Annotated in this window: 93 protein-coding genes and 22 pseudogenes (1 of these 115 running past the window's edge); 64 read left to right on the top strand and 51 right to left on the bottom strand. The window is 60.4% G+C overall.

All coding sequences use genetic code 11. The features are described 5' to 3' along the window. The 5 genes and pseudogenes from JQ573_RS37565 to JQ573_RS37585 all read right to left on the bottom strand — a co-directional run. Positions 1 to 419: pseudogene (locus JQ573_RS37565) on the bottom strand (hypothetical protein); the annotation flags it as partial. Between the two features lie 1,311 nt (positions 420 to 1,730). Continuing rightward, positions 1,731 to 1,991: a hypothetical protein gene (locus JQ573_RS37570; protein ID WP_212320524.1), complete on the bottom strand. Its 261-nt coding sequence runs from the start codon at positions 1,989 to 1,991 to the stop codon at positions 1,731 to 1,733. Between the two features lie 1,010 nt (positions 1,992 to 3,001). Then, complete coding sequence (locus tag JQ573_RS37575) at positions 3,002 to 3,235, bottom strand: hypothetical protein (protein WP_212408790.1); 234 nt, start codon at positions 3,233 to 3,235, stop codon at positions 3,002 to 3,004. Positions 3,236 to 3,305: 70 nt separating this feature from the next. Beyond that, positions 3,306 to 3,761, bottom strand: a complete 456-nt coding sequence (locus tag JQ573_RS37580) for a hypothetical protein (protein WP_212408792.1) — start codon at positions 3,759 to 3,761, stop codon at positions 3,306 to 3,308. A gap of 388 nt (positions 3,762 to 4,149) precedes the next feature. Beyond that, entirely contained in the window at positions 4,150 to 4,368 is a 219-nt protein-coding gene (locus tag JQ573_RS37585) for a hypothetical protein (RefSeq protein WP_249132720.1), read from the bottom strand. 1,008 nt (positions 4,369 to 5,376) lie between these two features. On the opposite strand from JQ573_RS37585, the gene JQ573_RS37590 reads away from it, so the two are divergent. From JQ573_RS37590 to JQ573_RS37645, 12 genes are all read left to right on the top strand, one after another. Next, complete coding sequence (locus JQ573_RS37590; RefSeq protein WP_212320251.1) at positions 5,377 to 5,937, top strand: hypothetical protein; 561 nt, start codon at positions 5,377 to 5,379, stop codon at positions 5,935 to 5,937. A gap of 79 nt (positions 5,938 to 6,016) precedes the next feature. Continuing rightward, positions 6,017 to 8,782: a tetratricopeptide repeat protein gene (locus JQ573_RS37595; RefSeq protein ID WP_212320248.1), complete on the top strand. Its 2,766-nt coding sequence runs from the start codon at positions 6,017 to 6,019 to the stop codon at positions 8,780 to 8,782. Between the two features lie 94 nt (positions 8,783 to 8,876). Beyond that, positions 8,877 to 9,551: a hypothetical protein gene (locus tag JQ573_RS37600; protein ID WP_212320246.1), complete on the top strand. Its 675-nt coding sequence runs from the start codon at positions 8,877 to 8,879 to the stop codon at positions 9,549 to 9,551. Further along, on the top strand, positions 9,551 to 10,198 hold the full coding sequence (locus JQ573_RS37605) for an RNA polymerase sigma factor (protein ID WP_249132730.1): 648 nt from the start codon (positions 9,551 to 9,553) through the stop codon (positions 10,196 to 10,198). The genes JQ573_RS37600 and JQ573_RS37605 overlap by 1 nt, the downstream gene beginning before the upstream one ends. A gap of 62 nt (positions 10,199 to 10,260) precedes the next feature. After that, the gene (locus JQ573_RS37610; RefSeq protein ID WP_212320242.1) at positions 10,261 to 11,019 is read left to right on the top strand and encodes a hypothetical protein; all 759 of its coding nucleotides are present in this window, start codon (positions 10,261 to 10,263) and stop codon (positions 11,017 to 11,019) included. A gap of 248 nt (positions 11,020 to 11,267) precedes the next feature. Further along, a complete protein-coding gene (locus tag JQ573_RS37615) occupies positions 11,268 to 12,221 on the top strand; it encodes an OmpA family protein (RefSeq protein ID WP_212320240.1) in 954 nt (317 codons plus the stop codon). Positions 12,222 to 12,230: 9 nt separating this feature from the next. Next, positions 12,231 to 13,838, top strand: a complete 1,608-nt coding sequence (locus JQ573_RS37620; RefSeq protein ID WP_212320238.1) for a caspase family protein — start codon at positions 12,231 to 12,233, stop codon at positions 13,836 to 13,838. Between the two features lie 20 nt (positions 13,839 to 13,858). Next, positions 13,859 to 15,403 (top strand): trypsin-like serine protease, encoded by a 1,545-nt coding sequence (locus JQ573_RS37625; protein ID WP_212320236.1) that lies wholly within the window; start codon positions 13,859 to 13,861, stop codon positions 15,401 to 15,403. 24 nt (positions 15,404 to 15,427) lie between these two features. Next, positions 15,428 to 15,805: a serpin family protein gene (locus JQ573_RS37630; protein WP_212320234.1), complete on the top strand. Its 378-nt coding sequence runs from the start codon at positions 15,428 to 15,430 to the stop codon at positions 15,803 to 15,805. Then, positions 15,802 to 16,047, top strand: coding sequence for a serpin family protein (locus tag JQ573_RS37635; RefSeq protein ID WP_212320232.1), 246 nt, complete (start codon positions 15,802 to 15,804; stop codon positions 16,045 to 16,047). Before JQ573_RS37630 ends, JQ573_RS37635 begins: the two co-directional genes overlap by 4 nt. 137 nt (positions 16,048 to 16,184) lie before the next feature. After that, positions 16,185 to 19,511, top strand: a complete 3,327-nt coding sequence (locus JQ573_RS37640) for a CHAT domain-containing tetratricopeptide repeat protein (protein WP_212320230.1) — start codon at positions 16,185 to 16,187, stop codon at positions 19,509 to 19,511. A 36-nt stretch (positions 19,512 to 19,547) separates the two neighbouring features. Then, positions 19,548 to 20,054: a fumarylacetoacetate hydrolase family protein gene (locus tag JQ573_RS37645; RefSeq protein WP_212320305.1), complete on the top strand. Its 507-nt coding sequence runs from the start codon at positions 19,548 to 19,550 to the stop codon at positions 20,052 to 20,054. A gap of 503 nt (positions 20,055 to 20,557) precedes the next feature. Here JQ573_RS37645 and JQ573_RS37650 read toward each other — a convergent pair. From JQ573_RS37650 to JQ573_RS40830, 3 genes and pseudogenes are all read right to left on the bottom strand, one after another. After that, a pseudogene (locus JQ573_RS37650) lies at positions 20,558 to 20,787 on the bottom strand (MFS transporter); the annotation flags it as partial. A 144-nt stretch (positions 20,788 to 20,931) separates the two neighbouring features. Beyond that, a pseudogene (locus JQ573_RS40445) lies at positions 20,932 to 21,163 on the bottom strand (3-hydroxyacyl-CoA dehydrogenase); the annotation flags it as partial. After that, the gene (locus JQ573_RS40830; protein ID WP_212320228.1) at positions 21,164 to 21,883 is read right to left on the bottom strand and encodes a Crp/Fnr family transcriptional regulator; all 720 of its coding nucleotides are present in this window, start codon (positions 21,881 to 21,883) and stop codon (positions 21,164 to 21,166) included. Between the two features lie 175 nt (positions 21,884 to 22,058). Between JQ573_RS40830 and JQ573_RS40965 the strand changes: the two genes are divergently transcribed. Then, positions 22,059 to 22,229 carry a DUF6894 family protein gene (locus JQ573_RS40965; RefSeq protein ID WP_409364740.1) on the top strand — a complete coding sequence of 57 codons (171 nt, stop codon included), beginning with the start codon at positions 22,059 to 22,061 and terminating at the stop codon, positions 22,227 to 22,229. A 39-nt stretch (positions 22,230 to 22,268) separates the two neighbouring features. Here JQ573_RS40965 and JQ573_RS37660 read toward each other — a convergent pair whose 3' ends face one another. Continuing rightward, positions 22,269 to 23,210 carry a LysR family transcriptional regulator gene (locus tag JQ573_RS37660; RefSeq protein ID WP_212320226.1) on the bottom strand — a complete coding sequence of 314 codons (942 nt, stop codon included), beginning with the start codon at positions 23,208 to 23,210 and terminating at the stop codon, positions 22,269 to 22,271. A 129-nt stretch (positions 23,211 to 23,339) separates the two neighbouring features. Between JQ573_RS37660 and JQ573_RS37665 the strand changes: the two genes are divergently transcribed. Together JQ573_RS37665 and JQ573_RS37670 are read left to right on the top strand one after the other, a co-directional pair. Then, positions 23,340 to 24,305 (top strand): tripartite tricarboxylate transporter substrate-binding protein, encoded by a 966-nt coding sequence (locus tag JQ573_RS37665; RefSeq protein ID WP_212320224.1) that lies wholly within the window; start codon positions 23,340 to 23,342, stop codon positions 24,303 to 24,305. A gap of 8 nt (positions 24,306 to 24,313) precedes the next feature. Next, positions 24,314 to 25,327 (top strand): methyltransferase, encoded by a 1,014-nt coding sequence (locus tag JQ573_RS37670; RefSeq protein WP_212320222.1) that lies wholly within the window; start codon positions 24,314 to 24,316, stop codon positions 25,325 to 25,327. A 48-nt stretch (positions 25,328 to 25,375) separates the two neighbouring features. On the opposite strand, the gene JQ573_RS37675 is transcribed toward JQ573_RS37670, so the two are convergent. The 3 genes and pseudogenes from JQ573_RS37675 to JQ573_RS37685 all read right to left on the bottom strand — a co-directional run bounded on the left by JQ573_RS37675 (position 25,376) and on the right by JQ573_RS37685 (position 28,616). Then, complete coding sequence (locus JQ573_RS37675) at positions 25,376 to 25,864, bottom strand: lipocalin-like domain-containing protein (RefSeq protein ID WP_212320219.1); 489 nt, start codon at positions 25,862 to 25,864, stop codon at positions 25,376 to 25,378. A gap of 140 nt (positions 25,865 to 26,004) precedes the next feature. Continuing rightward, positions 26,005 to 27,241, bottom strand: a pseudogene (locus tag JQ573_RS37680) (ABC transporter substrate-binding protein). A gap of 31 nt (positions 27,242 to 27,272) precedes the next feature. Then, positions 27,273 to 28,616: a squalene monooxygenase gene (locus JQ573_RS37685; RefSeq protein ID WP_212320217.1), complete on the bottom strand. Its 1,344-nt coding sequence runs from the start codon at positions 28,614 to 28,616 to the stop codon at positions 27,273 to 27,275. A gap of 159 nt (positions 28,617 to 28,775) precedes the next feature. Between JQ573_RS37685 and JQ573_RS37690 the strand changes: the two genes are divergently transcribed. From JQ573_RS37690 to JQ573_RS37750, 14 genes and pseudogenes are all read left to right on the top strand, one after another. Beyond that, positions 28,776 to 29,753: a helix-turn-helix domain-containing protein gene (locus JQ573_RS37690; protein WP_212408794.1), complete on the top strand. Its 978-nt coding sequence runs from the start codon at positions 28,776 to 28,778 to the stop codon at positions 29,751 to 29,753. A 229-nt stretch (positions 29,754 to 29,982) separates the two neighbouring features. Then, positions 29,983 to 30,745 (top strand): IS5 family transposase gene (locus JQ573_RS37695; RefSeq protein ID WP_212320213.1). Its coding sequence is split into 2 segments (ribosomal slippage): positions 29,983 to 30,194 and positions 30,193 to 30,745, totalling 765 coding nucleotides; the frame shifts between segments, so codons are not numbered across the junction. Positions 30,746 to 31,074: 329 nt separating this feature from the next. Beyond that, positions 31,075 to 31,356, top strand: a pseudogene (locus JQ573_RS37700) (SDR family oxidoreductase); the annotation flags it as partial. Positions 31,357 to 32,334: 978 nt separating this feature from the next. Next, positions 32,335 to 33,525 carry an HWE histidine kinase domain-containing protein gene (locus tag JQ573_RS37705; protein ID WP_212320304.1) on the top strand — a complete coding sequence of 397 codons (1,191 nt, stop codon included), beginning with the start codon at positions 32,335 to 32,337 and terminating at the stop codon, positions 33,523 to 33,525. Between the two features lie 94 nt (positions 33,526 to 33,619). Beyond that, positions 33,620 to 34,351: a PRC-barrel domain-containing protein gene (locus JQ573_RS37710; RefSeq protein WP_212320211.1), complete on the top strand. Its 732-nt coding sequence runs from the start codon at positions 33,620 to 33,622 to the stop codon at positions 34,349 to 34,351. Positions 34,352 to 34,498: 147 nt separating this feature from the next. Beyond that, positions 34,499 to 34,738, top strand: a pseudogene (locus JQ573_RS40970) (response regulator); the annotation flags it as partial. A gap of 236 nt (positions 34,739 to 34,974) precedes the next feature. Then, positions 34,975 to 35,190: pseudogene (locus JQ573_RS40460) on the top strand (Na+/H+ antiporter NhaA); the annotation flags it as partial. A gap of 124 nt (positions 35,191 to 35,314) precedes the next feature. Then, complete coding sequence (locus JQ573_RS40465) at positions 35,315 to 35,464, top strand: hypothetical protein (protein ID WP_249132722.1); 150 nt, start codon at positions 35,315 to 35,317, stop codon at positions 35,462 to 35,464. Positions 35,465 to 35,868: 404 nt separating this feature from the next. Next, positions 35,869 to 36,135 carry a hypothetical protein gene (locus tag JQ573_RS37725; RefSeq protein ID WP_212320209.1) on the top strand — a complete coding sequence of 89 codons (267 nt, stop codon included), beginning with the start codon at positions 35,869 to 35,871 and terminating at the stop codon, positions 36,133 to 36,135. A gap of 267 nt (positions 36,136 to 36,402) precedes the next feature. Beyond that, positions 36,403 to 37,892: pseudogene (gene istA / locus JQ573_RS37730) on the top strand (IS21 family transposase); the annotation flags it as partial. A gap of 8 nt (positions 37,893 to 37,900) precedes the next feature. After that, positions 37,901 to 38,764 (top strand): IS21-like element helper ATPase IstB, encoded by an 864-nt coding sequence (istB, locus tag JQ573_RS37735; RefSeq protein WP_212408796.1) that lies wholly within the window; start codon positions 37,901 to 37,903, stop codon positions 38,762 to 38,764. A 368-nt stretch (positions 38,765 to 39,132) separates the two neighbouring features. Continuing rightward, complete coding sequence (locus tag JQ573_RS37740; protein WP_212320082.1) at positions 39,133 to 39,453, top strand: PAS domain-containing protein; 321 nt, start codon at positions 39,133 to 39,135, stop codon at positions 39,451 to 39,453. Beyond that, positions 39,387 to 40,880: an ATPase domain-containing protein gene (locus JQ573_RS37745; RefSeq protein ID WP_212320080.1), complete on the top strand. Its 1,494-nt coding sequence runs from the start codon at positions 39,387 to 39,389 to the stop codon at positions 40,878 to 40,880. The genes JQ573_RS37740 and JQ573_RS37745 overlap by 67 nt, the downstream gene beginning before the upstream one ends. Continuing rightward, on the top strand, positions 40,870 to 42,582 hold the full coding sequence (locus JQ573_RS37750; protein WP_212320078.1) for an ATP-binding protein: 1,713 nt from the start codon (positions 40,870 to 40,872) through the stop codon (positions 42,580 to 42,582). Before JQ573_RS37745 ends, JQ573_RS37750 begins: the two co-directional genes overlap by 11 nt. Before the next feature lie 416 nt (positions 42,583 to 42,998). Here JQ573_RS37750 and glgX read toward each other — a convergent pair. The 4 genes and pseudogenes from glgX to glgA all read right to left on the bottom strand — a co-directional run bounded on the left by glgX (position 42,999) and on the right by glgA (position 48,176). Beyond that, positions 42,999 to 45,237 (bottom strand): annotated as a pseudogene (glgX, locus tag JQ573_RS37755) (glycogen debranching protein GlgX). A 23-nt stretch (positions 45,238 to 45,260) separates the two neighbouring features. Beyond that, positions 45,261 to 45,542 carry a DUF3606 domain-containing protein gene (locus tag JQ573_RS37760; RefSeq protein ID WP_212320076.1) on the bottom strand — a complete coding sequence of 94 codons (282 nt, stop codon included), beginning with the start codon at positions 45,540 to 45,542 and terminating at the stop codon, positions 45,261 to 45,263. Positions 45,543 to 45,547: 5 nt separating this feature from the next. Then, positions 45,548 to 46,748 (bottom strand): annotated as a pseudogene (locus tag JQ573_RS37765) (glycosyltransferase family 4 protein). Between the two features lie 19 nt (positions 46,749 to 46,767). After that, positions 46,768 to 48,176, bottom strand: a pseudogene (glgA, locus tag JQ573_RS37770) (glycogen synthase GlgA). 352 nt (positions 48,177 to 48,528) lie between these two features. Here glgA and JQ573_RS40470 point away from each other — a divergent pair. Further along, on the top strand, positions 48,529 to 49,020 hold the full coding sequence (locus JQ573_RS40470) for a hypothetical protein (protein ID WP_249132723.1): 492 nt from the start codon (positions 48,529 to 48,531) through the stop codon (positions 49,018 to 49,020). Continuing rightward, a complete protein-coding gene (locus tag JQ573_RS37775) occupies positions 48,963 to 50,336 on the top strand; it encodes an alpha-amylase family glycosyl hydrolase (protein ID WP_249132724.1) in 1,374 nt (457 codons plus the stop codon). The genes JQ573_RS40470 and JQ573_RS37775 overlap by 58 nt, the downstream gene beginning before the upstream one ends. A gap of 369 nt (positions 50,337 to 50,705) precedes the next feature. On the opposite strand, the gene JQ573_RS37780 is transcribed toward JQ573_RS37775, so the two are convergent. From JQ573_RS37780 to ligD, 3 genes are all read right to left on the bottom strand, one after another. Next, positions 50,706 to 50,873 carry a hypothetical protein gene (locus JQ573_RS37780; RefSeq protein ID WP_212320074.1) on the bottom strand — a complete coding sequence of 56 codons (168 nt, stop codon included), beginning with the start codon at positions 50,871 to 50,873 and terminating at the stop codon, positions 50,706 to 50,708. A 331-nt stretch (positions 50,874 to 51,204) separates the two neighbouring features. Further along, on the bottom strand, positions 51,205 to 51,708 hold the full coding sequence (locus JQ573_RS37785; RefSeq protein WP_249132725.1) for an inorganic diphosphatase: 504 nt from the start codon (positions 51,706 to 51,708) through the stop codon (positions 51,205 to 51,207). Between the two features lie 74 nt (positions 51,709 to 51,782). Then, positions 51,783 to 52,808, bottom strand: coding sequence for a non-homologous end-joining DNA ligase (gene ligD / locus JQ573_RS37790; RefSeq protein ID WP_249132733.1), 1,026 nt, complete (start codon positions 52,806 to 52,808; stop codon positions 51,783 to 51,785). Positions 52,809 to 53,364: 556 nt separating this feature from the next. On the opposite strand from ligD, the gene JQ573_RS40475 reads away from it, so the two are divergent. From JQ573_RS40475 to JQ573_RS37805, 3 genes are all read left to right on the top strand, one after another. Continuing rightward, positions 53,365 to 53,814: a hypothetical protein gene (locus JQ573_RS40475; RefSeq protein WP_249132726.1), complete on the top strand. Its 450-nt coding sequence runs from the start codon at positions 53,365 to 53,367 to the stop codon at positions 53,812 to 53,814. 657 nt (positions 53,815 to 54,471) lie between these two features. After that, positions 54,472 to 54,684 carry a hypothetical protein gene (locus JQ573_RS37800; protein ID WP_212320070.1) on the top strand — a complete coding sequence of 71 codons (213 nt, stop codon included), beginning with the start codon at positions 54,472 to 54,474 and terminating at the stop codon, positions 54,682 to 54,684. A gap of 213 nt (positions 54,685 to 54,897) precedes the next feature. Then, a complete protein-coding gene (locus JQ573_RS37805) occupies positions 54,898 to 55,332 on the top strand; it encodes a pyridoxamine 5'-phosphate oxidase family protein (RefSeq protein WP_312011741.1) in 435 nt (144 codons plus the stop codon). Positions 55,333 to 55,896: 564 nt separating this feature from the next. Here the strand turns inward: JQ573_RS37805 and JQ573_RS37810 are convergent. Beyond that, on the bottom strand, positions 55,897 to 56,514 hold the full coding sequence (locus tag JQ573_RS37810; protein ID WP_212320068.1) for a flavodoxin family protein: 618 nt from the start codon (positions 56,512 to 56,514) through the stop codon (positions 55,897 to 55,899). A 791-nt stretch (positions 56,515 to 57,305) separates the two neighbouring features. Here JQ573_RS37810 and JQ573_RS40975 point away from each other — a divergent pair. The 4 genes and pseudogenes from JQ573_RS40975 (at position 57,306) to JQ573_RS37825 (ending at position 59,010) form a co-directional block, all read left to right on the top strand. After that, on the top strand, positions 57,306 to 57,608 hold the full coding sequence (locus JQ573_RS40975; RefSeq protein WP_409334727.1) for a phosphatase PAP2 family protein: 303 nt from the start codon (positions 57,306 to 57,308) through the stop codon (positions 57,606 to 57,608). Next, complete coding sequence (locus JQ573_RS37815; protein WP_212320066.1) at positions 57,587 to 58,192, top strand: cupin domain-containing protein; 606 nt, start codon at positions 57,587 to 57,589, stop codon at positions 58,190 to 58,192. The genes JQ573_RS40975 and JQ573_RS37815 overlap by 22 nt, the downstream gene beginning before the upstream one ends. Beyond that, the gene (locus JQ573_RS37820; protein WP_212320064.1) at positions 58,189 to 58,536 is read left to right on the top strand and encodes a DUF3147 family protein; all 348 of its coding nucleotides are present in this window, start codon (positions 58,189 to 58,191) and stop codon (positions 58,534 to 58,536) included. The genes JQ573_RS37815 and JQ573_RS37820 overlap by 4 nt, the downstream gene beginning before the upstream one ends. Further along, positions 58,533 to 59,010: pseudogene (locus tag JQ573_RS37825) on the top strand (DUF3147 family protein). The gene JQ573_RS37820 and the pseudogene JQ573_RS37825 overlap by 4 nt, the downstream one beginning before the upstream one ends. A 64-nt stretch (positions 59,011 to 59,074) precedes the next feature. On the opposite strand, the gene JQ573_RS37830 reads toward JQ573_RS37825, so the two are convergent. Then, a complete protein-coding gene (locus JQ573_RS37830; RefSeq protein ID WP_312011742.1) occupies positions 59,075 to 59,887 on the bottom strand; it encodes a zinc-binding dehydrogenase in 813 nt (270 codons plus the stop codon). A gap of 36 nt (positions 59,888 to 59,923) precedes the next feature. Here JQ573_RS37830 and JQ573_RS37835 point away from each other — a divergent pair, with 36 nt between their 5' ends. The 6 genes and pseudogenes from JQ573_RS37835 (at position 59,924) to JQ573_RS37860 (ending at position 64,345) form a co-directional block, all read left to right on the top strand. After that, entirely contained in the window at positions 59,924 to 60,598 is a 675-nt protein-coding gene (locus JQ573_RS37835) for a hypothetical protein (RefSeq protein WP_212320062.1), read from the top strand. Positions 60,599 to 60,609: 11 nt separating this feature from the next. Beyond that, the gene (locus JQ573_RS37840; protein WP_212320060.1) at positions 60,610 to 61,194 is read left to right on the top strand and encodes a hypothetical protein; all 585 of its coding nucleotides are present in this window, start codon (positions 60,610 to 60,612) and stop codon (positions 61,192 to 61,194) included. A 53-nt stretch (positions 61,195 to 61,247) separates the two neighbouring features. Continuing rightward, positions 61,248 to 61,664 (top strand): phage holin family protein, encoded by a 417-nt coding sequence (locus JQ573_RS37845; RefSeq protein ID WP_212320058.1) that lies wholly within the window; start codon positions 61,248 to 61,250, stop codon positions 61,662 to 61,664. 434 nt (positions 61,665 to 62,098) lie between these two features. Next, positions 62,099 to 62,293 (top strand): annotated as a pseudogene (locus tag JQ573_RS37850) (cold-shock protein); the annotation flags it as partial. A 1,384-nt stretch (positions 62,294 to 63,677) separates the two neighbouring features. Then, positions 63,678 to 64,046, top strand: a complete 369-nt coding sequence (locus JQ573_RS37855; RefSeq protein WP_212320056.1) for a hypothetical protein — start codon at positions 63,678 to 63,680, stop codon at positions 64,044 to 64,046. Next, positions 64,046 to 64,345, top strand: coding sequence for a hypothetical protein (locus tag JQ573_RS37860; RefSeq protein ID WP_212320054.1), 300 nt, complete (start codon positions 64,046 to 64,048; stop codon positions 64,343 to 64,345). Before JQ573_RS37855 ends, JQ573_RS37860 begins: the two co-directional genes overlap by 1 nt. A gap of 1,311 nt (positions 64,346 to 65,656) precedes the next feature. Here the strand turns inward: JQ573_RS37860 and JQ573_RS37865 are convergent. Continuing rightward, the gene (locus JQ573_RS37865; protein WP_212320052.1) at positions 65,657 to 65,842 is read right to left on the bottom strand and encodes a DUF3072 domain-containing protein; all 186 of its coding nucleotides are present in this window, start codon (positions 65,840 to 65,842) and stop codon (positions 65,657 to 65,659) included. Positions 65,843 to 65,930: 88 nt separating this feature from the next. On the opposite strand from JQ573_RS37865, the gene JQ573_RS37870 reads away from it, so the two are divergent. Next, positions 65,931 to 66,158, top strand: a complete 228-nt coding sequence (locus tag JQ573_RS37870; RefSeq protein ID WP_212320051.1) for a hypothetical protein — start codon at positions 65,931 to 65,933, stop codon at positions 66,156 to 66,158. A gap of 812 nt (positions 66,159 to 66,970) precedes the next feature. Continuing rightward, positions 66,971 to 68,380 carry a DUF2130 domain-containing protein gene (locus tag JQ573_RS37875; protein WP_212320089.1) on the top strand — a complete coding sequence of 470 codons (1,410 nt, stop codon included), beginning with the start codon at positions 66,971 to 66,973 and terminating at the stop codon, positions 68,378 to 68,380. A 247-nt stretch (positions 68,381 to 68,627) separates the two neighbouring features. On the opposite strand, the gene JQ573_RS37880 is transcribed toward JQ573_RS37875, so the two are convergent. From JQ573_RS37880 to JQ573_RS37905, 6 genes and pseudogenes are all read right to left on the bottom strand, one after another. Further along, a complete protein-coding gene (locus tag JQ573_RS37880; RefSeq protein ID WP_212320097.1) occupies positions 68,628 to 68,822 on the bottom strand; it encodes a hypothetical protein in 195 nt (64 codons plus the stop codon). Between the two features lie 222 nt (positions 68,823 to 69,044). Continuing rightward, positions 69,045 to 69,326 carry a hypothetical protein gene (locus JQ573_RS37885; RefSeq protein ID WP_212320049.1) on the bottom strand — a complete coding sequence of 94 codons (282 nt, stop codon included), beginning with the start codon at positions 69,324 to 69,326 and terminating at the stop codon, positions 69,045 to 69,047. Between the two features lie 604 nt (positions 69,327 to 69,930). Next, the gene (locus tag JQ573_RS37890) at positions 69,931 to 71,403 is read right to left on the bottom strand and encodes a tannase/feruloyl esterase family alpha/beta hydrolase (RefSeq protein ID WP_249132727.1); all 1,473 of its coding nucleotides are present in this window, start codon (positions 71,401 to 71,403) and stop codon (positions 69,931 to 69,933) included. Positions 71,404 to 71,677: 274 nt separating this feature from the next. Beyond that, a complete protein-coding gene (locus JQ573_RS37895) occupies positions 71,678 to 72,001 on the bottom strand; it encodes a 2Fe-2S iron-sulfur cluster-binding protein (protein ID WP_212320045.1) in 324 nt (107 codons plus the stop codon). Positions 72,002 to 72,178: 177 nt separating this feature from the next. Next, positions 72,179 to 73,357, bottom strand: a complete 1,179-nt coding sequence (locus JQ573_RS37900; protein ID WP_212320043.1) for a cytochrome P450 — start codon at positions 73,355 to 73,357, stop codon at positions 72,179 to 72,181. A 19-nt stretch (positions 73,358 to 73,376) separates the two neighbouring features. Continuing rightward, a pseudogene (locus JQ573_RS37905) lies at positions 73,377 to 74,536 on the bottom strand (ABC transporter substrate-binding protein). Positions 74,537 to 74,713: 177 nt separating this feature from the next. Here JQ573_RS37905 and JQ573_RS37910 point away from each other — a divergent pair. From JQ573_RS37910 to JQ573_RS37920, 3 genes and pseudogenes are all read left to right on the top strand, one after another. Beyond that, positions 74,714 to 75,169 carry a MarR family transcriptional regulator gene (locus JQ573_RS37910; protein WP_312011743.1) on the top strand — a complete coding sequence of 152 codons (456 nt, stop codon included), beginning with the start codon at positions 74,714 to 74,716 and terminating at the stop codon, positions 75,167 to 75,169. Between the two features lie 608 nt (positions 75,170 to 75,777). Then, a pseudogene (locus JQ573_RS37915) lies at positions 75,778 to 76,588 on the top strand (ABC transporter substrate-binding protein); the annotation flags it as partial. A gap of 2 nt (positions 76,589 to 76,590) precedes the next feature. Then, positions 76,591 to 76,845, top strand: a pseudogene (locus JQ573_RS37920) (branched-chain amino acid ABC transporter permease); the annotation flags it as partial. A gap of 2 nt (positions 76,846 to 76,847) precedes the next feature. Here the strand turns inward: JQ573_RS37920 and sfnG are convergent. Further along, positions 76,848 to 77,825 (bottom strand): annotated as a pseudogene (sfnG, locus tag JQ573_RS37925) (dimethylsulfone monooxygenase SfnG); the annotation flags it as partial. Positions 77,826 to 78,206: 381 nt separating this feature from the next. After that, positions 78,207 to 78,302: pseudogene (locus JQ573_RS37930) on the bottom strand (branched-chain amino acid ABC transporter permease); the annotation flags it as partial. 1 nt (position 78,303) lies between these two features. Here JQ573_RS37930 and JQ573_RS37935 point away from each other — a divergent pair. The 3 pseudogenes from JQ573_RS37935 to JQ573_RS40980 all read left to right on the top strand — a co-directional run. Next, a pseudogene (locus JQ573_RS37935) lies at positions 78,304 to 78,576 on the top strand (branched-chain amino acid ABC transporter permease); the annotation flags it as partial. Positions 78,577 to 78,593: 17 nt separating this feature from the next. Beyond that, positions 78,594 to 78,935, top strand: a pseudogene (locus JQ573_RS37940) (ABC transporter substrate-binding protein); the annotation flags it as partial. Continuing rightward, a pseudogene (locus tag JQ573_RS40980) lies at positions 78,930 to 79,076 on the top strand (branched-chain amino acid ABC transporter permease); the annotation flags it as partial. The pseudogenes JQ573_RS37940 and JQ573_RS40980, both read left to right, overlap by 6 nt. Before the next feature lie 52 nt (positions 79,077 to 79,128). On the opposite strand, the pseudogene JQ573_RS40835 reads toward JQ573_RS40980, so the two are convergent. Beyond that, positions 79,129 to 79,437, bottom strand: a pseudogene (locus tag JQ573_RS40835) (ATP-binding cassette domain-containing protein); the annotation flags it as partial. Positions 79,438 to 80,309: 872 nt separating this feature from the next. Here JQ573_RS40835 and JQ573_RS37955 point away from each other — a divergent pair. Then, positions 80,310 to 81,212, top strand: a complete 903-nt coding sequence (locus JQ573_RS37955; protein ID WP_212320041.1) for a hypothetical protein — start codon at positions 80,310 to 80,312, stop codon at positions 81,210 to 81,212. 47 nt (positions 81,213 to 81,259) lie between these two features. Here JQ573_RS37955 and JQ573_RS37960 read toward each other — a convergent pair whose 3' ends face one another. Together JQ573_RS37960 and JQ573_RS37965 are read right to left on the bottom strand one after the other, a co-directional pair. Beyond that, positions 81,260 to 82,678 (bottom strand): nucleotidyl transferase AbiEii/AbiGii toxin family protein, encoded by a 1,419-nt coding sequence (locus JQ573_RS37960; RefSeq protein WP_212320039.1) that lies wholly within the window; start codon positions 82,676 to 82,678, stop codon positions 81,260 to 81,262. Beyond that, positions 82,675 to 83,484 carry a type IV toxin-antitoxin system AbiEi family antitoxin gene (locus JQ573_RS37965; protein WP_212320037.1) on the bottom strand — a complete coding sequence of 270 codons (810 nt, stop codon included), beginning with the start codon at positions 83,482 to 83,484 and terminating at the stop codon, positions 82,675 to 82,677. Before JQ573_RS37965 ends, JQ573_RS37960 begins: the two co-directional genes overlap by 4 nt. 895 nt (positions 83,485 to 84,379) lie before the next feature. On the opposite strand from JQ573_RS37965, the gene JQ573_RS37970 reads away from it, so the two are divergent. Together JQ573_RS37970 and JQ573_RS37975 are read left to right on the top strand one after the other, a co-directional pair. Then, on the top strand, positions 84,380 to 84,847 hold the full coding sequence (locus tag JQ573_RS37970; RefSeq protein ID WP_212320035.1) for an EamA family transporter: 468 nt from the start codon (positions 84,380 to 84,382) through the stop codon (positions 84,845 to 84,847). A gap of 152 nt (positions 84,848 to 84,999) precedes the next feature. Further along, a complete protein-coding gene (locus JQ573_RS37975; RefSeq protein ID WP_249132729.1) occupies positions 85,000 to 85,359 on the top strand; it encodes a hypothetical protein in 360 nt (119 codons plus the stop codon). 121 nt (positions 85,360 to 85,480) lie between these two features. On the opposite strand, the gene JQ573_RS37980 is transcribed toward JQ573_RS37975, so the two are convergent. Genes JQ573_RS37980 through JQ573_RS37990 form a run of 3 tightly spaced genes read right to left on the bottom strand, consistent with a single transcriptional unit; the run spans position 85,481 to position 90,694 of the window. After that, positions 85,481 to 86,704: a response regulator gene (locus JQ573_RS37980; protein WP_212320033.1), complete on the bottom strand. Its 1,224-nt coding sequence runs from the start codon at positions 86,702 to 86,704 to the stop codon at positions 85,481 to 85,483. Beyond that, on the bottom strand, positions 86,701 to 87,165 hold the full coding sequence (locus tag JQ573_RS37985; protein WP_212320031.1) for a response regulator: 465 nt from the start codon (positions 87,163 to 87,165) through the stop codon (positions 86,701 to 86,703). The genes JQ573_RS37980 and JQ573_RS37985 overlap by 4 nt, the downstream gene beginning before the upstream one ends. Further along, entirely contained in the window at positions 87,152 to 90,694 is a 3,543-nt protein-coding gene (locus JQ573_RS37990; RefSeq protein ID WP_212408798.1) for a hypothetical protein, read from the bottom strand. Before JQ573_RS37990 ends, JQ573_RS37985 begins: the two co-directional genes overlap by 14 nt. Before the next feature lie 341 nt (positions 90,695 to 91,035). On the opposite strand from JQ573_RS37990, the gene JQ573_RS37995 reads away from it, so the two are divergent. From JQ573_RS37995 to JQ573_RS38010, 4 genes are all read left to right on the top strand, one after another. Then, positions 91,036 to 91,440, top strand: a complete 405-nt coding sequence (locus JQ573_RS37995) for a hypothetical protein (protein WP_212320027.1) — start codon at positions 91,036 to 91,038, stop codon at positions 91,438 to 91,440. Between the two features lie 20 nt (positions 91,441 to 91,460). Next, the gene (locus JQ573_RS38000) at positions 91,461 to 92,018 is read left to right on the top strand and encodes a DUF5677 domain-containing protein (RefSeq protein WP_212320024.1); all 558 of its coding nucleotides are present in this window, start codon (positions 91,461 to 91,463) and stop codon (positions 92,016 to 92,018) included. 225 nt (positions 92,019 to 92,243) lie between these two features. Next, entirely contained in the window at positions 92,244 to 92,522 is a 279-nt protein-coding gene (locus JQ573_RS38005) for a hypothetical protein (protein WP_312011744.1), read from the top strand. Between the two features lie 82 nt (positions 92,523 to 92,604). After that, positions 92,605 to 93,516: a tyrosine-type recombinase/integrase gene (locus tag JQ573_RS38010; RefSeq protein ID WP_312011745.1), complete on the top strand. Its 912-nt coding sequence runs from the start codon at positions 92,605 to 92,607 to the stop codon at positions 93,514 to 93,516. A gap of 345 nt (positions 93,517 to 93,861) precedes the next feature. On the opposite strand, the gene JQ573_RS38015 is transcribed toward JQ573_RS38010, so the two are convergent. From JQ573_RS38015 to JQ573_RS38080, 14 genes are all read right to left on the bottom strand, one after another. Next, complete coding sequence (locus tag JQ573_RS38015) at positions 93,862 to 95,022, bottom strand: LPD7 domain-containing protein (protein WP_212320020.1); 1,161 nt, start codon at positions 95,020 to 95,022, stop codon at positions 93,862 to 93,864. After that, the gene (locus JQ573_RS38020; RefSeq protein WP_212320018.1) at positions 95,006 to 96,952 is read right to left on the bottom strand and encodes a type IV secretory system conjugative DNA transfer family protein; all 1,947 of its coding nucleotides are present in this window, start codon (positions 96,950 to 96,952) and stop codon (positions 95,006 to 95,008) included. The genes JQ573_RS38015 and JQ573_RS38020 overlap by 17 nt, the downstream gene beginning before the upstream one ends. Then, positions 96,918 to 97,949 (bottom strand): P-type DNA transfer ATPase VirB11, encoded by a 1,032-nt coding sequence (gene virB11, locus JQ573_RS38025; RefSeq protein ID WP_212320015.1) that lies wholly within the window; start codon positions 97,947 to 97,949, stop codon positions 96,918 to 96,920. Before virB11 ends, JQ573_RS38020 begins: the two co-directional genes overlap by 35 nt. Beyond that, positions 97,946 to 99,091, bottom strand: coding sequence for a type IV secretion system protein VirB10 (gene virB10 / locus JQ573_RS38030; protein ID WP_212320013.1), 1,146 nt, complete (start codon positions 99,089 to 99,091; stop codon positions 97,946 to 97,948). Before virB10 ends, virB11 begins: the two co-directional genes overlap by 4 nt. Before the next feature lie 11 nt (positions 99,092 to 99,102). Continuing rightward, positions 99,103 to 99,954, bottom strand: coding sequence for a P-type conjugative transfer protein VirB9 (gene virB9 / locus JQ573_RS38035; protein ID WP_212320011.1), 852 nt, complete (start codon positions 99,952 to 99,954; stop codon positions 99,103 to 99,105). Then, complete coding sequence (locus JQ573_RS38040; RefSeq protein ID WP_212320009.1) at positions 99,951 to 100,622, bottom strand: virB8 family protein; 672 nt, start codon at positions 100,620 to 100,622, stop codon at positions 99,951 to 99,953. The genes virB9 and JQ573_RS38040 overlap by 4 nt, the downstream gene beginning before the upstream one ends. 350 nt (positions 100,623 to 100,972) lie before the next feature. Then, positions 100,973 to 101,959, bottom strand: coding sequence for a type IV secretion system protein (locus JQ573_RS38045; RefSeq protein ID WP_212320008.1), 987 nt, complete (start codon positions 101,957 to 101,959; stop codon positions 100,973 to 100,975). An 11-nt stretch (positions 101,960 to 101,970) separates the two neighbouring features. Next, positions 101,971 to 102,219, bottom strand: coding sequence for an EexN family lipoprotein (locus JQ573_RS38050; RefSeq protein WP_212320006.1), 249 nt, complete (start codon positions 102,217 to 102,219; stop codon positions 101,971 to 101,973). After that, entirely contained in the window at positions 102,216 to 102,938 is a 723-nt protein-coding gene (gene virB5 / locus JQ573_RS38055) for a P-type DNA transfer protein VirB5 (protein WP_212320004.1), read from the bottom strand. Before virB5 ends, JQ573_RS38050 begins: the two co-directional genes overlap by 4 nt. Further along, positions 102,935 to 105,301 carry a VirB4 family type IV secretion/conjugal transfer ATPase gene (locus tag JQ573_RS38060; RefSeq protein ID WP_212320002.1) on the bottom strand — a complete coding sequence of 789 codons (2,367 nt, stop codon included), beginning with the start codon at positions 105,299 to 105,301 and terminating at the stop codon, positions 102,935 to 102,937. The genes virB5 and JQ573_RS38060 overlap by 4 nt, the downstream gene beginning before the upstream one ends. Beyond that, a complete protein-coding gene (locus tag JQ573_RS38065; RefSeq protein WP_212320000.1) occupies positions 105,294 to 105,632 on the bottom strand; it encodes a type IV secretion system protein VirB3 in 339 nt (112 codons plus the stop codon). The genes JQ573_RS38060 and JQ573_RS38065 overlap by 8 nt, the downstream gene beginning before the upstream one ends. After that, a complete protein-coding gene (locus JQ573_RS38070) occupies positions 105,632 to 105,928 on the bottom strand; it encodes a TrbC/VirB2 family protein (RefSeq protein ID WP_212319998.1) in 297 nt (98 codons plus the stop codon). Before JQ573_RS38070 ends, JQ573_RS38065 begins: the two co-directional genes overlap by 1 nt. 76 nt (positions 105,929 to 106,004) lie before the next feature. Beyond that, entirely contained in the window at positions 106,005 to 106,580 is a 576-nt protein-coding gene (locus JQ573_RS38075; protein WP_212319997.1) for a type IV secretion protein, read from the bottom strand. A gap of 40 nt (positions 106,581 to 106,620) precedes the next feature. Beyond that, on the bottom strand, positions 106,621 to 107,256 hold the full coding sequence (locus tag JQ573_RS38080; protein ID WP_212319995.1) for an acyl-homoserine-lactone synthase: 636 nt from the start codon (positions 107,254 to 107,256) through the stop codon (positions 106,621 to 106,623). A gap of 459 nt (positions 107,257 to 107,715) precedes the next feature. Between JQ573_RS38080 and JQ573_RS38085 the strand changes: the two genes are divergently transcribed. Continuing rightward, positions 107,716 to 108,444, top strand: coding sequence for a LuxR family transcriptional regulator (locus JQ573_RS38085; RefSeq protein WP_212319993.1), 729 nt, complete (start codon positions 107,716 to 107,718; stop codon positions 108,442 to 108,444). A 78-nt stretch (positions 108,445 to 108,522) separates the two neighbouring features. On the opposite strand, the gene JQ573_RS38090 is transcribed toward JQ573_RS38085, so the two are convergent. After that, a complete protein-coding gene (locus JQ573_RS38090) occupies positions 108,523 to 108,780 on the bottom strand; it encodes a WGR domain-containing protein (RefSeq protein WP_212319991.1) in 258 nt (85 codons plus the stop codon). Between the two features lie 645 nt (positions 108,781 to 109,425). Here JQ573_RS38090 and JQ573_RS38095 point away from each other — a divergent pair. From JQ573_RS38095 to JQ573_RS38110, 4 genes are all read left to right on the top strand, one after another. Further along, complete coding sequence (locus tag JQ573_RS38095) at positions 109,426 to 109,602, top strand: hypothetical protein (RefSeq protein WP_211377422.1); 177 nt, start codon at positions 109,426 to 109,428, stop codon at positions 109,600 to 109,602. Positions 109,603 to 109,807: 205 nt separating this feature from the next. After that, entirely contained in the window at positions 109,808 to 110,692 is an 885-nt protein-coding gene (locus tag JQ573_RS38100; protein WP_212319989.1) for a DUF3991 and toprim domain-containing protein, read from the top strand. A gap of 333 nt (positions 110,693 to 111,025) precedes the next feature. Next, positions 111,026 to 111,631, top strand: a complete 606-nt coding sequence (locus tag JQ573_RS38105; protein ID WP_212319987.1) for a DUF1419 domain-containing protein — start codon at positions 111,026 to 111,028, stop codon at positions 111,629 to 111,631. A gap of 161 nt (positions 111,632 to 111,792) precedes the next feature. Next, positions 111,793 to 115,343, top strand: partial view of an N-6 DNA methylase gene (locus JQ573_RS38110; RefSeq protein WP_212319985.1) — the 5' portion only. 1,540 nt of this gene lie beyond the right edge of the window; only the first 3,551 of its 5,091 coding nucleotides appear in the window; it begins with the start codon at positions 111,793 to 111,795; its stop codon lies off the right edge, out of view.

A 115,343-nucleotide genomic window follows, 5' to 3' on the forward strand; every position in this document is an offset into this window, starting at 1 on the left:
AACCGGGCTGCGCTGCCACAACTGCAGCAGCTCGGCGGCCGGCCGCTTGCCGGCCTTGCGGCACTTCTGGCACCGCAGCCGGCCGGCGAGATCGTGAACGTGGGTCGTGGCGACGTGGGGCAGGTAGCGAGGTCAACACCGCGCGGTGTCTTGCACCGCGAGCACTTGATCTCGATCCACGGATAGCCGGCGTTGATGGCCTGGTCGATCGACGGCGACGGGTCCGATCGGTCCGCCATCGGCCCACATCTTTTCGTTCCAGCTCTGGCAAAGCAGGTCATCGGCCTCGCGGATCAGGCCTCGCCAGCGGCGCGCTTTTCGGCTGCGCGGGCGGCGAGGATCGTGGTCACCGCCCGGGCGCGCGCCAGCTCTTTCGTCAGCGCCTTGGGCGTCGGTGATGTTTCGGGGCCATACCTCATGAGAGCGCTTCTATTGTTGAGATGCAAACGTTCCGCACAGCGAAATTGCTCCGGGGATTTCTCCGGGGATTCGGTGCCACCAACGTTGGCAAATTCCAGCATTGCCCCGCAAATGTTCTCGCATGAGAACACTTAATTCCCGCTTGCGAAAGCTGCAAATCCCTTTGATGTATAGGGTTTTTTGTTGGCGATGCCACCCAGCCTATAACGTCGGACGGCACGTCGTTAAAACGAATCCGGATTGCTGCACTGCCAATCGCTGCCGAGCGCTCCACTCGAGACGGAATGGGGAGCAGCCATCGCGAACAATATCATCGCGCAGGTCAATGAAGCCGCGGTCACCGCGAAACGAGCTTTACGCATCCACACTGAATTCATCATGGCCGTCGCTCCCCTTCTGGTGCTGGAGGGAGCGTGCGCGCGGTTCGTTTCGCGCTCGCTTCGAGGCGGTCGAAATGGTGTTTCGTTCACGCGGAGGTTATCGTGTAACCACGACCTTGCCCTTTGGTGTGATTCCGAGTCTGTGTCCATTTGGGCAAGTGAGGTCAGATATCGCGCGTGACGCAAACGCAGCACTCGCGGCGGAAAGGGTCAGCACGACCTCACCGCAAATCGGGCACAGAAACTTTTTGTCATTAGATATTGGAGACGCCATTGGGCAAACCCCGAAAAGTACGCCGCCGGGCTCGAAATATAGCGTCCCGGCGGCGTTCATTAAACCCGGGCCCTGAAAAATCCCAGCGGACGCAAACGTCAGTGCAATGCACAAGTTGCTATATTTAACGTGCGCCAAAACCTGAGAGTGGGCGGACGCCATCGTCAGGAACAAGTGGCAACGGGGAGAGTCATCCACACACGCTCCCGCAATCGGGTGCCCCCTCGACCGGGAGTCAAAAGTGGCGACCTTGGCGCTCCCCGCGCCAGGGTCGCTTTTCATTTGCTGGGCCGCCGGTTCGCGCGCCGCGCCGGTTTTGTACGCGACGGGGGCCTAGGAACCTTTTGGTGTTTTTCTGCTTAAGAGATTTTGGGCCAACTTTCGCTTAGCAAGATGATAAAGCCCGTCCGTCGCTGGACCGCCGAAGAAATCGAAAAGCTAAAAGCTTTGGCGGGCAAATTACCCACCGGCAAAATCGCTGAGCAATTGGGCCGCGGTCCGATGTCGGTTGCAGTGAAGGCCCAGTTCAAAGTCTCACTGCGAACCCGCGGCGACAATTCTTCGACCAGGTCCTAAAATACATGCCCATCGGGCGTTTTCGTCCCTGAGCTGGGGACACTGAAATCCCAGAGCTGCCCGGACCGCGCGGCAGTGCCTCACGCGGCAATTAGAAGTACGGCTGCCAAGATGACGATCGCCGCCATCGCAAGCGCGAGCAGGGTCCCGTGGCGATCGAGGCGGGAATTGGTCCTTGAGGGCGTTCGGACACGTCCCAAAACCGGGTACTCGAACGCCACTCCCTCGGAATCGTTCACCTTGAGCCAGGCTTCGGCGGCTTCGATTGTATCAAACACCTTGAGATGATTTTCGTCTCCCACTATCCGGTGTGTGTCGATGTAAATCCAGACCGTTTTCATTCGAACCTCCGCGAAATCGCCGGATGCCTTCGGCTTTTGACCTTGATCCAGTGAGGGCACCGGCGGCCGTGGTCGGTCGCAACCAGAAATGGCCCCAGCAACTTTGGGGGCCTGGGGAGGCGGTTGCTGGGGCCATGGCCAGTCCCGCGTCAGATTGGTCAGCTTAATCGCACACCGGATGGGGGAGCGAGGCAAGCTGGAATTAGAGGTCTCCATTTCAATGCTGGGACAAAGTGGCAATACTACCACTTGCCACCGCGCCCGGTGAGCAACCGGCTTGCGGTCATTAGAAAGCGGGAGCCCAAAGCTGTGCGTCCTAAAGGCGCATCGCCGTAGCGTAGCCGTCTAGTCGATTGCCAAAAATGAAGCGGCCCCAACCAGGGGGCCCCAACCCGACGGGGCGGGTTTCTTCCAGCCGTCGGGGGGCGCCAGAATGGCCGGAAGCGACGATTCGACGCTCGGCCCTCTCGACAGTTCCTGCTGCTGACATCCGGGGAAAAATGATAATTACCTCGGACATTGAAGCAGCTCTGTCGGGTACGTCTGGCCTCAGCCCGGCTCCTGTTCCGGGAACAAGTGGTAGTTTACGTCGTTAGGATGGCGCTTGTGTTGAGGAGTGGGACCTGCGGCCCAGCTCTCTACGGGGGCTGGGCCGCCATTAAGATGAACCATGACGGACGAACGCCGAGATTGGGCCCTCATCATTGGATTTTTGAGTGTCGCGGCCGCGGTGCTGGTCTTTGGCGTGATCTTGTATCCTTAGATCGATTACTCGAACACCATCCTGTATCGGCTCGAACGCTCGAGCGCTCCATGATCCTGCGGGCGGCCTTTTAGGGATCGGCGTAGGGGCGGTCGCCCTTCATCATCATCGGCGAATTTTTCTGCGCGGCATAGATATGCTGGCGATGGACGTGGCTCTCGTCTGGCCGGTGGCTATCAAACGTCGCGCCGCAAGGACAGCGCATCAGCGACGATGGCTGCTGAGAAGGCAGTTTCTCGCCGCGCGGCTACATCGCCTGCTTGCGCTCGGCCCAGTCGCGCTGGTCTCGGCAGGCCTGGAAGTCGGCCTCTGTCAGGGTCGGCAGTAACAGCTGCCATTCGGCCTCGAACGCCGCGCGCGCCTGCTCAAAGGTCCCGGCCGGGCCGCCCGTCGACCTGTCGCAACCAGGATGGAAGCCGCACCTCCAGTCCCATTGATCGGCATGGTTCGGGACGCCGGCGCGCAGCCCAATCGGGCCCACGCAGACGTCGCCGTAGAGGATGTTCCATTTCTCTCGAGCCGGCTCTTTGTCGCTCGGAGTGTCAGCCCGGTCACGTCTCGCCTCCAACCGGGCTAACCGGGCTGCGCTGCCACAACTGCAGCAGCTCGGCGGCCGGCCGCTTGCCGGCCTTGCGGCACTTCTGGCACCGCAGCCGGCCGGCGAGATCGTGAACGTGGGTCGTGCCGACGTGGGGCAGGGCGGCGAGGTCGACAGCGCGGGGCGTCTTGCACCCTGAGCACTTGATCTCGAGCCAAGGATAGCCGGCGTTGACGGCCTGGTCGATCGACGGCGAGGGGTCGATCGGTCCGCCATCGGGCCACATCTTTTCGTTCCAGCTCTGGCACAGAAGCTCGTCGGCCTCACGGATCAGGGCTTCCCCGTCGGCGCGCTTCTCTTGCGAGCGTGCGGCGAGCATCGATGTCATCGCACGTGCGCGCGCGAGTTCTTTCTTCAGCGCTTTGCCATCGCTGCCTGAGAGCGGGGTGAGGTGGTGTTTCGGGGCCATGGCGCTCTACGATCGCGCCAAATCGGCAGGGAGTGAAGCCGCTAAGCAATTGCTGATTATCCGGCAGGCATAGCTATGGCTTGGTCAATGTTCTATGTCAGGCGTGGTTAACCCACCCGCCAATTCCAGAGACGCCCTATGCAGCGTGGCCCCGACGTTCTTGACGAACTCAAGCGCGTGACGCCGGCTGGTTCGGGTACTGACTGGCGTTTTGACAGATCACCCGGCTCAGCGTGAGGCGGGCTTCCGATTCCGTTGGTCGAAGGCTGCGGTACGCTTGAAGGCGCCAGCGATCTCATAGTCCACAAGCACTCCTCCTCGGTGACCACGAGGTCATCAGGCTTTGCCCCACCTAGGGGCACGCCAACCCGAGCGATACGGGTAAGCGCTAGGGATGTAGAAGCGAAAGTAGGCATCGGCGGCTCTGATCCCGCTCGAGCTGAATTTTGCGCCTCAAGTCAACCCCGGCTTGAACTCCGGTCGTGTCTTCATTCAGCCGCTTCAATTCAATTAGGAGCGCCTCGAGGTCCGCGAGCTGCTTTTCGCCTTGGACCACATCGAGCTCAATCTGCCTTAGCTCGTCCATGATCGCGTCCTTGTGCATCATCATGGCTTCCACAGTGCCAGTCGATATACGCGCTGCCCGTGTTCTCCAACCAATTGTAGAAGACGTCGGTTCCTAGCGATCCACTCCCGTAAAAAAAGTACGCCGCCGGTCTCAGAAATACATGCCCGGCGGCGTTCACTCCAAAAACCTGGGCCCTGAAAAATTCCCAAGCGCGAGCAAACGTCAGTGCCTAGGCCCAGGTTGCTATTTTTTTGATTGTCAGGGATTGCTCACGCGCAAAACAACGGCCCCAGCACGCCGGAAAGAGCGCTGAGGCCGTGGAACTGTCCCACTCCATAACGATTGGCGAATAGCTTCTGGAGTTGCAACTTGTTCCCGAAATTAGTGTCCTAATTCCACGCTCCGCGCCGGAGATTGAAAGCGGGGCGGGGCACCTGTTGTTACGCCTTGTCACCCGTTGTGGGACCGGGAACAAGTGGCAGTGCCGGGAGTCATGCATATGGCTCCCGCAATCTGGCGCCCCCCCGACCGGGAGTTGAAAGTGGCGACCTTGGCGTTCCCCGCGCCAGGGTCGCTTTTCAATTGCTGGCCCGCTGGTTCACGCCCCGCGCCGGTTAGGCGCGGGCCGCGGCAGTCGCTGTCTGGTCGCTGGCCTGCTCGACAAGCCATCCAGAAACGACCCCAGCACCGCTGGAGGCCCTGGGGAAAGGGGCCGGTGCTGGGGCCGTTACCTGATCCGCCGATTTATCTCTTGGAGGTCGGCAGCTTCGATACTGCGCCCCTCTCTGATCCTCCCGCAATGGCCTGCGTGCAACAGTAGTTTCCCTCCTAGGTCATCCCATCAATAGCCACGCAATGCTGCCAAGAAGCGCGATGAACGACCCGCCACCATGCTTGCGAAGGCAATTTCTCCACTGTCGATCCGATCAGAATACAGCCGCACGGAACTGGCCTCCCGGCGACATTTGTCAAAATGCGGGTGGCTCCCCGTCGAGTGGGTACGCATCGGCTGCATGGTGTAGCCGAACCATTCGAGGAGTATCTTCCATGTCTAGCAAGTCTCGCACCGCCTTGATCGCCCTCAGCCTCGCGGCGGCACTCGCAGGTTCATTCGCTCCGGCCAAGGCCGCGCCAGGTGAAACCTGCTACTTCGGTGAATGCCGTAACTCCACGACGTCAGCAGCGCGGCCGTCCCGTCCCGACGAGCCGCCCGTGGTCGCCCGCCAAGGCAGCTGGACGGCGGTCGCCATCGGAAAGGGCGCCCTGATTGTCGATGAGTTCACCAATGGCGCCAAGTTCGGGGTCTTGATCTACCCGAGCGGCAAGCTCGGCCTGATGCTGTCGCGGCCGAATTGGGAGTTCAAGTCCGGCCAGGAGGTCCAGATGACCTTCGAGGTCGACGGCGAGGGCTTCCGCGGCACGGCAACCGTGAACGAGAAGGGCATGCTGGAAGTCGCAGATGTCAACCAGCGCGTGCTGGAAGTGCTGTACCGGGGCCGGACGGCCGTGATCAATGCCGGCGGATACCGCTTCGAGATTTCGAAGCTCGCCGATGCGGCGGCAGTGATCGATGCGATGGTGAAGTACCAGCAGACCGCGTCCCGGTAACGCGGTAGACTGCACCGCAAGGGACCGAGCCGGAGAGGGCGCGCCACCTAAGGCGCGCCCTCGATCCATGGGGTGGTCGATGGAAGCCGAGATCGAGCGGGCGGCAAACCTGGTGGCCGAGGGTGGCATGGCGTTCGGCGCCGGCGACTATGTCACCGCAAAGGAGCGCTTCGAGGCAGCGCTGGCGATCCGCCGGCAAGCTTTGGGGGAAACGCATCCCGACGTTGGAGCCAGCCTCAACAATCTCGGCAACTTGTCGGGTCATTTGGGCGACTACGTCGCGGCGCGCGACTATTACCTGCAGGCGCTGGCGATCCGCCGGCGAGCTTTGGGCGAAGCGCATGCAGACGTGGCGACTAGCCTCAACAATCTCGGCGTCGTGTTCGACAGTTTGAGCAACTACTCCGCGGCGCGGGACTCCTATCTCCAGGCGCTGGCGATTCGCCGGCAGAGCCTGGCCGAGATGCATCCCGACGTGGCGACAACCCTCAACAATCTGGGGAGCGTGTCGCGTCACATGGGCGACTACCCAGCCGCGCGCGACTATCACCTGCAGGCCTTGGCGCTTCGCCGGCAAGCGTTGGGTGAAACGCATCCCGACGTTGCTGCCAGCCTCATTGGTCTCGGCAACGTATCGGGTCATTTGGGGGACCACACCGCGGCGCGCGACTACCAGCTTCAGGCGTTTGTGATCTTGCGACAGGCTCTCGGCGAGACCCATCCCTCCGTGGCCATGAGCCTCAACAACCTTGGCACGGAATCGATCAATCTGGGGGACTATGCCGCAGCGCGCGACTATCACCTGCAGGCCTTGTCGATCTTGCGGCAGACTCTCGGGGAAACTCATCCCCACGTGGCCATGAGTCTCAACAATCTCGGCGCCGTATCGACCGAGCTGGGGGACCACACCGCCGCGCGCGACTATTACTTGCAGGCGCTGGCGATCAACCGGCAGAGCCTCGGCGAGACGCACGCGGATGTGGCCGGCAGCCTCAACAATCTCGGGCTGGTGTCTGCCAAGCTGGGCGACCACGCCGCGGCGCGGGATTATTTCGAGAAGGCTTTGGCGATGTGGCGCGGGACGCTGCCCGAGCTGCATCCGTTGCTCTGTGAACCGTTATGCGAATTGGCTGCGCTAGATCGTCGCGAGGGGGCGTTCGACCGGGCCGGGCAATTCTTGGAAGAAGCACTCAGAATTGCGCTGCTACCCAATAATACCGTCTATCTGGCGACCGCGTATCGCGCGCTTAGTCTGCTGAAGGCGGCGAAAGGCGAGGGCGATGTCGCCATCTTCTTCGGCAAGCAGGCCGTGAACGCTGTTCAGCGCCAGCGGGCGAAGCTGACCGATCTGGACCCCGAGCTGCAGCGATCGTTCCTGAACACCAAGCAAGACATCTACCGTGACCTGTCGGATCGCCTGATCGAGGCGGGGCGTCTCGGCGAAGCGCAGCAGGTGCTCGCGATGCTGAAGGAAGAGGAGCTATTCGACCTGCTGCGACGCGATACCGGAAATGATCCGCGTCTCACACTTGCACAGCTCACGGCGCTAGAGACCGAATGGAAGCGCCACGGCGATGGGCTGGAGCAGGACCTCGCGCGGCTCGCCGAACAGGTCGCTGCTTTGCGCAAGATTGCGGACCGCAGCGCTGGGCAGGAACAGGAGCTTAGGGCCGCGCGCGCCGCGCTCGATGCGGCGGGCCGCGAGTTTCGTGCCTGGCTCGACGGCCTGCGTGGCGAGCTGGTTGCGGCAGGGGCTTCGGGCAGCGCTGAGAATCGCCACAGCGCCGTGCTCAACTTCGATCTGCTGGAGCGGATGCAAGGGGAGCTGCGTGCGCTCGGGCCGGGCGTCGCGCTTCTGAGCTACGTGCTCGGCGAGAACAAGGTATCGATCATCCTTACCACCGCCACTTTCCAGCTCAGCCGCGAGGCCGAGATCTCCGAGCGTGCCATCAACCGGCTGGTGCACGAGTTACGCCTCGCCATCGACCAGCGCCTCGACGATGACGTCAGCCGTACCTCGCAATCGCTCTGGCGGCATCTGATCGCCCCGGTCTTCGAGCGGCTCAAAGAGATCAGCATTACCACCCTGATGGTCGTCCCTTACGGGACACTGCGCTACCTACCGTTCGCGGTGCTGCACGACGGCGCGAGGTACCTTGCCGAGTACTTCGCGGTCTCGATCCTGACGCTCGCGGCCCATGGCGGCTTCCGCCAGCGCGGCGCCTCCGAATGGCAGGTCGCAGGTTTCGGGGTCAGCCGAGAGGTGCCGGGCTATCGCCGCCTCATGGCAGTGCGCGAGGAGCTCGCCGGGATTGTCCGCACGGCCCCCGGCGAGGCCGGCATCTATCCGGGTACGATCCGCCTCGACGAGGCGTTCAACGAGCAGAACTTCGCCAGTGCGCTCGACACGCACGAGGCGGTGCATGTGGCGAGCCATTTCGTGCTGAACCCGGCGCAAGGGCTGAACTCGCACCTGTTGCTTGGCGACGGCACGACCCTGACCCTGCAAAGGTTGCGCGATGTTAGCTTCGACTTCCATCGGCTGGAGATGATGACGCTGTCGGCCTGCGAGACTGCGATGGGCGGCGGGTCCGAGAACGGCCGCGAGTTCGAGGGCTTTGCGGCGCTGGTGCAGCAGCGCGGCGTCAAGGCGGTGATCGCGAGCCTGTGGCCGGTGGCCGACGAGAGCACCGCGCCCTTGATGCAGGCGTTCTACCGTGCCCGCCGCGAGGGCCGCAGCAAGGCCGCCGCCCTGCAGGCTGCGCAGCTCTCGCTCCTGAGCGGCGGCGCCTATACCCATCCCTACCACTGGGCACCCTTCGTCCTGCTGGGAAATTGGCTGTAGAAAAAAATGGCCGTTCATGTCAAAACGCCTTGCTGGCTCGTCAAGGTGCAGGTTCCCCGGCCCGGCCTGACGATCCCGCGGAGATTGGTGCAGAATGGCCAAGCTTCCTGACCTCACCGCGCTGATCAACACCGTTCTCCAGGAGCGGGCCGAAGCCATTTCCTTCTCGAATCAAGAAATCGACGCGGCGGCGGAAAGGCTGCGCGCCGGTCTCACGCGCATCCAGGAGAAAGCTGCGGCACGCAATCGGGTCGTGGCGGCGCTCGAAAACTTGCCCAATCTGCGGCGTGCGGGCTGGCTTTCCAACGTTCAATCGGCGCTCCAGGTCGTGCTGGGCGAGGCGCGGCGGACCTCGCAGGTCCTCACCGAGGCGGCTAGCGGGCTGCTGCCGGCCGCGCCAGACGCCTGGAACTTCGCTCCAACTATAGCCGGCGCGACCCGCAGTCTGGCGGGGGACGCGATGCGAGCGGACAGCACCGATCCAGTATCGGGCATCACGGCGTCGGTCATTGTTGACGACGCGGGACCTGAGCGGCGGGTGCTGGCGCGGCTCGAGAATTACCCGGCCGATCGTGCACCGGTCGTGATGCTTGTCATTGCCGCCGATGACCAAAGGGCGGTCGCCTCGGTGCGTGAGATCGACCCTGAAGTTGGCACGGATCGCGCCGATGAGGCTGGTAGATTGCGCCGACAGCTGCGCTACGAGGCGGTGCTGCCGGCCGGATCCTACTTCATATTTTTCGGCAATCCACGAGAGCCGCAGCCGTGATGCTAGAAAGCCGCAATCGCAACGCGGCGCGCGAGGCGGCCCTTGCCGATTTTGCAGATCGGCTCGAACGCTTCTTCCGCGACAACTACACAGCCCTGGTAAGGCAGCACGCACGTCTTGGCACCGTCGAGGACGTTCAGGAAGCGATCCAGGACGTGCTTATGCGGCTCTATCAACGTTGGGCCGACGGTGAGCAGGAGCCCGACAATCTGGCGGCGTTCGTGAACGTCGCGATCCGCAACGCGCTCATCGACCGGCGCCGCCAGAGCCGGCTAGTCCCTCTGAGCGACGTTGCTTCCGCGACCGCCCGATCCGACGCCGAGGCGCGCGACGACGACTCCGCCATCCAGCAGGTCGAGGACCGTGACAGCATTGGCCAGGAGGAGGAACTGGCCTGGAAGCAGCTGTTGCACGCGATTTTCGATCGCTTGCCGCCCAAATCGGTTGAGGTCGCTGCCATGGTGATGAGCGGCAAGACGCCACCCGAAATCGGTGCTGCGTTCCGGCAGGACGGCTATGTGTTGCGCCGTTATGCGCGCGAGTTGATCTGCAAGATCCTCTGGGAATTGGCCAGTGGCGGGGAGCCGCTCGCCGGATCCTTCGCGCAGAGCTTCTGCGCTGCGCCGCGGCGCCGCGGAAAAATCTGATCCGGCCCTGTCAATTAGGCCCACTCCGCACGTCTCCTCCATATCAGCAATGGAGGATGACCATGAATATCCTGAACCGCCGTTCGATGCTGCTTGGCGCCGTGTCGGCCGCCTTCGCGCTGCCGGTTGCTAATCTGCCTGTCCGTGCACTTGCCGTGCGCATCGCAAAGCCCTGCGGCTGTTGCGGCCTGCGGTTTGGCGCGATCGACCGTGGCCCCAACGACACGACCTCGATTCGGTACGCGACAAGTTCGGGTGACGCCGAAACCGACCGCTTCCTCGGTGCGGCACTCGTTCGGCTCGCGAATACCTTCCGCGTCAGCCCGGGATTCGCCTTCTTCGATGACGGTGATCATCCCAACGCCTTTGCGTTGCGCGAGACGCTGCTGGACAGCGGTACCGGGACGGTGATGATGGGCATGCATCTGTTCGGTAAGTTGATGGCACGTGTGCGCGACGGCGGCATCACGGTGATCGCAGTCTGTGCCCACGAATTCGGCCACGTCCATCAGATGCTGGGCGGTTACGAGAACGAGTTCAAAGCTCTGGACAAGACCGCCAAGCCGCTCGAACTCCATGCGGACTTCCTCTCGGGCTATTACCTTTCGCTGCGCAAGACCGAGCACCCGGAACTCGACCTGAACTCCGTCGGCGGCATTCTCTACAACATGGGTGACTCGGACGTGAACTCGCCCCGTCATCATGGCACCCCCGAAGAGAGGGTGATGGCCCTGTCCGCCGGGTTCAAGTATGGCAGCGAAGGAACGCACGATATCGCAGAAGCGGCAAAAGCCGGGCTCGGCTTCGTCAGGCGGATTTAGTGGATTGCGAGGCGGGTGCAGTAGCCGGGACTATGAGAGAAAATCAGCAGATTCACGCCGCTGACGGCTGACCGCCTCTTGAACCGGGACATCAAATCCGATGAGATCAAAGAACGGGGAGAACCCGGCGGCTCGGCCGCCGTCTGCACGTCGCCAATGGTGGTCAGCCTCATCCCCCGCAGCCGCTTCTAATCTGGACCTCATTGAGGACCCGAGACGATGTCGTTGCAGGAAAAAAAGGCCTCTACATGACCAGGAAAATGTCGCTCCGGCCGACCGCGTTCGTGCCGCTGATTTTGCTCCTGACAGCTACGTACTCGTTGGCTGACGATTGCTCGTATCTACCGGCATTCAGGCAAGCCGTTCAGAACAAAGACATCCCGGCAGCCAAAGCCATAGAGGCGAAGATTGCCGTGGACGCCGTGTGTGGGCCACTTACCAACCGGGTCCGTCTTCAGCGAGTGCTGCTCGAGACCACGGCGGCGGAAGCACTTCTCGAACGACCCGGCCGCGAAGCTGAGCGTGAAGCTCTGCTCGCAAGCGCCGCCGAGCCTGGACTGTTTTGGGGCGCCTCGCTGGCGATCGGCGATCTGCGGTTCTCGCAGCGCCGATTTGTCGATGCAACCCGGGCGTATGAGCAAGCGATCGACATCGCGAATAGTCACGCTCTGACGCCGACCCCCGTTGAATCGTCGATTGTGAAGCGAATGTACGGCCGGGCCGGGCAGGCGCGCCTCCTTGCCGCGAACGAGGAGAGCGCGGGCGCCAGTTACGTTCAGGTCGCAAAGGGAGACCGTGGCGAAGTTGCCGGCATGTATTCGATCAACACGCGAGGGCCGACGCCGGAGAGCATTCCTGTCCCTATCAACTTCGAGACCGCCTCTGCCAAGATGACGGCGATTGGTGAACAGGCAGCGGAAGAACTCGCTGCCGCGATCAAGGCGCAACAACCGGCAGAAGTGACCATCGTCGGGCATGCCGATGAGCGTGGTACGGACACCTACAACATGGGGCTGTCGGAGAAGCGCGCCCGCGCCGTGAAGGACTATTTGACCAGCCATGGCGTCAATGCAGTGATCAAGGTGGTCGCGAAGGGCAAGCGTGATCCCCTGCAAATCGATGACACGTCCGGAATGTCGAAGGAAGATATCTGGGCCTTGAATCGCCGTGTCGAGTGGCGGCGCTCAACCGGTCAGGAATGAGAGGTTTCTTTGGGCCGGATTGTACCCGTCGCTCTCGCCGCAAGTCTCGCCCTCGCAGCTTGCCTCGGTGCGCAGGCGGAGGCTGCCGGCCTCGAGGCTCCAGCCGGGGGACACGTCCGCGCGCTCATCGTCGGAATCGACGACTACGCGAGCGTACGGCGTCTCAAGGGAGCGGTTGCCGATGCAAAAGATCTCAGCAACGCGCTCCTCAAGGCCGGCGTCAGCGACGTCAAGGTTCTGATCAATCAGGATGCTGTTCGCCCGGTTGTGCTGGCCGAACTCGATCGGCTCGTCAATACAGCACAGGCGAAGGATCTGGTTTTCATCAGCTTTGCGGGTCACGGCTCGCAGCGGCCAGAGAGCGTACCGCATTCCAAGCCTGATGGCTTGGACGAGGCCTATATCTTGCAAAGATTTGATCCCGGCTCGAACGCCCCGAATCCCGACCTGATCATCGGGCCTGAGATGAAACACTACCTTGCAAGGCTCGAAGCCAAGAACGTCGATGTCATCTTCGTTGCCGACACTTGTCACGGCGGAGGGTTGACACGCAAGCCCGATCCGCGCGCGGCTGAGCTCAGCTACCGGACTTCAGCAATCGGAGCCGCCGCGGCGGCGTTGCTCGACGTTGTATCCGAGCCGGCTGACGCGTCGCGCGAAGATTCCAGCTTCAAGCGGGTCACGTTCCTGGCCGCGGTCGACAGGTTCAGCAAAGCGCCCGAAGTCGATATCCCGGGCCAGTCAACCAAGCGCGGTGCGCTGAGCTATGCGGTTGCCCGCGCGATTGAAGGCAGGCTTGCGTGGAAACATGAACTTTCGCGCGGCAGTCTCTTCGGCTATGCGCGTCAGATCGTCGCCCAGTACGCCAAGCAGAAGCAGACGATTGTTACCGAGCCGATCAGCAGCGCAGGTTCGCTCAACGCCGCCGTCTGGCGCGGCGAGCCGGCGGCGGTCGCCTCCGAGGCTGCTGTAAAGGACAACAACAGACCGACCCGCGTCGCCGTCAATGGAGATGTCTCGGCGCTCAAGGGCATCAATCCGAGGTCTGCCCCGTTTGTGATTGTAACAGATGTAGTTGACGCTGATCTGGTTTGGGATTCGCGGACGCGGGAGGCTATCGTTGCCGGCGATGTCGTTGCCGAGGATGTTTCGGCGCAGGACGTTCCTGACGTGGTTGACCGCGTGCGGGCGATCTCCGAGGTCGCGCAACTGAGCGAGCGGCGGCCTCAAACGATCCAGCTGCTTCCGAATGACCGGCTTCACCACGACAAGGAAGTGCTGACAATCGAGGCACACGACATCCAGGACAAATATGCCGTCATTTTCAACATCAGCGGTACGGGGGCAGTGCAATTCCTCTATCCGCAATTCAGCAAGAGAGACTCGACGCAAGTGAGATCCGCGACATGGCGGCTTCCCGTCAAGGTGGGAACGCCTTTCGGCGCCGATACCGTGGTTGCGGTCGTATCCGATCAGCCTCTCACAAATTTGATGAAAGAGATCGAAGGGTTGGATGAGCACCAGGCGGCCATTCGGGCGGTTCAGGCTCTGCGTCAGAATCTTCCCCAGACGGATGAGACAAGGATTGGCTTCGCCAGCATCTTCACAGCTCGCTAATGCATTTAGGAGGTCGGGAAGTGAAACGGCAGCGATGGATTCTCACAGTCCTGGCGAGCGTCATCATGGTCACGGCTGCGGTTGCGCAGACCCCCGGGCAAAGCGCCGCAATCGAGGACAGCTCGCGGATCGTTGGCGGCGTGGTCGCGACGGGCGCCGACTGGCCGTGGCAGATTGCGATCTTCCAACGCGCGACGGAGAAAAATGAAATAACGGGAGAAGCAAAGAAAACGACGAAGAATAAGTTTGACCAGACATGCGGGGGGGCGGTCATTTCCGCGCGCTGGGTACTGACCGCTGCGCATTGCTTTAACGATATGCCGAAGTACAAGCTCGATCCTGTCGACGATTTCTTTATCGTCGAGGGCACCAAGCAGCTCTGCCCGGGTTGCGGCCAGCAGCGCCGCGTCAAGCGCGTCATTATTCATGAGGGCTACAAGGCCGGCGAAAACAATCAAGACGATATCGCGCTGATTGAGCTCGCCTCAGAGGCAACGTCGGCGCCTGTGCCGCTCGCGCGGCCGCAGAATGCGGCGGGGCTCGAGACGCCGGGCAAACCAGCTCTTGTGACCGGGTTTGGTTCCGTCAGATCGATAGTCCAACCACTTGATCCAGCAACGCATGCGCCAAAAAAGGACGCCGAGGGCAAAGAGATCTTCGTATTCGCCGACACTGGCGAGCAAGTCACGAAGGATAATTTCGCCACCTCGTTACCTCCCGAACGCAAGCTTCGGCAGGTTGAATTGCCCCTCGTGGGATGGGAGGAGTGCCGAAGTTCAAACAAATTCCCTTGGATGGACAAGCGCCAGATTTGCGCTGGTTTGAAAGAAGGCGGAAAGGACTCGTGTCAGGGCGACAGCGGTGGTCCTCTTGTCGTTCGCGATGAGAAGGCGACCGGCGGATGGTTTCAGGTCGGTGTTGTGAGTAATGGGATCGGCTGCGCCATACCTGGCCTTCCTGGCGTCTACACCCGCGTGTCGGAATACGCCAACACCTGGATCAAGCGGAAGACTGGAATTGACCAGGATCAACCGTCAACCGAGACGCAACAGGTGGCCGATCAGGCATTCGAGCCGAAGAACAGTTCCGATCTGACCGTCAGTTTCGTGCAAGGCTCCGAGCTCAAACTCGGGCAGAGCGTTCAGCTGCGCGTGACCGCGCGCGAGGCTGGCTATCTGGTCCTGATCGACTCCCGGCCGGATGGGTCAATGATGCAGATCTATCCCAATGAAGCTTCCATGCGGACACTCAACGGACGTCGCCAGGAAGCCAACCGGATTTCGCCGAACAGCCCGTTCCTGATCCCAAACCCCAAGAATGTCTACGAGGGCTTTCGGCTCGTCATGCGGCCTCCTCTTGGCGAAGGCAAAGTCTATGCTTTTCTCGTCGACCGGCCTATCAAGTGGCTGAACTCTCCTGGTCAGCCGCGTGTCTTTACGGCCCGTGCAGATGTGCTCGGCTTCATCACTGAATTTCGCGCAGCAAGTGCGCGCGATCAGGCTGGACCCGAGTCGGACCGTCCGCGTGTCTCTGTTGCCGTCGCGAAGTACACCGTCGTTCAGTAGGATACTCCGGGAGAGGGGGAACAAATGCTCCGCAATGCCGGGTCGCGTTTGATTGCTGCAACGTTCGTGGCTGCCACCGCCATCGCCGCCGGTTCGAGTCCCCTTGGTGCCGCCGTCAGCGCGACCGCCGGACGACTTGTCACAGCCCAGACGGCGCTCGCCACGCGGCTGATCAGCAGACTGGCGGCTAACAATACAAGTGCAAACATCATCGTGTCGCCTGCGAGCCTAGCCGGTGCGCTAGGCGTGATCGAATTTGGCGCCGACGAGCAATTGCGTCGTAGCCTCCATCAGATTCTGGGATTCACCGAGGGTTCGCAGTTCTCTATTGATTTTGACGGCTTGCGCAAACCGACAGGTCGGTCTCGCCGGGGCGGCCCTTTTTTGCGATTGCCAATGTGATATTCTTTGATGCTCGCGGACAACTGCCGCTCACAAAGGTCCAAAAGCGTGTCAAGGTCGACGAGGAGGGAACGGAGGCGGCCGCCGCCACTGCCGTGGCCGCGACGCGCTCGGCCATGACCGAATTTGTAAAATTCAGCGCCGACAAGCCGTTTATGTTTGCGCTACGCGACCAAAATGGTTTGATCCTGGTCGCAGGCCATATCGCGTCTCCGCTATCGCTCGCTTCGAAAGACACGTGAGGCCCCGGCGACCGAACTGATGTTCTGAACGTTGGCTTTGGGTGGAAGGGAAAATCTGCGTTTAGCAAGTGGGTTCTCAAATGTGGGGTCAACCTTGAGGAGGCGCCGTGCTTCGGAGACGCTTCGACATACACGCGATGATCACAAGTCAGCCAGCGGTCATTGAGCCGCGAGCCAGTTTCGAAGTCGCAGGCGACGGGAAGAAAATGAATCATCGGGTTACCGCAAGGGTTGCCGCTTATCGCCAATTATTGGTGGCAGGCCTCATCGGTGTGGGTCTTTCGGTTGTGTTCGGGATTGCATTGCCGGACGCCGGTTTGCCGCAAGGAAGGGGAGCTGCTCCGGAAGCCATCAGCCAGCAAATTGATGCCATCGAAGCTCGGCTGGATAACTTCTACGGCGCACGCAACTACAACGAGGCGCTGGAGGAGGCGCGAAAGCTGGAAGCGCTCGTAAGAACACGATTAGGTAACACCAACGCGGTTTACGGCATTGTTCTCTTGAAGCTCGGAAACGTGCTTAAAGCGCGTGGGGAATTCGTCGACGCGGAAAGGGCGTACAAACAGGGAATTGTGATTATCAACCGGTTCGTTCGCAGCGGTGACAAAACGATCATGGGATCACTCGGAGATCTACTGAACAACCTTGGAGACCTCGAACGCGAACTAGGAAAATACAGCGATGCAGAAGCCTACATACGTCGTTCTTTGGATGTTTTCAAGCAGTGCGGCAATAGCTACTGCGCGACGGAACGATGGAATAGCATCCTAAACCTCGGCAATTTGCTTGAGAATCTCGGAAAGGTTCAGGAGGCCGAGCAATCGTACAAGCAGGTTATCGCCGCCTACGAGGAGCGCAGTGATCGCGGCGACGACATCATATTCCCGGTCGCATTGCATGACCTCGCGATCCTGTACAACGATCGGTTAGGTCGAGTGGAAGAAGCTGAGCAGCTCCTCAAGCGGGCGATAGCGATTTACGAGCGACGGTGGCCTGATACTGATGCAATGGCGAACAGCCTCGTTGTTTTGTCGAACGTGTACAACGAAGAGGGACGGTTCGACGATGCCGAAGGATTACTGCAGCGCGCGATCACCGTTTACGGGTCGGCGGTGGGCGAGCTCCACCCGAGCAACGCACTGGCCGTTATGAACCTCGCGCGCTTGTACACTAATCATGAAAAATATGCGGCGGCGGAACCGCTGCATAAGCGAGCAGTCACGCTCTTGGAAAAGGCCCTAGGTCCGCTCCACCCTGACTTGGCCCGCGCGCTGGTCAATCTGACGTCTCTGTATACGAAACTGCACAGATACTCCGAGGCAGAGCCTCTCGCACGACGAGCCGTCTCCATCGGAGAAAGAAGCCTTGGTCCGAGTCATCCTGATGTGGCGGGATGGCTTGCCAATCTGGGTGGCATTCTCAGTGCGGAAGGCAGGTATTCCGAAGGGAACGCTTTGCTGCTTCGCTCGATGTCGATCGATAGGCAGGTATCCGACGCGGTCGGAGTCGAGACGCTAGATCAATTGGCGCGGAATGCGGCTGCCGAGCGCGAAACACGCTCCGCACTGTCTTGGTCGCGCAAGGCGGTGGATGTCCTGGTCAGAGCTGAACTCAGCTCCGCCCATTCATTGGGCGGCCGATCGGCTCGAGATCGTGCCCCGATCTGGCAGAGCGTATTTACGCGCCACGTGTTCAATCTCGAACAGGCCGCCAGGCAAAGGATCGAACCTACCGAGAAGCTCGGCCGTGAGGCCCTAGAGTCGGCGCAGTGGGCGGTCCAGTCTGCTGCAGCAGCCGCCCTTCAGCAGATGGGCGTACGATTTGTCGCAAACGGCGGCACGCTCGGAGAGCTCGTACGCCGAAGTCAGGATCTCGCGGCAACGTTGCGGGACCGAGACAAGGCACTCATCAGGGCGCTGTCGGGATCGCCGGCTCAGGGCGAGCTTGCCGAGAGCGTTCGCGGTCAGATCGCAGAAACACAAGCAAATCTGTCAGACATTGCGGCCCGGGTCGAGCAGGAGTTTCCACAATACGCTATGCTTACATCTCCAAAGCCGCTCCAGCCCGGGGAGATCCGAGCTTTATTGACGGATAACGAAGCTCTGGTGCTGTTCCTGAGTGGCGAGACGGAGAGTTATGTCTTTGCGCTGACGAAGGATGCATTCGACTGGAAAACAATCCCGCTCGGCGCCGAGGCGGTGTCGCAAAAGGTTGCAGCGTTCCGGCGCGGGCTCGAAGTCGATGCGGTGGCCCGCGGATTGGCCCGCCTCGAATGCAGCGAAGATGAAGCAAAGAAGCGTGGCCTGTCGCGCGTGGCCTGTAGCGATGCGGTCGCGCAGGAGTGTGCCGAGAATGCCGAGCGCGGGCTGGCGCGCACCGATTGCGAGGCGATTAGGCCCGGATTGTTCGATTTGGAACGAGCTTACGAGCTGTATCAAACGCTGCTCGGTCCGGTGGAGGAACTGATCAAGACCAAGCGGCATCTGCTGGTCGTGCCCTCGGGGGCACTCACCGCGCTTCCGTTCCACCTGCTGGTGACCGAGAAGCCGAGCGTCGCAACGCCACGGCTTGAGGGCGCCGTGACAGCAGCGACGTTTACGCCCTATCGCGATGCGGCCTGGTTGATCAAGCGGCAGGCCGCGACAGTCCTTCCGTCGGTGTCGAGCCTCAAGGCGCTGCGGGTATTTGCGCGCAAGGACCAGGCAAGCAAGCCGATGATCGGGTTCGGCGACCCGGTGTTTAACGCCGAGGTCGAACGCAACTCTGCCGGCCCGCGGACCGCCGATGCGCGCGGGGTAACGCGCAGCTACACTGCCTTTTGGAAAGGCGTTTCGATCGATCGCGGCGAGCTTGCCAAGGCACTGCCTCGGCTGCCGGATACGGCCGACGAGCTCAAGAGGGTGGCTTCTTCGCTAGGGGCCAGTTCCGACGACATCTACCTGCGCGAAGCGGCAAACGAGAACACGGTCAAGCGCGTCGCGCTGTCGGACTACCGCGTCGTGTATTTTGCCACTCACGGCCTGGTGGCGGGCGAGGTGAAGGGGCTGGCTGAGCCGTCGCTGGCGTTGACCATGCCGCGGCAGGCAACCGGCACGGATGACGGGCTGCTCACCGCCAGCGAGATCGCTCAGCTCAAGCTCAATGCAGACTGGGTGGTGCTGTCGGCCTGCAACACGGTTGCCGGCGACAAGCCCGGCGCCGAGGCGCTGTCTGGACTGGCGCGTTCATTCTTCTATGCCGGCGCCCGCGCGCTGTTGGTGTCGCATTGGTCTGTGGAGAGTCGGGCGGCGACCCGGCTGACCACCGCGACATTCGATCTGCTGCGTGCCGATCCCAAGCTCGGCCGCGCCGAGGCGCTACGCCGTGCCATGCTGGCTTACCTCGCTGACACGTCCCTCTCGATAAATAGCTACCCGGCGCTCTGGGCTCCCTTCGAAATCGTCGGCGAAGGGGCAGAGAGGTAATAATCGCGCGGATGTCGGGACGAAAGCTGGCGACCCATTTCGCCGTGGATCGTCACGCCGGAGGCGCTTGCGCCGTTTCGAATCCAGCAGCCGTCTCGATCGCAGGGCGATCCAGCTCCCCTCCATTACCTCTTCGATATTTCCGACCAGTCAAACGGGGCTTTCAACATCAGGCTCGATGTCCATATCCAGACTCCCAAGATGAGAGCCGCCGGCCTCGCGCGGTTTCGACTGGCTCGTTCCAACGCGCGGCACATGTACTGGACGGCGAGGCAGCTCATTGCTCATCACACCAGCAATGGATGCAATCTCGAACCGGGCGATCTCGTGGGCACGGGGACCATCTCCGGTCCCGAGCGGGATAGCTGCGGAGCTCTGCTTGAGACGACGCAAGGCGGACGGGATCCCGTTTCTCTGCCATCCGGAGAGCAGCGCACATTTCTCGAGGACGGCGACGAAGTCATTCTGACCGCCTCATGCGAGCGGAGGGGCTACGCCACGATCGGCTTCGGAGAGTGCCGAGGTAAGGTATCGTTGCGGTAGCGAAGAATGCGCGGGCGCGCGGTGCTCGTTCCAGCTGGAGGGAAGCCGCAAATTCAACGAGTGCCACTACTACAATTTGCCGATACCGGGTGCTTTGCTCGAAGGGTTAGAAAACGAGCCAGTCGAACTGAAAGTAACGTTGTCATATTTCGTCGACCCCAATCCAGGGCTGTCGGCAAACGTGGACTCACAGCGCTATCAATCGCATGGCCTGCGCTTCGACCTACAAAGACCGCGCGAAACACTCACGCAATTCAAAAAGCGCGTTAACGCGTCAGAGAGCGAAAACCCACGCCGGGCAACTGGTGCGCCTGCCGATGGACGCTGGGTTCTGGGGGCAGACAGCATTTCAGCGGGGTCCTTGCATTGCGACGTGTGGCGCGGCCAGCTATTGAGCTTCTTGGCCGGAACATGCTTTGCGTTAAGCCAGTGAACGGCTGGTGGCGCAACCGCGCTTCAGCGGACGTCTGCAATCAGCAAACACGGAATTCGCTAATCGTTTCGGCGCCGAAGGGCCGCAGCATGAAGCCCGCGGCGAAACCAGCAGGGTAAAAATGAATCCGGCGGTCGGATTCACGCCTGAGAAGAACGCCTTCGCGATCTCCGTCGCGAGCAGGCCAATCAGAAAAAAGTCGTAGAATTCGAAGATCGTGCCGAGAGAGGCCGCGACGATCACGCGCCTGTCCTTGTCGGTCATTGTCGCCGCTCGCGGCATTGCTTCAACGTAAGTCATGTATTCCTCCCCTTGTACGAGACATTGGTGTCCCTGAGCGCATTCTTCGAATGCGTTGTTTCGTGTTCTCTTGTTAAGTTCTCTCGATTGGTCCGTTCGCCAGGCAGCCTTCGTCGATGGTCTTCCCTCCGTTCTTGGCGAACCTCAGCGCGGCTGCATCCGGAGCGCGCCGTCGAGGCGGATGGTCTCGCCGTTGAGCATCACGTTCTGGCAAAGATGTTCGACAAGTGCGGCGTACCGCCGGCCGTCCCAAACGTTTCGGGAACGGGACGTTCGTGACCAGCGTGTCCTGAACGCTTTGCATCATGCCTGCCATCATCGGCGTCTCGAAGATTTCGGGCGCGATCGTCACGACGCGGATGCCCGATCTGGCGAGTTACTTGGCCGCCCCAATATAGTCCTCAAGGCTATCAAATCCGCCGAGTTGGACGATCTTTTCGAGGTCGCCAAGCGTACCGGTCCGGCGCCTTAAATCAAGAGTGCCTTGGGTTCGGAACGCCTGGAGGACGCGGTTGACATGCACGACGCTCAGTCCAAGCGCGTCAGCCAGCTTCGATTGAGTAACCGGAAAGTCAAACTGCTCGTTGGCGACCATATCCATCGCTCCAAGCCGCTGGCGCAATTCAGCAATCAAATAGGCCATACGTCCCGATGCCGATCGTGTGCCCAGATTGACGATCCATTGCCGGAACAACGCCGCGTCAACAAGCGACTCGCGCCAGAGCGCCCGGGCCAAAGCCGGTCGCGTACTAACCGTCCCTTCGAGCGCATCGTGATCTATAAAGCCAAGCTGCGCTGTCGACAGTGTGGTCAGGTCGTGGTCCATCCGCTTCAGCGGCAGGCTGTGAAGATCGGGTATATCGCCCGCGATGTGGAATGACAGGATTTGCCGCTTACCATCTTCCGAGACTTTCGATCGATAGGCGAAGCCGCTCAGGATGACGCAGCATTGAGTGCTAAGTTGCCCATCGTGAATGATTGGCGTATCTTCCGGCAAATTCTTCACGGACGTTACGATGGACCGAAGGGCTTCCATGTCGTCGTTGGGGCGTTCAGAGTGCTGCCGCAATTTGCGGATCATCATTTCGATCGGCATCTGAGGTTCCCGTTCCAGGCAGGAAGCTGTCCGGTTCCGCCACCATACGCTTGGTACAAGCGCAGAAGTAAAAATTATCCCGCCAGATGCAGCGTAATCGCTCCAATCACGTTGCCTTAAATACCTCGGTATCTTTTTTCACATCCAGCATGGGGACCGGGATCTCCCGGACGAAATCGGCGAGAACCTTCCCGACAAGGATGCCGCTTGGAAGGAGGCCACCATCACTGCTGGACAACTCTTTGAGGACATCGATGGTGGGCTAAAGCCGGGCGTGGAATGGCGGATGAAAGTGACCGACGAGGCGGGAAATCTAGGGCGCGTACTCATAAACTCGTACTCATAAACTCGTCAGTTCCGCTGATGAACAATCCGCTCGGACCAATCAGCTCACTCCAACCAGCGCCTTACAGACCTCCCGGCTGGCCTCTTGGAATAATTTGACGGCACCTCCGGCCCGTCGCCCCTTCAAGGTGATTGAGGCAATCGGGGCGGAGGTATCGCCAAGATCGACGTTCAGCGCGCGCAGCCATGCGCTGCTCGATCGCATTCTGAGTATCTGCATTGGCAATAGGGTTATAAACCGGCTGCTCGCCAACAGATTCAACCGCATGTAGATTGAAATCGTGGTGACGGTCGTTTGCGGAAGCGGCAGGTTATGTCGCCGAAATAGCTCGACGCCGGTACGCCCCAAAAAAGAATCGGGCGGCGAGAGCGTCCATTGCTCTTGCATAAGTTCTGCGAGCTTCAACTTCTTCTTCGATCGCAGGAGCGGATGCCGTCGCTCCGCCATTACCGCAAGGGAGGATCTAAACAGCACCTCCGCGGACAAATCATCGGCGACCGGCAACGGCGCCCAACGCGTTATGGCGAGATCGAGGATTCTCTGGCGCAGGGCATGCTCCAGCGCATCCCGATCACCTATCGTGATATGATACCTGATGCCTGGATATCTGCGGACGAGATGTCCGATAATTTCAGTAACGATCGCGGTGACCGGCTCCGTTATACCGATCGCAACGAGCCCTTGCGCCGGATCTGACCTTTGTACAATGTCGGTAACACCTAGCTTTATTTCGTCGAAAGCGACGCGCGTGCGATCGACAAGAAGGCGACCGCACTCAGTGAGTTCAACCCCGCGCGAGGTGCGATCCAGCAGCGCAGCGCCGACGGCGTGCTCCATGTCGGTGATGGCCTTGGAGATTGCCGGCTGCGACAATCCAAGACGGTGAGACGCTTTGGCCATGCTGCCGACCTCTGCGACAGTCTGGAGCGTATGCAGATCCTTGAGACGCAGGCGTCGGCCGATGCGGTCCTGCCACTGCATGAGTATTCACCTCACGTTATAGCCCGATAGGTAAATGCAATTTCGGGTTATAGCGTTGTTGCTTCAGAATAGCGAGATGGAAAGCCGGCCGGATCATCGCATTGCTGTCCCAAGCACATGGAGAACGCCATGCAGCTTTACTCGCGTCGCGCCATGCTGGCCGGGTTTTCGGCTCTGGCTCTTCCGCTCCCCGTTATTGCTGCTGACCAGCCGCTGAAGATCGTGTTTCCATTCGCGCCTGGTGGGTCGGGAGATTCGATCGCCCGGCTGTTTGCCGAGCAGCTTCATACCAGGCTCGGCAAGGTGGCGATTGTGGACAACCTTGCTGGCGCTGGCGGCCGCATCGGCGCTCAGGCGGTCAAGAATGCCGCACCGGGAGAGCAGGCAGTGCTGTTTGCTTCCGCTTCGCAATTCACACTTCAGCCGCATCTCTTCAGGAGCCTGGGATATGATGCAGAGCGCGACTTTGTGCCACTTTCACAGGTGATGACGGTCGACCTGGCTCTGGCGGTCAGCGGCAAGCTGCCCATCCATTCGGTGCACGAACTCATCGACTGGATGAAGGCCAATCCCGCACAGGCCGTGTACGGCTCGCCCGGAGCAGGTACAGCACCTCATTTCATCTGCGGCGAGTTTGGCCGGATCACAGGCCTGAACCTACGCCACACGGCCTACAAGGGTACTCCCGCTGCCCTCCCCGATGTGCTGGCCGGCCGGGTCCCGGTGTATATGGCGTTTCTTTCCGAACTCCTGGAGCAACATGGGGGCGGTGGCATACGCATCATCGCCACCGCAGCCGCCGCGCGATCTTCCTTCCTGCCCCAGACCGCCACTTTGAAGGAGAGCGGGATCGATATCGACGCGGCCGGGTGGTTCGCATTCTATGCGCCTGCCCATTCCTCGCGGCAGTTCGTGGAGCGCCTGGGACAGGAGATCATTGCAATCGGGAGCGATCCCAAAATGCGCGCAAGGATTCATGCCATGGGGTGCGAACCAACAGGAACGACATCGGACGAACTTAAACATATCCAGCGCACTGAGTTCGAACGCTGGGGGCCGATCGTGGAGGCATCGGGATTCCCGATCGAGGACTAGAGCGGCACATGACCACCGATCACCGCGAAAAGTTGTTGGATCTTGTTCAATCGCACCGTGTGACGGCAGTGATTTATGTCGCTGCCAAGCTGGGACTGGCCGAATTGCTGCGCGACGGACCGCGAACGGTCGAAGAACTCGCGAGCCGAACCCACACGGATCGCGACGCACTGGTCCGCTTGCTCGTCGCTCTCTCGACCGTCGGCATCTGCTCTCGCGTCGGTGAAGGCCGCTACCTGCTAACCGAGCTCGGGGCGGGACTCGACGATGCCGCGGGACGATCATTCAAGAACTGGGTCATCTTTGAAGGCTCCATGCTGACCAGGAGGTGGGATGGTCTTCTGGATTCGATTATGTCGGGCAAGACGGCTTCCCAACTTCAGGACGTCGACGACAATTTCGACCTGATGGCGCGCACGCCAGAGCATGTGCGGATATTCAATGAAGCCATGACAGACCTGACACGGCTGGTCACGCACGATCTCCTGCAGACCTACGATTTTGGCACGATCTCCCACTTGATGGATGTCGGAGGCGGCTCCGGGGAACTCATGGGCGCGGTAGCGATGGCATATTCAACCATCAGAGGAACGGTTTTCGATCTGCCGAGGTGCGCCGACGCCGCCAACCAGCACTTCGGGCACCTCGGAATCTCCGACCGCGTCGACTTTGTTGCAGGCGATTTCTTTCACGCGGTGCCTCCAGTGGCCGATGCGATCATCTTGAAAAGCATTATTCACGACTGGGATGATGAGCGCAGCCGCATCATCTTGGGAAACTGCCGCAAAGCGCTTCCCCAAAAAGGCAGGCTGCTATTGGTCGAACGTGCGATGCCGGAATTGCCCGGTACCGACGACGCGGGCAGGTCGTGCGCGATGAGCGATTTAAACATGCTGCGCGGTCCAGGTGGACGGGAACGGACCGAAAGGGAATATTATCGGCTCCTGACAGAGAGTGGCTTTCGTCCCATCGCGGTTCTCCGCGCCGGCCGCTTTAATCTGACCGAGTCGCGGCTTGGTTGATACTTGGAAGCCAGCCCCGGCTATACGGAAGGTAGACTGTTCAAACTTCTATTTCGCTTTTTCAAATACAAGGAGGCTCCTCTGCATCCCCTTATCTGCCCAGTTTGGCATTATTCGCCACGTCGAAGTAACTTGGAGACGATCTCCGTCTAACTTGAAGAAGCGTGTTTGCTCGGTACCCACCCATTCAGGGTTCCAAGCAACATCCACTTTCGTAATCCATTTGTCCCCTTCGAGACGGTACATGCCAGTGTAGGCGGCCATGCTGTTTAGCAGATCGGCGCGATCTTCGACCGTTTGTGGTAGCTTGCGCCCCTCTGCAGTCAGAACAAACATTACACGGCCCTCAGCCGTGAAAATTGCATATCCCGTAGGGGAGCGTCCGAAGACGGATTCTTTTTGCCCGGTGGCTTGAATTTCAATTTCTTGAGAAACTAGTTTCCAGATGCCGATTACATTCTCACGATCATCGGCAAAGCTCGGATCCGCCGCCATAATCAACTCCACGATGGCAACAAGGCATCTTAAAGTGGACATAAGGAGTTTCCCTCCAATGCTCTGCCCTTTTGGTAGTCGGTGGACTGATACTAGCGCAGGAATTGAGCGGCTGGAAAGAAGCGTAAGGCCCTTTGTGGCGACTGTTGCCACGGTTCGCAAACGGGCGTTTGCAGCCGCGGCTAGTTCGGAGAAGGGACAATCGTCCCGTCGCGGCCGTCCAATATCGGGCCGAATGCTTCCCACCGTTCACCGGTGAAACGCATCATTTGCACCTGTTCAACCGGATAGAAGTCAGTTTCAGTGGTCTTCACACGAATGCCAGGAATCAAGCCATCAATCTCCAAATCGAGGTTAGCCACCATTTTCATGACGTTGTCGCGAGTGAGATCGTCGCCGCATCGCTTCAGCACCTCGACCAGCGCGTTCGCCGCGATGAAGGCGATCATTGGACCGCTCTCTGAACGATTTGCTTCAGGATAGTATTTTGCCATGAAGGCCCGGAAGCGCAGCATGCCTGGGCGACTATCCCACTGCGGATCCGTGACGTCCATCTGGAAAGCTGCGCTGAGAATACCTTTGGCGTTGTCGAGCCCGGCGGGTTTCAGCACGGCTCCGACCGAAACCGATATATTCGTCACGATATGGACGGGGTGCCAATTGAGTTCGGCGACCTTCTTGATCGCCTGGGCAGCAAATTTTGGCGTCGCAATATTGAGGAGGATATCGGGATTGGCAGCCTTGATCGCGACCACCTGCGAGTCTACTGTTGGAATGCTGGTTTCATAGGGCATGCTGGCAACGACCATTCTGTCGTACCTGTCCCGCAGCACATCCTTCAATCCAAGTATATAGTTCCCTTCCGAAATCATCGTTCTGATAGAGGATGCCGATCCTGGCGTCGGGATGTTGCTTCAGAATATACGCGGCATATACGCGCGCTTCAGCGCGGTAGTTGGGTTGCAAGCCAATCGTCCATGGAAAATGCCCGGGGTCGCCCCAGCGCGAGGCGCCACTCAGGACGAAGAGCTGCGGCACGCGCATGGTGTTCATGTACTTCTGAATGGCGGCATTGGTGGCGGTGCCAAGCGGCGCAAAGATCAGAAACATCTCATCGCTCTCGACCAGTTTTCGTGCCTGCTCTACGGTCTTCGGCGGACTGTAGCCGTCATCATTGGAGATGAAGGTGATCTTGCGACCGTTAATGCCGCCGACGTCGTTGATCATGCGGAAGTAAGCGCTCATCGTCTTGCCGATGATGCTATAGGCCGAGGCCGGGCCGCTGTACGGCATGATGTTGCCGATCCTGATCTCGGTGTCGCTCACCCCCGGGCCGTACTGCTTTTCCGCGGACGCAGTGCCGACGAGCAGGCTGAAGCCTGCAAGAGCCGGCATCAGTGTTCTGGCAAGATGGAGCATCGGATATCCTCCTGGCAGTGACAGTCCGGGATCAGATCGAGACCGCCAACAGCGCCGAGACCCGGTTGACGATCTCGGGAGCGCGCAGGGCGCTGGACGGCTTCACGAGGTGGCTCACCTCGCTCATGGTCCGATGCACAGTTGCATCTTCGGAAGCGAGCCGCAGCAGCCCAGAATTGAAGTTCAGCCGCTCCTTAAAATCATGCGGGCACTGGCCACGTGTCTTCTCGTGAATGAAGTCGCTCTCGGCCGTGGCCCAAGGTGCCGCGAGGAAGTCCTGTACCACCTCGAAAAAAGGCCATGCGATGCCGGCGAGCGGATCGGCATTCGGGATTCGCGCCTCGATCAGCCATCTCAGGGCCCCGGCTTGCTGCGCGGCGACACTCATTCCCTGGCCGAACGCCGGATTGAATCGACAGATCACATCGCCGAGCGGCAGTAGACGGCTCGGAAAGCGTTCAAGCGCTTCGAAATGCCGGCGAATGCTGCAGGGAAAGCCGAACCGGTAGATCGGTCCGACAGGCCTTGCGCGAGCAATCGCGTCGTGGATCGTCTGCGTTCGCATCGTCCTCGCAAAAGCGATGAACTCCGCGACGTTTTCTGGCACCGGCTCGCCATGAAGGGTCGTCAGGTTGACTTGCCAGCAATTGTTCTCGACCGGGACAAGTAAGCCGCCACGGCAGTTGCCGAGGGAAGGCCGATGCAGCACCGTCCGCCAGTCGGGCGGCGCGTCAGACGGAATCTCGAACATCGCCGTCGCGTAACGCAGGTCGATGCCGATTTCCGTCTCTTTCGGTCTCGGCAGGCCTATCCTGACCAGGAAATCCAGTGTGAGCGCACCGCGCGACGATGCGTCGACGACCAAATCAGCCGCAAGCTCGTGGCTGGCGTTCCCATGTTCGTAGCGCACACCCGCCACACCGTCCCTGCCTGGCGCCTGCAGAAATTCCGTGACGCGACAATGTTGGTTCAGCGTGATGGTGCTGTCTCGCTGGACTAGGCGCCTCGCCACCAATTCCAGCAGTGGCCGCGTCATGCTGAGATAGTCGAAGGCGAGATCGCGCCGCGGAAACGGATCAAAGCCCGGAAATTCGAGCAGAGATTGAGAGCCGACCCGCACGCGGACGGCGCCGGCGCGCTCAAGCTCCGTTTCGAAGTCCGGCATGAGCTCGCTCAGCGCGTCGAGGCCGCCTTTGAGCAGAACATGGATTTGCCGGGCCTGCGGCGTGCCACTACGCGCGATCGGCGCAGACGGCAGCGCGTCACGCTCCAGCACGGTGACTGCGTCGAAGAACGACGACAGGGCTTTCGCGGCAGCGAGCCCCGCCATGCCGGCTCCGACAACGATTGCGTGCCGGCCGATCGATTTTGGCATGTTCCCTGCCGGTCCAATTACGTCGAACATTCGCTCGCCATGGCTTTAAGCGGTCATGGTCAAGCAATCTTGGACTGAAGCGAAGGCCGGCTTGGACTAAAGTGCCCTGTTTGCTAGACTGGAGTGCGGTCCGTATTGGCCCTTGCAGCGGGGTGGCTAATGATGAATTCGGCGCCAGACTACACTGTCGTTCGGTTCTCAAGCCGCGCTTTGCCGGAAGCAGCACGGGGCAAAACGCTCGAAGAGCTGCATGAGCGCGGCCTGCTGCCGACCAAATTTGTTCGCTACGGCAACGCTGTGCCGCAGGTTGATCTTGTCAACCGCACGATGCCCGGGCTCCGCATCCTGACGGCGGGCTATACGAGCATCCGCCGCGAGGGCGTGCGGCAAGAGGGTGACCACCTCTATCTCTGCATGACCCTGCATGGGACGACCGTGGGAAGCCGGCGCGGCCGCGAGATGATGCTCAGTGATGGAGATGCCGTGCTGATGACGAACGAGGAGGCCACTTGGACCATGACCTCGCCGTCATCCGTCAAGATCGCTGGAATTCGCTTGCCCCGGTCTGCGATTGCACAGCTTGTTCCCAAGCTCGAAAACATAACGATGCGACGCTTAGCGAGGGATACAAGCGGGCTGAGCCTCCTCCGAAAATATCTCGACGTCGTCGCCGACGACGAGGCTTTGGCGGCACCGGCTTCGCAGCGCCTGATCATCAGCCACTTCCACGATCTCGTGGCGCTGGCACTCGGGGCGAGCAGCGACGCCAGGGCGGTCGCCGCGGACAGAACGCTGGGCGCAGTCCGGCTGGCCGCGATCAAGGCCGATATCGTTGCCAACCTCGATGATGGCACGCTGAACGCGACGATGGTCGCGACCCGTAATCGCGTGAGCGTGCGTTATCTGCACAAGCTGTTCGAGAACGAGGGCATCACCTACTCCGAGTTCGTGGTCGGCCAGCGCTTGGCCCGGGCCTATCATGATTTGAGAAGCCCTCTCCATTCGCGGCGGGCGATCAGTACGATCGCCTTCGACCTCGGGTTCAACGACCTGTCCTACTTCAACAGGGCATTTCGCCGGCGCTACAACGCGACACCATCCGACATCAGGAATGAGACCGGGTTGAGGACGAAATAGGAGCGTTACCGACGCTCGACTATGCGCGAACCGCAATCAACTTCGCACCGAAACCGCCGCCACGAGAGACCATCGGACGCTTATTTCGTCGAGTTTTCTCTTTGCCTGCTTTGGGTCATGAACGACAAAACTCAAGGTGGGCATATAGGTCCGCTTTCGGACGGATACCGACCAGTTGAGCCCGACGGCCGAACCATGATTCAAGCCATCCAGTCCGAGGGGCCGAATCATGCGCTACGAACTCACGGACTATGAGTGGTTTGCCATTAAGCCGATGCTGCCGAATAAGTCGCGCGGCGTGCCGCGAGTGAATGACCGTCGCGTCCTCAACGGTATCTTCTGGATATTGCGATCCGGAGCGCCATGGCGCGACCTGCCAGAAAACTTCGGACCGTACACGACTTGCTACAATCGGTTCGTTCGTTGGCGACGGGCGGGCGTGGGGCGATATCATAGATGCGCTTGCGACTGCCCATGATGCCGCTGTCCAGATGATCGACACCTCGATTGTCCGTGTGCATCAGCAGGCGGCCTGCATTAGAAGGAACCAGCACCAGTCGATGGGAAGATCACGCGGTGGCTTGACGAGCAAGATCCATGCGTTAGTCGATGGCAATGGTCTGCCTGTTCGGCTTGCGTTGAGCCCAGGCGAGGCGCACGACGTTCGACTTGCCGGAAAACTGCTGTCTCGTCTCAAATCCGGATCAATGCTGCTTGCCGACCGTGGCTATGACGCCGACTGGATCAGGGAGCTGGCCATGAAGAAGGGCGCGTGGGCCAACATCCCGCCGAAACGCAACCGCAGCGATCCGATCTGCTTTAGCCCTTACCTCTATCGCGCTCGCAATCGCGTCGAACGGTTCTTCAACAGGATCAAGCAATGCCGTCGGGTCGCGACGCGCTACGACAGGCTTGCGGAAAACTACCTTGCCTTCGTCCAACTCGCATCCATCCGTCTATGGCTGGCCGCGCGTTATGAGTCCGCGCCCTAATTTGCGTTCTCCGCCTGTTGGCTGAAAGGTACTGAACTTCGTGTTCGACGTAAGTCACCCCGCTACGCAGGTGAACTTTACGGGAACCGTGTAATCACCGGTCATCCCGCGGCGTTGACAATCAACATTCCAGCCGCCTACCGAGGCGGCCTCTCTCACTTGGTAACTCGGAGGGGTCGTCTGTTCGTCACAGCACGGACAAGTGATCCAGCTCTCGGCCAGCCCTGGCGCCGTTTTTGAACTATCGAAATCAGAAACCCTCCAACTTCGCAAAACGGGCAGCGAACGCTTGTTTCGATGGGCTGAGCGATCGCGATCCACCAGCATAGACCAAAGCCGCGACCATGAATTACATCAAGTCGCTCGCCAAGCAGCTCGCTCCAAAAGGCATCCGGGTCTGCGGCGTGGCGCCGGGTCCAATTTGGACGCCGCTTCAGGTATCCGGCGGGGCAAGCATGGAAAAGCTCGAGAAGTTCGGTAGCCAGAGCAGTTTTGGTCGACCGGGGCAGCCAGCCGAACTTGCTTCGATCTATGTTCAGCTCGCCGCCGCCGATGCGAGTTACACGACTGGCGCCGTCTATGGCGCGGCCGGCGGCACCGCGCAGCCCTGAGACGGCTTTTCATTGCTTGGGGAGCTATTTGGCATCCGGCTTCGACTTCGCGGGTTGAACGCTGCTGGCCGGGTCTGACGCTGGAAAGCTGTCCTTCAGGCCTTCGTCCAGATCTCTGTGCTTGTCGCGCTCGTGCCGTTCCTTCGCCGGCACGTCGGCGTGCTCGTCGTGCGGTGCGGGATCGAATTCTTTGCCATCCGACGCCTCCTGGTCAAATCGGCCAACGCGAAGGCTTCGCCCGTGTTCCTATCGAGGAACGAGCATGATCGCGTGATCCTACAGGGCGCCCAGAGCGTAGCGACCGACCGGGAGCCGACAGGATCCGACCGCTGATAGCAGCAGCGATTGCCCTGGGAGCTTCGCCGGCGATCGCGCAGGACCGGAAGCAGGTGAAAGTCGCCTTCGCGCACGCACTGCCGATGTCGAAGGAAAGAGGATCGTTGCCGTGACTGTGATCGACCTGTATCTTGGGTTGCGGCATTGGAACGATTTCTTATTATAGCTGTTGCCTATGTGATCTCCGGAGTCGAGAGGTCGAAGCGACCTGGGACAGCAGATCAAATGACGAAATCATTCGCAGCCTTCGGAATTTTCGCGCTTCTAGGAGCGCTCGTAATTGCCTTGCCCGGTTTTGCACCCAAGGTCAAAGCGAGCGAGGTCGCCGTGTTGGCCAAGGGAGATCGGCTGGCGGTTAAGTCCGCGTCCGTAAATTGTTCAACGGAGACCTGGCCTAACTTCGCCACATCCTGTTTGCAGAACACGAGTTCAAACCAAAAATCGTGGAAACTCGCCTAGTAACAGCCCGCCGGTAAGGCATCGAACTACCATCGTCCGGTATACGATGCCTCGTAGCACTCCTTACGATGTTCTCAGATTGCGATTGCGAGCTTTGACTTCGCACGAAGTGTCCAATCCCGACCGATGCGAAGTCATGGCGTTGCTTTGCAACGCATCATCTTCCTCCTTTCCAAGGCTTGTATGTCCACCGATTTACCTGAAGTCCCAAAAGTCCTCGTCGTCGAGGACGAAATGATGCTGCGCATGCGTGCGGTGGATATCGTGGAAGACGCCGGATTCTCTCCTGTGCAGGCTGTCGATGCCGACCAGGCGCTCTCCATTCTCGAAGCACGCTCTGACATATCGCTGCTGTTTACAGATATTCAGATGCCGGGAAGCATGGATGGGTTGAAGCTTGCCCACGCGGTGCACGACCGCTGGCCCGCTATCAGGATCATCTTGGTTTCCGGCCAAGTTAAGCCTACCGACGCGGAAAAGCCGAAGGACAGCCGATTCTTTGGTAAGCCTCTCAGTAATGGCCAGATGATCGCCGAATTGCAGGCGATGGTCGGCGCGGGCGCACTGAAGACAGTCCCAGTTGCATCTTTGTTGCTTGCGGATGAACTCGGCTACGGCCCGCAATCAGTCGATGACAAGCTACGCTCGGTGCAAGAAGGCGCTCTGGTAGCCGAGAACGACAGCCTCCGCCTGTTGCTTGAGCAAGCTGATGTCGATTTCAAGGCCCTGCTCAAGCAGTCCGGTATCGATGCAGAGGAGCGCGATGCAGCAGATAAGTTGCAGCGGCTGATCGTGGGCGAACTGAATCATCGTATCAAAAACAATATCGCGATCGTCAGTGCTATCGCATTGCAAAGCTTTCGCACGACAACCAGTATAGAGCACGGACAGATGGCTATGGAAGGCCGCTTGCTGGCGCTCTCCCGTGCCCACGATTTGCTGATGCAAGTCAACTGGTCGAGTGCCAGCCTCACCCGCACTGTTAGCGGAGCAACTGAGCCCTTTGACAGTCAGGGAAACAGACGGTTCCACTTCAACGGCCCGGATATCAAAGTGGCTTCAGGCGCCGTTATTGCACTCGCAATGACCCTCAATGAACTTTGCACCAACACTACAAAGTTCGGCGCTCTGTCGACTCCCGCTGGCAGTGTTGAAGTCGCTTGGAAGATAGACGAGAAAACGCAGCGGCTTTGCTTGACCTGGACTGAAAGAGGCGGCCCCCCCGTTCAGCCACCGACGCGTCGTAGCTTCGGGACGCGGATGATGGAATCCCTCGGTCAGCAGCTGAATGGAGAGGTGCAGCTTTCTTACGAGCCGTCCGGTTTCTTTTATTCGCTGGATGTGCCGCTAAGCTCAGTCATTGCGAAAGCTTGAGTCGTTCTCCCGTCCGGTTCAGACATCCATTGAGTCAATTCGATAGCTCAGTGCGAACGAAGTTTTATCGCTAATTCGGATCGAGGAAAAGAGAATGACGATATTACGCGCGCTGGCAATGACCATCCTTCTCACAATCATCGGCGCTACAAGAGCGAACGCAGAGTGTGAGATCGCCGATGCCAAGCTAGAAGAAGCTATACAGCAAAATCCCCGACTACGCGGTCCCGCCAATAGTCAGTCGGTGCGCGATCTACGTAGTTTACGGGATGCCGCATTCACGCTCCAATCTTACGGACGTCAAGAAGACTGTGAGCGCCTTCTGGCAAATATCCGCGAACTAATTGCTGGGCCGCCAATGGGCTCGTTGGGCGGCAATGACGAGGAAGAGGCCGAGAAACAAAACATCGCGCGCGAGCCGAAAGTTAAACGCGGGGCCGTGGTTGGCAGTCGTGACAGAAAAGACGCAAAGCCACTTTTGAAGATCGATGAACTTACCCCCGGCTTGAGAACGGACGAAATGATTGGAGCCGAAGTCCGTAGTTCCGATGACAAGATTGTAGGCGAAGTTAGAAACATCGTTTTCGGCACGAAAGATGGCCGAGATTACGCGATAGTCGCGTCAGGTGGCTTTTTTACAACAGGAAAGGACAGCATTGTCGTGCCGATCCGGTCGCTTAAAGTAACGCAGGATCGGTCGAGCTTTTTTCTTCCGATTTCTAGAGAAATAATTAATACCGTGCCTCTCATGCCTGATCAGGAGTACTTATGGCTATCGAATCAAAAATGGCGCACCTATAACGACGCGTTTTTTCAACATCGCTAAATCAGATGAATATTATGGGCTCAAAATTATGAATATTGAGGTCTGTGGCACTCGCGCTGGTATGATGGCAGCGCACGTGGAGTCACCAACGTCAAACCAACTGCTTATCCTTGTCGATCCCGATGTTCAAAACAGCGTCCAGGAGGAGCGCTTGTCACGGACATCAATTTGCTGGGTCGGCTGGACGGGTGGCACGTTGCATGACACGCCAGAGAAATCGAATCAAACTTTCCGGTCGTTTATATGAGCGGAAGGCACGCCGACGATTGGGCATCACAGGGTGTCCCCAACAGCATCATGTTGGCGAAGCCGTTCGGGCCCGCGCAGCTTGTCTCTGCTGTTTCCAACCTTCTGAATGTGGGGCCGCAGACCTCCCCAGCGAGTTGAAGAGCTCCTCATTCGCAGCTGCCGGCCGAAAAGCGAAGAGGCTCGGAAAGCTGCATGAGTTCGCTGCAAAAGTGGAAATCGGCCGTGTTGTTCTTGACCGGGCGGCCTTCACACAGACCGCCTCACCGAACAATTGTACTAATTTGAGTTGAGCGCCGGCCCAATTCATTAGCGTACGTTAGCTCCGACGGACCACGTAGCCGTCGTCCCCGCCATAGTAGCTCGCGTCAGTTGGCGTTCTTGCGGTTTTAGGCTTTCAGCGGCTCGGGATCGGTTCTGCACCCTTTTACGTTCTGCCCGGTTATGTGCTTTGGATTGGGTTTATGATAGCGGGAAACCATCCTACCCTTGCAGGTGTCGTGCTCGGGTTGATCACTCCGGACGCGCGCCTTACCGATGCGGGAGCCGCCGCTCGAAGTCGTGTCGCGAGTGCTCAAACAGTTGAGAAGTAGCGATTCGATGAAGACAAAAGACCCGCACCTTTTGGAGCAACCGCTGCGAGACCTTCGTGTAGCTCATCGCGAGATTTTGCCGCCAGTGTCGCGGGTGCGATGGCAATGCATCCGTGGGTATGGGATGTCGGAGAAGCTCGGCAGCGTTGCCTATGACCGCGAGCCCGGCAATTTCCTCGCAGGCCCTGACCAGCCCTATCCAGTTCGCGAGCGTGGCTACGCGGAGGAGACCGCCGCAGCCATCGACCGCGAGGTAAAGGATACTGTAGACTAGGTCTCTCAGCGCACCCAAGGCATACTGAACACGCGGCGTCCGATCCTGGACAGCGCGGCAAAGAAGCTCCTTGAGAAGGAGACGCTGGAGCAGAGCGATATTGACCTGCTAATCCGGGAGATGCCGAAGGAAGGCCTCCGGGCCGTCTAACGGCGCGCTCATTTTCGCGCCCCAGCTTGGGCTGGTCCACCACCGCGTTGAGAACGCCGGAGCAAGTGAAGAACTCCTGATGCTGGTTTCTGGCTCCGCCAAATCGCTCGCAAGATCGACAGGTCTCATCAACGAGTAACTTGAACTCGCCCCGGACAGTTCTAATTCAGTGTTTAGCCGAACCGAGGTTCGGCGAAGTGGACCATGAAAAGGAGACAAGTGCGCAGAGCGCGTAGTAACTTGAGGGAAACGACATGAGAAAGCTTGCTCTTGCAGTCGTCGCGGCGGCAACGCTCCTCATCGGATCGGTTGCGCCGGCTTCGGCCCATTGGCGTCATCATGGCTGGGGCGGCCCGGGTATCGGTCCCGGGCTTGCGCTCGGATTGTTCGCTGGAACACTAGCGGCCGCGACCGCACCACCGGTCTATTATGGACCGGCCTATGGCCCGCCCTATTACTACGGCCGCCCGTATCGGGTAGTCCGCTACTATCCGCCGGTTTATCCGTACTGGTACTGGTGATGAAAAGAAGACCCGGTTCTCGCCGGGCCTTCTTCCGGGGCGCGCGACGATCCAGGCCCGGAGAGACCTTGGAGGGTGTTCCTGCCCAGACAGCCGGTTACGCGCCGGAGCTGGCAGCATGAGGTACCCGCGCAACATTGCTTGCGCGATATTGTCATTCGGCCTGCAATATTGACCCCCCTAAGCCGGGGGATCGGCGTCCAAAATTGACCCCCTACAGATTGGTCTGTTGCGCTGCCTGCTTTGGAACGAAGCAGGTGGTGGGGGATGCTGATCGTGGAGACAATTGCCCGGATCCGGCGCGAGCACTTCATCAAGGGCAAGACGATCAAGGAGATCGCCCGTGACCTGAAGGTGTCGCGGAACACGGTTCGGAAGGTGCTGAGGTCGGGAGAGACCTCCTTCGAGTACGAGCGGCAGGTGCAGCCGCGACCAAAGCTGGGACGATGGGCAGTAGAGCTTGACGGATTGCTGGCGGCGAACGCGGCTAAATCGGCTCGTGAACAGCTGACGTTGATCCGGATCTTCGAAGAGCTGCGCGGCCGCGGCTATGAGGGCGGTTACGATGCGGTGCGGCGTTACGCCAGGCGGTGGAGCAAGGAACGCGGGCAATCGACCGCGGCCGCTTATGTCCCGCTGAGCTTTGCCCCAGGCGAAGCCTACCAATTCGACTGGAGCCACGAGGTGGTCTTGCTGAGCGGCACCACGGTGATGGTGAAGGCCGCCCATGTCCGGCTCTGTCACAGCCGCATGCTGTTCGTGCGGGCCTATCCGCGGGAGACGCAGGAGATGGTGTTCGACGCCCACGATCGGGCGTTCGCCCTGTTCAAAGGCACCTGCACCCGCGGCATCTACGACAATATGAAGACCGCCGTAGAGACGATCTTCGTCGGTAAAGGGCGTCTCTACAATCGCCGCTTCCTGCAGATGTGCAGCCACTATCTGGTCGATCCGGTCGCCTGCACGCCAGCGTCGGGCTGGGAGAAGGGGCAGGTCGAGAACCAGGTCGGGCTGGTCAGGGAACGCTTCTTCACGCCGCGGCTGCGGTTCAAAAACCTCGACGAGTTAAACGCCTGGCTGCTCGACAAATGCATCGCCTACGCCAAGGCTCATCGCCATCCGGAGCTGGTCGATCAGACGATCTGGGACGTGTTCGAAGCCGAACGCCCCAAGCTCGTTCCCTATGCCGGTCGCTTCGACGGCTTCCATGCGGTGACGGCGTCGGTCTCGAAGACCTGCCTGGTGCGCTTCGACAACAACAAGTACTCAGTCGCGGCCAGCGCCGTTGGACGACCGGTCGAGGTTCAAGCCTATGCCGACCGCATCGTGATCCGTCAGGATGGACGCATCGTTGCCGAGCACCCGCGATCTTTGGCCGCGGCGATACTGTCTACGACCCCTGGCATTATGTGCCGGTGCTTGCCCGCAAACCCGGCGCCTTGCGCAACGGTGCTCCCTTCAAGGACTGGGTGCTGCCGGCCGCGATCGAGCGGATCCGGCGAAAGCTCGCCAGCACCGACGATGGCAATCGACAGATGGTCGACATCCTCAACGCGGTGCTGACGGACGGTCTGCCCGCGGTGGAAGCAGCCTGTGCCGAAGCGCTCAGTCACAGCGTCCATTCCGCCGATGTCGTGCTCAATATCCTGGCCCGTCAACGTGAACCCGCCCCACCGGCCAACATCATGACGCCGGCCGCACTGACGCTCCGTCATGCGCCGATCGCCGATTGTGCCCGCTACGACAACCTCCGGAGGACCATCTGATGGAACGAACCCAAATCTTCGATCTCATGGGCGAACTCAAGCTCTACGGCATGAAGGCTGCCTTCGACGAGATCATGGCAACTGCCGTCAAGTGCCAGCACGAACCTCAGCGCATTGTCGGCGACCTGCTCAACGCCGAGATCAACGAGAAGCAAGCCAGGTCGATCAAATACCAGCTCACCATTGCCAAGCTGCCGCTTGCCAAGGACATCGCCGACTTCCAGTTCGACGGCACGCCGATCAATCAGACTCTCGTCAATGATCTCGCTGGCGGCGGCTTCATCGCCCAACAACGCAACGTCGTGCTGGTTGGCGGCACCGGCACAGGCAAAACCCACCTGGCCATTGCCATCGCCAGAAGCTGCATCCGATCCGGGGCCCGCGGCCGCTTCTTCAACGTGGTCGACCTCGTCAATCGCCTCGAGATCGAGACCCGCCACGGACGGCAGGGCCGGCTTGCCGAGCATCTGACCCGGATGGACTTCATCGTGCTGGATGAGCTCGGCTATTTGCCCTTCGCCCAGTCCGGTGGCCAGCTTCTCTTCCACCTCGTCAGCCGGCTTTACGAGCGCGCCTCCGTCATCGTGACTACCAATCTCGCCTTCGGCGAATGGCCGAGCGTGTTCGGCGACGCCAAAATGACCACCGCGCTGCTCGACCGATTGACCCATCACTGCGACATTGTCGAGACCGGCAACGATAGCTGGCGGTTCAAGAGCCGAGACGACGATCACGCAACCCGCGCTCGTCTCGCCTCCGCTATCCCGGCCAGCTCCGACGAGACGAGCGCTACCAGCAAAGCCCGCCGCGCAAAGGGGTCAAAATTGGACGCCGATGAGGGGTCAAATTTGCAGGCCGATTGACACGGTGGAGGTCGTTCGCGAAGCGCCATACCGGCGCGAAGGTCTTGGTGGCCGGGCTTCAACAGCTGCAGACCCTTGAGGCGCGCAGCCGCCTTCCGAGTGACACGGCAGCGCAGAAGTCTGGGTCAGCGGATGGGTTGGGAGCCGGTCGGCAAGCTCAATTCCGCCAATCGCAAAGTCGGTGCTGCACCTGCGAAGGTTTCTGCCTCGGTGGCCATTACCAGGACGGGTGAGCGCTGAGTCGAGTGGAACCAAAGCCCTACTGAGGCATTTATTGCAAATTCGCTTGGGGCGTCTCTTGAGACAATGGATTGATCTGATTCCCCCGAGCGAGTGCGTGGGAAGAATATCCCCGGAAGCGCTCGAATATGAATGATGCCGGCTGGGAATTCAGGCCGGAGGCCATTACTGCCGCCGACTGGCGTCAGATCGTGCAGAGCGCAACCGACACGGCGATTATCACCACCAATCAGGCGGGCCTGGTGACGAGCTGGAACCAGGGTGCGTTCCGGCTGCTCGGCTGGACTGAGGAAAAAATGCTCGGCCAGACCCTCGCGCGGCTGTTCGAAGATTCGAGGCGGCTCTCGTTTTTGGTGCGTGGTGGCCTCATTGGAAAGTTGCGATGGTTACTCAGACCTTATCTAAACGACTGGCAAGTTCGGGCGTGCCGGGCCTCGACGAGGTCTTGATTGGCGGCTTGGAGCGCGAGAACCTCTATCTGATCGAGGGTACACCAGGGTCTGGGAAAACCACACTGGCGATGCAGTTCCTCATCGAGGGTGCCCGCCACGGTGAAGGGACGCTCTACATCACCCTTTCCGAAAGCGAGCAGGAGCTACGTAAGACCGCCGCCAGTCACGGATGGTCCCTGGAGGGGATCACCATCCTTCAGGTCATACCGCTCGAGGCGGATCCCGACCAGCAACAGGGTTTACTGCATCCGTCGGAGGTGGAGCTCGGCCACACCATCAAGTTGATAATGGACAAAATCGACCAGGAGAAGCCGGCGCGTTTGGTGATCGACGCACTTACCGAGCTTCGGCTCCTCGCTGAGGACTCGTTTAACTACCGTCGCCAGATCCTGACTCTGAAGCGCTTCTTTTCGGAGCGCGATTGCACGGTGCTGGCTTTGGACGATCTCACGGAGACTGTTCCAGGGCTGCACCTGCACAGTGTCGTTCATGGCGTGTTCAGCCTGGAACAGCGCCGGATGGAATACGGCGCGGTGCGCCGGCGGCTGTCAATCATCAAGCTGCGCGGCGTTGATTTTCGCAGCGGCTACCATGACTACATCATACAAACAGGGGGCCTACGAGTGTTTCCCAGCCTCGTCGCGGCCCAGCACAAGGCGAGCTTTCCCAGCGACCCGATTTCCAGCGAAAAACCGGAACTGGATGCTCTGCTCGGTGATGCACTTCGTCGCGGGACCAGTACCCTGCTGATTGGACCGTCCGGTGTCGGGAAATCTACCCTCGCCATCCAGATCGCCCTGGCCGCGGCGAAACGCGGCGAGCGCGCCGCCCTGTTCGCCTTCGATGAAACCTACCGCACCGCCGCGGACCGTGGGCGGCGACTCGGGCTCGACCTCGACGCCCCCAAGGAAGCCGGCCGGCTATCCTGGACCGACCTCAGCCCGACTACGCTGTCGCCTGGCGAGTTCGTTTCCGAGGTCCAACGGGAAGTCGCCGCGGGCGCCCGGGTCGTGGTCATCGACAGCCTGAACAGCTACATCGCCTCGATGCCTCAGGAACAGGCGCTGATCTTGCACATGCACGAATTGCTCACCTATCTGGGAAATCAAGGAATCGTGACGATCCTGATCCTCGCCCAACACGGACTAGTCGGCGAGACACACGTTCCGTTGGATCTCAGTTTCATGGCGGACACGATCGTGCTGCTGCGCTACTTCGAAGCCGAGGGACAAGTTCGAAAGGCAGTGTCGGTTTTGAAGAGCCGGGCTGGCGAGCACGAAACCACAATCCGGGAGTATACGCTGTCATCGAAGACCGGCGTGACCGTAGGCGAGCCGCTGCGAGGTTTTCAAGGCGTGCTCACTGGGGTGCCGAGGTTCGTCGGGACGCGCGAGGCCCTGGCAGAATCCAGCGATGATGAATAGCGGCATTGAACGGCCTACACTACGTATCCTGATCCTCGCTCCCTCCGGCCGGGACGCGCCGACCGTGGCCGATGTCATCGCGAAGGCCAGCATGCATCCGCATACGTGCGCGACACTGGAATCGCTCTGCGTCGAGATTGCCGAAGGAGCCGGCGCTATCCTGCTCGCCGAAGAAGCGCTGAAGGAACAGGACGCCATCGACCGGTTTCATCGCACGCTCGGGAAACAATCCGCTTGGTCTGAACTTCCGGTCCTGCTCATCGCCAAGGCCAACGGACGCGGCCCGACGCGTCTCGCCGCTGAACGGATTGGCGATTATCGCAATATCGTCATGCTGGAGCGGCCGTTGCGTTCGGCTTCGCTGATCAGCGCGTTGCAATCGGCCCTGACAGCGCGTCGACGTCAGTACGAGATCCGAGATCACCTGCTGGAGCGCGCCCGGCAGGAAGCGGAGCTACGCCGCCTGAATGAGACCCTGGAGCAACGCGTGCAAGCGCGCACGCGCGAAGTGCAGGAGGCCTTGCAAGAGCTTCAGAAGGCGATGCGCGAACGTGAGGAAGCTCAGCGCGCGCTCGCTCAGGCGCAGAAGACGGAAGCGATCGGCCAATTGACCGGCGGTATTGCCCACGACTTTAACAACCTCCTGATGGTCATCAGCGGCGGCCTTGACATGCTCGAGCGCTCAGCGGACCTGGAGCGGCGGCGAAAGCTGATCACAGCCATGCGCCAAGCAGCTGGGCGGGGCGAGGCGCTCACCCGTCAGCTACTCGCCTTTGCCCGGCGGATGACCCTGGCTCCCGAACCGGTCAACTTGCGAAACCTGATCGACGGCATGCGCATCCTGGTAGGCGGCGCGCTTCGCGGTGATATCACAGTCGAGGTGGATCTGGACCCTCAGCTCTGGCCGGTTCTCGCCGATCCCGGGCAGCTTGAACTAGCGCTTCTCAATCTGGCTGTGAATGCGAGGGATGCGATGCCTTCCGGTGGGGTGCTCACGCTCGCGGCCTCCAATGAGCGGCTTGACGGATCGCGCGCGAACGGCGCCCAGGGCGAGTTCGTGCGCATTGAGGTCCGGGACACTGGTACAGGCATTCCGCCGGAGATCATTGATCGCATATTCGATCCATTTTTCACAACCAAGACAGTCGATAAAGGTACGGGTCTGGGCCTTAGCCAAGTTTATGGGTTTGCCAGCCAATCGGGCGGCCACATCGAAGTCCGTAGTCGTGTAGGACAGGGTACGACCTTCATCTTGCACCTCCCACGGGCAGCAACGGCCTTGGCCGAGACCCAGCCGGAGCAGTCGTCAGCCCCAAGCGATCGCCTCGCGCAGGACGGTCGCAAGGTGCTTGTCGTTGAGGACAACGACGATGTCGCCGAACTTGCGATGGAGATGATGACGACCCTCGGCTTCGTTGTAGAGCGCGTTGCTAACGCGAGAGAAGCACTCGCTAAGCTTGCAGCCGATGGCCGAGACGTGGATCTTGTATTCTCGGATGTTGTGATGCCCGGCGGGATGAATGGTGTTGATCTCGCGCGTGAGCTGAAGAGGCTGAGGCCTGGACTGCCGGTGTTGCTGACCTCCGGCTATTCGGACGCCGTTCGCGAGTTGGATCCCAGCGAGGGTCTGCCGCTGATCGCGAAGCCCTATCGGCTTGAAACTCTGCAAGGCGCCTTGCGCGAATTCGCCGGCTTCGCTTAAGTAGCTTGGCGGCAAAGCTAAGCGCGCCATGTACGGCTCCAGATCGCCAGCTGGCATTGGCGGCGTTGGGTTCATTCCGGGAAGCGCGAGCGAGGCGCTCGCCAAAGCCGCGCTTGTTTGTCGACGCTAGCCATCCGAATATTCAAGGAGATGTCGGAAAGGTGCACGATCCCGGAAATTCTTGGTGCACAGCAGAAGCAAAAGTAGCGTAAAGGAAATTCGCCTCCGCTTTGCGAGGCGGATGCTTGAGTCTCCGGCGTTTGATACGAGGTTTTGTGAGCCACGTTGCCAGTTGGAAAGAAGTTCCACCAACTGGCGCTGTCTCTCCATCGTAGTCGCGCTAGCTAAACCAAAGCGCGGGCTGAGAGCGCCTTGGCGTTGCAGCGGCGCCGATTGTTGATCGGGGCCGCAAGGAACTAGCCAGACAGGGGCGTTTCGGCAATGTCGAGCAATGCTCCAAGGCCTTGTCGCAGGCGACGCGTGGCCGTGTTCTCGGTCGCAAGGCCGAATACGGCCAGCGATCGTCCGGTCACTTCGTAAGCGTGCCCGAACTCGAACGTAGGCATCTGTGTGTCCGGCTGATTGGTGTCGATCAGCCCCAACCAGCGGCTCCCGTCGGTGACGGGCGGAAGTGTGAAGTTCACGACGTCGTAGTGAGCGTTGTAGACCAGAAGCATGGTCGCATCGGAGCCACGGCGCTTGATGCCGGTCTCCTGAGCGCGTCCGTCGAGCAGCATGCCAAAGCACTTGGCGTTGCCGTCCTGCCATTGCTCATCGGTCATTTCTTCGCCGGAGGGCGACAACCAGGTCACGTCCTTGACGTCGAGCTCTTCATTGTGGGAGCCGACCAGGAAGCGGCTGCGGTAGAGGATCGGGAAGGCTTTGCGCGTCGCGATCAGCTTGCGCGTGAATTCGCGCAGATTGCGGCCGTTGGTCGTGATCCCCATCCAGGCGAGCCAGGTGGTCTCGTTGTCCTGGGCATAGGCATTGTTGTTGCCGTTCTGAGTGTGCCCGAATTCGTCCCCCGCAAGCAGCATTGGCGTGCCGTGGGATAGCAACATCGTGGCGAGCAGGTTCCGCTTCTGGCGTTCGCGCAGCGCATTGATGTCGGGATCGTCGGTCGGCCCCTCGGCCCCGCAGTTCCAGGAATGGTTGTTGCTGTGCCCGTCGCGATTGTCCTCTGCATTCGCCTCGTTGTGCTTGTCGTTGTACGAGACGAGGTCGTTGAGGTTGAAGCCGTCATGCGCCGTGACGAAGTTGACGCTGGACCAGGGCCGCCGTCCGCGCTTGTTGAAGAGGTCGCCGGACCCTGACACGCGCTTGGCAAGGTCTGCCAACGTGCCTTCATCGCCCTTCCAGAAGGCGCGCACGGTATCCCTGAACTTGTCGTTCCACTCGGCCCAGCCGGGCGGGAACTGGCCGACCTGGTAGCCGCCGGGGCCAATGTCCCAGGGCTCTGCGATCAGCTTGACGCTGGACAGCACCGGATCCTGGCGGCAGGCGTCGAGAAAGCCGCCGCCTTCGTCGAAGCCATAGGGCTCTCGCGCGAGGATGGTGGCGAGGTCGAAGCGGAAGCCGTCGACCCGCATCTCCGTGGCCCAATAGCGCAGGGAATCCGCAACCAGCTGTAGCACCCGCGGATGCGACAGGTTCACCGTGTTTCCGGTGCCGGTATCGTTGATGTAGTAGCGCTTGTGGTCCGGCAGCAGGCGGTAATAGCTAGCGTTGTCGATGCCCTTGAACGACAGCGTCGGGCCGAGCTCGTTGCCTTCCGCGGTGTGGTTGTAGACGACGTCCAGGATAACCTCGATTCCATGGGCGTGGAACTGGTTGACCATTTCCTTGAATTCATTCGCGAACGGCGTCTTCAGGTAACGCGGCTCCGGGGCGAAGAACGCGATGGAATTGTAGCCCCAGTAATTGCGAAGGCCTTTGTCGACCAGGTAGCTGTCATCGATGAAGGCATGGATCGGTAATAGCTCCGCGCTGGTGATGCCGAGTGAGCGCAAATAGGCGGGGATTTCCGAATGCGCGAGCCCCAAGAAGGTACCGCGGTCTGCCTCCGGCACCAGCGGGTGCCGCTGGGTAAAGCCCTTCACGTGCATCTCGTAGACGATCGTCCGTTCCCACGGCACTTCGGGCTTGCGCGCCACACCCCAGGTGAAGGCGGGGTCGATGACGCGGCACTTCTGCATCAAAGGTGCGCTGTCGCGCTCGTCGTAAGACAGATCCTTGTCGGCGTGGTCGAGTTGGTAGCCGAAGAGTTCCGGTCCCCAGCGCAGTTGCCCAACCAGCTGATTGGCATAAGGATCGAGCAGGAGCTTGTTGGGATTGAAGCGGTGCCCGGTGTCAGGCTCGTAAGGACCATGGACGCGATAGCCGTAGACGGTGCCGGGACGGGCAGAGGGCAGATAGCCGTGCCAGACCTCATCGGTATATTCCGGCAGCTCGATCCGGTCGATCTCAGTTTCACCGTCGTCGTCGAACAGGCAGAGCTCCACCTTGGTTGCATGGGCCGAGAACAGCGCGAAATTGACGCCGAGGCCGTCCCAGGTGGCGCCGAGTGGAAATGGCTTGCCTTCGGTGATCCGCGAGCGGCGCAGGCTCGCCGCCGCCCCGTGTCAGGGCGTCGTCTGATTGCGTCTTTTGATCCATGTTTGCCCCCCATGAGAACCCGGTCAGGATGTCGGCGCTGTTGCCGGAATCTCAGTCACGACCTGCTCGGCGGCCGCTGCCGAGGCGATCACTGCCACCGGAGGCGCATCGGCCGGCTTAGGCAGCGCGTTGGCACGCTGCTGGACGGCTTCCTTGCTGATCGCGGCGATCGAGTTTCCAATCCGCCCGACGATGGCCGTCAGCTCGGCATCGGAAAGGCCAAGACGCTTTCTGACGAGCCGCATCTGAACGCGATCGGTTAGGTCGAGCTTGTTGCGGATGGGCTTCGGGGTCGAGCGGCGCATGGCGGCTACTCCTGTTGTTGTTGTCGTAACCGCTGCTCGCTGATTCCGTTCCGACACGGACCAAGGATCTCAGCCAGCGGCGACGGCTGCATTTCCAACCCGGCAGAAGGTATCGGCATCCGGATTGCGCTCTTGCTGTCCAGCGTTGCGAGAACGTCCAGCTGCGATGTTTGCCGAAGGGCCGGTAACCGGCGATAGGCAGCCAGATAGTCGCTCGCCATCCGCTCCGCTGTGAAGCGTTGTTCGAATTGTTTGCGGATCGCCGCTCGATCCAATGTTTCGACTGCGCTGGCCGCCGCGATTGCCTCCTCGACAGAGTTCACGACGAATCCGCTGAGGCCATGGTCGATGATCTCCGGCACTGAGCCGTGGGCAAGGGCAACCACGGGCGTGCCGCAAGCCATCGCCTCGATCATGACGAGACCGAAGGGCTCAGGCCAGCAGATTGGAAAGAGCAGCGCGCGCGCATTGCCGAGGAAGTCGGCTTTCTGGACTTCATTGATCTCGCCAATGAACTCGACGTTCGGATGCGCTTCAACCATCGGCGCGATCACCTGATTCCAATAGCACTGATCTGCGGCGTCGATCTTGGCGGCCATCTTCAGGGGAACGCCGGTCCTGGCAGCGATCTCGATGGCCTTGTCCGGTCCTTTTTCGGGAGAGATGCGTCCAAGGAACGCAAAATAGTCCCCGGACGGCGCTGGCCGATAGGGGAGGATGTTCTCGGGCAATCCATGAAGCACGGTGGCGAGCCAGTTGACCGGGGGCATCGGGCGGCGTTGTGCGATCCGAAATCGAGACCAGCGGAGGCTCGGGAAAGGCCGAGTAGAACGGCTTCAGATCGGGCAGATCGAGACGCCCATGCAATGTCGTGACGATCCGGTCCGCATAGCGCCGCACCAAGGGATAGTGCAGATGATCGATGTGGAAGTGCAGGACGTCGAATTCGTTCGCTCGCCTGGCAACTTGGTCCAGCATCATGACGTGGTATGGCGTCATATCCTTCACGGAAGGATCCAGCCGCAGGGCCATCTTCGAGCACGGCACCAGCTCTGCAGATGTGACGGAGTCACCGCTTGCGAACAGGGTGACCTCATGGCCCTGGCGGACCAGCTCTTCGGTCAAATACGAGACGATGCGCTCGGTGCCTCCATAGAGCCGTGGCGGGCAGCTCTCCGCAAGCGGAGCGATTTGCGCGATTTTCATGATCTGTGCTCGATATCTTCTAGATCGATGATCGGTAGAGATCCGCGTATGACGTGGCCGATTGCCTCCAGCTGAAAGCCTGCGCCATGGCGCCTCTGCGCATCTGGTCGAGGCGGTCTTCATGCCGAAGGTCGAGAAGGCGCGGCAGAGACTGCCGAGAAAGCCCGGAGCCGATGCACGATCGAACAGGAAGCCGGTCTCGCCGTCGACGATAGTCTCGGCAAGACCGCCGGTACGATGGCCGATTGGCAGAGAGCCGAAGCGCTGGGCATACATCTGGCTCAGCCCGCACGGCTCAAAGCGCGACGGCATCAGCGTGAAATCGCTGCCGGCGAAGATCTTGCGCGCCTCGGCATCGTCAAAGCCGATCTTGACGGCAATCGACTGCGGGGCTCGCGCCTGCGCCTGGAGAAGGGCTTCCTCAAAGCGGGGTTCGCCCTTGCCCGTGACGACGATCTGGCCGCCCGCGTCGACGATCGCTTGCGCGCTCTCGACGACGAGATCAACGCCCTTCTGATGGACCAAGCGCGCGACCAGGGCGAACAGCGGACCGCGGGACACAGCAAGCCCGAACTGGTCCCGGACATCGTCGGCATTCTTCGCGCGTTCGGTCCAATCGCCGGCGCCGAATGGCTGAAACAGGGATGAGCACGTCCGTGGATCCCAACTCTCGTCGATCCCGTTTAGGATGCCCGATAGCTGATGGCGATCGGCGCGTTGCCGCAACAGGCCCTCGAGACCGCACCCGAACTCCGCCGTTGTGATCTCGCGGGCATAGGTCTGGCTGACAGTCGTCAGGTGGGAAGCGTAGACGAGGCCAGCCTTGATGAATGACAGGCGATTGTAGAATTCGACGCCATCGATGTTGAAGCTGGCTTCCGGGATGCCCAGCGGCGCGAGCGAACTCCGGTCGAAGACGCCTTGATAGGCGAGATTGTGGATCGTGAAGACCGTTGGAATGTGGGCGTAATGCCATTCCAGATAGCCTGGGATTAGCGCGCATTGCCAATCGTTGGCGTGCACCAGATCGGCCCGCCAATCCTCGTCGACCAGGCCTCTGGCGAGCTGCGTGGCGGCGTAAGAAAATGTCGCAAACCGGACGTTGTTGTCGCTCCAGTCGGCGCCGCGACCATCGGCATAGGGAGTTCCGTCCCGCTCGTACAACTCTCGGCAACGAACGACATAATAGCCCAAGCCATCTGCGGTATGCCCAAGGCCGATCTCGAACGCCGGAAGGGCGGCGAATGGCTGGCATCGGCCGATGGGCTTGAGGTCCTTGAGCCCGCGCAGAACCGCGGGATAGCCGGGAATGATGACGCGTACGTCAGCAAAATTCTGCAAGGCGCGCGGGAGAGCCGCCGATACGGCGGCAAGGCCGCCCACCTGAACGAAGTCCGAAACTTCCGGGGTCGCGAACAGGATTCGCATTCGCTAGGGCCGCCGGCCGAAGTGGTTTACGCCAACCATCTTTGTCGATTCCAGAGGCGCTTCCCCAATGAAGCGCCATTCGGAAATTCCGCGCCGCAGCAATGGTTCCTATACGCCGCAATTCATCGCGCTTTTTTGCGTCGGTTCAAAAGTGTACAGAAGCCGCCGGCGGACGATGCGGGGCGATGGGTGAGCTGTTAGACAATGCCGACCGGCCCGGCCAGGAACGATTGCACGGACGCCAGCTTCTTCGTCCACACGCATGCTTGAGTGATCGTAAAGGCGCGTCAGACGCCGCAAGACCTCGCCCAAGCATGCTGGTCGTGAACATCCAGCAGGAAAGGCGAACAGCTTGGGTCAAAGTCTAGGAGCAGTCGGGCAAATCCGGCGCCACGGTCCGCAGATCGGGGATCATGGGGTCGTCTTCAATCTTTGGGCGCCGACCGCACAATCAGTCGAATTGCTTGAGGCCAACCGAGCGCCGCAGCGGATGCTGCCTGACAGTGACGGTTGGTATCAATTGTTGAGCCCGACCGCTCACGCCGGTACACGCTATCAATTCAGGATCAATGAAGAGCTGGTTGTCCCCGATCCCGCCTCGTTCTTTCAGCCTGATGATGTCGGCGCGCCGAGCGAGGTCGTCGATACGGCGACGCTTCGGGACCCCGTCCTCTATCCAGGGCGGCCCTGGGCGGAGGCGGTGATCTATGAGCTGCACGTCGGCGCCTTCAGCCAGGAAGGGACCTATGCCGGTGTTGAGAGCTCGGCATTACGGCCATCGAGCTTATGCCACTCAACGATGTCCCTGGGCGGCACAATTGGGGCTATGACGGCGTGCTGCTGAACGCACCAAACGCGCGGTATGGACGGCCGCAGGACCTCAAGCGGCTTTTGCGGGCCGCTCACGCGCTCGACATCATGGTCTATCTGGACGTCGTCTATAACCATTTCGGACCGCAGCTGAATTATCTGCACAGCTATGCGGAGAGCTTCTTCACGACGCGTCATACGACCGGGTGGGGACCTGCGGTCAACCTGGAGGGCCGCGAGGGCGCATTTGTTCGCGAGTTTCTGATCGAGAATGCGCTGATGTGGCTGCGCGACTACGGCTTCGACGGCCTTCGCTTCGATGCGGTCCACGCGCTCAAGGACGATTCCGATCGGCACTTTCTCATCGAGCTCGCCGAAACAGTGCGCCACGAATTGCCGGGCCGCCACGTGCATCTGATGCTGGAGAATGAAGCAAACCAGCCCCATCTACTTGAGCGCCAGCAGGGGCAGGCGAGGTATTATGACGCGCAGTGGGGTGACGATTTTCACAACGCGCTGCATGTCCTCCTGACGGGGCAGGATGAGGGTTACTATCGCGCCTTTGCCGATAAGCCGCTGGAGCATCTCGCACGATCCTTGACGGAAGGGTTTGCATATCAGGGCGAAGTCTTTCCGCTTCACAACGAACCCCGCGGCGAGCCGAGTGCTCACCTTCCACCCGAAGCCACCATCTTCTTCGCCCAGAACCATGATCAGGTCGGCAATCGTGCCTTTGGGGAGCGCCTGTCGAAACTGGTCGGTCCGGAAAAGCTCGATCAGGCCCTCGCGCTGGTTCTGCTCAGTCCGCACATTCCCATGTTGTTCATGGGTGAGGAGGGGGCGGTCGACACCCCGTTCCTATTCTTCGCGGATTGGTCCGGCGAAGCCGCCGAGTTGACGCGCGAGGGACGAAGAAAGGAATTTGCGCACTTCAAGGCATTCGCGACGCCTGAAATGCGAGCGAGCATTCCGGACCCCTGTGACGAGCAAACGTTTCGGGCATCGAAGCTGGATTGGAAGACAATTGATAGCTCCCCGGCGAGTCTCAAGTTCCGGGCTCTGACGGCCCAATTGCTCCGGATCCGACGCGAGAAGATTGTTCCGCTGATCGAGAACGGCGTCGTCTCGGCCGAGCGAAGCCTGCTTGGAAAGACCCCGCTGATGGAGGGAATTGATGTCCGCTGGAATACAGTCGATGGCGGCAGGCTACAAATCGTAGCCAATTTCGGTGAAAATGATCTGCGAATGCCAAGCCTGATTGAGGGCGTGACGCTATGGCGGCTCCATGCGGCCGATCACGAAGCACTCCCTCCGAGCGACATTCTCGTAAGAGTGGGTTCTTCCAGCTAGGCGCAATGGAGCGTCTGACCAGTCGGCCTAACCTTACCCTTCAGGCCGAAGACTTCTTTTCGGAAGTGCTGCGTCAGATGCGGTTCCGCAAATCCGGGCCGACGGTAGCACGTCGCCACTGTGTTGTGATCGCGCAGCTTGAGCGGCGATCAACCGGCCACGGGACCTGCGGCGGAAGGGCTTGTGGGGGCTAGGTCGGCAGGGCGTGCTCGGCCCGCATCTCGCCCGTCGGCGTTCCGAAAGAAATCGCGTCAGCCACCCGAGAAAGTCGGCGGTCCGGCGATGCTGCGCGTCGTGGATAATGCGGGACGTTCCACCGACGAACTCGATCGCGCGATCCGCGATCTGCCGCCGAGGGGCTGCGGCAAATTATTCGCACTCGGGACCCGGCGGCTGCGGAGCCGGAGCAAGGCTCGCTTCGAGCTCCGTGATGATGTTCTGCAGCAGGTGCTCGGCCAAGGGATCCGTGGTCTGCGCCTTCATCTCTTTGAGCCGGGTCAGTTCCTCGATAGTCTTGCTGGTATCGCTAATGGACATCTTGCTTCTCTCCGATTCCTCTACGTCGAAGCACAGCGTAGGTTTCAGGAACTCGGAAAATTCGAAGATCTCTTAAGAACTAGGGGCGATCGCCAGCGAGACCTGCACCTCGCAGCCCTGCGGTAGCTGGTTTCTGGTCATGGTGCCCTTCACTGGGTCGTGAGCAGATTGATAAGCCGCGTGCCGAGTCCGCTCCTGACCTCCTCTGTCTGACATCCGTTTTCAGCCCTTTCCTTCGACGTCGTAAAACGGGCGGAACGTGAGGCCGTTCCTTTCTTATGCGATCCAAGTTAGTCAATTGACGCGCGTCCGCTTTGGCTACGCCGCCTCGCTACCTCGCCAGACGCCGGATCGTCTTGCCGGCATGCTTCGGTCCCCGCCAGCCCAAGAATTTAAGCTGCTTCTCCTCCAAGACGTTGGTGGCGCGGAAAAACTGCTCGAGCTCTTCACGCGCCCGCGAAGGGAGATCACGGACATCCTTGAGGTCGGCCTCCAGAGGAGATCGGTCGGGCACCACGAACACGCGGTCGTTGCGCTCGCTGACGCTGTCCGATCGCTGCTCGACTTCCAGGACGCCGATAGGCCTGCATTTGAGCACCACACCAGGATAGGTCTTGGCGTCATGGATGATCAGAACATCGAGCGGGTCGCCGTCGGGCGCCTTGGTTGACGGGATAAAGCCCCAGTCGTAGGGGTAGCTTAAGCCAGCCATCAGCGGCTTGGCCAATGTGAATACGCCCAGCTTCGGATCGAAGTCCAGTTTGCAGGTGCTCCCGCGCGGCGTCTCGACGACCGCGAAGACGCGCTCCTTGTCCGCACAGGTTGGCAGCGCCATAAGATCAGTCATCTCACGCTCTCTGTGCGGCGCCGACGGTGTCGGCCACGCGAGCGCCCCTCGCGCTTAATGGCTTAGGGGCGCCGGTCGTCGTGTCGCGCGCCGTCTGGTGCTCCATTTCGGCGTCGAGCTCGGCCCCCAACAGGAGCACGATGGCTTCGCGACCGCAACTTTTCGCGCACGACGTCCTTCGCCTGTTTGTCGGAACGGAGTCCGAGATAGACCGGCTGGCGGAGCTCGCCTTTGCTCGTCCACTCGGCGAACTTCACCTCGGCGACGAGCGACGGCCGGACCCAGGTGGTGACGTCCTCATCCTTGACCTTGACCGGGAAGGGGGATTTGGCCGTCTTCAGCTTGATGAGCTTGCTGTGGAGCTCCTCAAGAGTCGCGTGGCTGAAACCCGTGCCGACGTGCCCGATGTACCGCCACGCGTCTCCTTCGCGCACTGCCAGAGTGAGCGCGCCGAAAAATGGCCGCGTTCGGCGAGGAGCCGTGAACCCCGCGATCACGACCTCCTGCCGCTGCGCCGTTTTCACTTTCAGCCAATCGGCGGTTCTGCCGCCCGACGCGTACGGGCTGTCGGCGCGCTTGGCCATGATGCCCTCGAGGTGCCTGCGCTCCGCCTCAGCGAAGAACTCCTTCCCGTTGCCTTTGCGGTGGTCGCTGAACGCGATCAGCTTGTGGCGCGGCAGGAGGGCCTTGAGCCGCTTCTTGCGCTCGAGGAGGGGAAGCTTCCTCAGATCCTCGCTGTCGGCGAACATGAGGTCGAACGCGCAGTATAGGAGCTTGGCTTCGTGGCGCAGCGCGTTTTGCAGCAGCTGGAAGTGCGAGACGCCGTCACTGCCGATGGCGACGAGCTCGCCGTCGATCACGGCATCGCCCTTCACGCTCTCGAGCGCTTTTGCGACCTCGACGTAGGAGTGGCTGATGATCTTGCCGTTTCGGCTGTAGAGCGCGACCTTGCCGCGCTTGATTTCGGCCACCATCCGGAAGCCGTCGTACTTGTCCTCGAACACCCAGTTGGGGTCGTCGAAAGGGGCGTCGGTGAGCGTGGCCAGCATCGGCTGAAGGCGCTTCGGCAGGGTCGATTGACGGCTCATGGGCGACAGATCGGCAGAACCGGATACGAGGACGCTGACGTCGCCTCTAGCCGCAAGGGAAGCGGCGCAGGCCATTCGATCGACCGTCTCGCACACATGCGGAAGGATCTCCTCGCCGGATTAACCTCAGCGACTGCGGCATGTTCCGTACGCGGAACATAGCGGGCGTCCGGAGCTTTTATGGGTGCGGGTAGCGACAGAGGAATCGAGATGCGCGCGAGTGCCGAAGGCCGAAGTCAGGAAGCTGGGTCCTTGAGCCTGGAGGCCGAAGTGGCCGCCAGGCGCAGCAAAGGAGCCGGCAGGCCGGACAGCGTCGCCGGAAAGGTCCCGGTTGTCCGCATTCGCTGGTCCTGGTTCACGCCATATCCCTCGCGCTCTACACGGTCGCCCAGCAGAGCGACATGCTGCTCGACTGGCTCAAGCGGGCGCGCGAGGGCGGGGTCGAGGTGCCGGACTGGGTTGCCCGCCTTCCCATCGCGGCCGAGGCCGTTCAGCAATGGTGGCGCGCCAATCTACACGGATCCGAAGGCCGCCACGGCCTGGCTCAAGACGGTCAATGCCGACAACGTCTCCGGCCCTTACGACGTTCGGCGGCCAGCTCATCCACCGCCTTTTCCTCCTGTTCTTCTCGCTGCTGGCCATATACGCGCTTCTGCGCAGCGGCCGCGCGGTCGCCTCACGCGTGCTCGAGACGTGCGACCGTCTCTTTGGCGAGGCGGGCGAGGGCATCGTCGAGAAGATTGTGGACGCGACGCCCGCAACCGTGAACGGGACGGTGCTGGTCGCGGTCGGCGAGTGGGCTCGCGATACGATAGGGGCGTCTTACTTCGTCGCGGGCGTTCCGTACGCTTTGACGTTCCTGATCTTCACGACAGCCTTTACGATGATCCCGTTCCGTGCGTGGCTGTCCTTCACCGCCGCGGCGATCGTGACGATATCCTATCGGGCGGCGGCAGCGGGATCGCCGCGGCCTCCGTATTTCTGTGGGGCTCCATCGTCATGCTAGCGAGCGATCATTTCTTCTGGCCTAGCCTGGTCGGCGGTTCGGCAAGACTTCCGTTCCTGCTTGCGTTTGTCGGAATCTTCGGCGGGCTGGCTGCGTTCGGCCTGATCGGATTGTTCGTGGGGCCAGTCATTATGGCGGCGCTTCTAGCGATGTGGCGGGAATCGATATTCCGACCAGCGACATAAGTATGAAGGGCCGCCAAGAGCTTCGAGCACTGCTTGCTCTGACCGGCCCGAAGGAGCGACGTTCGGCTTCCAGCTGATGGATCGCGAACAAAATATTCAAGGCAATAAGAAGAGCGGGGATATCGGGGAAAACAAGGGCTACCAGCGGACCGAGCTAGCGCTTGTTAGCGCGATCGGCCGCGAATGAGCAAAGACTTTGAGCTTCGCCAATTCCTTTCCGGGGATTATTGTCAAGTTTTTGCTGAGTGGTCATATGATGACTTTCCTCACCGAACGGATCTCCGCAAATTTGGACGTTGTGCTCGACGACGCCTGTAGTGTGCTTCCGAACAACGGGGGGATCACGAGACCCGCAAGTTCGTCGCCATGCAGCTGCTTCGCGCAGCGCTGCGCGGGAAGACGACTCTCGGATCCGTTTACGTCACCACACATTCGACCGGTCCCCCTATATTCGGCGGTCCGGGAGAGCTTGATGTTTGATGTCTACGTGAACGAAAGAAACGGCCTTTTTGATCGTTACCGGGGCTGCCCCGTTCCCGAAAAGGAACGCGGCCCTTGGCGGAAGAAGCGCTCGGTGCGATCCGTGAGCGACCGGATACGGGCAGACATCCGCATCGTCGGATTTCACTGCCGAAACCTGGCAGCTCGCCCAAAGCCAATCGCAGAGGCCGGCTTCACATCGTGAGATCTTTCACAGTCCACTTTAGTCCACGCGGCATCGCTGATGAGGCGAGATGTGTCGCAAGAATTCATTTCCTGACGTCGTCCGCCGCTTCGGTGCCTCCTTGCAGTTCATTCTGTCGGCCCGACCAGATGGCGTCGCGGCTCTAGAACTTGCGACGCATCCGGTGGGAACGGCGCGAGGTGCCAGGGGTCGCTCCTAACCTGACAGGAGGAAGTGAATGACAGTAGATCGCTCGCCGACATCGCAAAGGAAATGGCCGGTATTGACATAGCCATTCTTTCGACCCACGCCGAGAACGGCGAGATCGCGAACCGCCCCATGAGCAACAATGGCGACGTCGCTTACGACGGCACCTCCTATTACTTTTCCTACGAACAAGCCCGCGCCATTTCGGATATCGAGCGAAACCCGAAGGTTGCCCTCGGTTTCAGCTCCGAGGCGGGGCTATTTTCCCAGGGGATCTACGTAGCCGTTGAAGGCGCCGCCGAATTAATTCGGGACAAGGCGGTGTTTAGGCAGCACTGGACGAGCGACCTCGATAAATGGTTCGCCAACGGCGTGGACACCCCCGGCATCGTCCTGATCAAGGTCAAGGCGAATCGCGCAACGTATTGGAAGGGGCGCGAAGAGGGTGAGAGCGTGCTCTGAGCAGACTACCTCGGCTCCAAACGGCATCATCATGAGGAGGCCATCTCTTGGAGTGGCTTTTTCGCAACCGGATTACAGGCGCCATCACGGTCGCGCAAGCGCCCAATCTCCTCCTGTGGATCGTCATGGTGGCCGGCCTTCTGCAATGGATCTGGTCTCCGACTGGCAAGCCGGCAGCGCTTTGACTGTCGTTCAAAGGAAAGCCTCTTCCTGTGGGCCGTCGATGAGATCGTCAGGGGCGTGAATCCCTGGCGGCGGTGCCTCGGAGTGATGGTTGTCGGGTATGAGTTCGCCAAGGCTCTTTGGTGAGTGCGGAGCTGCCGGTGCCCCTGTGGCGCTAATCCGAGCTGACGCGTTGGGCGCGCCAGACCAACACCGTGATGATGAGAGCGTTGCGACATAGGTGAGCGTGAGCTGGCTTCGACCCAAACAATGGCTGATCACCTTGATCAGCCAAAAACCGGTGCCATACCCCGGCCTCCGGCGAAGCTGATGAGGGGGTGAGAGTGAGGCGGATCGCGATGAGGGTTCAGGTTGGGTTAAGTGGCACGGATCCGCTCAGATTCAAGCCAGGCCAGGATAGCCTGCTGATTTCAGCAGGCGTGCGAGATGCGACGCGTTGGCAGCCAGCATCTGGGTGGTCTGCATGGTCTTGTCATAGGGCTTTTTGAGATCCTTGTAATCTGTCGCTCCCATCGCTTCACCGACCCAATAGGTGCCACCACCGGCCGGAATGGTGAACCCGACATCGTTCAACGCCTGGAACAACTCGGCGTGGCAATGATGGGCGCCGTCCTCGTTACCGACGATGGCAACCACCGCGATCTTGCCAAAGGACGGCATGCGGCTCTTTTCGTCCGTCTCCTCCAGGAACGCGTCCATTCGCTCCATCACCCGCTTTGCGACGCTGGAGGGTTGGCCGAGCCAGATCGGTGTTCCCAGTACCAGAATGTCGGCGGCAAGAATCTTGCTGCGCAATTCGGGCCAATCGTCGCCCGGGCCTTCATCAGACGTCACGCCAGGCTTGATGTTAAGGTCAACGACGCGGATCACCTCGCCGGATACGCCGTGTTGATCGAGAGCCGCCAGCAACTCGCCAAGGATTTTGTCCGTCGAAGAGGCGTCTTTACCGGGTTTGAGCGTGCAGTTCAGGGCTATGGCTTTGAGCGTATCGGACGGCATTGCATCGGTCCCTTTCTTTCCCGGCCCAATGCAGCGCGGATTTGATTCGTTCCTATCGTGCGCTACCGCGGATCCGATCAGTTCGCCAAGCTCGCTTACGTCGGTCGGCGCTGCGCTGTACTGGCTCGCGCGTGAGTCGAGTTGCCGCTTGAGCGGCAATCCCTCGGCAAAAGCCGGCCTACCCAGGACGAATAATGTCGATCGGACGTGCCGATCAGGACGCGCGCCATGCATTTGTCCGAGCTTCGAACTTCCTAGTCCAGCAGGGTGTGGGCGCCGACGCCCTCCGTGAGCAGCAACCTGCAAAACTGCAGCGATCGGTAGCAACGCCTCGTACGCGACCCCGTTATTTCTTGCCGGGCAGTATCGTCTCCAGCACCTGCCTCGCCGCGCCGCGAATCGCGCCCACGCCGATGAACTCGGAACTCCCTTAAACGTTATGATGGTTGCAGCAGCGCAATTTAACGAGGCGCCGAAGCTACGCAACGACGCCACGGACGAGGTTGATGGCGCTAGTTACAGTCAAACCTACCAAACCTGATGTACTCATTGCGCGAACTGTGGCACGCAAGACAAACCACCGCGCGGAGGTGGTCAGCCGCGGACTGACGTGGGGCGCCGACGAGAAGATTCTCCTGGCTTTGGCCATCGCCGGCTGGGCTGCGACGAGGGGCAGGTCAGAGCGGTTGCAGCGCGCTGGCAACCACGCCCTCCTGGTCACAGTCGCGGCCTCGCTGGCGCCTCACGGCCTGAAAACGGTCTTCGACTAGACGCGCCCGGATCGTACGACGGTGCTCGGTCATCTCCACGGGGCCTCGTTTTCGGGAAAGCGAGAGGACGCCTTTCCTTCGGGCCATGCGCTGCACATGGGCGCATTGGCATCCGCTGTGGGCACGTTGTCGCCTCTGCCGCGGCAAGTGATCCGGACCTTGGCGGTCGGGCTTTCACTGACGCGGATCGTAGTGCTGGCGCATTGGCGACGTGGCTGCGGGCTTCGCGCTCGGTGCCGCGATGAAGCGACTGCTGCGCCTGTGGACCGGGTATCCGATGAGATCACAGAAGGAGGACGACCATGCCGATCCTTGAGGATGTGAAGGAATACATGCAGCGGGCGACGGGTCTGCGCAGACCGGGCAAGGATGCGGCCCCTGACCTGGCGCGACCGCGAAAGCCTCACAAGGTTCGGTTCAAGGACGACGGCCTCGCTCCAAACCATCCGCGATGCCCGTTCGTCATCTATCGAAGCGCCGTTGATCTCGGCGGAGGCCACGATCCTGCGGCCGTGATGGAGGATCTTTTCGAATCCAACGGTTGGGGAGATACCTGGCGCGACGGCATCTACAACTATGTCCATTTCCACTCACGCATCCATGAGGTGCTCGGTATCGCCCGTGGCAAGGGGCGGGTACGCTTCGGCGGATGCAAAGGCCGGATATTCACGCTGAAGGCAGGCGACGTCGCGGTCCTACCGGCCGGGACAGGGCATCAGTGCCTATCGGCGGATGATGATTTCCTCGTCGTTGGGGCTTATCCGGCGGCGGGCACCTACGACGAATGCACCACCGTCGAGGACCGTCCGCGTGCACTCAAGACGATCCCGAAGGTGCCCGTGCCGCGGAAGGATCCGGTTTACGGAGCGAACGGTCCGCTGCCGAAGCTTTGGAAGAAGCCCAAATGAGCGAGTACGTCGTCCGATTCCTGATCGGCGGCGCGGTAGTGTCGGCATTCGCCATGTTGGGTGACGTGCTGAAGCCGAAGAGTTTCGCCGGTCTGTTCGGTGCCGCTCCTTCGGTTGCGCTGGCGACGCTCGGAATAGCGGTCTATATGCACGGAACGGCATACGCGGCTGCACAGACCAATCCGATGATGGCTGGCGCCATCGCGCTTGTCGCCTACAGCGTAGTCGTCTGTCAGCTCTTGATGCGGGCGCGCATGCGTGCGTTGCCGGCCACGATGCTGTCCGTCATCGTCTGGCTGACTGCGGCTTTTGACATATGGATCCTTGCGGGTGCGCAGGCATGACGGGCCCCATCAAGATATCTGTGAACTCGCTGCGGGAAGGTCGTTGGTACGAATACGCCGTCCGCTTCACGCTCGGGGGCGCTGCGACTGTGCTCACCGGCCTGATCAGCAGCCGGTACGGCGCCTCGTTCGGCGGGCTCTTTCTGGCCTTGCCGGCGATCTTCTGCGCCAGTGCCACGCTGATCGAGAAGCATGAGATGAGACGGAAACAGGAGGCGGGCCTGCGCGGTGAGCGCCGTGGTCAGGAAGCCGCCGCTCTGGACGCTGCGGGAGCCGCCCTGGGGGGCACTGGGTATGCTGGCGTTCGCGGGCCTGTTCTCGTTATTGGTCGAGCGCAGCGTCGCCGGTGCGTTCGCCGCTGCGTCTTTTGGGTGGCTTTCCGTCTCGGTGGCGGCCTGGTCCGTCAGGCGGAAACTGCGTTCGGCGCGCAGGCCGGAACGCAATAACGGCCCCGCAATGTGGCGGAGCCGTTGAAGCAGTAAGAAGGCATTTAGACAGGGTCGAATCCGCAAGCGTGTTCGCTTCCTGCTCACTCAGGTTACGGAGCAGCCGTGGCGGTCGGATGGGGAAGTCTTGTCGCCGGAGCGCTCATCTTCCCGTGGGGGAACATGACCACTTTTACGCAACCGTCCTTCTTTTCCCGGAAGGTTTCATAGAGATCCGGTCCGTCTTCGAGATCGACGGTGCGATGGCTGATAATTTGGCCCGGATCGACCTTGCCCTCCTCGATCAGCTTCATCAGTTTTTTGAGGTATTTGTGAACGTGGGTCTGACCGGTCTTCATCGTCAGCCCCTTATTCATGAAGGCGCCCATCACTGCGGGGACCGCCGAGCCGATGTAAACACCGGGAACGGAAACAATGCCGCCGGGCCGGCAGGACATGATCGCTTGATTCAGAGCGTAGGGACGATCAGAGGCCGAGATCGTGGACTGGACGGCGGAGGCGACCGATTGCATGGTCGATTCAGCGCCCATACTTTCCATGCCGACGGCTTCGATCACCGCATCCGGGCCTTGACCCTGCGTCAGCGCAAGAATCCTTTCGTGCACGTCGCCGTCCTTATAGTCGATGATCTCGGCCCCAAGACCACGGGCGAAATCCAGCCGTTCTCTTATCGTATCGATTGCGATCACGCGTTCGGCTCCCAGGACGAAGGCCGACATGATGGAAAACAGGCCGACCGGTCCGCAGCCCCAAACTGCGATGGTCTGGCCTTTTTTGATGTCGCAGTTTTCCGCTGCCATGTAGCCGGTCGGAAAGATGTCCGAGAGGAAAAGCACCTGCTCGTCGGTATATCCCTCGGGCACAAAAGAAGAAGCGACGCCGCAATCGCGCGATGCGCACGCCACGCACGGTCAGCGGCGGTCACTGTCGCGATAGATAGCTTGTGCCGCCGGTTCGCGAGCCGGCCAACACACCGGCAGATCGTCCGTGTTCTGCAGACGGCTGCGTCCGCCCGCGGAGCCGCGCGGCTGGCCGATACGGCCGCTGACGCCGCTGGCGATCTCAAGGACAAAGCGACCCAAACCTTCGAGACGCTCTCCGGCAAAGCTTCGGATGGTGTCGATGCGGTCATGGACGCGACAAAGGACGTGTTCGACCGCCTTCGCACCAGCGCAAAAGACTCGGCCGATGCGGCCAGAGATACCGCCCAACAGGCTCCCGCCAAGGCACGCGAAGTGATCGGCGATAATGCCGCGTGGATCGGCGGGCTGGGTATCGCCATCGGCGCAATCATCGCCGCGGCCCTCCCGTCGACCGATGCCGAGACCAAGGTGATGGGGCGGGCAAGCGGCAACGTAAGGCAGGCTGCGAACGACGCCACGGCATCAGGTTTTGAGGCCGCAAAGGACGCGGCGTTATCGGCTGCGGATGCGGTCGTCTCCAGCGTTGCCGATGCGGATCTCGGAAAACATGCCAGCCGCATGACGGAAGGCGTCGCGGAGAAACTTAAAGACGCCGCGGATGACATCGTCGCGGCCGCCTTCGATTCAAACCGCAACGCCAATACCTCAAACTCCGATACCTCAAACATCACCGCTTTGAATACCAAGACCTGAAGAGGCGACCCATGAGCGATCTCGACTTGAACAAGCGAAATACCGCCCAAAAGCCGGATACCCCTCTGTCGGAGCGGCTGAAGGACCAGATGCAGGACGCGGGCGCCGAAATGAAGGAGCGCGCTGGCGACGCTCTTCGGGCTTCGACCGATACAGCCCGGGAGAAATTCGCGGAAGCAGCCGAAGCGACGAAAGGCGTGGCGTCCGGGACCATGGACCAGTTCCAAGATCGGGCGCGCGACAAGCAGCAATCCGGTGCCGACTTCATCCAGCGTTTTGCTGGCAATATTCGGGAGGCCGCACGCGCGTTTGAAAGCGATTCGCCGTTTGCGGCAAAAGGGATCAGTTCGGCGGCAGACTACGTCGAGGGCGCTGGCGAGAAGATTCGCGACGGCAGCTTCCGAGATCTCGTCGATAACGCCACCGGTTTCGCCAAGCGTCAGCCGGCCGCCTTCCTCGGCCTCTCGGTTCTCGCCGGCTTCGCCGCCGTGCGGTTTCTAAGGGCCGCGGACGGCGGATCATCATCGCAGGGAAGCGATGGATCGGCGGCTTCAAAGAACGACGAGGTGCGGTCCGGCGGATCGAGTCGAGGGTAATGCCAGTCCGAGACCATCACACTGGCGGATTAGCCAGAGAGCGGCGAGTTCACATGACCATTCAAGACGATGTCAAAACGGGACGGGACGATCTGCGAGGGGTATCGGGCCTTTTCGGTGAGGCGATTTCACAGGCCGCGAAGCTTTTCCAAAACGAGGTCGATCTTGCCAAGGCGGAATTGGCTCAAAAGGCCCAGACCATGGGTGCCGCAATCGGCTTTCTCGTTGGCGGTGCCGTCCTCGTTATCCCTGCTTTAGTGATGACGCTATTCGCGCTTTCTGCCGCTCTGATATCCGCCGGTTGGTCACAGCCGCTGTCCTATTTGACGTCGGCCGTGGTAGCCGCAGTCCTTGCGGGACTTCTGTTTGCGATCGGTATGAATCGGTTGGATTCAAAAAAGCTGATCCCCAGTGAGACAATGCGCCAGCTCGGGAAAGACAAGAACACCGTGAAGGGAATGACGCGATGAGCAGCGAAAAGCCCGGTTTTGTCGATAGCTTGTTGAGCGACGCGAAGGATAACGAAAGAGGAGCCGGCGCGTTGTGGCGGCGCACCAGCTCCCCCGAAACGTGACCGTACTCAACTGTTCCCCAACGGTCCCGTCCCTCAGAGAAGGCTGCGCCGGGTCGCTTTCTGATTTCCTAATCGGGCCTTTTGTGGCGGCACGAACTGTATCGTTTTCTGGCAAGTTGACGGCACGGCCAGGAACGGCCGGCAATGCCGCGAGTCGTCTATCTACCTCCCGCGTCACTGCCCCCGACCTCGGGAGATTGGAATGCGGCCTCGGCGTGTGTCCCGCGTCGGGGCCGTTCATTGTGTTCGCTCGTTTGGCCTTGCGAGATACGGCACTGTCGACCTAGGTTGCCGCATTGACTAAATGGGAGATTTCGCTAGTGGCGATAAGGTACTGTTAAGTGGTTCAATCCGACCAAGGGCTATGGATTCATTCAGCCCGAAGGCGGCGGGAGGGATGTTTTTGTACACATCTCTGCGGTTGAGAAAGCCGGACTGAGCACGCTGAATGAGGGTGCTAAGGTCAGTTACGAGGAGCGGGAAAACCGCGGCAAGGTGTCCGCAGAAAACCTCCGGGTGGGCTGAAGCCGCGTCGGGAACAAGTGGCAACGCCGAAGGTTCGGTTTAGTGCTTCCGTGGTTTCTGTTGCCCAACCCCAACTGCGGGAGTTTCAGTGATGGCCCTGGCGCCCCCCGGCGTCGGGGTCGTTTCTTCTACAGCTTACAAGCAGCCCGGCTTGAGCCGCATTGACCGCAACAGACTATCCAGCGCGTTCCCGTTGCAATCGACCGTGCGGATCGGCCTTTCGACGCTTACGGCTTGAGCAGGTTTGCTGCTGGCCAGCCGCTTGCTCTTTTTCAAACCCGGATTGGCCGCTGCATGCCGACGTGGAGCGACCACAGGAAGAGCGCGAGGCTCTAGGATCGATTTTGTTTGCGGGGCAGGTGGCTGCGGTGCCGGTGCGATCGGTGCTGGCTGTATCGCGGGAGCGCTCACCGTGGTACCGACCGCCCGCTCTGGGATGAGTGACAGCCGGTCGGCCTTCTTAGCGCGCTCCGCTACGGGATACTCGACGGTGGGTGCCGGCGCCGGATCTCCCCCGAGCGCTGTCACTGCACTCTTAACCACCAAGCATATTCCGATCGCCAAAGTCCGGATCATCCACATGACCCCTGATCAACGTTGAAGTGGCGAGGTTACGACAGTTTCGTGATATCTGCCAATAACTTAGCTTAACTATCCTTAAACGACGCCTGCGCGCCATAGCCTCAATGGTCCTTCATTTCGAATGGGACGGCACAAACGGCGAATACACGGCCGGGTGCGTCGAATGCGTAGCCCTCGGCGTGTTGGTCGCCGACCTGCTCGACAAGCCGCTTCCGGACGCGCCCGAGTGGGCGGCTGCTTGGATCTAGAAAAACTACGCCGCCGGGCCCGAAATGGTTTGTCCCGGCGGCGTCATGTTTTCCAGCGCTGGGCCCTGTATTCCCAGTGCCGATAGTCTAGCCGGGGCCTAAGCGCAGGAAGCGGCGCCGCATTTGGCGGGGGGTGTAGCGTCGCGAAGACGACGACTCCGGTGGTGAGTTTGGATTGTCTTGGACTACCGACCGCGACGTTGCCTGTTGGTTTGCATTAAGGTTCGGATCGAGATCACCGACCGTTTACACTACGCTCTTACACCTGAAGGGAATCTTGGCGGAGTGCCATGATCGCGGTGAACGCGAGTGCATTGTTCATCCAGAGGATTTGGAGGACGTGCAGATCGACCCCGACGAAGCCGATTGGCGGGAGAGCGCACGGAGGTACGGCGATAGCATTCGCGCCAACATCCTTTCGCGCAAAAGGTTCTTCCAAGGCCCCCGGGGCGAACGGGTCACGCGCCAGCATTCGACATAACTAGCCATAGGGAACTGCGAGGGGGTTCCGCAACTTGGCGGCCCCGCACAACCGAACACGAAAGTACACAGCAATGGACTCTGATTTGACCAACCAACTGTTCCGACCACGGGGCGACCCCTTCGCCGGTCATGCTCGCTACCAGCGCGTCAAGTCTGCCTTGACGCTCATCGGCTTCGGCAAGTCCAAGCTGTACTCGCTTATCAGACAGGGGCGCATTCGGGCAGTAAAGCTCGACGGTGCTAGTTTCGTCGATATGTACTCTGTCGCCGCTCTCTTCGCCGCGTGCCCTGAAATCGCTCCGCTGAGCATCAACACGGTGACGGCAGAGCAACTGGGGCTGAGAACTGAAAAACTGCAGCCTGAGCACTTACCGGCCGCTGAGCGCTTGCTGCCGGATGTACGGCTCACCGCCGATGCTTTCGCATTGCGGGAGGACTGATGTCCTCCGATGCTAACGACGGGCAGGTGCCGGTTCTTTTGGGCGGAATCATGATCTCCCATCCTGATGACATCGCCTTTGTTCGATCAATGCCCGAAGAAGCTGTTCCAGCGCTGGAGCAACTGATCATTCGCCAGCAATCGCCGCTCCGCCAGATGTTATCAAGCCACGATATCGAGCGGAGCAAGCGCGTTCACCGTCAGAAGTATCCTGACTACCGCATGATCCCATTGGCGGACACCACCAAGGCTATCCCCAAGAACACTATTTCGCATCAAGCGGTCTGGAATTGGGCGTAACATCGACACCAAGAAGGATTTCTGACGGGCCTGCCCCTCGCAGCCTGCTTGCGAATTTTTTTTAACCGCATGGCTGAGGGGGGCCTCGTTGAAAGTCCTGCGCGATTTCGGCGTGGCTTACGTCGAGTGTCAAGCGAACCTTGATCTCCAGCATCAACCGAGAGTTTAGCCGACTTGCAGGAATGCGCGACGCAGCTCACCTTCAACTGATCAAGGAACGTTGGGGGACACCATGTCACGACGCAATATTGTAGACTCTGTCATTACGTTGAACGAAGAGGAGCTTTGCGTCCGCGTGCTGGAAGCCGCTACTGGCGAGACGCGACCGTCCACATGGACTGCCGAGGAAGCGCTCTCCACCGTCGAGCCAGAGATCAAAGACCAGATCATCGCGACTGCGCGAGCGGCGCTTCTGTACTTCACTGAATGCTATGATGGAAGGATCACTGAACCTGCCCCAACGCGTCTCACTCTGCACTAACTGGGAGGACGAGCCGGTGAGATCGATAGCCTATGAACGGTGGCAGGCTCGGCATCGCGCGCAAGGCTGGACGATCTCCGAGGTTGCTGCGGCCCTCGGCGTTGAACCCGCGGAAATATGGGCGCGGGTGTGGCGAGGAGAGCTACGAGCAACCGAGATAGCTCTGACCGTTGTGATCAAGCATGAAGAGCTCAGCTTGCTCGGATTGCTTTGAATACGAATCTCGGGGCAGGGCAACTAGCTTGCGTGGTCCCGCGCGCTACATGCCAGCGGAGATGTCTATCCCGTGGCGGGCAAGGGCGAGAGACAGCACCAAGCCAACGAGGCTGAATGCCGCGACAATAGCAAGGCTCGAAATCGGTCTGCGGGAGGAGTGAACCTCCGCTACAGGCTTTGAAAGGGCAACCATTGAAATTCTCCCGGAGCGTCAATCGCCGGAGGCTGTCAGGCAAGTGTTACCGGCAGATTGCGCAGATCGTTTCATTTCAGCTTCGTCGAGGCGTTCTTAGGTACGGCATGCGACGTAGGCGCGGGAGGCGGCGCGGACGTACACTCCGGGTACTTCCGGCGCATCAGCTTGATGCGCTTTCGCAAGGCAATGCCGTTCAGGCGCTGTCTAACGCCTTCCTCTGACCGCCCCAATATTTTGGCAATTACAGCGGTCGGCTTCATCTGTCGCTTTAGTTCGACAAGTTCGCGGTCTTCGGCTTCTGACCAGTGTTTAGCACGTGGTGCGGACATGCTGAGCGCCTTCGAGCGTCCGTCACTGAGAGGGAGCGGAATGACGACATACAATAATGATACGAAACCGCATTGCCTGAACGCCGTTCCTAAAGCCCAGCCTTTGCTCGTAGTTCGTCGATGAGCTCCGAAGCCTCGGCTTTGGTCAGCTCCCGGTCCGGTATGGACTGGTGAGCCTGCTCGGCGAGAGTCTTAAGGTATGAGGCTTGGGCGCCGGTCATCGGGTCACCCCCGGACACCCAATCCTCCGGGTCCTTCTGAGTGTTGTTGGCCATGCGAAATCTCCTTTTCCATCCAACCTTCGACTAGACAATTTGTTCCTGTTTTGTACACTGGGCCATCTTCATACAGCGGGACGAAACGATGCCGGACCTTGATTACATTCGGGGCGAGATCGAGCGCATGCGCGTGCAGGTCGGACGACAGCGCAAGGAGATATTGACGCTAGAGCGAGCCGGGATTGCCACCTGTTCGGCAGAAGCGTTGCTCCAACGAATGCTCGACAAGATCGATACGCTCTGCGTTGAGCGCGAGCGGCTCAAGGCCGCGCTGCCCAAGCCGAAAGGCAAGGCTCTTGGTGGGCGAAGCTAGGAGACGATGTGCCGCCGAATTTCTCCCTCCGCCATATCTAATGCATCCATGTACTCCGGAGCGAGGCTCCGGCTGACCAGCCCGACCGTCCATCCTTGCGGGATAGCTTCTAGAACTCGGTCACCCGCCGAATGGATGATCGTGCTGACAGCGTGACGCGCTTGCGGAGCGGCGCCATCGCAGCAGCTACGCGAAGTTGAGATGGCTCAAAGCGAACGGATGGCGTCGGAGTAGAGTTGAGTCCGTACCGAGCGGCAAGAGCGCGCGCTCAGTGGCTGTTACGGTTGCGGAGACCCGGACTCCTAGGCACTCCGGGCTCCGTTCCATCTTTGCGACCGCGGTCACGGCGTCGACTCCGAGAGCGACCCGTGGGCATACGTTCGATGGAACGAAGCCCGGGACTGCGGGTTGAACCGCGAAAGCATTTGGACAATTTGAGAGCAAGATCGGCCTCGGCAGCAATATGGTTGCCGGGGCCGATCTCTGTTTTGGCTACTCGGGGGGCGGTTCTGAGTGATGTATCTGAAGTTCAGGTCCGCGAGATCAAACGCGCCGTTTTGGAGAACCGCGATGATCCGCGCCGAGAGTGCAGCTCGCCGTCAGGCTCGCGAGTAGGCGCCGGCCCTGGCGGGAATGCGCCGATGGTGCGCTCCGCTCCGCTGCTTGAACCTGGCCTGCGCCTGCAGGATGGGGGTTTGCCACAGCAAAATGCCCGAAGCGGCGCCTTTCAGCTTGACCCTTCAAAATTGCTTGTTCTAATTTTGTTCTCAGGGGCCCATGCCGATTCTGCGGGCCCGCAGCCGGCCAGGAACATGCACGAGATCATCTGTCCCCACTGTGCGAAGGCCTTCAAGGTCGATGAGTCGGGCTATGCCGAGATTCTGAAGCAGGTGCGTGACGCGGATTTCGCGCAGCAACTCCATGAACGGCTGGAATTGGCCGAGCGTGACAAGCGAAGCGCTGTTGAACTGGCCAAGGCCCAGGTGAGCAACGATCTGCAGAAGATCGCGGCCGCGAAGGACGCAGAAATCCGGCAGTTGAAGTCCAAGCTTGAGGGAAATGAGGTCACCCAGAAGCTTGCTGTCACGGAGGCGCTCAGCGCCGTGGAAAAAGAGCGTGACAGGCTCGCGAACGCGCTGGTCGAGTCCGAGCGCGAAAAGAAAGCGGCCGCGGAGCTTGCTGAAGCGCTTCTGGCCAGCGAACAGCACAAAATTGCCGCTGCCAAGGAAAAAGAAATCCAGGAGCTGAAGGCCAAGCTCCATGCTCTCGAGCTTGAGAAAAAGCTTGCCTTGACGGAAGCGGTCGTCGCCATCGAAAAGGAGCGCGACGAGCTGAAGAACGGCATCAAGCAGGTGCAGCTTGAAAAACAGCTCTCTGAGCAGTCGCTCAAGGACAAGTACGAAACGCAAATCAAGGATCGCGATGACGCGATCGAGCGCCTTAAGGATATGAAGGCCCGTCTCTCGACCAAGATGGTCGGGGAGACCCTTGAACAGCACTGCGAGACCGAATTCAACCGGGTGCGGTCGATGGCATTTCCCCGGGCGTATTTCGAGAAAGACAACGACGCGCGGACCGGCAGCAAGGGCGATTACGTTTTCCGGGACTCGGACGAGGCCGGGACCGAGATCATCTCGATTATGTTCGAGATGAAGAACGAAAGCGACAAAACAGCGACGAAAAGCAAGAACGAAGATTTTCTGAAGGAGCTCGACCGGGACCGGAGCGATAAGGGCTGCGAATACGCCATCTTGGTCTCACTGCTTGAACCCGACAACGAACTTTACAATACCGGCATCGTCGATGTCTTCCACCGTTACCCGAAAATGTATGTCGTCCGGCCGCAGTTCTTCCTGCCGATGATTACGCTCTTGCGGAATGCGGCCATCAATTCGCTCAAGTACAAAACCGAGCTTGCGCTTGTGAGAGCGCAGAATATCGACATCACACAGTTTGAAAGCCAGCTAGAGACGTTCAAGTCCGCATTCTCGAAAAACTACGATCTTGCTTCCAGGCACTTCCAGACGGCGATCGCCGAGATAGATAAGTCCATCGATCATCTCCAGAAAACAAAGGATGCGTTGATCGGTGCAGACCGCAATCTCCGCCTTGCGAATGACAAGGCGCAGGACGTGACGATCAAGAAGTTGACCCGGGGCAATCCGACGATGGCGGCGAAATTTGCTGAGCTGAAGAGCCTGCCCGCTGAAGCTGCGGAGTGAGGCAAGCAGGCGCCAGGAAAAGGAGACGTTATATGAAACCGATTGGAGATTCGGTGACGCCGATAATCTTACCGACGGTGATAGTCGCGCGCAGATTTTGCCTTTTGGATAATAGGAAAATATTCCATAATCTATGTTATGCGAACATAAATGACACATAAAATCAGACTGATAGACGTACTAAGTTCCATAACAGAAACAAACTAGAAGCATCTATTCCAGCGGGGGTGGGGATCCGTCGATGCGGTTACTGCCAAACGAATAGGGATCGATCCTGCCCTGCTCGTCCGCGATCTTGATCTTTGAACGCGATAGCCAGTTTTGCGCTCAGCTCGCCCCACGTCTCGGCGCGTCCAGGCTTGTCGCGGATCGCGTCGGGCCGCGCCACTTGGAAGCTGGGACCCGGCGTCAGGCCATCGGAGGTGGTGATACGGTGGATCATTCTTCCGCGTTCTTCGCTGGCGCGCGCCGCTCTTCGGATACCGTAATTATGGAATATCCGAATCAGAGAGATGGTTCGCTGACAATTTGAATAATACGTCTGGTTCGAATCGTTTTTCCAGTCGGTCGAAGTGACGGTGGATGGGACCTATCCACTGCAGCTGGGCGCTGTCGAATCGACTAGAGCGATTCGACGATTGCCTGAGGACGTCAACCGTCTCGATCAATTCCCGCAGGCTCCATCACGAGCCGCTGGCGTCATTTCTGGCTTTTTGAAACGTTTGCGCATACGCCGAATGGCTGCAACGGCGCGAGCTTCGTCGAGTGCAATGGTATCCGCGGGGAAGGTGTCGGCGGCCAGAGGATCGAGCGCGGTTTGCTCCTCCGCGAGTCGTCTTTCTATGAACTGAGGCTTCAGCTCCGAGAGCTTCGTCCGAAGCAACCGTCGATAGCGGTGGATATTGTTGCGGTGCGCACGGATGCGGGCAAGAACTTCGTCGAGCATCGTCGTCTCTCCCGACGGTCGTCACGATCCTTTTCGGTGTTGAGAAAGCCGGGAAAGAGATTTCCCGGCGCAAAAAATATTCGCAAGCGATTGGCTGTCAAGATGTCCCTCGCCGCATCTGCAAGTTCTTCGGAAGAGCGGCGCAGGAGCGACGCGCCGTGCTCGGATGGCCGCAAAATTCTTTGCGCTCCCCTCCCCAGGTCAGGCGAATGCGCGTGGGCGACGTACAGGTTTCTGCGCGGCGTCTGATGGTGCCGGCTCCTACAAGGGGCGCGGCGGCAATGGCGGCGGCTCAGACCCGGTCCCAGTGGGCAACGATGTGATTAAGGTGCTTTTGCCCGCTATTGCCGGGCGGCCACGCGTTAGATGCGATTGCGCCTTCTCGAATAGGGCAGCGGCTTGAGCTCTGCACGCCACGTGTTCTTCATCGAGAAACCCGTCCTCCGACCCCACGCTAGGAAGCTACACTTTGCGCGGCGACTAGGGGTAATGTAACGGTTGACGAAAATTGTAGGCGAAGCGGCTGCATGCATCCCGGCGGTTCAGGCAGCAATTAATTGCCTTCGTCGTATCGTTGTTTTGGAGCGAAACTTGGTTGCGTCAGTTAGCGACACTCAAAATTTCCCGCGTCTGCGATATCGCCGCCGCCCTTGTAAGTAGACACCTTCGGAAATGGGCAAAGCGGGCGCGTTCGTCCTGGCCAGGGAACATCAGGCCTTTTACGAGCCTTTGCGAGGATCATGTCGGGCGCCACACCGGTTTCGATCCAAGCATCTAGCGCGCTGAGGGCATCAAACTCATCGGTGGCTGGCCCGCCCACACAATGGTTCATTCCGGGTACCAGGAAGACGCGGCTGAAATTGGCGGTGTCCGATCCATACCTCGCTTGGAGGGCTTCTTGATAGCGGATCGTGTCAAAGGGCGAGAAGATCGGATCGGCCGTGCCATGCAAGAAGATGATCTTTCCGCCCTTGGCCTTGAAGTCATCGAGGTCGGTCGACGTTGCCGCCACGAATTCCATGCCCGCTTCGAATTCGCTCTTGCCCTTGTAGACTTTGGGCGGATCGCGGTCGAAGTCAAAATTCAGAGCCCAGTCGAGCAGATCTGTCGGCTTCTCCGGCGGGCTCATGAGGTCATAGGCGATGCTCCCCGGAACGAGGGTGACATTTCGGGCGTCGGGCGGAACTGCCCTTGGCGTCCCGATCCGCCAAGCAGCCCAGCCGGGCGCTGCGATCCCCGGATCGTAGGGCCACTCCGAATATATCAGGGTACCCTTTGAATTTCTGGTACCAGCGAAGACACGCTTCACAACATCAACCTTCGCCGCCGGAAGGCAGGCGCTACTCTGGTCCTTCTTGCAGATAAGCACCCCAGGGTCGAACTTGCAGGCCGCCATGTTTTGGACCATCCCGTCCTTGACGCCGTCGGCTGCATCGCACGCATCGAGAATACCGTCGGCGATCAACCTGAGTTCGTCCTTGCTCAGCGCACTGCCGAGGTCGGGTTTGCCGTCGTCCCCCTTAGGCGCGACCGACATGAAGGCCTGGGTATGGCCAATAGCGTCGATCCCCGCGAGGGGCACGCGGTAGGCGGGCGCGGCTGCGATCGCACCATCAAACATCTCGGGGTAACGCTGTGTTGCCATCATCGCCTGTCGACCGCCATTCGAGCAGCCAACGAAATAAGATTTCGCCGGCGATTTGGCGTAAACCTTGGCGATCAGCGCTTTGGCAGCGGTGGCGACCGGCGGAATTGAGCTATAGCCAAGGTCCCTTCGTGCCTGCGGATCGAGACCGAACAGGTAGGGACCGATCGGTCCGCTTTCCTCCAAATGCCCAGCATCGGTCGAGGCCACAGCGTAACCGGCGGACAATCCATTTGGTTGTGGCGTGCCAGATCCAATGACACCTAGCGCGAGCCGCAACACCCCGTCGACACCGCCGCCGCCCTGGAAGACAAATTTGCCATTCCAATTTGCCGGCAGGCGCACCTCGTATCCAATCGCATACGGCTTGCCGTCGATGCCGGTTCGCTCGTTAATCTTCCCATGGATGAGGCAATGATCAGGGACCGGCATTGTGGAACCGGCTGGGGCAGGTGGAAGGAGTGCGACCGGCCCAGCCGGCACAAACTTCGCTTCTGTGATACGTCCCGCAGCTGGCACCCGCTCAGTGAGGCCTTCGCAAGTTGCCTTGAAGTCCTGGGCAAATGCCGGTGGCAATACTGCAAGCAAGAGAACTGCGCCAAGAAACGGACGCACGCCTAGTCCTGTCCTTGTTCCCTTGCTCCACAACCTCAAGATTCTCTGCCTCCTCTCATTTCCGCGCGTGCATGCCTGTAGTTTCGTCACCTCAAGTCTGACGCTCTGGCAAGCGCATCACGAGACCATCCAACTCAGGCTTCAGCCTGATTTGACAAGAGAGGCGACTGCTTGGAAGCCGCTCGTCCGCCACGCCATCAAGCAGGGCATCTTCCTCGCTCCCTAAGCCCGGCAAACGCGAGAGCCACGCTTCGTCGACATAAACGTGGCACGTAGCACACATGGCATTGCCGCCGCATTCAGCGACGACGCCCACAAGTCCGTGCTGAGTCGCAGCGAGCATCACGCTTTCACCGTCGAGGCCTTCGACGCACTCGTGCCTTCCATTGGGATGGATAAAAGTGATGGTGATCATCGCGCGTCCGTCAGGTTGAAGTGAGTGTCGTGGGAAGGCTTTCGAATCCGCGCGGCGTATTGTCGTAGCGTCGCCTCGGTTCGCCGGAACCTTCGATTGCCGTGGATCGCGGTTGGCGGCTCCCAGGAACATCAGACTGGTAGATTGAGAAAAACTGAGTACCCGTTGCGCAGCAACTTAGGCCGCCTTAATGCGGACCGGCAGGCTCTTCAGCCCGCGAAGCGTATTGTTGAGTAGGCGTTCCGGTTCGCCCGCAAGCTCGATGCTCCTCACGTGCCTTGCGAGTTCTCCCAGGATTAGCTCGCCTTCGAGCCGGGCGATCATCTGACCGACGCAAGCGTGAATCCCCGCGCCAAAACCGACATGCCCCGTCGCGCTGCGTTCTACATTGAAGCGGTCGGCATCGCACCACTTCGTCGGATCGCGATTCGCCGACGCCATGAACACCAACACCTTCTGATGAGCCGGTACTACGTTGGCGCCGATCTCGACGCTGCGCGAGGTCGTCCGGAAGAACGTCTGCAATGGAGAATCATAACGCAGACCCTCCTCGAAGGCATTGCGCGCCAGTTCCGGCCTTTGGTGGAGCTTTTTATACTCAGCCGGATGGGCAGCGAGCGCCAGCACAGCATTTCCGATACCGTTGACGGTAGTGTCGATCCCGGCCGTGAGAAATGGCCGCACCAGATGTATTGCCTCATGCTCGGTGATTTCGCCTTCGTCCGCGGCGTGGTAGATCATCATGCCGAGGCTGTCGGGCCTCAACGCGCTTCGTGCGCAACACTCCATGATCCATTTTTGCGCAGCGAGACCCGCCTCGCGAGTAGAGACAAGAAATTCATTCTCCGGGCCAAAGCTGTTGAACACGAAAGTGCTCCAGGCCAGCAGCTGTTCCCGTCCGTCAGGCCGGATTCCGATGGCATCGGGAAAGACCTTCATCGGATAGGCTACCGCGAGATCGCGCATCGCGTCGAACGTGCCTTTGTCGAGCAGCTCCGAAACCTTTGTCTCGGCCTCCTTCTGGAAGGTTTCGCGCAGCTTCTTTGCGATGCCTGGCGACAGGGTGCGGCTAAGCACGCGGCGCCCCTTGTCGTGATCGGGGGGATCGACTTGAAGCGTCAGCGGCTTCGGCAAAGCAGGGTTCATTCCGCTGAGGCCGACACCTTCGCCGCTGATGAAGGTGCGCCAGTCCTTCAGCGTCGACTCGACCTCATTATAGCGTGCCATCGCCCAAATGTCGTAGCGCTCGATCCGAAAGACGGGTCCGAGCGCGCGCAGGGCTTCGTAGGCGGGATACGGATCCGCCAGAAAGTCGCGCGCAAACGGGTCGCCACCATAAGTAACAATGCCACTCATCGTCGACTCCCTTGCGTTGCTATTGCTTCACCAGAGCGCAGTGGCCCTCGCTCTCAGGCCTGAACGCATCCTCGCCCTTGATCGTGCCCACCACCTTCAGAAGATCCCAGGCCGACTTCGACTCGTCGGGCGCCTTGACCTGCAGCAGGTAGAGCGGATGGATCTTGCGGCCGTCTTTGCGGATGTAGCCCTTCCCGAACAGCAGATCGTCGGTGGGAGTATCCTTCATCGCGGCAACGACAGCCCTGCCATCCCTTGCTCCACCAGCCTTGTCGACCGCCTTGAGATAATGAATGACGGAGGCGTAGACACCGGCCTGCATGTCGTTCGGATAGGCTTTTGATGGAATGCGTTCGGCAAATCGTTTAGCGAAAGATCGCGTGCCGTCGTTGAGATCCCAATAGAACGGGTTCATGATCTGCGCGCCTTGGGCGAATCGTAGAGTAAGGGCGGGTAGCCCGTTCATACCGAGAATTAGTCCGGCGAGTTTGCGGTCCTTATTGAGCCCGAACTCGGCAGCCTGTTTCATAGAATTGATCGTGTCGTCGCCGGCATTGGCAAAGCCAATGATATCGGCGCCGGATGCCTGGGCCTGCAACAGAAACGAGGCGTAGTCTGCCGTTCCGAGTGGGTGACGGACGGCGCCCAGCACTTGACCGCCCGAAGCATTGACGGCCTCGGTAGCCTGTTTCTCAAGATCATGACCGAAGGCGTAGTCTCGGTGATGAAGAACCACTTCTTGCCGCCCTGCTGCACGATGGCTTTGCCCAGGCCGCGTCCGTAGGCATAGGTGTCATAGGTCCAGTGCACGGTGTTCGGCGTGCACTTTTCTCCGGTCAGAAGCGCGGTGCCTGCGCCAGATCCCACGAAGACCTTGTCCTTCTCGGCGCTCATGCCCGCGACAGCGAGCGCGATTGAGGAATTGGGAACGTCGAAGATCGCATCGACGCCCTCGTTCTCGTACCAGCGCCGCGCGATGCCTATGCCGATGTCAGTTTTGTTTTGATGATCGGCGGCAACGATCTCGACGGGCTTGCCGCCCGCTCTTCCTCCGTAATCCTCGACCGCCATTTTGGCGGCAACGTCCGAGCCGATGCCTTGATAGCTTGCAAACGGGCCGGACTGATCGTTCAGAATGCCGATCTTCACCGCCTCTTGGGCGAGTGCCGGCGCCTGCATCAAGGCCAAGGTCCAGATGCATGCTTGCCGCAGCAATTTGATGCTCAATGTCTCCTCCTCTCGCGGTCTTGAACGCCGCTGATATATTATAGTTATATTTTATAGCTATTTTGAGAGGTGTCAATTCGTCTTGGGCAGGTAAACTCGGATCGATGGAGAAAACGGAGCCTGCGAGTCGTGAAACCAACTCAACCAGTAGAGAAAAAAGCACTGAATTTGCGAGAACTTCAGGCAACGCCAGGCTTCGTGCTGCGCCTCGCACAGTTGAAGTTTTTCGAGGGCTTTTATGAGCACTTTGCCGACTTCGGCCTGACGCCGGCGAGCTATGCGATCCTCGTCCTGATCCGTGACAACCCCGGCGTTCCCCCGAGCAGTCTGGCGAGCCTGCTTCGGCTGAAGCTTCCGAATCTGATCAAGATCCTCAACGAGCTTGAGTCATCGGGCTTCATCAAGCGCAACAAATCCAAGACCGACCGTCGCGCCGTCGAACTCGTCCTGACCACAAAGGGAGCCAAGCTTATCAACGACGCCGCGCGAACCACCGAACTCTACAATCGCCAAATGCTCGCGCCCCTCAATGAGACCGAGCGGACCACCTTGATTGCGCTGCTGAACCGGATTCAGCCGATTTGAAACTTGCTACCAAAGAATTCACTTGGGCATTGAAATCGTTAGGATTCTCTGGGCGCAAGAACGGGCAGATCGGAGCGCACATGGCACATCAAGGAACGCCTGCACGTCCCTTTCAAGAGCAATGCCCTGCAGCGTGCCATTCGGCCCGATCGGAGACCTACTGGCGACGTGACACTGGGCGGACCAGACTATCGAAGAAGGATTCGTACCTTCGCGATCTTTCACAAGGAACGCGACGCCCCTCCTTCAGGGCCAATCTCCCGCATTTTCAAGTCGCCCGAATTCGGCTTAGGAACATGCCTATCTGATCGCGCAGCGCGCTACTCTCGGAATCCAGAACCTGCGCCGTCCTCATCACGCTCTGAGCTGCCGCACCGGACGCTTCTGCTCCTTCCGCCACCCCGGCGACGCTCTGGGAGACTATCCTAGTGCCTCCCGCGGCGAGTTGGGTATTCGCACTGATTTCCCGGGCGGCAGCTCCCTGCTCCTCCACGGCTGCGGCTAGCCGCGCACGGTGCGAGGCGCCGGCGAGGCTGATCGCGACTGCGTCTTTGGCGATGGCCAAATCGAAGGTCACCCTCAATCCCTACAGCGAGACCTCGGGCATCGTGATCGACCGCATCACCAAGGACAAGGTGCCGCTGATCACGGTCAATCACGGCCGCACCGATTCGACTGACGGCCGCGTGTTTCCCTACGTCTTTCCGCTGCTGCTCACGTGAACTACATCGCGAGCCGCGAAGGCGGCATCGAGAAGTTGAAGGACAAGAAGATCGTCGTGCTCTATCACGGCTCGCCCTACGGCAAGGAGACGATCCCGATCTACAAGCTGCTCGCCGACAAATATCATTTCAGCGTCGAGCAGATCGAGGTGCCGCATCCCGGCAACGAGCAGCAGTCGCAATGGCTGTCGATCCGGCGCGCCAAGCCCGACTATGTGGTGCTGCGCGGCTGGGGCGTGATGAATCCGGTGGCGCTGAAGACCGCGCAGAAGGTCGGCTTCCCGACCGATCACATCATCGGCAACGTCTGGTCCAACTCCGAAGAGGACGTGATCCCGGCGGGCGACGCCGCCAAGGGTTACATCGCGATCACCACGCAAGCGTCCGGCGCCGAGTATCCGGTGCTGCAGGAGGTGATCAAGACGGTCTACGGCGCCGGCAAGGGCAATCTCGACGACAAAAAGCGGATCGGCAGCGTCTACCACAACCTCGGCACGTGAACGGCATCCTCAATGTCGAGGCCATCAGGATCGCGCAGGCCAAGTTCGGCAAGCGCACACTGACCGGAGACGAGGTGCGCTGGGGCTTTGAGCATCTGCAACTCGACCCGGCGCGGGTCGAGGCGCTCGGCGCCAAGGGCCTGTTCCACTCGATCAACGTCACCTGGGACAATCACGAGGGCGACGGCCGCGTCACGCCAATTTCGCGCAAGGTGCGATGTTGCTGTTCGCCGCGCTGACTTTCGTCAGCCTGGTCGAGCGCGGCATCGCTTTACCGCTCGCGTTGCTGGCGACGCTTTCGATCATGGTCGCGCTCGGTGTCGCGGTCGAGCGCGCGGTGCTGCGACCGCTGGTCAACCAGCCGCCGATCACGCTGTTCATGGCGACCCTCGGCCTGTCCTACGTGATCGAGGGCGCTGCGCAGCTGTTGTGGGGCGCCCAAGTCCACGGCCTCGCGACCCCAACCTCCTTGAGCGCGACGATGCGCTCGGCGATCTGCTCCGGCGTGCCGATCAGATTGGTCTTGAAGCCGTCATTGTACTGGACGAGATCCTCGAAGCTCGACTTCGCCCAATTGCCCTGGCCTTCCGGCGAGGCCTTGCCGGCGTTCTTGACCTCATGTCCGAAGGCATTGACCGCCTCCGGATCGGCCTTGGCGATGATCTCGTTCAGGACGGTGCGCGCCTCGCCTTCGCTGTCGCGCGCGATCGCGAACGCATTGACCCCGATCTTGACGCTGTGATTGTTAGCCTTCGCCTTGGCCCTGATGTCGTCAACCTGCTTCTTGATCTCCTCGACCGAATTGCCGTTGGTGAAGTACCAGTCCGACACCCGCGCCGCCATGTCGCGCGCGGCGCGCGAACTGCCACCCTGGAAGATTTCGGGCAGCGGCTGGGCGGGCTTCGGCTTCAGGGTGTAATCCGTGAAGCGATAGAAGTCGCCGCGGAAGGTGAAGTTGTTCTGCGTCCAAATTCCACGCAAGGCGCGGATAAACTCTTCCGAGCGCCGGTAGCGTTCGTCGTGGTCGAGCCAGGGTTCACCGATCGCCGTGAACTCGCCGCGGAACCAGCCCGAGACGATGTTGACGGCGACGCGCCCCTCGGTGAGCTGGCTGATGGTTGCGATCTGCTTGGCCGTGACCGCCGGATTCCACGGTCCGGGCAGCAGCGCCGCGATCACCTTCAGCTTAGTCGTCGCGGCGAGCAGCGCGTGGCTGAAGGCGACCGGCTCGTGCTGGAATTCGGCGCCATAGCCAGCCGTAAAGCGGATCTGACTCAGGGCATAATCGAACCCCGCCTGTTCCGCGATCTGCGCGAGCCGACGGTTGTAGTCGATGTCCCAGCCGGTGCGCTGCTCGATCTTGCTGATCACCAGGCCGCCGCTGACATTCGGCACCCAGTAGGCGAATTTGATCGGGTCATGGGTCGTGGTCATAAGAACTTACCTTAAAGGGCTCTAGATTGGAGATGGACGTGACGCAGGCAGCACGCTGCAGCCGCTCAGCGGGTTGCGACGCGGCTCATTCGAGCCGCCAGATTTGAATCAGGGAAAGGTTGGCGCGATCAGCAACAACGCGCCGCGCGGCACGATTTCAGCGGCGCGACGCAGGTTCGAGATCGATCAAGGAGGCCCGTGCAAGTCATCCGCATTCCCCTCGCAAGCACCATTGGCGAGCAATCAATACTCTCAGAGAAACCCGGCACGAGCGAGTCCAAGCCAAACTCGTTTTCAGCGAGTTTGAGAAAGCGGTATTCTTTTGTTGATGCAGAACGCATCGTTTGATGCTGAGAGGCCGAACTTTCATCCGTGTCGGCGCTCGATGCCGCCGCCGAACAACGGGCCGACATAGACCTCGGCGAGCTTCTCGATCGCGCCGATCAGGAGCCCGCCGACAATTGCACCCGCAATCGCCATCATCATCGGCGGATTAGCATCGCTGCGCGGCGCGTTTGTCGGCGCAGCCTTCATGGTGGTGTTCCCGCTGGTCCTGTCGCGGCTGGGCGCGTCCCTGCTCGGCGGCGTGTTCGACTCCGGCGTGCTGGAAATGAGCCAGCGCATCGTGATTGGCGCGGTGATCATCGCCTTCCTGATCGCCGAGCCGCGCGGACTGATTGCGCTGTGGGACCGTTTTCGCGCGGCGGTTCGCCGTACAGGGGCGCCGCAGCAACACATTTCCCGAGACTGAAAATGAAGGAGTAGACGATGACGAAGTTTCGACACTTGAAGTTCGCGTTGGGCGTGGTGGGTGCGCTTGCTTTGGCCAGCGCGCCGGGGGCACGCGCCGACGAACAGTTCTTCCCGCTGCAAAGCTACCGCGTCGGGCCCTATGCCGCCGGCGGCACCGGCTTCTTCGGCGGCTTCATCGACTATCTGAACCTGATCAACATCCGCGACGGCGGCGTCAATGGCGTCAAGCTGACCTGGGACGAGGGCGAGACCCAGTACGAGGTCGAACGCGGCGTCGAGGTCTATGAGCGCTTGAAGAACCGGCCCGGCGTCGCCGCCTGGAATCCGCTGTCGGTCGGCATCGCCTACGCCATGTTGTTCGACTATCAGTTCCTGATCGAAGTGCTGGTCGGCGGCCTGCTGTCGGGCGTGATGTACTCGCTGGCCGCGATCGGCTTCGTGGTGATCTACAAGACCTCGGGCGTCGACCGAGAGCAGGAATTCGCTCATGGTGGGGTCCGTGAGGTTGCCGGCCGCGGGAGGCACAGGTCTCCCGCAGCCGGGCGTCGATGAGCAGCGAGCTCTTGCCGGCCCCATTAGGCCCGATCACCGCGCGGATCTCGCCTCTTGCGACCTCGAGCTCAATGTCACGCAACGCGTCGACGCCACCGAACGAGAGCGAGATGCCGGCAAGCGCGAGCACCGGCCGCGCGGCGCCATCGCCTCGCTGCGCGAGCCGCCGGTCGCTGGCGCCGGAGCGTCCGGCGGACGGTGGGGAGAGCGCCGGCTCGTGCGCGATGAAGGTTTTTTCATTTGGAAGGCCGGGCGACCAACCATGGGTCGCGACGACAGCGCTATCGAACTCGCGCAGGCGCCACATCAAGGACGCCTTCTATTTTAAAGTCGTCGGCCTTGGAGCAGTTCACCTCGGCTGGAGGCGGCCGGTTCCGAATAGAGTATAAGCGCCGTTTATACCCAACCCGAATCGGAAATATCGCTTTCCAGGCGAGTTGGGCCGGATCGTATTGAGTACCGCTGCCTGGCGTCCGTTGACGAACATTCGACCGCACATTGGCTCGCGGCGGCGCTCACCGTGAGACGTTGATTGGCGAGATCGAGTTCGCGGTTGACCGGATTTACAACGATATCGCCAGGCCTTGTGCGAAGCATGAGCCCAGCGACAACCAGCGATCGAGCGCCGTGTCGCTATCGCTGTCCCGCGTTCGGGTGCCTTCTTGACCGGTCTCGCGACTGCGGTCGCCTCGGTACCCGCGGTCATTGCATGCCCGCGTCGCTATCACGGCGCGGTAACGAGAGCCCGCTGCGGCAACAGCCGCATGCGCACGGATTGAGCATAACCGGGTCGGCGGGCGTAAGCTGCCTCGAGAATTGCGATGTTGAAGCAAGCGGCTTCCGTTCGCCCGGATGCGGGCGCGCTAGAACCCTCCACATAGCTCCCCTTCCAGATACCTCGACGGGCGCGCGGCATGGTCGTATCGGCCTGCCGTGGGGACAACCGGTAACCTTCAGATGATGAGCCTCCCTCGAAGGGGCGAAAAACTTGAATAAGTTCAACGGAAGCGGCCTTGCCATCTGCCGATTTTCTGCAATGGAGCGGGCAGCGAGCAAGTGCTAGCGGTGGCTCCAAAAACCGGAAATCGCTCGCGGATTCGATGGTATCATCCGGGCCCATGCGTGCGTCTTCGAGCTGATCTTCTATATCGATGAGACATAGCCACGTCGGAGCAATTCTTGATCATCGCGATCATCACTTTGACAATCTTGCTATTGCTGGGAACCAGCGTCGCGGTCATAGCATTCAAGGATCCCAATAAACTTTGGGATCATCTGGCGCGTTCACTAGTTCAGATGGGAATCGCAATAGCCTCCGTATTTGTGGCAATCGAACTGTTCCAAACGCAACTTCAGGAACGTGACACTCAAGCGCTGCAACAACAGAAGCTCGTTGTGATCTCGTTTCTCCAATCGAAATTACTCGAAGTAGAACTCGCCTATAGATCGAAGTACGATCAGTTTTTGCTCAATGCGGATTTTATTCGATGCGACAAAGCACTGAAGGGGTGCGACTTCGATCGCGATCGGAATATCGAGTCACGCGAACAGCTGCAGCTTTCTCGGGACCTCAAGAATTCCGATTATTCACCGCCGCTGAAACAGATGGAGGTTTGGACGTTGATGCGATCGGCCCCTTTGATTGACCAATCTTACTTCAAACAGCTGGCTTCGGCATTTGGGGTCGCGGAATCCAGCGCCGCCGTAATGCAGCGAAAGCTCTTTGAAATTGAGCACCCCAAACCGCCGCCAAAGTCGGAGTTCGCGAGAGCGATGGCGTCGTGGCTCGGTGGATTCGACGCGGACTATGCGATGCTCGCTTTGGCTCAGGCTGAAGAAATTCAGTCAACCTTGCGGGCCGTATGCGTGATGTCTCAGGTGATGACAAATTTAGATGTCGCCCCGCGAGCGGTTGACGATAGAAGCATTTCATGTCCTCCACACAGCGATGCTTACTGGAATTTCCTCGCCTCGCTTGAAGCGTCTTCCCGAAGACAGCTGAGGCGAACCACCGATGGGTATCCGATGCCTCTGGACCATTTACAGCCAGGACCTCTGAGTCTTCAGGTCAACCACCAGTAACTGCTCCAAACCTGATTTCAATTTGTCGAGGCGTGTGGCCACCTGGTTTAGTATTTGGTGCGGACATACGCTCCATATGAGCCGTAGCACCGGAAGCCCGCCCGGTTCTTGTGATGGCGCAATGTGCTATCATGCGATTTGCGCTCGAACAGCTTGCCGCATGCCGTGCAGCGAAAGACGTAGGTTGGCCCTGAACTTGAGGTACGGCGAAGCCTCGAAGTCCTGCGCGTGACCCGTATTCCCGTTGAGCGCGACGTCTGCGGAATGGATTGGAATCCGGTCGGCGTTAGTTCAATCGGATAGCGTGGCGCAAACGTTCTCTGGGTGGGCATCACGCCAAGAATGTTGCTCATCAAATAGCTGCGCGGCTGCCCGTCATCGGCACGCACCGCCATGAGAAGAACGTCGCCTGCCTTGGAGCGGCGTAGGGAATAGGCCTCGATCGGACGTGTCGAGCGGTTGCCTTTCTGATCACGGTAGTCGATCTCGATCACCAGCCGATTGGCGCCGGCGAACCGGATGGTCTCGATGAAGGATTGGGCGTGCGAACCAGCCGGAAAGCTGATTATGCGTTCCTGAATAAGTGGCGCGCTGGCCGCCATCGCCATCGCCGGCAGATCCGGCGCTGCGATCTGCCCATGCAGCCACTGGAAAATTTCAGGTAAGGCGTCCCAGAACGAAGTGATTGGGAGGAGTGCCGGGAGCTGATGGTTCAACATTCCCATCCAGCCGGCCTCAACATCAGGCCGATGCCCTTCGATGTCGGCCAGCTGCGGCAGATCTATTCCCTTGAACGCACATTTCTGGCGCAGCACCTCGACGAACTGCACGCGCTCGGGTCTTGCATCAGCATTGCGGTACAGGTTGACGACGTCATAGAGGTCGCGCGGGCGGGTGCGCTCGGCCAGCGCCCTGAATTTCTCGGCGAAGGCTTCAACATAGTCGTAGGCGAGCACCTCGATGCCCTCTTCGGGAGCATCCGAATAGGGATGAAAGATTTCGGCGGTTTCAGGCGGCAGCACGACCTGTTCGTCGGCCGTCAGGTCCAGCTTGATGCGCGGCAAGGGCCGTGTTGGCGAAACCGGGCCCTTGTAGCTGATCTTGCCCTGGCAGGAGAGATTGCCGCGCGGATTGCGGTAGATGTCGAACTCCAGCTGATCGGTTGGGACTTCGATACCGGTCTCTTCGTAAACCCACGTGCCGACCTCGGCGAAAACGCGCTTGAGAAAGGTTTCGTCGAGCTGGGCTTCATCGCGCAGGGTAAAGTCAAGGTCCTCGGAAAACCGGTAGGTCTCGAAGAAGCATTTCTTGAGGCAGGTTCCACCCTTGAATATCCATTTCTCGGCGAGTTCCTCATGAGCGTAGATGCCGGCCAGCATCCAGCCAAGGGCATAATCCTTTTCGATGACATGCGGTGTCAGCGACGTCTGCGCGGCGAGATCGAGGATTTCGCGCTTGTCGATCAAGGAGCGTCTCCGGCGGACCAGGATAAAGGAACGAAGAGCCGCCATCTTGAGATGAGTCGCCTGCATTCCAAAGCGGGATCAAGCTTGGCGTTGCCGGCCGTGAGCCTGGTCCGGCATTGCTCGGCGAGTGCCCCTCCCCCCTCTTGCCGCTCGGCCAGGAAACCGAGGCGCTTGAAGACGGCGCCATTTCCGAGTTGATCTGCGTATTCGATCAGCTTTGCATCGTTGCGATCGGGCCGTCGGAAATAGACATGCAGGCAATCCGCGACCTGCTGGATGCCGCCGCCGATAGCCGGGTCGTCGAGCAGATCGATGATGGTCCGGTGCACGTCAGAGACGGGCACCTTGGTATGATGGCGCCAGACCGGCTTCGTGCCGAAAATTTTCGCTGGCTTCAGGTGCTTGAGCGTGAAGTCGAAGCCGTGCCGCGATTGCTGCTTGCTGCGGATCGCCCGGCCGGTAATGACCACGATGTCCTTGAAGATTTGCTCCGTGAGATCCCAATGCTCGGCGGCCGTGCGGCCGCCGACATAGGCCGGCGCGAAAAGCGCCGGCACCAGAACCCATGCATCATCAAGTACACGTTCCGAACCGAGTGTATCGACCGATGCCGGTACGTAGGCACCCGTCCCCACCCGGCGCAGCCAGCCTTGCTCCCGCCACCGGGCGAGCCGCTTGGCCGCCTCGACCCGCGACACGGTAAGGGCCTTCGTCACGTCAGCAATGTGGATGACATCGCCAGATGCCGCGAGCACGCGCTGAAGCTGGGCACGGCCTTGAGGAAGGTGGGAACCGGTTTCTTTCATGTGAAATAATTCGCTAAAATCGCGAAAAACAACATATACAATATACTATTCGTGCCTCGGCGCTATACTGCATATACGATATTTCTCAAAAAACGGGAATTCATGCACGCATAATATATAAACCCTATACCTCTGATTTCTAAGAGGTTTCCGCAATGACGTCTGTGGGTAACAAGCGCCGAACTTTCTTGGCAGAGGCTGAGCCGAATTATTCGCGCCGCTGGAGCGCGATGTCCTCCTCGATGGCACGGCGTCGGACGCTTCGAAAAAGTGCAGGTTTTCGTCGTAGATCAGGGCGGTGCCGGAGCCGCTAGAGGCGTCTGTCGTCGAAGCGACCGAAGCCAACATTTTCGACCACCCAGTCGAACTTGGAGTTAGGGACCGGGTTTTCCCGACAATCCAACATCGCGATGTCCGCGCCGTCAGCGTCACGGGCACACCGTTTACGTCCTGCTCGTAAGTGATGGGGCCGACAAGCAAATCGTCTGGCTCAAACCGCACATGCCTGAAAAATCGAGAACGAGGCCGGCCCTCTGAATGTCAACATAGGTCCCCATAGATAGATCGCATCATCCGGCTGACAACATTTTTACTCACCGCTCGAGGCAGGCAAGAGGACCGGGTGTGACGCGCCCTTTGGCATCGTCGATCCCTCCCGCGCCACGACCTCAATCGATGCATCGAGCACGCGAGAAGAAGGACGTTCGGATCCGAAGACCGATCGTCCGGCACTTCGGTCATCAACCACCGTCTTCAGCATGACCCGACCTTTGCGATCGAATATGGCTCCGAGATGCGCCGTTGCTGTCTGACAGCGACTTGCGTCCAAGAGAAGTAGCCGAACGCAGGATTGAAGTGTCGAAACGTCAGTCGAATGGGCGGGATCAGCCTATTGATGACATCGCGCACTTTGCCGGGAGCGACGGGGTCCGCGGCGAGCTTGACGGGCGACGCGCTCGTATTGCTGTCCGTCATTTTGGCTAGCATAGGGTATGTCTTTGGCGGACGTAGTTCTGCGCGGATCGGCCAATGGCCAGCGACCGTCTGGTCAATCGCCATCGGCGCTCTGGTGCTTGCGCCGCTCACGATTCCAGCGGCGATGGCTTTTGAGTGGTCAAGTGTTGGCGCTGCAGAACTTGCCGCCCTTCTCTTCCTTATTCTTTTCGTGACAATCATTGGCTATGCGCTGTGGTTCCATGCCTTGGGCGAAGCGGGCGCCACGGCAGTGGCACCTCTGCAATTCCTGCAACCGGTTGTGGGAGTGGTGCTTGCGGTGGCTTTGGTTGGAGAAGTGGTGTCGCTGCTGCTCCTCCTCTCCGGCGCACTCATCATCTTCGGAATCCGGTTGACGCGGAAGGGGTAGCTCCGCCCGCTTCGGTATTAGCTGAAGACGGGCATAGGAGCACCTGGACTATGGCGTTGAGGATAAGGGTCTAATGGTCCAAGGCCTCGCCCCCTCAAGCTGGAGCCTGGCACAGCGGGCGAAGTTATTGTGTCAGGAGTCTCGCCGCGGACGTGTCGCCGGACTCCACCGACAGTGTTGATGATCTCGATACATTCATCGATGCCCTCTGCTTCAATTGGCTCATCGGAGGCACCGACACGCCAGCTAGCCAGCGGCCCCGCGGTGCGACTTGCGTCATTCTACGATGTTGCAGCATAATTCCCTACGACGATGTCGACCTGCAGAAGATGAAGCTCGCGATGAAGATTGGCCGGGAATACAAGCTTGGCCAGCTAGGTGCCCGTGAATGGCAGAAATTCGCTCGCGAAATCCGCTTCGAAGCAGAAACAATGATTGCCGGATTGAGCTTTCTGGCCGATCTGCTCCCCGATAACGTGACGTGTGCGCTACCGCGCAAGCGGAAGGGCTAGATAACGCCATTGTCGAGCGCCTTGCCGCCAAATTGATCCAGCGGGCCAAAGACTGCCAACAGCTTCTGAAAGGCTCCTAAGCTTTGACAGAGCATCGCAAGCAGGTGACGTGGAGGCTAGACTATCGATTCGACACGGGTATCAGCTCGTGCGCATATCGCTCCATGAAGACGCGCAATACCTGGGCACTCATGTAAGAGCAATATTTCTGGTACTTGTCATTCTTCAAATGATCAGCGAAGTCGCATACGCTCTTGAGTCCGAAAGCAAGCGGCCTCGGAAGGCCGGCATCCCGTGCCGCGCTCGCCACGCCGTACAATTCCATGTCAACGCCCAACAACTTTCGGTGCTGCTTTCGTATGGTCTCGGCGGTTTCCTGGTCGGCTAAGACCGCCGAGCCGGATGCAACGGGGCCCACTTCGATGTTGGGAATCTGGTTGGGCTTGTCGCCGGAATAATGTTCTGACAACTCGATCAGCATCGCCCGATCTTTCCGCAGGATATTCATCCGCTGACTGATTTCGAGGGGCGTTGGAAGCTGGTCCGGCGCGACCTCAAAGGTTTCCTTGAGATACTTGCCCATCTGCCAGTCCCAGCTGGGATCGGCGACGAGGATATCACCAAGATGGCACGCGTCGCGCACGCCAGCGCAAATGCCGGTCATCGCGAGAAGTCGGGGACGCACCCGCTGGATCATCTTCTGCGTCAGGGCCGCTGCCGCCACCATACCCATACGGGGGGCCGCGGCCGCAGCCACGGAGTAGGATCGGCCAGCGACGCTGAACTGCCCCCGGTACATGTAGGAGACTTGGTCAAGCGACTCGGGGGCGCCGAAGTGCCAACTCTCGATCGCGCGGACGGCGTCGAGTTCAGGGGTCGCCAGCGCTGTCACCACACAAAGGTCGGTCTCATACGCTTGGCCGACTTGGTTCAGCGCATTCGCGATGTAATCGGCCTTGGCCTTGAGGCGGTCGCGCCAGCCGAATTCGCCAGGCTCATAGGTGTCGATCGTCCAGTGGCCATCGGTGAACTTGGCATTGAACTCGGTCCGCAGATCCGAGAAGCCCGTCAGCGCAACGACATGGACTGGCCGGAGAAAGCGTCCGCTATGCATGATCTCGGTCAGCAGCGTCATCCCGCCTTTACGATCAGGCTCCTCGCCCTCGCGCAGCGGCAGTTTGATGTCCAGTATCAGGAGGTCATACTGAGTTTCCGCAAGTCGCTCACGCGCGGCAAGGCCGGTCTCGGCTACCTCGATCGTGCAATTGCCATCATTGACCTTCGCGAGGATTGCCTTGACCTCGGAGATTTTCGACGGCGTGTCATCAACGATTAGAAACTTCATCCGGGACTACCATTGGGTATGACGGTGCCGAGCAAGCTCGCGAGCGCGCCCTCCCATGCAGCCTCGCGCGAACTGTAATAAACCAAGTCGACGAACGCGGCAGGAAATCGCCTCTTGAGATCGGCGCGTATGTCTTCCAGGCTCATCTCCCCGTTGTCTTTCGGGAACGTGTCAAATTGCGTGATCACGATCACCGGCACAAGGAAATTCCGCCGGGACATATGCTCCAGAACGGCGATACCGCCGAAGTTCTGCGGGCGGCCGCCGGTTTCCCGGGGGCCAACGTCATAGGTGCTAAGCGACATATCGAGCAGGATGGCTTCGGGCGCGGGTGAGCTGAAAATGCGGCTGAGTCCGGCGGATACGGATCGCTCGACGGCGACGTCGTGTGTAGGAAAGCGGTCCGCAAGGAACTTGCAGATGCGCTTGGCCTTGAACGCGTCGTCTTCAATGAGGAGCAATCGCACTCGTTCCTCGGCTCGAAAGCTGGTGGCCGCTGTTGATGATCGGATCTTCCTTGAACACCATGTACATGACGATCTCGACAAAGAACTCATCGGCATCAGGCCGATATCCGAAATTGAGAGTTTGCCGGCTATCCATCGCAACGATGCGCTTGAGCTTGAGGAAACCCGTGCCGCCCTCGACCTTGGACAGCGCCCGATAGTCTCCCGACTGGATTAGAGCGTTGATGCGCTCAAGGCGTCGTTCGCTCGCATGGGTCCGAACGCCGACCCCGATCCTGTTGGTGACTTCAATGCGAACGCGAAGGCTGGCGCCGTCCATCTCGCCGTCACTGGCGATGCGAATCGAGAGAACGGGATGCCGCTGCATACCGCTATGGCTGTAGATGTTGTCCAAGATCGTGAATAGAATATCGGTGAACTCGATCAGGGTATCGGTCGACTGCAGCCCGAGATCCTCAATATCGAACGTAATGTCGGGCACGAAGCCGCGATGCGCATTGTTGGTCGCCTCGATTGCGATGTCGACGATCTGCTCCATCGTCCGCAACGCGCGGCGCTCGCCCTCAGGGTCGGGCGCAAACCAAGACGCCACGCGCTCAATCGACCCATGCAAGTCAGGCAGCGCCCGGTTGACGAGTTCCTGAAGCGCCGAATTCAAGGCCGGCGGCGCCGCCTCATCAAGTGAGCGGCGGAATTCGTCCACGGTACGGGCTACCGCGTCGTTGAAATCCTCGGTGATATGTTTGCGTACGTTCTGCAGGCTCACCATCATGTAGGGGTGCAAGGCATCAATGACGCGGGTCAAGAATTCGGAGAACGTGCTGCCCTTGTCGATGTTGGCGCGCAGATAGTAGATGATGATCGGCTTCGGGTCGAAGACGAACAGCCCGTTCGGCTTACGATCAGATTTGATCTGCAGCTTTTCCTTCGCCAAGCCGTCGATCACGAGGTCGAATTCCCGCGAGAAGGCCTCGATGGACTTCTTGGCGGTCTGCCACGCCTCGGGTTCATCGGAATCGATGACGTCCGGCACTTTGAGCGTGCGATACTGATTCGTTCCTTGGTCACGAACTGCGAGCAGCCCCTGCTCTTCCAGAGGGCCGCGGATATTGCCTGCCAGCGAGCCGTGACGGATCCGCATGCTCAGATAGGCATCAAGCCCGATATCCGGATCGTGCAGGTATTTGGCTGCGACAGAATTATAGATGTCGAGCAAAAGCTGGCCGGCTTCGTCCACGGGATAGTTCGTGAACTTTTCGAGGGTCCCCTTGCCTGCGGCCAGGTCCTTCAGCACCTTGTCAAATTCGCCGGGATCGTCCGGCATGACGCCGGCGCGGAGAAGCGCCTGATAGCGATCGAAGCTTTCGCGCAACTCGACTTCGGCCCAGCGATGCAGTTTCGACAGGTTGACATAGACGCGGCTCCGATCGACGTCTTCCAGTCCGGCTTGGACACCGAGCTGGCGCGAGATATCCTTGATCTCGTCGCGGTATTTGGCCTCGTTGAAGGGGTCGAGTTCGACGAGCGCCTGGCACACCTCGACCCGCTCGGTAAGCGTATCGCGGGAGCGCTTGAACAACCAGAAGCTGACATCCATTACCTCCGGGACGGCAATGTTCCGGAGGAAGTAGACGGCTTTGGCTGTATCGGCGACGGCGATTTTACCCAGCAGTTCCGATGGACGCTGAACGCCGCAGTTGCTCAGATAATCCTCATATGCAAACTGCATGAACTGGAAGGCGTCTTCATCGACGAACCGCTCGAGATAGACGTCAAAGAGAATGGCCAGCGACAGCTTGTCGCCAATACTCACGCGCTCGCGTTTCGCCTGGTCGACCATATCGCGCAGCGGCAGCAAGGATGCAATGTCGGGATCATGCGAGCAGGCCCATGCCGTGACACCGATGGCGTCTTCCAGCATGCCAAGCTGCAGTAGCGCGGCGACCTTGATCGGCACTAACCTGCGCCGCGTGAGATCGTCGGCAGTTGCCTGATCGAAATCCAGAAACGCAAGTGAGCGAGCTGGAAACTCAGGCATCAGGAACCGGGCGCCAATTTCCCGGATCGGTGCGCCTTGATCGGGCCGCACGTCGAGCGTGCCATCCGCCGCTTGGCTGACTGCGCGCGCGAAAGGCGACTGCTCGAATTGCTGGACACACATCTTGACGCCAAGATCTCGCGGGAGCACCTGCGCGTGCCAGGGATGCAAATGTTCACTGCACAAGTAGAACATGACCGCCGGTGACGGCGAGCCAAGCTGATATTCGGGATCCTGCAACGCGACAATGCCCGACGTCGCAGAGGCGAGCGGAAAGTGCCGAAGGTTGGCCGAGAGCTTGCTGCCCTGATCGAGCTTCGATTCGAAGCCCGGACCTCGCGACACTGCGGCCTCGATGACGGCATGGAACTCCTTGATGACCGCGGCGCGGTCCGCATGGGGCTGGTTGGGTTGGCTCGCCGCAAGACTGCAGGTGACGCCATCAAGAAGCGCGACGGCATCGGTTGAGATGTTGTCGTTGCACGGTTGTGCGATCTGCCGTCGATAGATTTGATCGATCGAGGCGGTGCTCGCGCGGGGAAGCGGCGCGAAATCCGCGCTCAAGAGCGCCGCGATGGCTCGCACGCGGGGGTCATTTTGCGGAAGCCGGATGACAACGGCCTTCAAGAGATCCGCCTGGGCGCGCCAATCCGGCTTCGTGAACACGGCTTCAAGCGCCAGAATGCACGAGGTATAGGCATCGACCAGGGATGCCGTCGCCAACGATCCCAGGGCTGACGAAGCCCGCTGGTCGCTTAACTCTGCAAAAGTTTGCAGGCCGAGGATGACCTGGTAGGCGTCCCTCAAGGATTGGTCGACCTTCCATTCGCCGATTTTCGGCTGGAGACGCGCTCGAAAGCGGCTAAAAACCGTATTTTCCTCATTGCGTTGGCTTACCCAGAAAGACACGACACCGGCCAGGCGGCCGCGGTTGTTGGCGTTGATCGACCTTGAATATTCCTTCTGAGCATCAAGACCCTTGCTGCGCTGAAGCAGCGCGATCTGGTTCTCGAGAAACCAGATCGACAATCCGCGCTTGGCCATGCATGTGTCGAGAACGGCTTGGGCCTCGTCATAAGCGCTGTGCAGGAAAGCCTGCTCGAAGGCACGCTTCTCGGTGACGAACTCCGCCAACTGCTTGGCGGACTTCGACAGGAAATTGGACAGCCAGTTCAAGCGGACGACCAGCGGCATCCGGATGGTTACAGCCGAAAAGTCCAGATCATTCGGGTTGGTGATCGGCTTTTCCGGGTAGAGCTGCACCGCTTTGCGGGGAAAGCCGTTCACCCATGCGAGAAATTGCTCCGCATCTGCATGCTGGAGTGTTGATGCGCCACCAACGATCAGGTCGGCCGCCGAGAGCTTGGCTTTTCCCCAACGGTTGGTCGATTCGAAGTAGGGCGATTTGGGTACGTTGAACGCGCCGCGAACAGCGTTCTTAGCTCTACGCAGCGCTTTTGAACTGCTCTTGGACCGTTCGGTCATGATCTGTGTTTCGTCCACCACGCATTGCGGCACCTCCCTCAAGCAGGGATTGCGAGTCGCTGCGGCCTAGATACCACCTTTTGCAGACAACGATCAGACATTACGGAATATTTTCACAGGATTCCTCTAAAAATTTTTGTATCCCGACGCGCCTTAGAGCACTGATTAGACCGGAATTTTTGTAACTGTGATTACGCGCGTGGTTGCAACCACCGGTTCTGCACTCGCTGGCCACGGAGGGAAGCTAAAAATAGTGGGCAAACCTGGCAAGATAGATCTAGGCGCCGGCAGCTATGGCTCAGGGACGATCTGGCATGTAAGTCAGTTTATTAGCTCGATATTTGCATGATTTATTCTGCTTCGAGTGGCTGCGGCGCCCGGAGAACGTGATTGCCGGCCACATCAAATGGACCGACTACCGGACGGGCCCGAAACCGGCGATCTGGATCGAGCACACAAGAGCGGGGCCGCAATCGACTATCCCCTGGAAAACCAACTGCCCTCCGGAGAGATCGTCAAATTTTAAGGAGGCCGAGGCAGTGCTCGCCAAGCTGACGCGCCGCGGCGTGCCGATGATCCTGCGGGAGATCGTCCCCAAGCGCCGCGGTCCGGACGAGGGTAAGAAGACCGTCTTCAAGCCGTACTCGTTCTCCGGCATGCAGAAGATCGGTCGCCGCGGACAATTTATGGCCATTTGCATGGGTCTGTGCCTGATCGCAGCGCTTCTGTTTGCGCTACTTCGTTAACAACAGCGGAAACGACCGCCATGGGGCCCAGCTTCAGTGACACCATAGAAAACGTCCTCGAGCGACTCCGCTCCGAGGGTGCTCTCTCGACAGAGCAGTTCGAGGCTATGGCGCCGACGATAGCCGACCAGATGATGGATCGATTTGCCGCGCAGATTTGTCGAGATCTAAAACGCCAGGCCTCGAAGCGGGTTAATCAGCTGCGCCGGGAAGAGCGCGGTTTCAATAAAAGAAATATCCAACGATGGCGTGAAGCCTTCGACCTCATCGAGTTGCTGTGGGACCTCACCGAGGAGCGGGGCAGCAAGTTCAACGAGGATGAACGCCCGCGAATAGTCGCTGAGCGCGATCATCGCTGCGAGGCGCTTATCCATATCCACGCTCGTTCCTTGCTGGTGGCGAGTGAGGCGATTTGTTTGATGAAATCAGGTTTTCCTGATGGAGCGCTCGGCCGATGGCGGACCCTCCACGAACTCCGCGTCATCGCTGCGTTCCTCATTCACCAGCCCGATCAGGTTGCCCTCCGCTATGGAAGGGCTATCGCCGCTTGCTTCCGACCTTTGCGCTCGCTCACCTGAGGACCATACGATAACCGCCGGCGGCGCCCAACAATTCGGCGGGTACCCTCTCCTTATAATCCAATTCTGGACGGTCCGCGTACACAGACCTGTCCTATTTCTACTCCACCCTAACCGTATCTGCGACTGCCAGACCCCTGCTCTTTTGTACGCAGTTTCTTCGGCTTTGATCGAGAGCGGTGCTGCCGAAATTCGGCACCAGGAGTAGCGGCAGTGGAGCGCCGAGTGATCGAGCCGCGTGGCATGTCGAAAGAACGGGCGGCGGCTTACGCAGGATGCGAGTCGCTTTCCGCGTTCAACGACTGGGTTCGACGCGGAATTATGCCCAGACCGATTCCTGGAACACGCAAATGGGATAAAAAAGCAATCGATGCAGCCCTTGACCGGATGTCTGGTCTCGACTCTAAAATCCGACCGCAGCTGTCACCCTACGACGAATGGAAGGCTTCGCAAAATGCGGATGCGGCTAAGAGGCATCAACAGCTTAACAAAGCGGCTCGCTGACGGGACAGTCAAGACGTACTGGTACGCTTGGAAGGGTGGTCCGCGTATCGATGCAGTACCTGGCACACCGGACTTCGTACGGGTGTACAGTGAGGCAATCGCAGCCAAGCCGAAGAAGGGCGCAGAAACGTTTAGCTCTCTCATCGACTACTTCAAGGATCAGAGCGAGTACACAGGCCTTGGTGACAAGAGCAAACGCGCCTATGATCAGTATCTCGCGCTGATCGAGGCAAAGTTTGGCGCGATGCCGGTCGGCGCGGTCGAGGACAGGCGCGCACGAGGGGACTTCAAGGCATTTCGTAATACGTTCGCTTCCACACCGCGCAAAGCAGATTACGTCTGGACGACGATCGCGCGCGTGCTATCGGTCGCAAAGGACCACGGAAAGATCGCCGTGAACGTCTGCGAACGCGGCGGTCGGCTTTATGAATCCGATCGATCGGAGATAGTTTGGACCGCCGAGGACATCCGTGCCTTTTGCGGTGTGGCGTCCATCGAGCTACAGGCTGCACTTCTGCTTGCGCTATGGACAGGCCAGCGCCAGGGAGATCTGCTACGGCTCACTTGGAGTCACTACGATGGCACGTATATCCGGATGCGCCAGTCAAAGGGGCGCGGCAGCAAGGGCCGGCAGCGCGTAACGATACCGGTCGGACCACCGCTGAAGGAGGCCCTCGATGCTGCGCTTAAGGAGAAGCGGTCGGCCGTCACCATTTTGGTCAACTCGTTCGGCCGCCCCTGGACGGAGGACGGTTTCCGGACGAGCTGGGACAAGGCATTCAAAAAGACATGGCTAAAAGACCTGCACTTCCATGATTTGCGCGGAACGGCTGTCACGCGGCTTGCGCTGTCAAATTGCTCAGTGCCCGAGATCGCCGCAATCACAGGACACTCCATGGCGACGGTGCAGCAGATACTCGACGCACACTACCTCGGGGGTCGCGTTGAACTCGCGGAATCAGCGATTAAGAAACTGAACGCGGTCTACGGATAGGGGCAGAAGCGAGGGTTTGGGATGTGGCTGGTTCCAGGTGAAGGCGTTCAGCGGTCGCCAAGGCTTCTGCGTGAGAGAGCGCTCCACGCCGCCGGGAATGAGACAGCCGCTGCGGCTGCCAGCAAATTGTTGAGCAGAGCAGTGTCGACGAGCACGGAAACCAAACAAAAACTCCCAACTGGCCTCCCAACTGAAAGGTCCGTTCTCCGCGAGGTCTGTCCAAGTCATTGAAAAGCTTGGTGGGCGCACCAGGGCTCGAACCTGGGACCCGCTGATTAAGAGTCAGCTGCTCTCCTGCGAAGCCAGCAATCTGACCTTGGGCCAGCTCCAAGCAGAAGCCAAAAGTCAGCGTTCTTGCTCCTTCATTCTTAGCCGCCCCTCATGACGCGCTTCTTCTTTTTGGGTTCCCGGTCCGTGACGGTCCTGAACAGGGTCGAGAACCGTCGCGCGAGCAAACGAATGACCATTTTCGCGATGGTGCGCGATCCGCTCCTTGGCGAAGGCCATAATGCTCTGGCGAGCATTCTCATCGTTCGGAAGAGCGCGCTCGACAAGCCTGTTGATGACGACAAGTTGGGATTGGGCCGCGAGCAGGTCGGAATCATGCGCGGCCGGCGGTCGGTCTGCATGGCGTGCCTCCACCGTTACACTCCACATGTTGCGCCACATCTGGCGCCGCTCTGCGCGGGTGAATCCTGTGACGGCGTCTCTGGACTTGATCGCCCTGATGACGGGTTCGACGCCATCCCTGCGCAGAGAGATGCGGTCGCCAGGCCTAGCGCCACTATCTGCGACGTCCGTTACAACGCCGACGCCCCACACCTGATGCCGCCGGCCACCGTCCAGTTCGAGGGCTACATAGGTTGACGGCTCCGCGTCGGCGCGGTTGCGGTAGGGGCCATATCCGACCTCCATCAGACGTCCGGAAATGCCCTTGTCGTAATCGAGCCTATCCGCCTGTATTGACCCGTCGGAGGCCGGGCGTGCCTCTACATCTTTGGTCCGGGCGTGGGCTCGATCCCATGTGACTCGTCGGTCGGCGAGCGCCTGGCCATCAAGCTCGCTTGGTTGATAGCCGTTCACCTCCATCCCGCGCGCGCCAGCCTCGAGCCAGGCCTCGCGCCGAAACTCGACGGAACCACGGACATGAAGTGCCTCCCACTGGCGATGTTGTGCCACGCTGACCATGTCTCGGACTACTTCGGCGGCAGCTATGCGGGTGACCAAGCGATCTTCAGTGGTCTTGAACGCGAGGTACTCGCCGCGTTTATCGGCGTACAGCCGGGCTTCGCGGTCAGATCCATCCTTTTCGGATTCACTGGCCACCACGTAATATTTCCGACGGATACGGTCCGGAAACGCACCATCGGTGACCTCCACGGATGAAGGCTTGTTGGGGGCCGTTGCTTTGGACTCGTCTTCCCCCGTTTCTCGCGCGGAATCGCGCCCCGCGCGCCGTTGCCACTCCAGGCTGAATTCCTCGCTCGGGTCATACCTGTCGTTCATGCTGCTGCTCGTTCCGCTTGCGGCCAGGCCGTCGCGCCGAAGGGATGGCCTGGGCGTCGATATAATTCAGAACCCAGGCCTTCATGTCGTCTTCGGAGAGACCTTCAAGGTCGACATCCACGTTACCGAAATCGAAACTGGCACCGGCCGGAATCGTGGAGGGGTCGGCCACCTCCTCGTCGGTCATCGGCCGCGCTCGGTATACCGCGCGCAACTCGGCAATCTCGGAGCGCAGCTCCTTGATCTCGGCGTCGAGCAGCGTATTTGAACGCCCTTTGGGCATCTGGGGAACAGGCGCTGGTAGCAATCGCTGCAAGAACGCCTTGTCCTCGTAATAGACAATCTTGTCGGCGATGATGGGTGGAATGCCGGTACCAAGAATGAAAGCCTTGGATTTCGGAAGTAACTTCAGCTCTTGGGGCAACATCACGGCGCGACGATGCTCGGAGATCGTCTCGCTGGTCGCGCGCATCGCCAGGCCTTTGGGTCCACTGCGGCTATGCGCTTTCACGGTATCATAGCCGATACGCTCCGAAAGTTCATTGGCCACGTCCTGTTCCTTTGGAGCAAACACAACCTCGACAGCGTGGTTGGTCATGAAGTTGCGGGCCGCGTCGCTCCCGTAGATCGCGCGCAGCTGCGCCGGGCTTTGGACTACCGTGAGAAGACGGATGCCGTATCCGGCGATGAAGGCGACCGATTTTGCCAGCACATTGACATTGCCTAGTGCCGGAAATTCGTCGAGCAACAGCAGCACCTTGCGATTCAGTTTGGAGTTTTGTTCCGGTAACTCGCGGGTATTGAGATCCACCACCTGTTGAAAAAGAAGATTCAGAAGCGGCGCCATCCGGTCGAGATTGTCAGGCGTGACCCCGAGATAGATCGACATGGGCCGCTTCCTCAACTGCCGGAGGTCGAAATCATTGGTCGAGGTTGCGGCATCGATGCGGGGATTGAGCCAGAGGCCGAGCCGTGCCGTCACGGTCTTGCGGACCGAGTTCAACGTGTTCTCGGAGGCCGCGAGGAAGTCGTTCAGCGCCGTGATGCAATGCCGCGACAACGGGGAGAGACCCTCCTTGCGGCTGGCGATGATCTTGTCGAAGTGGGTCTTGAGATCCTGGGTCGCCGACAGCTGGCGCAGGATCTCGCCGATCGTCAATGGCAGGCCCGGCGTTTCCGCGACATAGCCGCCGATCGCCACAAAGGCCGAGCGAGCCGCCTCGAACCAGAACGGATCGCCCCGGCTTTCGGCCGGAAACAGCATCACCGCAATGCGCTGGAGATCGTCGTAGAGGTCGGCGGGATCGCTGCGCACGTAGCCAAGCGGATTGTAGCGCGCGGTGCGACCGTTCTCGTCGAGCGGATCGAACAGATGAACTTCCTGCCCGTGGGCGGCGCGAAAACCGGCGGAACGATCCCAGTTCTCCTTCTTGACGTCGAGCGCAACGACCGAATCCGGCCAATTGAGCAGGTTTGGAATGACATAGCCGACGCCCTTCCCGGCGCGGGTTGGGGCATAGAGGAGGACGTGTTCCGATCCGCCGAAGCAGAGCATTGCACCGTCCTTCCGGCCGAGCAGCAAACCGTCCTTGGACCGCAGGCCGGCGACCTTGATCTCGCGCTCGGAGGCGAAACGGGCTCTGCCGTGAAGTGGTGGCGGACGGTGCCGGAGTATGGCGCCGAGCAGGCCAAAGACCACGATCATCCCGGCGAGGGTCGACAGCGTCAGCCACCGGTCGAAACGTGGGTCGGTGCCGTAACGCGGCCAGCTCGTTGCGATCTCCGACCAGTGAAAGCCGCCATCGTGAAGTCTGAGCCCGAGCAGCAAGACGTTCGAGGCGACCAGCAGGAAGACTGCGCCAGCCCCGAGCGCAAGTACCGTGCCCTTCGCTGCCTTAACGGGCGTGGTCGCGTTTGCGAGCGGGGTCATAGTAGATTTCCGAAATACGGTAGCGGCCGCCGCACTTTTGCATCTGGACGACGACGTCGACCAGATGCAGCAAGAGCGAACGGATATCGTCGCGATGGAGATCACGTCCCTCCGCGCTCTCCTTGACCAGCAGAGTCATTTGTTCAAAGGCAAGGCGGGCGCTGTCGGCGTGAACCGTCGTGATCGATCCCGGGTGCCCCGAATTCACATTCCTAAGATAAAAGAAGGCGGTGCCGTCGCGCAGCTCCTGCAGCAGAATGCGGTCAGGCCGCATGCGCAAGGACGATTCCAGGAGTTCGCGGGGGCCGATCTTGGCCACACCCTGTCCATCCTTGGCATAGAGCAGCCGGACGCAATTCTGATGCGGGATGACCAGCTCGGCGGTGTCTTCGATGGTGATGAGCCGTTCATGCGCCGGAATAGCAGCAATCAGCGCTTTGGACAGAGTGGTCTTGCCGGACCCCGTCGCCCCCGAGATCAAGATGTTGCGGCGAGTGCGTACCGCAAGCTCAAGGAACTCGCGCCAATGGCCAGTTTCTTTCAGCGTGAGCAGCCGATGCTCGTCGGCATCCAGTTCGTCACTGGCGGAGCGGACCTCATCGAACAGCTTTACCCGCTCCAAGGCGTCCAGGTTCATGGTTAGTGTTGAGGGCTTGCGGATCGTGAGACTGATCATGCCTGCGGGGACCGCGGGCGGCACAACGATTTGACAGCGCTCCTCGCCGATCAAGCTGGTCGACACCACCGGACATTCCGGTCCGATGTCCTGGCGGGTGTGACCGGCGGCCGCTGTCGCAAGGTGTGAGAGGTACGCGTGCGTGAGCGTTGCTTCCTCCTGCCGTCTCCAGCCGTCAGGTCCTTCCACAAAAACCTCGCCAGGACGGTTGACGACGATTTCGGTCAGGGTGTTGTCGGCCAAGTATGGCGCCAGCGGCTCGAGGTAGCGCGCCAGCACCAACCGTCCGCCATCGTGATTGACCGATGCGCCTGTGCTCATTTCGTCACCACGGCTGGCCCGACGAGGCCTCCGGGGAGGGTGCGGTCGAGAATCTGGGTGCGACTTTCGATCCGCTTGAGTTGGTAGACCGACGAGAAATCGAGGTCGCGCGCGACAAAGATATTCACGAGTTCACCCTGGTTCTTGCTCAGCGTCGGCGGGATGTTGATTGATTGCTCGACGGCGATGCCGGCGGCGGTGTTGCTCGCACCAGCAGTGTTGTTGATCTGGATCGAGCCGTCTTGCAATTGCTGCCGCCCGATCGAGGAGGCATCGCTGACGATCGACAGCAACAGCGCCGAACCGAAACGCTCCCAGAAATGCGTGTCGATGTCGCCGTCGAAGCCTGCGCGGCCGAGCGCATCAGTGGCAGGCGAGGCCAGCGCCACGATCACGCCCGTCGGCGTCTTGGCGCGCGCCCATAGCACAAACATCCGTTTGGAGCCGCGCCGGACATTGCCACGATATTCGCCGACCACTTGGGTGCCTTTTTCCATGAGCACCACATTGCCGGAATCCGACATCACATCTCGCAACACGACACAGAAGACGAAGCCCGCCACATCCGAGGACATCGCAGTCTCGAGCACGCAAGGGATCGATGTGCCCTGGGTGACCAGAAGGTTGCGATTGGGAAGCCGGGCCGCGCGCACGCCTTCGATCGGCGTGGGTTTCAGCTTGTCCGCAAGCTCGTTGCGTGGCTCGGCCCGCCCAAAATCATAGGGATCGATGGGGGCGCTTCCGGTCGGGCCATTATGGGGCGGACGTCCCGACGCGACCGGCCGGTTATAGGCGAGCACCGGCGCGCGCCGTGCGCTTTCGAGCATCTGGTCGGGAGCCGGCGCGGGGGCCGCCGGCGTGGCTGAGATAGGTGCGACCGGAATGGATGCCGAGGTGGTGGGTGCGGCGGGTAGCTCCGCGGCGGGCTCGAACGCCGCCGCCTGACGGATCATGAACTTGCGGGCGGACTCGCTGACCGGCTTGTCGCTTTTCCAGGTCCCCCAGATGATCAGAAAGGCGAATGCGGTGAGCGCGAGCGCGCCGAAGCCGCGTTTGAGCATCGCTGATCGACCATTATCCGCTCCTCCGACCGGAGTAATGCCGCGTTCGCCGGCGAGCGTTTCATTCTCATGCTCGGTCATGTTGTACCCGCCTATCGCGCCCTTGGAGTTGGAGATGACCTCTTCGCCCGCCGCTCGACCGAGGGGCTTGTGGTGTTCGTGCCGGGATTGACGCCGACAGCATCGAATGCTTCGTTGAAGATGCAGAGCACGATGTCTCCCTTGCGCAGTCGAAACTCGCGGGCCGTGGCGTGGACCACCACGAGCTCGCCGCGGACATCCTTGGGCACCAGACTTTCAGAGCCGTCCGAGTTGATCAGGTAGATCGCCGGGATCTCCCGATTGCCAGCGAAGCGGAACGTGGTCTCCTTGCCATCGTCGAACACGGCTTCGGGTTCGAGGTCGATCGAGCCCTGGGCTGAAAAGCGCCAGTTGCGCGCGCCATAAGCATGATGCAGGTCAAAAGTCTGGTCGATCAGGGCGCCTTCCCGCTCGGCGCCCCGGGCGGCCGCCTCAGTGCGCCGGCGCTCGATCTCGTCGCCGGGATAGGCAAAGCGGACGACGAAGTAGCTGTCCGCCAGCGTGGTCTCAGCGATCGACAGCTCGAACTGATAGGAGCGCTTGCGTCCGTCGGGTCGGGTGGTGACGACCTGCAGATTCGTTGGTGGGTGTTTTTCGCGGGGCTTGAGGAAGAGGATCGAGCCCGCGGGTGCGACCTCCCATGCGATCGCGTCACCGATCGCAACATGGGCGATTTCCTCGTCATCGGCAAACACGACCTGGGTCGAGGCGCGGATGACGCCGTTAAGGCGGACCACATTGGTTGGGTCATAGGTCACGGTCCGTACGCGCGCATCGTGTTGCCCGGGCGCTGGCTGCTGCAGCGCCAACACCGGTCCGGCAAACCCGAGAGCTAAAGTGATCCAGAGCGCAAAACGTTTCATGGCAAGACCTCCGGATCGGCACGATATTCCGAAACCAGAAAGCCGAGCGGATTGATCAGACGGTCGGCCGATGACATCGGTGCGTTGGCATAAGCGAAGGTCAGGGTTGAGACCCAATGGGTCACATGGGTCTCCTCGCCCTTGCGGCTCTCTTTCATGAACCGCACAGACGCGACATTGTCGGCCAATAGCGAGATCGCCTTGATCCGCACTGTTGCGACCCCAAAACGGCCCTGAACGACTTGCGGGCTTTCGGGATTGGAGCCGCGGTACCAGGCTGCGAAACGCGCTTGCTCGCCCTGCCCCGAAAGCAAGGAGATCGTGCGGAAATTGGTTTCAGCTTCCGGATAGCTGTAACCTTCACGCGCGCGAACGTAGCGTCCAAGGAAATACTTGGTCACAGCTTCATCGTAGCGCGCCGGCGCCGAATTGAGGGCTGAGACGGTGTCGACAATGCCGGTCGCGTTATCGACGCGAATGACGAACGGCTCGACTGTCTTCAGCGGAGCCAACGCTGCGACCGCACCGACCGAGGCAACCGCCAAGACACAGGAGCCCGCGGCAATCACCCACGCTGTTCGCCGCGAGCGATGGGCCGAGAGTAACAGGTCTTGTTCCCATCGCCGCGCGTTCTCGAAATAGCTCTTCAGATCATCGTGCCCGACCATCTCAGACCTCCTTGCCGCAAGCGCGGTAAGAGGCCTCAATGTCGGCCCACCGGCCGGACGCGGCGAGATGGGTCGAGGGCGTTGGCGGGCTGCTCTCGCCCTTCCGGGTGATGGGGGCGGACGGCGAAGCCGACGGCTCGGGTGTCGTGGGCGGCGCGCCGGACTCCGAATCCCACAACGAACGATTGAGCGGCCGCCGAGCCGTACCGTCACATGACGGCGGCCCCTTTGACCAGGTCCCGCAGCCTCCAAGCTGCGATGCGATGACGCAAATGATGAATACTCGACGCCACATCGTTCTGATGCCCCTGTCGTTGTCTGTCGCCTGTTTGCCGGCGACTGTCTGTTGCTTAGGCCGCAGTGGTTCCCTGCGATCGGGTACGCCGCATACTGCCGCCCTGTCGGCCGGCTCTTATGGCGGCGAGACCCTGGCTGGCCGACCAGCGCGCGCCGGCATAGGCACCTCCGGCCGCCGCCGTGGCATTGGCAACCAGTGGGCTAGTGACCAGCCGGCTTGCGAGCGACGCCCCGCCCCCGGCGAGACCTCCCGCGATGATCGGCAATTGCAGCGCGATGTATCCGGACAGACCCAGCACCGCGCTGATGGCGATTGCGGCCACGACCAGCTCCCCTGCCGTTCCCGCGTTTGCCGCGAACCTGTCGATGAAGCCGCTGACGGTCGTTAACATCAGCCCGACTAGCGCAACCACCAGGACCAGCAAAATCACGAAATTTGCGACCTGCCGGAGCCAGGCTTCGGTAAACGGGCGCGTCGCCTCGAAAAGTCCCAGTGCAATGAAGATCGGGCCGAGCGCGATCACGACGCCAAGACCCACTTTGGCGTAGAGCAGAATGGCGAATTGCAGGAACGATCCAACGGCCACAAAGACCAGGAGAATGGCCGCAATCAGCGCGGGCGCGATATTGGTCAGGCCGGCTTGTTTGTAGATCTTATTGGCAACGTCAATTCCTTTGGTCAGAAGCTGATCGAAGGGAGCGCCGGAACTGGTATTAAGTCCAGAGCCCGCCAGCGCATTGCCGATCTCCTTCGGCAAGGAGTCAAAAAACAACCCGGTGACGTATTGTTGGAACGCGCTGGAATTGGTCGCCAGCAGCACCACGACCACGATCCGCATCGCCCGCCAGGCGAATTCCATGATTGGCTCAGAGATCGCTCCCCGCATCACGGCAAAACCGTAGAGGATCACGTAAAGCATCACGGCGGTGCGAAGTGGACCATCGACGTAGGACGCAAGGTTCGATACTGAGGTCGACACGAAAGTCGTGATCGGCTGCTCGAATTCCTTCAGGAAACTATCGAAGACATTTATGGCCATCACGGCGATCCTTACTTCAGGGCGTCTTCCATCTCGTGGACGGTGACTTGATTGCGCGCCTCGTTCGCGTTGATGCAGTTCGGCGTTTTCTCGAATTCTCCGGGATTGTCGCCGCAACCCTTTAGAGTTGCCGCAAGTTCATCCCGATGATCCAGAAACCAGCCGACAGTTTTGACTTGTTGACCCTCGTTAGCGTCGTTGCAGCCCGTAAGAGCCGCGGCGGCTACGGTGAGGAAAACAATGGCAAGTCTCGTCTTCATTGCAGGGCCGCTTTCATTTCATCGATCAATTGTTCCTGTTTCTCCCGCTCCCGCTGCCCATCCATGTCCATGCGGGCCTGCTGGATCATGGCCAGCCCCTGCATTCGGAGCACGTCGTTCTGCAGCAGCGCTTGTTCGGCCTGCAGCCGCGCTGAAAGATCAAGAACCTCCTTGGCGTCGGTCGCCGAGCTGATGCGCGCTCTAAGCTCCTCAAGTGCATCGATGCGCTGGGAGGCGGTGTCGTATACCGCCTGGCCCATGGAGTGCTTCGCCCCGGTCTGCCGGGCTATGCGGTCGAGCTCGCTCTGGTAATACGAATTGCCGCTGTTGCCGGCATAAAAGCGGTTCTGCGAAAGATAATGGTCGATGGCGTTGGCGAAGTTACCGCCACCCTGCCCCGCGACGAGACGTTCGATATCGGAGAACTGTTGGGGCAGAGCTTTTCGGAACTGCGGCGTGTTCAAGAGCGCTCCGATGTCGTTGGCGTTGGTGCGCCTGTTGAAGCTGTCATAGAGCTGCTTGGCCTGGCTCAATTGGTCCTGCGCGACCTTGAGCTGCGACGTCAGGGTGTCGACCTGCTTCTTCAGTTCCGTCAGTTGCTCAAACTGCCGCGCGAACACACTTGGGTCGAACACAATCTCCGCCCCAGCAGGTGAGGCAATCAGGAGGGTCACGACCGACAGGGAGGTGAGAACCGTAGGCATACGTTGGATCATCATTGGGCTTTCCTCCTCTCGGCGTGAAACACTGGCAGCCAATGCGCGGGATCGTCACCGACCTGGTTGCGAATGCGATCGAGCAGCTCGACGGTCTCTGTGCGTCCTGACAAAACGGCGAGCGCATCGTCGAAGCCGCTGAGGTCGAGTTCCGCCACCACCGAGTTGTGGCCTTGCTTGACCAGGAAGCGCCGACTTTCGGGGGCGAGCTCCTCCTTGATCAGACGGAATTCCGTGTCGGTCAGATGGAAGCCGTCGACATAGTCCGCGCGTGTGCCCCGCGCGTTCGGCAGGAAGATTTGGGTCGGGCATTGTTCGACGATGGTGTGCGCGATCGGCGAGGCCAGCGCGTCGCGTGGCGACTGCGTGCCAAACACCATGACACCGTTCTGCTTGCGGATGGTCTTCAGCTTGTTGTTGGCGAGATCTCGGAACGCCTCGTCCCCAAGCGCCTTCCAGAATTCGTCGATGTCGATGATCAGGCGCCGGCCGTCGATCAGCCGCTCGACGCGGTGAAATAGATACATCATGAGTGGCGTGCGAACGGTGGGGTGGTCCAAGAGATCGGTCATGTCAAAACCAATGAACCGGGCTTCCAGGCCAATGGCGTCCTCTTCGCCATCCAGCACCCAGCCGAAAGGCGCGCCCCGGCACCATCGCTCGAGCCGTGCACCGATGCCCTCGCGGTCCTGCTGGCCGAGAAAAGCCCGCAGCGTCCCGAACGAACGTTCCGCTTGCCGCAGCTGACCGAGCGCTCGCAATCCGGAATCGATCCGTTCCTCCTCGACAACCGTCAGCGGGCGGTCATCCGGCGTAACGAGTTTCCGAACTAGTTCGCCCAGGAAAGAAAGGTTTGCTGGCGTCAGCTCGAGCGCCCTAAGCGGTGCGCAGCCGGTCGGCATGCCGTTGCGCAAGGTCAGATAGGTGCCGCCGGCGGCGCGCACGAAGATCTCAGCACCCCGGTCCTTGTCGAAGAAAACGTAGGACGCCCCTAACCGCTCGGCCTGCGACAGCAGGAAGTTTTGCACGACGGTTTTGCCGGACCCCGAAGGACCGCAGATAAAGGTGTTGCCGAGGTCGCCGCGATGAAAGGAAAAATAAAACGGCGAGCCGGACGCGGTCTTGAGCATCGCAACCGCCGGTCCCCAATGGTTGCCGGCAGGCTGTCCTGTGGGATAGGTATGGAACGGAGAGAACGCCGCGAAATTCCGCGAGTTGATTGCGCCAGTGCGTGCCCGGTATTTGAACAGCCCGGGAAGCTGGGCCCAATAGGCAGCTTCAAGTCCAAGATCTTCCCGGGCGACCACTGCCCCCGCATCGGCCAGCGAGCGCCGTGCTACACTCATGTGACCCTGCAGCTGCGAAGGCGTATCGGCGTAGACCAGCAGCGAGAGGTGATGATCTCCAAGCACAAATCGGTTGGATTCGAGATCGTCGAGCGCATCAGAGAGCTCGTCGATCTGCGAGGCGGCCGGATCTTGAGCCGAGACCAACTGGTTCTGCTTGCGCGTCAGCACAGTCTTGGCGTCGGCTTTCGCCAAAAACGCGAACGATTGCGCAACAACGAGCTCAAAAGGCGCCGAGAGTAGCGCGTTCAACAGGCCAGGCCGGGTGGACGCCGGATATTCCTTGAGTCCGAACATGCCGGCGAACCGCGATCCGCCGGCCGCCCGAATTTCGAGGGCTTCGCGGCCGAAGATGACTCGATTTGAGTAGAGCGCGGAGCCGATCGGCCCCTGCGGCAACGGCATCGGCATCCATTCGCCGGAGGCGAGCGCATGGAGCAGCTCCATCGGTTCTGAGAAGATGATGCCGTCGCGCTCAGCCACTCCCACCGCACGGGCGCCGTAACGGTCGAGTGCCGCGATAACATCTCGCGTGGCATCGTTAAGCCGCTTCAGGGCCTCGCCGTCGACTTCGACGGAGTGTCCGGCGCTTTGGCGAAGCCGCCTGAAGAACGCGGCGGCCGTATCCGTCGCCGCGCGACCGGGATGAAAAACCAGTGTCAGATAGAGATCGTTGCGAAACAGCGCCTCTTTCTGAAGGCGTTCGTGATATTGTGCGTCGAGTCCAGCCGCAAAAGCTGACCGGAAGGTACCGTCCGGATAGACCGACGTTCGGCGGCGCACCAGGTGGGTCCAGAGTGCGAGGCGCGGGTCTGCGACATTGCGCAGGGTGAGATTCAGTTTGCCGTGAAGATCGTTCAGATCCGAGGTCTCGGCAGTCTCAAACGAGGTCCCCTCGATCCGGATCACCGTGAGCAGGGCTCGTGTGGTAAGACTGATCACTGTATCGGTGACATGCCGGCCAAACGGCAGGTAGACGTTGGGCTCGATCTCCCGGGTTTTAAGCGTGGCGTTACGCATAACCGAGGTCCCTATTTCGATATCGCCTGACGAGTTTGAGCGGTGTGCAGGACGATCCACCCCAGAATGTGGCGTTGCGTGCGCGTCCTCGCGTTTCGATCCAGGCCAGAAGAATTCGGAACATATTGGGGTCGTGCCGGCAGATGATGCGGCAAAGACCGTGGATCGGAATCGCGACCAGGGCGTAGATGATGCTTCCGGCCACCAGAAACAGGATGCACGAAAACATCACGTTGAGCGCCATAGCTTCCATAGTGACACCGGCAATCATGGCTGGACGCGTGCAGGCGAGGAACAAGGTGTCCTCCGTGAGACGCGCGGCCTCGGCCATCAATGACCTCCGGTCAAGGTTGAGACCACCTCTGAGGCACCGAACGTGATGGCGACACCGAGGACGACATAGGCGGCCTTGCGCAGATCGAGGTAGCCAAACATCCAGGCGATGCCGACGATGATGACCGCCAGCGTCGCCAGCAGGCGCGCAACGTTGCCCGTCAACATGTTGACGATGTTCTGCAGCACGCCCTCGATGTCCGCGGTCTGCGCCAGCGCCGGCTCTACCAAGGCGATGCTGAGAACGGTCCCCATGCAAAGCAGGGCGGCGGAGTGTTTAAGAGAAGAAGTCATGACACTGCTCCGATTGGCATTGCAGCCGGACCCTAGGTCGGACCGCGTATTGAGTGGAGATAGAGAATGGCGATCCCTATCGGTCATAGACGAAGGCTGATGTGCCCCGTCCTGAGCGATAGACGTCCCAGCGAGGATGCTCGCTGACCAACGGTGAAGGTGGATTGATCGGCGACGCATCGCTGGTGGAACGCTCAGTGTCGGCGGACGCGGTTGGCTGGATGTGAGGCTCGGCCGTTTGGCTGGGAGCCCTCGCCGCGAAGCTTGCGACAACGCGGACAACAGCCTGGTCGCGGTCTGAGCTTTTGATGCTGGCCGCTTTCAGTCGCGCGCCAAACAATCTGCCAAGGCCAGCGATATGCTGACACGCGTCGAATGTCGTCGCAGGCGTCAGCCCGGCCTGCTTTGTTTCCGCGTCATCAAGTTGAGCAAGACCAGTTCGAACCCGCTGGCCCGTGGCGATGGCCTCAGTCGTGAGCTGAATGGCTTCCTCGCGGTCGCTCGCCAGGATCGGAACCGGTTTCCGCCCCTCAATTGTGATGAGCAGCGGCTCGAACGCGCTTGCCTGCCGCACAATCGCCGTCAGCGGCCGCGCCAGGTCCGGCCTGGGGGCGCATTGTTCGACCAGAGCCGCAAATGCAACAGGATCCATTGTCGATAGCCTTCTTGTCAGGAGCTGATGACGTTCGACGCTATGCCGCGAACGCCGGGAGTGACGGCGCGTCAATGACAGGTCCGGAAATCTTCCCGGCCGCTCGGATCGCACCGAGAGCGTCATTGGTGATCGGCAATAGTCCAGCCACGGCTTTGGTCGCCCCGATTTGTCGGGGTGTCCCGAGACGATCGAGATGCCATCCGGCTCGGCGCAGGATTCGCTCCATGCGCAGATCAGTGACGGTTGCGATCGTCTGAAGGTCGCGCTGCTGACCCCATTCAATCATGGCCGCAAAGAGCAGGAACGTTGCTTTACGCAGACCATTCTCTGCTGTCGCCGTGACGTTCTTAGTGTCAACGCAGAAACGCGAGCTCTCCCAGATCCTGGCGGCTTTCGGTGCCACGTGGTCATCCAGCAACATTGGGAACGTATCCGCGAGCATGTTGGGCCCAGTGGTGGGCAGCAGACGAACAGAGCCGACAACCTCGCCCTGCTCGAGCGCCAGGAGGTAAGTCGGCCTGTAGGTGTCATACTGATCGATCTCCAATCCGCCAGACACGGAGACATCCCAGTCGAGCCGTTCCTTGAACACGCGCCCCCGCAGACGATGCATTCCCGTCGCGAGTTCGAAATCGTGCAAGAGCGCCGCATGGGGGCGGACAATGACCTTCATTCTTAACCTCAAGCTTACGAATCACAGCTTCGAGATCAGAAAAGCAGTCGTGGTCGGAGCGTTGCGCTGTCAGTTCTGACAGGGCGTCGTGGAACAGTTGGGGCCGCGAGCAACAATCGCAGTGCGCGATCGTCGCGCGCAGTCTGGGAACAGGTAGTGACGAGAATGCGAAGATCCGGCAGGGCAAGAATGGAATTTCTCGTCCTCCGCAGACAGAGAAAAATCGTTGTGTTGAGTGCAGCAATCAGAGGCTATTTCACTTCTCTCTATGGTCGCGCTTGCCGTTGTTGCCTGAGTGCGGCGCTCAAACGATTCTGATTTCGAGTCAGTCAGGACACAGGTTTAGAATTGTTCTTGCCGCAAAGCTGCCGCAACGTGTCAATAGACGTCATGCACGTACAGCGCGAATCGTCAAAGGACTCGCGTTTTGGAGATGAGGTAAGTAACTGAAGTGGCGCAATGAAAGATGTTAAACGAGCATGCGATGAGTTTGTCGATTGTCTTCACTCTGCGCATACGGAAGATGATTTTCGGCGTATCGCGGAACGAACAGCTCATGCACTGGGCTTCCGTTGGTTCGCCTATCTTGGCCAACGTGCCAATGGCCCCAATCTGATCTCATCTTATCCGAAGAGTTGGACCAGCCACTATTTTCGCGAAGGATACCACAACATCGATCCCGTTCTTCAGGAACCGCGAACGTCAAGTCGGATGATTCATTGGGACGGACGCGGCGCACAAATTGCACGTTCGGCGAAAGAGCGCCGTCTGTTTGACGACGCTCTCAGCTTCAAGATCAGGACCGGCCTGACCATTCGCATTCCCTCCAGCCAAAACCAGTTTGCGGCGTTCACCTTGGCGGCGGACGACCGCAGCTTTGGCCTCGATCGTTTCATCGAGACCTCTCAAGACATGTTGGAAATGGTGGGTCTCACCTACCATGCACATGTGAGTGCCAAGATCGGACGCACGGCGGCAGGCGGCGGGATGGGCAACCCACTCACACAGCGCGAGCGGCAGTGTCTCGCGTGGATCTCCGATGGCAAGACGATGCAGGATATTGCGGAGCTTCTTGATGTTACACCGCGAGGTGTGAAATTTCATCTGGACAATGCCAGGCGAAATCTTGCCGCTTTAACCTTACCCCATGCCGTGGCTCTCGCGTTTCGGCAGGGATTGCTCCCGTAATGCGCAAAACAGCCATCGGCTTCTAGGATGTGCTCAAGATCGATCGTTCGATCAGGTTGGGAGACTGGGCGGTTGCACTCAGGGCGCAGGACTCTTTGGTACATAACCACGGCGTGTTTTGCGGACGAGCCAAGCCTCGAGCTCCTCGACGGCCTGGACTCTCCCGGCAAACAGATCCATCCGCCGGCGGCCGCGTTGGCCGAGACGTCCCCATTCGCGCACCAGCGCCGTATCACCGAACAGAGTCGGTTCGATCGTGAGTACATAGAACCTGGCCATATTGCGGGCCGGATCGCAACGTTGGAGCACGAGGTATGGCACCGTGAGTTCGGACATGCGCAAGAATCGCAGTTGTCGAAACCGCCGTCCAATTAAGTTATCGAATCATTCAGGCCTATCGATTCAGAATTTCAATACCGGTGACCAAAGCGATTGAGGATGCTCAACGAGTGGTCTCCGCAATAAATTGGCTGTTGTGCGCCCCTGACTGCGAAGAAGGTGGGCGTCGCCCTGCGGGCCGGGCTGGAGGCTGCGCTGAAGCCCCGCGAGCGGGTCTTCCCCCTTACGGGCTGCCATCCCTGACGCGAAACAGCCGGAGTCGCCGAACGAGACAACTGCCGAGTCTTCGAAGCTCCGGCGTATTCGGGTAGGACGCTTTCGCGGGCAACCTTCAGGCGGGCAAATCCACTTACGCTCCCGACAAAAGGACGGCGGCTGTTCTCGCTGTCAACAGACCAGCATTACATCCGCCGGACGAAAGATGTGCACCTTGGCTCGCCATACTTCCGGTGAAGGACCAACCCCGCTCTCGAATGGGCTTTCCTTGGTTCGGTTGCGGCCTTCCACGATCAACCCGCAAGGGGTTCGCTACGCAAGCGTGCGACCTCTTCGGCTTCGCCTGCGAGGTGACCGCAGCCGCCCCCGAACACGTCGGCGCCTTTCGAGCGGGGATGGTCCCCGCCGCAAGACGGGAGCCTTTGAATGTCGCACAATCTCACCCTCGCTCAGAACCACGCCTTCGACCTGGCCCGCACGCTGATGGTGCCGGTCATCCTTTTCCAGGCTGAGAGCGAATTCGGCGTGATGGTTTCCAGCGAATACGACGGCGATCAGGACGCCATCGTCCATGAATACGACCCCTGGTCCCCGGCTCATTGAGCCGGGTGACCGGCTGCCGCTGGCGCCTTGCCGGCTGCAAGGGAGGCTTCGCCGCGCCGCCGATACGGCGACTGACGGTTGATCAGCGCGCCCTTGCATTCGGCAGGCTTCGCGGCCGGTCGGGGATGTGCCGCAAGGCCAGGAACAAGTGAGATCAACAGAAGAAAGGGGCGGACGTCGCTTTACGCGACTCCGGTGCAGACAAATGGACAAGAGAGAAATTGAAGAGCTGCGCGAAAAGGTGGGCTGCGCAGCCCTGCTGGAGAAGGACGGCTGGAAGGTCGATCGCAAGGAAAGCACCCGGCGCGCGATCAAGTTTCGTCGCGACAGCAACATCGTCATCGTCATTCACGAAGGCCGCGGCTGGTTCGATCCCCTGTCGCCGGCGAAGGGGGACGTGTTTTCGCTTGCCGAACACCTCGGCGCCGACGGTTTCGTCGAGGCATGTGACCGTGTTGCGGATATGGTTGGCTTCGTTCCTCGCGCACCAGCGTGGCAGCACCCGGCAAGGCCCAAAGCCCTTGCGTCCATCGTAGAGCGGTGGGGACATCGCTTCAGGCCGCGCCCCGGCTCGCCAGCCTGGCGCTATCTTACCGGCAAGCGCGGACTGCCGGCGGACATCGTGAAGCAGGCGGTCACTAGCGATCGGTTGCGAGAGGGCCCCCAAGGCAGCATGTGGGCGGCGCATGCCGATGCTGCTGGGGCGCTCACAGGCTGGGAGGAGCGTGGACCGGCATGGCGGGGTTTTGCCACAGACGGCGGCAAGGAGCTGTTTCGCTTCGGGGCGGAGGAGTGCGAGCGGATCTGCATCACAGAGGCGGCCATAGATGCCATGAGCCTCGCCGCGATCGAGGTCCTGCGCCCTGACACCCTTTATGTCAGCACCGGCGGCGGTTGGTCGCCGGCGACCGATGCCGCCATCCGCCGCCTTGCCAAACGCGCCAACGTTTGCCTCGTGGCAGCAACCGACAACAATCGGCAAGGCGACATCTATGCCGATCGTGTTCGTGCCATCGCCGCGGATGCAAGTGCGCGGTATGCCCGATTACGGCCGTGCGCCAGCGACTGGAATGAGGATTTAAGGGCCTGACGGCTACCTGTTGATGTGGCTTGCAAGGGCGACGCGCAGGGCTGTGTGGTGATGCCGCGCCAAGGACTCCGCATGAGTGGTGTCTCTGATCCCTCGGCGTTGAGCGAAGGGAAAAGGAGATCGAACAATGAGGGAAGGGAAATGAAATGGGAATGAGCGCTGCCGCATGACCGGCCGTCGCGTCAAGGGTGAAGCTTCGCCCGCGCTCCGCGGCCCTTGACCCGCCGGACCTTCGATGCGGCCGGCGAGGAGGTGTGATGAAGGACTGAAGTGACGAAGGGATCAGGCGGATCGATCGCACTGTCAGTCCGGCCAGGCCAAGAGGAGCCGCCTATGCACACCTCCCCCACTATCCGCAAAGTCTTCGAAGGCGTTGCGACGCGCCATGAGATGCACCGCTTGTTCAACCGCCATCGTGGTGACCCCGCGATGGCCGAAGGTGAAGGCCAGCAACTCTTCGCCGGTGAGTGGTTTGAGATCAACGAGCGGGAGCACGACTACATGCTCGAGATCCTGCCACCGCTGTTCATGCGCGCCGACATGTTCGCGATGCGCGAATTTATGACGGGCAGCGTCACCAGCATCTTCTTCGCGCTTGCCATCGACGGAAGGCGGCGCTGGTTCCATGGCTATTGCGATCTTTCCGATCGGCTGTCGCCGGAGTGCATGAAGGCGGCGATCATCGAGCGTGAGTCACGGCCCGTGCGCGCGATGACGCGCGACGAGCGGCTCGAGCATATCTGGTCGAGCACGCATGACGATTATCGCGGTTATGCCGGCGAGCGCTGGCCGCTGGCCATGCGCGGCCGCCGCACCGTGCTCGTCTATGCCGGCCAGAGTGGCACAGTCCTGAAGCTGCTCGACGACCTCACCGAGGCCGAGATCGCGGCCAAGCTGCCGGTACAGTTCCGCCATCTGCCGGAGACGGCCGCGGCCTAGCTGCCCCCCTCCCCGCCCCGCGGCGGCCCGTCCTCGCGCCGGGCGTCGCATTTCAGCACCCGGCTAGGTGCCGGTCCACTCATCAACGCCCGCAACGCCGAGCCGTCCGTCGCAACCCGCGCCGGCGGACGGCGACGCGCGCGCAACTGGAGGACATTTCCATGGCGCATGACGATCCTTTCACCCTCGACCTCTTCGGCAATACCGCCCTTTCATCCAGCCTCGGCCTTGGCGTCACGGCTTTCGCCGGCGATGATGATCATGAGGATGATCCGCCGCCGTCGACGCCGACCTCGGCAGCGCCGGTGGTCGGATCGGCGCGGTGCTCAGAGTCCGGTCCCCGCAAGCGTGGCGACAATTTCTATCTTACCGGCGAGCGCGGACTCGCAAAGAGCTGGAAGCAGCGCGCCCGCGACGGCATCGCCGCAGTTCGGCTCGCCGCACAGATCGAGGCCGCGCAACGGCCCGCGACGGTCGAGGAGCAGCGGCAACTGATCCGCTTTACCGGCTTCGGCGCCTCAGAGCTCGCCAATGGCGTTTTCCGCCGACCCGGCGAAACCGAATTTGCGAAGGGCTGGGACGAGATCGGGGCCGACCTGCAGGATGCGGTCGATGAGGCTGACTACGCTTCGCTGACACGCTGCACCCAGTACGCTCATTTCACGCCGGAGTTCGTCGTCCAGGCGATGTGGGCGGGTTTGCTGCGCCTCGGCTGGCGCGGCGGCCGCGTGCTCGAGCCCGGCATCGGCACCGGCATGTTTCCCGCGCTGATGCCGCCGGTTCTGCACGAGGTCTCCCACGTCACCGGCGTCGAGCTCGACCCCGTCACAGCGCGCATCGCGCAGCTATTGCAGCCCCGGGCGCAGATCGTCACCGGCGATTTCGCGCGCACCGAGCTGCCGGCGTGGTTCGACCTCGTGATCGGCAATCCGCCCTTCTCCGATCGTACCGTCCGCTCGGACCGCGCGCTGCGCTCGCTCGGTCTGCGACTCCACGACTATTTCATCGTCAAGGCAATCAAGCTGCTGAAGCCGGGCGGGCTTGCCGCCTTCGTCACGTCCCAAGGCACGATGGACAAGGCGGATGGCTCGGCGCGCGCGCTGATTGCAAAGTACGCCGCTCTCATCAGTGCCATCCGTCTGCCAGAAGGCAGCTTCCGCGCCGATGCCGGCACCAACGTCGTGGTCGACATCCTGTTCTTCCGGCGGCGCAAGCACGGCGAGCCCGAAGGCGACCTATCCTGGCTCGACCTGGAAGAGGTATGCCCGGCGACCGAGGACGAGGGCGCAATACGCGTCAACCGCTGGTTCGCGTGCCATCGCCGCCTTGTGCTCGGCGCGCACGCGCTGACCTCCGGCCCGTTCGGCGAGACCTACACCTGTCTGCCGAGTGACGGCGAGGACCTCGTGGCCGCGCTGGACGACGCGATCAACCTCCTTCCGGTCGCAATCTATGACGGCGAACCGGAGGCGATCGACCCTGACGACGAGTACGAGACCGTGCCGGCGAAGTCGGAGGGCTCGGCGAGACTCACGGCGCGCGAGGGCAGCTATCTGCTCGATAGCCGGCATGGCTTGATGCAGATCCTTGACGGCCGGCCAGTTGCCGTCACGGTTCGCAAGGGCCGCAGTGCCGCCGGTGTTCCGGACAAGCACGCTCGGATCATCCAGAAGCTGATCCCGATCCGCGATGCGGTCCGCGAGGTGCTGAAGTGTCAGGAGCTCGACCGGCCGTGGAAGGACGCGCAGGTCCGCTTACGCATCGCGTGGTCGAACTTCGTGCGCGCCTTCGGGCCGATCAACACGACCGTCGTGTCGACGGCCGATGACGACGAGACCGGGGAGGTCCGCGAAACCCACCGCAGGCCGAACCTCCAGCCATTCCTGGACGATCCGGACTGCTGGCTGGTGGCCTCGATCGAAGACTACGACCTCGAGTCCGACACGGCGAAGCCGGGTCCGATCTTCACCGAGCGGGTGATCGCTCCACCGGCGCCGCCCGTCATCACCAGCGCCGCCGACGCGCTGGCCGTCGTCCTCAACGAGCGCGGCCATGTCGACCCCGACCACATCGCGGAGCTCGTGCACCGTGACACGGACGACGTCATTGCCGAGCTTGGCAGCGCCATCTTCCGCGATCCCAGCGGCGGGTCGTGGCAGACCGCCGACGCCTATCTGTCGGGTGGTGTGCGCGACAAGCTGAAGGTTGCGGAAGCGGCGGCTGCGCTCGACCCTGTCTATGCGCGCAACGTGACCGCCCTGCGCGAGGTACAGCCCGCCGACCTCCGGCCCTCGGACATCACCGCACGCCTTGGCGCGCCGTGGATTCCCGCCGCCGACATCGTCGCCTTCGTCAAGGAAACGATGGGCACGGAGATCAGGATTCACCACATGCCGGAACTGGCGTCGTGGACCGTGGAGGCCCGGCAGCTCGGCTGGATGGCCGCTGGCACGTCGGAATGGGGCACGGAGCGGCGGCACGCCGGGCAGCTTCTCTCTGATGCGCTCAACTCCTCCGTCCCGCAGATCTTCGACACCATCAAAGACGGCGATAGCGAACGTCGGGTCCTCAACGTCGTCGACACCGAGGCGGCGAAGGAGAAGCTCTCGAGGATCAAGACCGCCTTTCAGAATTGGATCTGGTCCGATCCGGATCGGACCGACCGACTGGCGCGGGTCTACAATGATCGTTTCAACAACATCGTGCCGCGCGCCTTCGACGGCTCGCATCTGAAATTGCCAGGCGCATCGGGCGCCTTCGTTCTCTACGAACATCAGAAGCGCGGCATCTGGCGCGTCATCGCCTCAGGTGCGACCTATCTCGCCCACGCCGTCGGCGCCGGCAAGACGATGACGATGGCGGCCGCGATCATGGAGCAGCGGCGTCTCGGCCTGATCGCCAAGGCCATGCTTGTCGTTCCCGGCCATTGCCTGGCACAGGCGGCGCGCGAGTTCCTGGCGCTCTATCCCGGTGCCCGCATCCTCGTCGCCGATGAGACCAACTTCACCAAGGACAAGCGGCACCGCTTCCTGTCGCGCGCCGCGACCGCAACGTGGGACGCGATCATCATCACCCATACGGCATTCCGCTTCATCGGCGTGCCGTCCGCCTTCGAGCAGCGGATGATCCAGGACGAGCTCGAGCTCTATGAGACGCTTCTCATCAGGGTCGAGAGCGACGACCGCGTCTCGCGCAAACGCCTCGAGCGCCTGAAGGAGGGATTGAAGGAACGGCTCGAAGCGCTGGCTACGCGCAAGGACGATCTCCTGACCATCTCCGAGATCGGCGTCGACCAGATCATTGTCGACGAAGCACAGGAGTTCCGCAAGCTATCCTTCGCTACCAATATGTCGACGTTGAAGGGCGTCGACCCCAACGGCTCGCAGCGCGCCTGGGACCTCTATGTGAAGTCGCGCTTCATCGAGACCAAGAACCCTGGGCGGGCGCTGGTGCTCGCCTCCGGCACGCCGATCACCAATACACTCGGTGAGATGTTCTCGGTGCAGCGCTACCTCGGCTACGCAGCGCTCCTGGATCGGGGCTTGCACGAATTCGACGCCTGGGCCTCGACCTTTGGCGACGTATCGACGGAGCTCGAGCTCCAGCCGTCCGGCAAGTACAAGCCGGTCACTCGCTTCGCGACCTTCGTGAACGTCCCCGAGCTGATCGCCATGTTCCGGTCCTTCGCCGACGTGGTGATGCCGGAGGACCT

Origin of the sequence: Bradyrhizobium sp. AUGA SZCCT0105, from assembly GCF_018129565.1 — a bacterium.
Taxonomy (GTDB): domain Bacteria; phylum Pseudomonadota; class Alphaproteobacteria; order Rhizobiales; family Xanthobacteraceae; genus Bradyrhizobium.

Excerpts from the sequence above, each read along its gene's own strand:
- JQ573_RS37570 (WP_212320524.1), bottom strand. The coding sequence starts at position 1,991 with ATGAAAACGGTCTGGATTTACATCGACACACACCGGATAGTGGGAGAC.
- JQ573_RS37580 (WP_212408792.1), bottom strand. The coding sequence starts at position 3,761 with ATGGCCCCGAAACACCACCTCACCCCGCTCTCAGGCAGCGATGGCAAA.
- JQ573_RS37585 (WP_249132720.1), bottom strand. The coding sequence starts at position 4,368 with ATGATGCACAAGGACGCGATCATGGACGAGCTAAGGCAGATTGAGCTC.
- JQ573_RS37590 (WP_212320251.1), top strand. The coding sequence starts at position 5,377 with ATGTCTAGCAAGTCTCGCACCGCCTTGATCGCCCTCAGCCTCGCGGCG.
- JQ573_RS37595 (WP_212320248.1), top strand. The coding sequence starts at position 6,017 with ATGGAAGCCGAGATCGAGCGGGCGGCAAACCTGGTGGCCGAGGGTGGC.
- JQ573_RS37600 (WP_212320246.1), top strand. The coding sequence starts at position 8,877 with ATGGCCAAGCTTCCTGACCTCACCGCGCTGATCAACACCGTTCTCCAG.
- JQ573_RS37605 (WP_249132730.1), top strand. The coding sequence starts at position 9,551 with ATGCTAGAAAGCCGCAATCGCAACGCGGCGCGCGAGGCGGCCCTTGCC.
- JQ573_RS37610 (WP_212320242.1), top strand. The coding sequence starts at position 10,261 with ATGAATATCCTGAACCGCCGTTCGATGCTGCTTGGCGCCGTGTCGGCC.
- JQ573_RS37615 (WP_212320240.1), top strand. The coding sequence starts at position 11,268 with ATGACCAGGAAAATGTCGCTCCGGCCGACCGCGTTCGTGCCGCTGATT.
- JQ573_RS37630 (WP_212320234.1), top strand. The coding sequence starts at position 15,428 with ATGCTCCGCAATGCCGGGTCGCGTTTGATTGCTGCAACGTTCGTGGCT.
- JQ573_RS37640 (WP_212320230.1), top strand. The coding sequence starts at position 16,185 with ATGATCACAAGTCAGCCAGCGGTCATTGAGCCGCGAGCCAGTTTCGAA.
- JQ573_RS40830 (WP_212320228.1), bottom strand. The coding sequence starts at position 21,883 with ATGCCGATCGAAATGATGATCCGCAAATTGCGGCAGCACTCTGAACGC.
- JQ573_RS37660 (WP_212320226.1), bottom strand. The coding sequence starts at position 23,210 with ATGCAGTGGCAGGACCGCATCGGCCGACGCCTGCGTCTCAAGGATCTG.
- JQ573_RS37665 (WP_212320224.1), top strand. The coding sequence starts at position 23,340 with ATGCAGCTTTACTCGCGTCGCGCCATGCTGGCCGGGTTTTCGGCTCTG.
- JQ573_RS37670 (WP_212320222.1), top strand. The coding sequence starts at position 24,314 with ATGACCACCGATCACCGCGAAAAGTTGTTGGATCTTGTTCAATCGCAC.
- JQ573_RS37675 (WP_212320219.1), bottom strand. The coding sequence starts at position 25,864 with ATGTCCACTTTAAGATGCCTTGTTGCCATCGTGGAGTTGATTATGGCG.
- JQ573_RS37685 (WP_212320217.1), bottom strand. The coding sequence starts at position 28,616 with ATGCCAAAATCGATCGGCCGGCACGCAATCGTTGTCGGAGCCGGCATG.
- JQ573_RS37690 (WP_212408794.1), top strand. The coding sequence starts at position 28,776 with ATGATGAATTCGGCGCCAGACTACACTGTCGTTCGGTTCTCAAGCCGC.
- JQ573_RS37705 (WP_212320304.1), top strand. The coding sequence starts at position 32,335 with ATGTCCACCGATTTACCTGAAGTCCCAAAAGTCCTCGTCGTCGAGGAC.
- JQ573_RS37710 (WP_212320211.1), top strand. The coding sequence starts at position 33,620 with ATGACGATATTACGCGCGCTGGCAATGACCATCCTTCTCACAATCATC.
- JQ573_RS40465 (WP_249132722.1), top strand. The coding sequence starts at position 35,315 with ATGTCGGAGAAGCTCGGCAGCGTTGCCTATGACCGCGAGCCCGGCAAT.
- JQ573_RS37725 (WP_212320209.1), top strand. The coding sequence starts at position 35,869 with ATGAGAAAGCTTGCTCTTGCAGTCGTCGCGGCGGCAACGCTCCTCATC.
- istB (WP_212408796.1), top strand. The coding sequence starts at position 37,901 with ATGGAACGAACCCAAATCTTCGATCTCATGGGCGAACTCAAGCTCTAC.
- JQ573_RS37740 (WP_212320082.1), top strand. The coding sequence starts at position 39,133 with ATGAATGATGCCGGCTGGGAATTCAGGCCGGAGGCCATTACTGCCGCC.
- JQ573_RS37745 (WP_212320080.1), top strand. The coding sequence starts at position 39,387 with ATGGTTACTCAGACCTTATCTAAACGACTGGCAAGTTCGGGCGTGCCG.
- JQ573_RS37750 (WP_212320078.1), top strand. The coding sequence starts at position 40,870 with ATGATGAATAGCGGCATTGAACGGCCTACACTACGTATCCTGATCCTC.
- JQ573_RS37760 (WP_212320076.1), bottom strand. The coding sequence starts at position 45,542 with ATGCGCCGCTCGACCCCGAAGCCCATCCGCAACAAGCTCGACCTAACC.
- JQ573_RS37775 (WP_249132724.1), top strand. The coding sequence starts at position 48,963 with ATGCCACTCAACGATGTCCCTGGGCGGCACAATTGGGGCTATGACGGC.
- JQ573_RS37780 (WP_212320074.1), bottom strand. The coding sequence starts at position 50,873 with ATGTCCATTAGCGATACCAGCAAGACTATCGAGGAACTGACCCGGCTC.
- JQ573_RS37785 (WP_249132725.1), bottom strand. The coding sequence starts at position 51,708 with ATGGCGCTGCCAACCTGTGCGGACAAGGAGCGCGTCTTCGCGGTCGTC.
- ligD (WP_249132733.1), bottom strand. The coding sequence starts at position 52,808 with ATGAGCCGTCAATCGACCCTGCCGAAGCGCCTTCAGCCGATGCTGGCC.
- JQ573_RS40475 (WP_249132726.1), top strand. The coding sequence starts at position 53,365 with ATGCCGACAACGTCTCCGGCCCTTACGACGTTCGGCGGCCAGCTCATC.
- JQ573_RS37800 (WP_212320070.1), top strand. The coding sequence starts at position 54,472 with ATGTTTGATGTCTACGTGAACGAAAGAAACGGCCTTTTTGATCGTTAC.
- JQ573_RS37810 (WP_212320068.1), bottom strand. The coding sequence starts at position 56,514 with ATGCCGTCCGATACGCTCAAAGCCATAGCCCTGAACTGCACGCTCAAA.
- JQ573_RS37815 (WP_212320066.1), top strand. The coding sequence starts at position 57,587 with ATGCCGATCCTTGAGGATGTGAAGGAATACATGCAGCGGGCGACGGGT.
- JQ573_RS37820 (WP_212320064.1), top strand. The coding sequence starts at position 58,189 with ATGAGCGAGTACGTCGTCCGATTCCTGATCGGCGGCGCGGTAGTGTCG.
- JQ573_RS37840 (WP_212320060.1), top strand. The coding sequence starts at position 60,610 with ATGAGCGATCTCGACTTGAACAAGCGAAATACCGCCCAAAAGCCGGAT.
- JQ573_RS37845 (WP_212320058.1), top strand. The coding sequence starts at position 61,248 with ATGACCATTCAAGACGATGTCAAAACGGGACGGGACGATCTGCGAGGG.
- JQ573_RS37855 (WP_212320056.1), top strand. The coding sequence starts at position 63,678 with ATGGACTCTGATTTGACCAACCAACTGTTCCGACCACGGGGCGACCCC.
- JQ573_RS37860 (WP_212320054.1), top strand. The coding sequence starts at position 64,046 with ATGTCCTCCGATGCTAACGACGGGCAGGTGCCGGTTCTTTTGGGCGGA.
- JQ573_RS37865 (WP_212320052.1), bottom strand. The coding sequence starts at position 65,842 with ATGGCCAACAACACTCAGAAGGACCCGGAGGATTGGGTGTCCGGGGGT.
- JQ573_RS37870 (WP_212320051.1), top strand. The coding sequence starts at position 65,931 with ATGCCGGACCTTGATTACATTCGGGGCGAGATCGAGCGCATGCGCGTG.
- JQ573_RS37875 (WP_212320089.1), top strand. The coding sequence starts at position 66,971 with ATGCACGAGATCATCTGTCCCCACTGTGCGAAGGCCTTCAAGGTCGAT.
- JQ573_RS37880 (WP_212320097.1), bottom strand. The coding sequence starts at position 68,822 with ATGATCCACCGTATCACCACCTCCGATGGCCTGACGCCGGGTCCCAGC.
- JQ573_RS37885 (WP_212320049.1), bottom strand. The coding sequence starts at position 69,326 with ATGCTCGACGAAGTTCTTGCCCGCATCCGTGCGCACCGCAACAATATC.
- JQ573_RS37890 (WP_249132727.1), bottom strand. The coding sequence starts at position 71,403 with ATGCCGGTCCCTGATCATTGCCTCATCCATGGGAAGATTAACGAGCGA.
- JQ573_RS37895 (WP_212320045.1), bottom strand. The coding sequence starts at position 72,001 with ATGATCACCATCACTTTTATCCATCCCAATGGAAGGCACGAGTGCGTC.
- JQ573_RS37900 (WP_212320043.1), bottom strand. The coding sequence starts at position 73,357 with ATGAGTGGCATTGTTACTTATGGTGGCGACCCGTTTGCGCGCGACTTT.
- JQ573_RS37965 (WP_212320037.1), bottom strand. The coding sequence starts at position 83,484 with ATGAAAGAAACCGGTTCCCACCTTCCTCAAGGCCGTGCCCAGCTTCAG.
- JQ573_RS37970 (WP_212320035.1), top strand. The coding sequence starts at position 84,380 with ATGACATCGCGCACTTTGCCGGGAGCGACGGGGTCCGCGGCGAGCTTG.
- JQ573_RS37980 (WP_212320033.1), bottom strand. The coding sequence starts at position 86,704 with ATGAAGTTTCTAATCGTTGATGACACGCCGTCGAAAATCTCCGAGGTC.
- JQ573_RS37990 (WP_212408798.1), bottom strand. The coding sequence starts at position 90,694 with ATGACCGAACGGTCCAAGAGCAGTTCAAAAGCGCTGCGTAGAGCTAAG.
- JQ573_RS38000 (WP_212320024.1), top strand. The coding sequence starts at position 91,461 with ATGGGGCCCAGCTTCAGTGACACCATAGAAAACGTCCTCGAGCGACTC.
- JQ573_RS38015 (WP_212320020.1), bottom strand. The coding sequence starts at position 95,022 with ATGAACGACAGGTATGACCCGAGCGAGGAATTCAGCCTGGAGTGGCAA.
- JQ573_RS38020 (WP_212320018.1), bottom strand. The coding sequence starts at position 96,952 with ATGACCCCGCTCGCAAACGCGACCACGCCCGTTAAGGCAGCGAAGGGC.
- virB11 (WP_212320015.1), bottom strand. The coding sequence starts at position 97,949 with ATGAGCACAGGCGCATCGGTCAATCACGATGGCGGACGGTTGGTGCTG.
- virB10 (WP_212320013.1), bottom strand. The coding sequence starts at position 99,091 with ATGACCGAGCATGAGAATGAAACGCTCGCCGGCGAACGCGGCATTACT.
- virB9 (WP_212320011.1), bottom strand. The coding sequence starts at position 99,954 with ATGAAACGTTTTGCGCTCTGGATCACTTTAGCTCTCGGGTTTGCCGGA.
- JQ573_RS38040 (WP_212320009.1), bottom strand. The coding sequence starts at position 100,622 with ATGGTCGGGCACGATGATCTGAAGAGCTATTTCGAGAACGCGCGGCGA.
- JQ573_RS38045 (WP_212320008.1), bottom strand. The coding sequence starts at position 101,959 with ATGGCCATAAATGTCTTCGATAGTTTCCTGAAGGAATTCGAGCAGCCG.
- JQ573_RS38050 (WP_212320006.1), bottom strand. The coding sequence starts at position 102,219 with ATGAAGACGAGACTTGCCATTGTTTTCCTCACCGTAGCCGCCGCGGCT.
- virB5 (WP_212320004.1), bottom strand. The coding sequence starts at position 102,938 with ATGATGATCCAACGTATGCCTACGGTTCTCACCTCCCTGTCGGTCGTG.
- JQ573_RS38060 (WP_212320002.1), bottom strand. The coding sequence starts at position 105,301 with ATGCGTAACGCCACGCTTAAAACCCGGGAGATCGAGCCCAACGTCTAC.
- JQ573_RS38065 (WP_212320000.1), bottom strand. The coding sequence starts at position 105,632 with ATGGCCGAGGCCGCGCGTCTCACGGAGGACACCTTGTTCCTCGCCTGC.
- JQ573_RS38070 (WP_212319998.1), bottom strand. The coding sequence starts at position 105,928 with ATGACTTCTTCTCTTAAACACTCCGCCGCCCTGCTTTGCATGGGGACC.
- JQ573_RS38075 (WP_212319997.1), bottom strand. The coding sequence starts at position 106,580 with ATGGATCCTGTTGCATTTGCGGCTCTGGTCGAACAATGCGCCCCCAGG.
- JQ573_RS38080 (WP_212319995.1), bottom strand. The coding sequence starts at position 107,256 with ATGAAGGTCATTGTCCGCCCCCATGCGGCGCTCTTGCACGATTTCGAA.
- JQ573_RS38085 (WP_212319993.1), top strand. The coding sequence starts at position 107,716 with ATGAAAGATGTTAAACGAGCATGCGATGAGTTTGTCGATTGTCTTCAC.
- JQ573_RS38090 (WP_212319991.1), bottom strand. The coding sequence starts at position 108,780 with ATGTCCGAACTCACGGTGCCATACCTCGTGCTCCAACGTTGCGATCCG.
- JQ573_RS38095 (WP_211377422.1), top strand. The coding sequence starts at position 109,426 with ATGTCGCACAATCTCACCCTCGCTCAGAACCACGCCTTCGACCTGGCC.
- JQ573_RS38100 (WP_212319989.1), top strand. The coding sequence starts at position 109,808 with ATGGACAAGAGAGAAATTGAAGAGCTGCGCGAAAAGGTGGGCTGCGCA.
- JQ573_RS38105 (WP_212319987.1), top strand. The coding sequence starts at position 111,026 with ATGCACACCTCCCCCACTATCCGCAAAGTCTTCGAAGGCGTTGCGACG.